The organism is Lysinibacillus sp. COL-1, assembly GCF_059814265.1.
The window spans coordinates 113,216-228,558 of sequence record NZ_JCAWSJ010000004.1; the positions used below are offsets into that span (position 1 = coordinate 113,216).

Annotated in this window: 96 protein-coding genes, 3 pseudogenes and 1 riboswitch (2 of these 100 running past the window's edge); of the genes and pseudogenes, 63 read left to right on the forward strand and 36 right to left on the reverse strand. The window is 36.1% G+C overall.

Going from position 1 to position 115,343, the window contains the following annotated elements:
- A protein-coding gene (locus tag AC6BKE_RS08995; protein WP_499856595.1) for an amidohydrolase crosses the window boundary here: on the forward strand, positions 1 to 617 show its 3' portion. It extends 493 nt beyond the left edge of the window; the window shows 617 of its 1,110 coding nt (coding positions 494–1,110); the start codon falls outside the window, past its left edge; its stop codon occupies positions 615 to 617.
- A 282-nt stretch (positions 618 to 899) separates the two neighbouring features.
- Positions 900 to 2,348, forward strand: coding sequence for a Na+/H+ antiporter NhaC (nhaC, locus tag AC6BKE_RS09000; protein ID WP_271912200.1), 1,449 nt, complete (start codon positions 900 to 902; stop codon positions 2,346 to 2,348).
- Between the two features lie 62 nt (positions 2,349 to 2,410).
- Here nhaC and AC6BKE_RS09005 read toward each other — a convergent pair whose 3' ends face one another.
- Positions 2,411 to 3,652 carry a hypothetical protein gene (locus AC6BKE_RS09005; RefSeq protein ID WP_271912201.1) on the reverse strand — a complete coding sequence of 414 codons (1,242 nt, stop codon included), beginning with the start codon at positions 3,650 to 3,652 and terminating at the stop codon, positions 2,411 to 2,413.
- An 80-nt stretch (positions 3,653 to 3,732) separates the two neighbouring features.
- Between AC6BKE_RS09005 and AC6BKE_RS09010 the strand changes: the two genes are divergently transcribed.
- Both AC6BKE_RS09010 and AC6BKE_RS09015 read left to right on the forward strand, forming a co-directional pair.
- Entirely contained in the window at positions 3,733 to 4,845 is a 1,113-nt protein-coding gene (locus AC6BKE_RS09010) for a mandelate racemase/muconate lactonizing enzyme family protein (RefSeq protein ID WP_499858300.1), read from the forward strand.
- An 11-nt stretch (positions 4,846 to 4,856) separates the two neighbouring features.
- On the forward strand, positions 4,857 to 5,540 hold the full coding sequence (locus AC6BKE_RS09015) for a hypothetical protein (protein ID WP_036117848.1): 684 nt from the start codon (positions 4,857 to 4,859) through the stop codon (positions 5,538 to 5,540).
- Between the two features lie 59 nt (positions 5,541 to 5,599).
- On the opposite strand, the gene AC6BKE_RS09020 is transcribed toward AC6BKE_RS09015, so the two are convergent.
- Positions 5,600 to 6,310, reverse strand: coding sequence for a Fe-S oxidoreductase (locus AC6BKE_RS09020; protein ID WP_036117844.1), 711 nt, complete (start codon positions 6,308 to 6,310; stop codon positions 5,600 to 5,602).
- A gap of 118 nt (positions 6,311 to 6,428) precedes the next feature.
- On the opposite strand from AC6BKE_RS09020, the gene AC6BKE_RS09025 reads away from it, so the two are divergent.
- A complete protein-coding gene (locus AC6BKE_RS09025) occupies positions 6,429 to 6,860 on the forward strand; it encodes a DUF4395 domain-containing protein (RefSeq protein ID WP_499856598.1) in 432 nt (143 codons plus the stop codon).
- A 281-nt stretch (positions 6,861 to 7,141) separates the two neighbouring features.
- Here AC6BKE_RS09025 and AC6BKE_RS09030 read toward each other — a convergent pair whose 3' ends face one another.
- From AC6BKE_RS09030 to AC6BKE_RS09040, 3 genes are all read right to left on the reverse strand, one after another.
- Positions 7,142 to 8,104, reverse strand: coding sequence for a DMT family transporter (locus tag AC6BKE_RS09030; protein WP_036117785.1), 963 nt, complete (start codon positions 8,102 to 8,104; stop codon positions 7,142 to 7,144).
- 180 nt (positions 8,105 to 8,284) lie between these two features.
- Positions 8,285 to 9,514, reverse strand: a complete 1,230-nt coding sequence (gene pepT, locus AC6BKE_RS09035) for a peptidase T (RefSeq protein WP_036117782.1) — start codon at positions 9,512 to 9,514, stop codon at positions 8,285 to 8,287.
- An 89-nt stretch (positions 9,515 to 9,603) separates the two neighbouring features.
- The gene (locus tag AC6BKE_RS09040) at positions 9,604 to 10,254 is read right to left on the reverse strand and encodes a lysoplasmalogenase (RefSeq protein ID WP_499856601.1); all 651 of its coding nucleotides are present in this window, start codon (positions 10,252 to 10,254) and stop codon (positions 9,604 to 9,606) included.
- A 131-nt stretch (positions 10,255 to 10,385) separates the two neighbouring features.
- Here AC6BKE_RS09040 and AC6BKE_RS09045 point away from each other — a divergent pair, with 131 nt between their 5' ends.
- Entirely contained in the window at positions 10,386 to 12,065 is a 1,680-nt protein-coding gene (locus tag AC6BKE_RS09045; protein WP_342504177.1) for a hypothetical protein, read from the forward strand.
- Between the two features lie 42 nt (positions 12,066 to 12,107).
- Here AC6BKE_RS09045 and AC6BKE_RS09050 read toward each other — a convergent pair whose 3' ends face one another.
- Positions 12,108 to 12,536: a hypothetical protein gene (locus AC6BKE_RS09050; RefSeq protein WP_499856602.1), complete on the reverse strand. Its 429-nt coding sequence runs from the start codon at positions 12,534 to 12,536 to the stop codon at positions 12,108 to 12,110.
- 205 nt (positions 12,537 to 12,741) lie between these two features.
- Positions 12,742 to 13,473 (reverse strand): class II chromate reductase ChrR, encoded by a 732-nt coding sequence (gene chrR, locus AC6BKE_RS09055; RefSeq protein WP_499856603.1) that lies wholly within the window; start codon positions 13,471 to 13,473, stop codon positions 12,742 to 12,744.
- Between the two features lie 359 nt (positions 13,474 to 13,832).
- On the opposite strand from chrR, the gene scpC reads away from it, so the two are divergent.
- The gene (gene scpC, locus AC6BKE_RS09060) at positions 13,833 to 15,356 is read left to right on the forward strand and encodes a succinyl-CoA:acetate CoA-transferase ScpC (protein WP_036117767.1); all 1,524 of its coding nucleotides are present in this window, start codon (positions 13,833 to 13,835) and stop codon (positions 15,354 to 15,356) included.
- A gap of 68 nt (positions 15,357 to 15,424) precedes the next feature.
- Here the strand turns inward: scpC and AC6BKE_RS09065 are convergent, their stop codons facing one another.
- Both AC6BKE_RS09065 and AC6BKE_RS09070 read right to left on the reverse strand, forming a co-directional pair.
- Positions 15,425 to 16,906 carry a DASS family sodium-coupled anion symporter gene (locus AC6BKE_RS09065; protein ID WP_499856604.1) on the reverse strand — a complete coding sequence of 494 codons (1,482 nt, stop codon included), beginning with the start codon at positions 16,904 to 16,906 and terminating at the stop codon, positions 15,425 to 15,427.
- Between the two features lie 196 nt (positions 16,907 to 17,102).
- A complete protein-coding gene (locus AC6BKE_RS09070) occupies positions 17,103 to 17,735 on the reverse strand; it encodes a glycerol-3-phosphate acyltransferase (RefSeq protein ID WP_036117761.1) in 633 nt (210 codons plus the stop codon).
- Positions 17,736 to 17,890: 155 nt separating this feature from the next.
- Positions 17,891 to 18,004: riboswitch (SAM riboswitch) on the forward strand.
- A gap of 111 nt (positions 18,005 to 18,115) precedes the next feature.
- Between AC6BKE_RS09070 and AC6BKE_RS09075 the strand changes: the two genes are divergently transcribed.
- From AC6BKE_RS09075 to AC6BKE_RS09085, 3 genes are all read left to right on the forward strand, one after another.
- Positions 18,116 to 19,417, forward strand: coding sequence for an O-acetylhomoserine aminocarboxypropyltransferase/cysteine synthase family protein (locus AC6BKE_RS09075; protein WP_058844782.1), 1,302 nt, complete (start codon positions 18,116 to 18,118; stop codon positions 19,415 to 19,417).
- Positions 19,418 to 19,753: 336 nt separating this feature from the next.
- Complete coding sequence (locus tag AC6BKE_RS09080) at positions 19,754 to 20,140, forward strand: hypothetical protein (protein ID WP_058844781.1); 387 nt, start codon at positions 19,754 to 19,756, stop codon at positions 20,138 to 20,140.
- 477 nt (positions 20,141 to 20,617) lie between these two features.
- A complete protein-coding gene (locus AC6BKE_RS09085) occupies positions 20,618 to 21,604 on the forward strand; it encodes a homoserine dehydrogenase (protein ID WP_036117793.1) in 987 nt (328 codons plus the stop codon).
- Between the two features lie 64 nt (positions 21,605 to 21,668).
- On the opposite strand, the gene AC6BKE_RS09090 is transcribed toward AC6BKE_RS09085, so the two are convergent.
- The gene (locus AC6BKE_RS09090) at positions 21,669 to 21,899 is read right to left on the reverse strand and encodes a MerR family transcriptional regulator (RefSeq protein ID WP_036117751.1); all 231 of its coding nucleotides are present in this window, start codon (positions 21,897 to 21,899) and stop codon (positions 21,669 to 21,671) included.
- 156 nt (positions 21,900 to 22,055) lie between these two features.
- Here AC6BKE_RS09090 and AC6BKE_RS09095 point away from each other — a divergent pair, with 156 nt between their 5' ends.
- The 4 genes from AC6BKE_RS09095 to AC6BKE_RS09110 all read left to right on the forward strand — a co-directional run bounded on the left by AC6BKE_RS09095 (position 22,056) and on the right by AC6BKE_RS09110 (position 26,041).
- Positions 22,056 to 22,919 (forward strand): DMT family transporter, encoded by an 864-nt coding sequence (locus tag AC6BKE_RS09095; RefSeq protein WP_499856605.1) that lies wholly within the window; start codon positions 22,056 to 22,058, stop codon positions 22,917 to 22,919.
- 76 nt (positions 22,920 to 22,995) lie between these two features.
- Complete coding sequence (locus tag AC6BKE_RS09100; protein ID WP_036117745.1) at positions 22,996 to 23,688, forward strand: response regulator transcription factor; 693 nt, start codon at positions 22,996 to 22,998, stop codon at positions 23,686 to 23,688.
- Positions 23,666 to 23,821, forward strand: a complete 156-nt coding sequence (locus tag AC6BKE_RS09105) for a hypothetical protein (RefSeq protein WP_155273172.1) — start codon at positions 23,666 to 23,668, stop codon at positions 23,819 to 23,821. The genes AC6BKE_RS09100 and AC6BKE_RS09105 overlap by 23 nt, the downstream gene beginning before the upstream one ends.
- Before the next feature lie 15 nt (positions 23,822 to 23,836).
- Entirely contained in the window at positions 23,837 to 26,041 is a 2,205-nt protein-coding gene (locus AC6BKE_RS09110; protein WP_499856606.1) for a sensor histidine kinase, read from the forward strand.
- A 35-nt stretch (positions 26,042 to 26,076) separates the two neighbouring features.
- Here AC6BKE_RS09110 and AC6BKE_RS09115 read toward each other — a convergent pair whose 3' ends face one another.
- On the reverse strand, positions 26,077 to 27,225 hold the full coding sequence (locus AC6BKE_RS09115) for an acyl-CoA dehydrogenase family protein (RefSeq protein ID WP_340810246.1): 1,149 nt from the start codon (positions 27,223 to 27,225) through the stop codon (positions 26,077 to 26,079).
- Between the two features lie 303 nt (positions 27,226 to 27,528).
- Between AC6BKE_RS09115 and AC6BKE_RS09120 the strand changes: the two genes are divergently transcribed.
- Positions 27,529 to 28,608, forward strand: a complete 1,080-nt coding sequence (locus AC6BKE_RS09120) for a metallophosphoesterase (protein WP_499856609.1) — start codon at positions 27,529 to 27,531, stop codon at positions 28,606 to 28,608.
- A gap of 104 nt (positions 28,609 to 28,712) precedes the next feature.
- Complete coding sequence (locus AC6BKE_RS09125) at positions 28,713 to 29,549, forward strand: undecaprenyl-diphosphate phosphatase (RefSeq protein WP_170829842.1); 837 nt, start codon at positions 28,713 to 28,715, stop codon at positions 29,547 to 29,549.
- A 71-nt stretch (positions 29,550 to 29,620) separates the two neighbouring features.
- On the opposite strand, the pseudogene AC6BKE_RS09130 reads toward AC6BKE_RS09125, so the two are convergent.
- The 5 genes and pseudogenes from AC6BKE_RS09130 to AC6BKE_RS09150 all read right to left on the reverse strand — a co-directional run.
- Positions 29,621 to 30,011 (reverse strand): annotated as a pseudogene (locus AC6BKE_RS09130) (transposase); the annotation flags it as partial.
- A gap of 427 nt (positions 30,012 to 30,438) precedes the next feature.
- Entirely contained in the window at positions 30,439 to 31,689 is a 1,251-nt protein-coding gene (locus AC6BKE_RS09135) for an MFS transporter (RefSeq protein WP_499856610.1), read from the reverse strand.
- Positions 31,690 to 31,696: 7 nt separating this feature from the next.
- Positions 31,697 to 32,881 (reverse strand): nucleotidyltransferase family protein, encoded by a 1,185-nt coding sequence (locus AC6BKE_RS09140; protein WP_499856613.1) that lies wholly within the window; start codon positions 32,879 to 32,881, stop codon positions 31,697 to 31,699.
- Positions 32,878 to 33,825: a GNAT family N-acetyltransferase gene (locus AC6BKE_RS09145; protein ID WP_499856614.1), complete on the reverse strand. Its 948-nt coding sequence runs from the start codon at positions 33,823 to 33,825 to the stop codon at positions 32,878 to 32,880. The genes AC6BKE_RS09140 and AC6BKE_RS09145 overlap by 4 nt, the downstream gene beginning before the upstream one ends.
- A 525-nt stretch (positions 33,826 to 34,350) precedes the next feature.
- A complete protein-coding gene (locus tag AC6BKE_RS09150) occupies positions 34,351 to 34,941 on the reverse strand; it encodes a diguanylate cyclase domain-containing protein (protein ID WP_499856615.1) in 591 nt (196 codons plus the stop codon).
- Positions 34,942 to 35,410: 469 nt separating this feature from the next.
- Between AC6BKE_RS09150 and AC6BKE_RS09155 the strand changes: the two genes are divergently transcribed.
- From AC6BKE_RS09155 to AC6BKE_RS09175, 5 genes and pseudogenes are all read left to right on the forward strand, one after another.
- Positions 35,411 to 35,659, forward strand: a complete 249-nt coding sequence (locus AC6BKE_RS09155) for an NAD-dependent epimerase/dehydratase family protein (RefSeq protein WP_499856616.1) — start codon at positions 35,411 to 35,413, stop codon at positions 35,657 to 35,659.
- Positions 35,646 to 35,810 carry an NAD-dependent epimerase/dehydratase family protein gene (locus AC6BKE_RS09160; protein ID WP_499858301.1) on the forward strand — a complete coding sequence of 55 codons (165 nt, stop codon included), beginning with the start codon at positions 35,646 to 35,648 and terminating at the stop codon, positions 35,808 to 35,810. The genes AC6BKE_RS09155 and AC6BKE_RS09160 overlap by 14 nt, the downstream gene beginning before the upstream one ends.
- Positions 35,811 to 36,574: 764 nt before the next feature.
- A pseudogene (locus tag AC6BKE_RS09165) lies at positions 36,575 to 37,702 on the forward strand (IS3 family transposase); the annotation flags it as partial.
- A 28-nt stretch (positions 37,703 to 37,730) separates the two neighbouring features.
- Positions 37,731 to 38,294: a transposase gene (locus AC6BKE_RS09170; RefSeq protein ID WP_499856617.1), complete on the forward strand. Its 564-nt coding sequence runs from the start codon at positions 37,731 to 37,733 to the stop codon at positions 38,292 to 38,294.
- A 127-nt stretch (positions 38,295 to 38,421) separates the two neighbouring features.
- Positions 38,422 to 39,105: an IS3 family transposase gene (locus AC6BKE_RS09175; protein ID WP_499856618.1), complete on the forward strand. Its 684-nt coding sequence runs from the start codon at positions 38,422 to 38,424 to the stop codon at positions 39,103 to 39,105.
- A 242-nt stretch (positions 39,106 to 39,347) separates the two neighbouring features.
- On the opposite strand, the gene AC6BKE_RS09180 is transcribed toward AC6BKE_RS09175, so the two are convergent.
- Both AC6BKE_RS09180 and AC6BKE_RS09185 read right to left on the reverse strand, forming a co-directional pair.
- Positions 39,348 to 40,352, reverse strand: a complete 1,005-nt coding sequence (locus AC6BKE_RS09180) for a S66 family peptidase (protein WP_499856620.1) — start codon at positions 40,350 to 40,352, stop codon at positions 39,348 to 39,350.
- A 549-nt stretch (positions 40,353 to 40,901) separates the two neighbouring features.
- Complete coding sequence (locus AC6BKE_RS09185) at positions 40,902 to 41,930, reverse strand: asparagine synthetase A (protein WP_499856621.1); 1,029 nt, start codon at positions 41,928 to 41,930, stop codon at positions 40,902 to 40,904.
- A 187-nt stretch (positions 41,931 to 42,117) separates the two neighbouring features.
- On the opposite strand from AC6BKE_RS09185, the gene AC6BKE_RS09190 reads away from it, so the two are divergent.
- The 10 genes from AC6BKE_RS09190 (at position 42,118) to AC6BKE_RS09235 (ending at position 51,569) form a co-directional block, all read left to right on the forward strand.
- Positions 42,118 to 42,861, forward strand: a complete 744-nt coding sequence (locus AC6BKE_RS09190) for a P-loop NTPase (RefSeq protein WP_499858302.1) — start codon at positions 42,118 to 42,120, stop codon at positions 42,859 to 42,861.
- Positions 42,862 to 42,865: 4 nt separating this feature from the next.
- Positions 42,866 to 43,936, forward strand: a complete 1,071-nt coding sequence (locus tag AC6BKE_RS09195) for a phosphotransferase (RefSeq protein ID WP_499856622.1) — start codon at positions 42,866 to 42,868, stop codon at positions 43,934 to 43,936.
- Positions 43,933 to 45,147: a phenylacetate--CoA ligase family protein gene (locus AC6BKE_RS09200; protein ID WP_499856623.1), complete on the forward strand. Its 1,215-nt coding sequence runs from the start codon at positions 43,933 to 43,935 to the stop codon at positions 45,145 to 45,147. Before AC6BKE_RS09195 ends, AC6BKE_RS09200 begins: the two co-directional genes overlap by 4 nt.
- Positions 45,148 to 45,149: 2 nt before the next feature.
- Entirely contained in the window at positions 45,150 to 45,404 is a 255-nt protein-coding gene (locus AC6BKE_RS09205; RefSeq protein WP_499856625.1) for a phosphopantetheine-binding protein, read from the forward strand.
- A 7-nt stretch (positions 45,405 to 45,411) separates the two neighbouring features.
- Complete coding sequence (locus AC6BKE_RS09210; protein ID WP_499856626.1) at positions 45,412 to 46,146, forward strand: SDR family NAD(P)-dependent oxidoreductase; 735 nt, start codon at positions 45,412 to 45,414, stop codon at positions 46,144 to 46,146.
- Between the two features lie 13 nt (positions 46,147 to 46,159).
- Complete coding sequence (locus AC6BKE_RS09215; RefSeq protein ID WP_499856628.1) at positions 46,160 to 47,632, forward strand: class I adenylate-forming enzyme family protein; 1,473 nt, start codon at positions 46,160 to 46,162, stop codon at positions 47,630 to 47,632.
- A gap of 11 nt (positions 47,633 to 47,643) precedes the next feature.
- On the forward strand, positions 47,644 to 48,507 hold the full coding sequence (locus AC6BKE_RS09220; RefSeq protein ID WP_499856629.1) for a phosphoenolpyruvate carboxykinase (ATP): 864 nt from the start codon (positions 47,644 to 47,646) through the stop codon (positions 48,505 to 48,507).
- A 20-nt stretch (positions 48,508 to 48,527) separates the two neighbouring features.
- Entirely contained in the window at positions 48,528 to 49,358 is an 831-nt protein-coding gene (locus AC6BKE_RS09225; protein ID WP_499856631.1) for a class I SAM-dependent methyltransferase, read from the forward strand.
- A gap of 86 nt (positions 49,359 to 49,444) precedes the next feature.
- Positions 49,445 to 49,924 (forward strand): NUDIX hydrolase, encoded by a 480-nt coding sequence (locus tag AC6BKE_RS09230; RefSeq protein WP_499856633.1) that lies wholly within the window; start codon positions 49,445 to 49,447, stop codon positions 49,922 to 49,924.
- Between the two features lie 163 nt (positions 49,925 to 50,087).
- Positions 50,088 to 51,569: a carbamoyltransferase family protein gene (locus tag AC6BKE_RS09235; RefSeq protein WP_499856635.1), complete on the forward strand. Its 1,482-nt coding sequence runs from the start codon at positions 50,088 to 50,090 to the stop codon at positions 51,567 to 51,569.
- A gap of 321 nt (positions 51,570 to 51,890) precedes the next feature.
- Here the strand turns inward: AC6BKE_RS09235 and AC6BKE_RS09240 are convergent.
- Both AC6BKE_RS09240 and AC6BKE_RS09245 read right to left on the reverse strand, forming a co-directional pair.
- Positions 51,891 to 52,142, reverse strand: a pseudogene (locus AC6BKE_RS09240) (histidine phosphatase family protein); the annotation flags it as partial.
- A 67-nt stretch (positions 52,143 to 52,209) separates the two neighbouring features.
- Entirely contained in the window at positions 52,210 to 52,512 is a 303-nt protein-coding gene (locus AC6BKE_RS09245) for a tyrosine-type recombinase/integrase (RefSeq protein ID WP_499858303.1), read from the reverse strand.
- Positions 52,513 to 54,297: 1,785 nt separating this feature from the next.
- Between AC6BKE_RS09245 and AC6BKE_RS09250 the strand changes: the two genes are divergently transcribed.
- Positions 54,298 to 55,590, forward strand: a complete 1,293-nt coding sequence (locus AC6BKE_RS09250) for a protoglobin domain-containing protein (RefSeq protein WP_499856637.1) — start codon at positions 54,298 to 54,300, stop codon at positions 55,588 to 55,590.
- Between the two features lie 530 nt (positions 55,591 to 56,120).
- Positions 56,121 to 57,083, forward strand: coding sequence for a 2-hydroxyacid dehydrogenase (locus tag AC6BKE_RS09255; protein ID WP_499856639.1), 963 nt, complete (start codon positions 56,121 to 56,123; stop codon positions 57,081 to 57,083).
- Positions 57,084 to 57,399: 316 nt separating this feature from the next.
- On the opposite strand, the gene AC6BKE_RS09260 is transcribed toward AC6BKE_RS09255, so the two are convergent.
- Positions 57,400 to 58,200: a TIGR00266 family protein gene (locus tag AC6BKE_RS09260; protein WP_089933090.1), complete on the reverse strand. Its 801-nt coding sequence runs from the start codon at positions 58,198 to 58,200 to the stop codon at positions 57,400 to 57,402.
- A 417-nt stretch (positions 58,201 to 58,617) separates the two neighbouring features.
- On the opposite strand from AC6BKE_RS09260, the gene AC6BKE_RS09265 reads away from it, so the two are divergent.
- From AC6BKE_RS09265 to AC6BKE_RS09280, 4 genes are all read left to right on the forward strand, one after another.
- Entirely contained in the window at positions 58,618 to 60,096 is a 1,479-nt protein-coding gene (locus AC6BKE_RS09265) for an aldehyde dehydrogenase family protein (RefSeq protein WP_036117723.1), read from the forward strand.
- Between the two features lie 26 nt (positions 60,097 to 60,122).
- On the forward strand, positions 60,123 to 61,295 hold the full coding sequence (locus AC6BKE_RS09270) for a saccharopine dehydrogenase family protein (RefSeq protein ID WP_036117720.1): 1,173 nt from the start codon (positions 60,123 to 60,125) through the stop codon (positions 61,293 to 61,295).
- 9 nt (positions 61,296 to 61,304) lie between these two features.
- Positions 61,305 to 62,498, forward strand: a complete 1,194-nt coding sequence (locus AC6BKE_RS09275; RefSeq protein ID WP_340810251.1) for an acyl-CoA dehydrogenase family protein — start codon at positions 61,305 to 61,307, stop codon at positions 62,496 to 62,498.
- A gap of 135 nt (positions 62,499 to 62,633) precedes the next feature.
- Positions 62,634 to 64,730, forward strand: a complete 2,097-nt coding sequence (locus tag AC6BKE_RS09280; protein ID WP_499856642.1) for a beta-propeller domain-containing protein — start codon at positions 62,634 to 62,636, stop codon at positions 64,728 to 64,730.
- A gap of 70 nt (positions 64,731 to 64,800) precedes the next feature.
- Here AC6BKE_RS09280 and AC6BKE_RS09285 read toward each other — a convergent pair whose 3' ends face one another.
- Positions 64,801 to 66,213: a polysaccharide deacetylase family protein gene (locus AC6BKE_RS09285; RefSeq protein ID WP_036117713.1), complete on the reverse strand. Its 1,413-nt coding sequence runs from the start codon at positions 66,211 to 66,213 to the stop codon at positions 64,801 to 64,803.
- A gap of 336 nt (positions 66,214 to 66,549) precedes the next feature.
- Here AC6BKE_RS09285 and AC6BKE_RS09290 point away from each other — a divergent pair, with 336 nt between their 5' ends.
- A complete protein-coding gene (locus AC6BKE_RS09290) occupies positions 66,550 to 67,302 on the forward strand; it encodes a threonine/serine exporter family protein (protein ID WP_036117711.1) in 753 nt (250 codons plus the stop codon).
- A 21-nt stretch (positions 67,303 to 67,323) separates the two neighbouring features.
- Positions 67,324 to 67,791 (forward strand): threonine/serine exporter family protein, encoded by a 468-nt coding sequence (locus AC6BKE_RS09295; RefSeq protein ID WP_170829849.1) that lies wholly within the window; start codon positions 67,324 to 67,326, stop codon positions 67,789 to 67,791.
- A 43-nt stretch (positions 67,792 to 67,834) separates the two neighbouring features.
- On the opposite strand, the gene AC6BKE_RS09300 is transcribed toward AC6BKE_RS09295, so the two are convergent.
- On the reverse strand, positions 67,835 to 69,859 hold the full coding sequence (locus tag AC6BKE_RS09300) for an EAL domain-containing protein (RefSeq protein ID WP_330493625.1): 2,025 nt from the start codon (positions 69,857 to 69,859) through the stop codon (positions 67,835 to 67,837).
- Positions 69,860 to 70,045: 186 nt separating this feature from the next.
- On the opposite strand from AC6BKE_RS09300, the gene AC6BKE_RS09305 reads away from it, so the two are divergent.
- The 4 genes from AC6BKE_RS09305 (at position 70,046) to AC6BKE_RS09320 (ending at position 76,181) form a co-directional block, all read left to right on the forward strand.
- Positions 70,046 to 70,939, forward strand: a complete 894-nt coding sequence (locus AC6BKE_RS09305) for a DMT family transporter (RefSeq protein WP_036117705.1) — start codon at positions 70,046 to 70,048, stop codon at positions 70,937 to 70,939.
- A gap of 65 nt (positions 70,940 to 71,004) precedes the next feature.
- On the forward strand, positions 71,005 to 72,726 hold the full coding sequence (locus tag AC6BKE_RS09310) for an ABC transporter ATP-binding protein (protein WP_036117703.1): 1,722 nt from the start codon (positions 71,005 to 71,007) through the stop codon (positions 72,724 to 72,726).
- Positions 72,726 to 74,558: an ABC transporter ATP-binding protein gene (locus tag AC6BKE_RS09315; RefSeq protein WP_271912233.1), complete on the forward strand. Its 1,833-nt coding sequence runs from the start codon at positions 72,726 to 72,728 to the stop codon at positions 74,556 to 74,558. Before AC6BKE_RS09310 ends, AC6BKE_RS09315 begins: the two co-directional genes overlap by 1 nt.
- A 756-nt stretch (positions 74,559 to 75,314) precedes the next feature.
- Positions 75,315 to 76,181 (forward strand): GNAT family N-acetyltransferase, encoded by an 867-nt coding sequence (locus AC6BKE_RS09320; protein ID WP_499856647.1) that lies wholly within the window; start codon positions 75,315 to 75,317, stop codon positions 76,179 to 76,181.
- Between the two features lie 266 nt (positions 76,182 to 76,447).
- Here the strand turns inward: AC6BKE_RS09320 and helD are convergent, their stop codons facing one another.
- Positions 76,448 to 78,676 (reverse strand): RNA polymerase recycling motor HelD, encoded by a 2,229-nt coding sequence (gene helD / locus AC6BKE_RS09325; RefSeq protein WP_499856649.1) that lies wholly within the window; start codon positions 78,674 to 78,676, stop codon positions 76,448 to 76,450.
- 157 nt (positions 78,677 to 78,833) lie between these two features.
- Here helD and AC6BKE_RS09330 point away from each other — a divergent pair, with 157 nt between their 5' ends.
- Positions 78,834 to 79,550: a glycerophosphodiester phosphodiesterase gene (locus AC6BKE_RS09330; RefSeq protein ID WP_499856651.1), complete on the forward strand. Its 717-nt coding sequence runs from the start codon at positions 78,834 to 78,836 to the stop codon at positions 79,548 to 79,550.
- Between the two features lie 93 nt (positions 79,551 to 79,643).
- Here AC6BKE_RS09330 and AC6BKE_RS09335 read toward each other — a convergent pair whose 3' ends face one another.
- Positions 79,644 to 80,666 (reverse strand): DUF2804 domain-containing protein, encoded by a 1,023-nt coding sequence (locus AC6BKE_RS09335; RefSeq protein ID WP_036117552.1) that lies wholly within the window; start codon positions 80,664 to 80,666, stop codon positions 79,644 to 79,646.
- A gap of 181 nt (positions 80,667 to 80,847) precedes the next feature.
- Between AC6BKE_RS09335 and AC6BKE_RS09340 the strand changes: the two genes are divergently transcribed.
- Both AC6BKE_RS09340 and AC6BKE_RS09345 read left to right on the forward strand, forming a co-directional pair.
- On the forward strand, positions 80,848 to 81,342 hold the full coding sequence (locus AC6BKE_RS09340) for an amidase domain-containing protein (RefSeq protein WP_036117549.1): 495 nt from the start codon (positions 80,848 to 80,850) through the stop codon (positions 81,340 to 81,342).
- Between the two features lie 97 nt (positions 81,343 to 81,439).
- Positions 81,440 to 82,012 carry a nitroreductase family protein gene (locus AC6BKE_RS09345; protein ID WP_036117546.1) on the forward strand — a complete coding sequence of 191 codons (573 nt, stop codon included), beginning with the start codon at positions 81,440 to 81,442 and terminating at the stop codon, positions 82,010 to 82,012.
- A 54-nt stretch (positions 82,013 to 82,066) separates the two neighbouring features.
- On the opposite strand, the gene AC6BKE_RS09350 is transcribed toward AC6BKE_RS09345, so the two are convergent.
- From AC6BKE_RS09350 to AC6BKE_RS09370, 5 genes are all read right to left on the reverse strand, one after another.
- Complete coding sequence (locus tag AC6BKE_RS09350; RefSeq protein ID WP_036117543.1) at positions 82,067 to 83,449, reverse strand: dipeptidase; 1,383 nt, start codon at positions 83,447 to 83,449, stop codon at positions 82,067 to 82,069.
- Positions 83,450 to 83,708: 259 nt separating this feature from the next.
- The gene (locus tag AC6BKE_RS09355) at positions 83,709 to 85,520 is read right to left on the reverse strand and encodes an AraC family transcriptional regulator (RefSeq protein WP_499856654.1); all 1,812 of its coding nucleotides are present in this window, start codon (positions 85,518 to 85,520) and stop codon (positions 83,709 to 83,711) included.
- 316 nt (positions 85,521 to 85,836) lie between these two features.
- Positions 85,837 to 86,019: a hypothetical protein gene (locus AC6BKE_RS09360; RefSeq protein ID WP_499856655.1), complete on the reverse strand. Its 183-nt coding sequence runs from the start codon at positions 86,017 to 86,019 to the stop codon at positions 85,837 to 85,839.
- Between the two features lie 141 nt (positions 86,020 to 86,160).
- Positions 86,161 to 86,904, reverse strand: coding sequence for an SDR family NAD(P)-dependent oxidoreductase (locus tag AC6BKE_RS09365; RefSeq protein WP_036117533.1), 744 nt, complete (start codon positions 86,902 to 86,904; stop codon positions 86,161 to 86,163).
- Positions 86,905 to 86,924: 20 nt separating this feature from the next.
- A complete protein-coding gene (locus AC6BKE_RS09370) occupies positions 86,925 to 87,680 on the reverse strand; it encodes an SDR family NAD(P)-dependent oxidoreductase (RefSeq protein WP_036117531.1) in 756 nt (251 codons plus the stop codon).
- Between the two features lie 191 nt (positions 87,681 to 87,871).
- Here AC6BKE_RS09370 and AC6BKE_RS09375 point away from each other — a divergent pair, with 191 nt between their 5' ends.
- Positions 87,872 to 89,002 carry a LuxR C-terminal-related transcriptional regulator gene (locus AC6BKE_RS09375; RefSeq protein WP_340810259.1) on the forward strand — a complete coding sequence of 377 codons (1,131 nt, stop codon included), beginning with the start codon at positions 87,872 to 87,874 and terminating at the stop codon, positions 89,000 to 89,002.
- 301 nt (positions 89,003 to 89,303) lie between these two features.
- On the forward strand, positions 89,304 to 89,852 hold the full coding sequence (locus AC6BKE_RS09380; protein ID WP_036117528.1) for an RNA polymerase sigma factor: 549 nt from the start codon (positions 89,304 to 89,306) through the stop codon (positions 89,850 to 89,852).
- A gap of 114 nt (positions 89,853 to 89,966) precedes the next feature.
- Here the strand turns inward: AC6BKE_RS09380 and AC6BKE_RS09385 are convergent, their stop codons facing one another.
- From AC6BKE_RS09385 to AC6BKE_RS09405, 5 genes are all read right to left on the reverse strand, one after another.
- Positions 89,967 to 90,413, reverse strand: a complete 447-nt coding sequence (locus AC6BKE_RS09385) for a MarR family winged helix-turn-helix transcriptional regulator (protein WP_036117526.1) — start codon at positions 90,411 to 90,413, stop codon at positions 89,967 to 89,969.
- A 22-nt stretch (positions 90,414 to 90,435) separates the two neighbouring features.
- A complete protein-coding gene (gene spx, locus AC6BKE_RS09390; RefSeq protein WP_036117523.1) occupies positions 90,436 to 90,840 on the reverse strand; it encodes a transcriptional regulator Spx in 405 nt (134 codons plus the stop codon).
- Positions 90,841 to 91,351: 511 nt separating this feature from the next.
- The gene (locus tag AC6BKE_RS09395; protein ID WP_036117522.1) at positions 91,352 to 92,917 is read right to left on the reverse strand and encodes an ABC-F family ATP-binding cassette domain-containing protein; all 1,566 of its coding nucleotides are present in this window, start codon (positions 92,915 to 92,917) and stop codon (positions 91,352 to 91,354) included.
- A gap of 34 nt (positions 92,918 to 92,951) precedes the next feature.
- Positions 92,952 to 93,137: an SE1832 family protein gene (locus AC6BKE_RS09400; RefSeq protein ID WP_036117520.1), complete on the reverse strand. Its 186-nt coding sequence runs from the start codon at positions 93,135 to 93,137 to the stop codon at positions 92,952 to 92,954.
- 192 nt (positions 93,138 to 93,329) lie between these two features.
- Positions 93,330 to 94,376, reverse strand: coding sequence for a PseG/SpsG family protein (locus tag AC6BKE_RS09405; protein WP_036117518.1), 1,047 nt, complete (start codon positions 94,374 to 94,376; stop codon positions 93,330 to 93,332).
- 230 nt (positions 94,377 to 94,606) lie between these two features.
- Here AC6BKE_RS09405 and AC6BKE_RS09410 point away from each other — a divergent pair, with 230 nt between their 5' ends.
- The 5 genes from AC6BKE_RS09410 to AC6BKE_RS09430 all read left to right on the forward strand — a co-directional run bounded on the left by AC6BKE_RS09410 (position 94,607) and on the right by AC6BKE_RS09430 (position 102,001).
- On the forward strand, positions 94,607 to 95,440 hold the full coding sequence (locus tag AC6BKE_RS09410) for an oxidoreductase (protein WP_036117516.1): 834 nt from the start codon (positions 94,607 to 94,609) through the stop codon (positions 95,438 to 95,440).
- A gap of 129 nt (positions 95,441 to 95,569) precedes the next feature.
- Positions 95,570 to 96,124, forward strand: a complete 555-nt coding sequence (locus AC6BKE_RS09415; RefSeq protein WP_036117514.1) for an NADPH-dependent FMN reductase — start codon at positions 95,570 to 95,572, stop codon at positions 96,122 to 96,124.
- A 112-nt stretch (positions 96,125 to 96,236) separates the two neighbouring features.
- The gene (locus tag AC6BKE_RS09420) at positions 96,237 to 100,019 is read left to right on the forward strand and encodes a DEAD/DEAH box helicase (protein ID WP_499856660.1); all 3,783 of its coding nucleotides are present in this window, start codon (positions 96,237 to 96,239) and stop codon (positions 100,017 to 100,019) included.
- 1 nt (position 100,020) lies between these two features.
- A complete protein-coding gene (locus AC6BKE_RS09425) occupies positions 100,021 to 100,773 on the forward strand; it encodes a hypothetical protein (protein WP_036117511.1) in 753 nt (250 codons plus the stop codon).
- A 157-nt stretch (positions 100,774 to 100,930) separates the two neighbouring features.
- Complete coding sequence (locus AC6BKE_RS09430; RefSeq protein ID WP_141903947.1) at positions 100,931 to 102,001, forward strand: glycosyltransferase; 1,071 nt, start codon at positions 100,931 to 100,933, stop codon at positions 101,999 to 102,001.
- 235 nt (positions 102,002 to 102,236) lie between these two features.
- Here AC6BKE_RS09430 and AC6BKE_RS09435 read toward each other — a convergent pair whose 3' ends face one another.
- Positions 102,237 to 104,426: a DNA topoisomerase III gene (locus AC6BKE_RS09435; RefSeq protein WP_499856662.1), complete on the reverse strand. Its 2,190-nt coding sequence runs from the start codon at positions 104,424 to 104,426 to the stop codon at positions 102,237 to 102,239.
- Between the two features lie 248 nt (positions 104,427 to 104,674).
- Here AC6BKE_RS09435 and AC6BKE_RS09440 point away from each other — a divergent pair, with 248 nt between their 5' ends.
- The 10 genes from AC6BKE_RS09440 to AC6BKE_RS09485 all read left to right on the forward strand — a co-directional run.
- Positions 104,675 to 105,544 (forward strand): MurR/RpiR family transcriptional regulator, encoded by an 870-nt coding sequence (locus AC6BKE_RS09440; RefSeq protein ID WP_499856664.1) that lies wholly within the window; start codon positions 104,675 to 104,677, stop codon positions 105,542 to 105,544.
- A gap of 5 nt (positions 105,545 to 105,549) precedes the next feature.
- On the forward strand, positions 105,550 to 106,665 hold the full coding sequence (locus tag AC6BKE_RS09445) for a M20 peptidase aminoacylase family protein (RefSeq protein WP_499856665.1): 1,116 nt from the start codon (positions 105,550 to 105,552) through the stop codon (positions 106,663 to 106,665).
- A gap of 22 nt (positions 106,666 to 106,687) precedes the next feature.
- On the forward strand, positions 106,688 to 107,500 hold the full coding sequence (locus AC6BKE_RS09450) for a GNAT family N-acetyltransferase (RefSeq protein WP_499856667.1): 813 nt from the start codon (positions 106,688 to 106,690) through the stop codon (positions 107,498 to 107,500).
- A gap of 1 nt (position 107,501) precedes the next feature.
- The gene (gene menC, locus AC6BKE_RS09455) at positions 107,502 to 108,608 is read left to right on the forward strand and encodes an o-succinylbenzoate synthase (protein WP_499856669.1); all 1,107 of its coding nucleotides are present in this window, start codon (positions 107,502 to 107,504) and stop codon (positions 108,606 to 108,608) included.
- A 39-nt stretch (positions 108,609 to 108,647) separates the two neighbouring features.
- Entirely contained in the window at positions 108,648 to 109,700 is a 1,053-nt protein-coding gene (locus AC6BKE_RS09460) for a YkvI family membrane protein (protein ID WP_330493613.1), read from the forward strand.
- Between the two features lie 307 nt (positions 109,701 to 110,007).
- Positions 110,008 to 110,625 carry a TetR/AcrR family transcriptional regulator gene (locus AC6BKE_RS09465; RefSeq protein WP_036117492.1) on the forward strand — a complete coding sequence of 206 codons (618 nt, stop codon included), beginning with the start codon at positions 110,008 to 110,010 and terminating at the stop codon, positions 110,623 to 110,625.
- Positions 110,626 to 110,745: 120 nt separating this feature from the next.
- Positions 110,746 to 111,888, forward strand: a complete 1,143-nt coding sequence (locus AC6BKE_RS09470; RefSeq protein ID WP_036117490.1) for an acyl-CoA dehydrogenase — start codon at positions 110,746 to 110,748, stop codon at positions 111,886 to 111,888.
- Between the two features lie 183 nt (positions 111,889 to 112,071).
- Positions 112,072 to 113,706 carry an AMP-binding protein gene (locus AC6BKE_RS09475; RefSeq protein ID WP_036117488.1) on the forward strand — a complete coding sequence of 545 codons (1,635 nt, stop codon included), beginning with the start codon at positions 112,072 to 112,074 and terminating at the stop codon, positions 113,704 to 113,706.
- 15 nt (positions 113,707 to 113,721) lie between these two features.
- Positions 113,722 to 115,080 carry an acetyl-CoA carboxylase biotin carboxylase subunit gene (locus AC6BKE_RS09480; RefSeq protein ID WP_499856672.1) on the forward strand — a complete coding sequence of 453 codons (1,359 nt, stop codon included), beginning with the start codon at positions 113,722 to 113,724 and terminating at the stop codon, positions 115,078 to 115,080.
- A gap of 65 nt (positions 115,081 to 115,145) precedes the next feature.
- Positions 115,146 to 115,343: the 5' portion of an acetyl-CoA carboxylase biotin carboxyl carrier protein subunit gene (locus AC6BKE_RS09485; protein ID WP_004225532.1), read on the forward strand. It continues 15 nt past the right edge of the window; only the first 198 of its 213 coding nucleotides appear in the window; it begins with the start codon at positions 115,146 to 115,148; its stop codon lies off the right edge, out of view.

A 115,343-nucleotide genomic window follows, 5' to 3' on the forward strand; every position in this document is an offset into this window, starting at 1 on the left:
ATGGTGCAGCTTATTTTTTAGAGGGGACTATTCAAGGCATTGATGCGCATGGTGCTAGACCTCACCAAGGTAAAAATGCGATTGACGTCATTATGGCTGTGCAACAAATGCTACATAGCATTCATTTATCACCATTTGAACCACATTCTGCTAAATTAACGAAAATTATCGCAGATGGAGGTAGTACAAACATTATTCCGGGCAATGCTAGCTTTTCAATGGATATTCGAGCACAGCACAATCAACAGCTCGAATTGCTACGCAGCAAAATTGAGTTTGGTTTAACATCAATACAGCAACAATTTGAAATTGATATGACTTGGAATTGGGTTGATTTTACGCCAGGTGCTGAAGTTTCACCAATTGCGGCAAACATGGCGAAGGCTGCCATCATTGAAACTTTAGGTGAAGAACATTTAGCGGATGAAATAACGACACCAGGTAGTGATGATTTCCATTTCTATACAGTGAAAAAGCCAGAATTAAAAGCAGCGATGATTGGAATCGGGGCAAACCTAACGCCAGGATTACATCATCCTAAGATGACATTTGATCGTAGTGCTTTAATGGATGCTGCAAAAGTACTTGCTTGTGTATTAGAAAAAAAACCTGAATAAAAAAATAATTTTTAAGCTATATGAAAAAATGTAATTTATTTTTTCATATAGCTTTTTTTGCATGAACATTTTCTTAAATGTATGGATATTCAAGGGTTTGCATTGCTTTTTATTGCTACTTGAAAACGTTTTATTACGCTAAAACAAAGGGATTTGCTAGAGAGGCATAAATTTTTTGCGTTGACTTTTAATTTTTTGAATATTAAGCTAAAAAACGTAAAAAATTATTTGCGTCTTTGAAAAACCGAAATGGGATTTGGTGCAAAAAAAGGGGATGGAAGAATGAAAAAGGATATTAATGCAGGTTGGGCACTACTAACTTTTGCAATTATGATTATTACAATGTTGATTACAGTAGTTGTTTTAGAGCAAAGTCCTCACGTACCTCTTCTTGTTGGCACAACTGTAGCAGCAATTGTTGCCAAAATGCATGGATACAAATGGTCAGAAATTGAAGAAATGATGTATAAGGGGATACGACTGGCATTACCCGCCATTGTCATTATTATTTTAGTAGGTTTGACAATTGGGGCATGGATTGGCGGCGGGGTCGTAGCAACGATGATTTTCTATGGCTTAAAATTAATTTCTCCAGCCTGGTTCTTAGTGACAATCATGCTGTTATGTTCAATCGTGTCATTAGCTATTGGTAGTTCATGGTCAACGATGGCGACAATTGGTGTCGCAGGTATGGGTATTGGTTTAAGTATGGGTATTCCAGCGGCTATGATTGCTGGTGCGGTTATTTCAGGTTCATACTTTGGAGATAAGATGTCACCACTATCAGATACAACGAATCTAGCAGCAGGTTTAACAGGTACTAATTTATTTGAGCATATTAAGCATATGCTTTATACAACAATTCCAGCGTTAATTATTTCGCTTGTTGTTTTTGGAATTCTCGGTAGAAAATTTGCAGATGTTTCCATGAAATCAGAAGAAATTTTAACAACGTTAAAAGTGATGGAAGAAAGCTTTGTCATTTCTCCTTTACTATTACTTGTACCAGTGGGTGTTATTGTTTTAGTAGCTAAAAAGGTGCCAGCAATTCCAGCTTTAATTATTGGTATTGTTTCAGGTTTCTTACTGCAAATTTTTGTACAAGGTGGTTCAGCCGCAAGTGCTGTACAAGCATTGCAAGCTGGATTCGAAATCTCGACAGGTAATCACATGGTGGATGATTTATTTAACCGTGGTGGTTTAGATTCAATGATGAATACGGTTTCAATGACCATTGTAGCGATGACTTTTGGTGGTATTTTAGAGTATTCAGGAATGTTAAAAGCGCTTATGAACGTAATTGTGAAGTTTGCTAAGTCTACTGGAAGCCTTATTGCTTCAACTATTGCAGCATGTGTAACAACAAACGCAACTTGTTCTGAGCAATATATTTCAATTGTTGTCCCTTCACGTATGTTTGCGGGGGTATATCAACAACGTGGTTTGCATTCTAAAAATCTATCTCGTGCATTAGAAGATGGGGGAACATTAACATCTGTTTTCTTCCCTTGGAATACTTGTGGTGTATTTATTCTAGCTACTTTAGGTGTAAGTGCTATGGAGTACGCACCATATGCCATTCTTAATTTTGCTGTACCTATTATCTCCATCATTTATGGATATATTGGATTTGCCATTGTTAAATTAACACCAGAGGAAATAGCAGAAGCTGAGAAGCGTAAAAAAGAATTAGAGCTAGAAAGTTCTGAGAATGTAGCGATTGCAGATTAAAATAAAATTCTCGTAGATACATGTTTATCTACGAGAATTCCTTTTTCTTTTGATGCCATCATTTAGTAGGTCGCAAAATTCAATTCATAAATGGTACGAGGGCGACCTTGTTGATGGGTCATTTCCTCACCGACAACGTTTGCATAACCATTATCAACTAATTTTTTGATAATACGTTCGGTTGTTCGTCGTGTAACTTGAAGATATTCAGCAAGATTTTGTGATGTAAATTGTGCGGATTGTCGATCATGGCTGAAATTGATTAGTTTAGAGATATTTAATGGACTGAGGCTTGTTAGCTTAGCCATTTGTAAAACGTAGGGATCATCTGTTTTTAAAGACACTTTACCTTCTGAATTCGGAAAAGGTCCTAATAGATTTTTATGTTCATCAAGAATGAAAATCTCGAAAGGCTTCGTAAATGTTAAAGCTTGCTGTGCATTTTGTGTTGCTTCCAAAATGGAGTAACCATAACCGAATGCTAGCTTAAATGGTTGTTCGATTTGTTGTATTAGTTCTTCTAAGCTTTCCCTTTCTAGTGCATTTTGTAAATGACCTGCGGTTGTGTAGAGCTCAAAGGTGTGGGCAGCAATTTGCTTGTACGTTGAAAAGGTAGCCTTAGCAATTTGATTTAAAATAGTTGATTCGATTGAAGAATCCCCCTGAATTTCTAATAGACCGACAACGGCTTTAAAGGCTTCGGATTTGGTTAGTAATGACTTGGATTTAGTTTCTTCTAGACATTGCAGAATAGAATTTGTAGTATCTAGCATACGCATTGCGGGTATGTGAAGTGCTTGTAATTCATCGAAAACACTATGAATACTTGTAATGACAAATTCTATACTTTTGGCATTCCACAAGGTGATATGACGCTGTAAAATATGTTCAGTTGGTTCTGTAATCGATATATGCTGAACATGTGGCTTAGGTCCAGTATATTCTATTTCTGTTAAAACATTGTCAACGAATGCTGGATTCATGACATCAATGGAAATTCTATCGATTGCTACACTATGTTTGGCTACTAGTGATAAGAGTGTTGTAGAAATGGCTGTTTCATCTTGTTTAATATAATTCCATGGTATTGGGATTTCCGAAAGTAATGACTGGGCATGTAAATAGGGTAATGTTCCTCCTAATAGCAGTGCGTCACATGGTTTAATTTGCTTCATTAAAGTTGGTGCTTCAGATGGGTGGTTGTAAAGATAAAATTCTAATTGAACATCGGCTATGTTTTGTGCGATACTAATAATACGATTCATAAATGCTTTAGAACAAATAATCGCTATTTTGGTAGACATGGGCATCGTTCCTTTTCTATTTTTTTAAATATTTAACGACGTATTAACGACATATATAACGACAAGGGAGATTGATTATGATGAAAATCCAACAAGTAGAAATCTTTGCAATACATTTACCTCTAATTGATCCATTTATCATTAGTTATGCTACATATGATACAATGCCTTCTATTATTTTAAAAGTGACTACCGATACAGGTATTGTGGGGTACGGGGAAGCAGTTCCTGATGAGCATGTAACAGGGGAATCATGGGAAAGCACATATGCTGTGCTAAAACATCAACTTGCTCCTGCGGTTATTGGAGAAAATCCAATGGCTTTTGAAAAGCTGCACGAAAAAATGAATAAAATTGTAAAAGACGTACCAGCTGCAAAAGCAGCACTTGATATTGCTTGCTTTGATATCACTGGGAAAGCATTAGGAGTCCCTGTATACCAACTTTTAGGTGGACGTTATCATGACAAATTCCCAATTACCCATGTATTAAGTATTGGGACGCCTGAAGAGATGGCAGAAGAGGCTGCTAATCGAGTAGAAATGGGCTATCGTTCTTTTAAAATGAAAGTAGGCACAGAGGTAACTCGTGATGTTGCACGCATTAAAGCAGTACGTGAACGTGTAGGTGAAGATATTGCTATCCGAGTGGATGTAAATCAAGGGTGGGGCAATGCGTCTACTACCTTACAGGGTTTACGTGCTATGAAGGATTTAAACATTGATTGGTTAGAGCAACCGGTAGATAGTGAAGATATTGATGGAATGGTTGAGATTAAATCAAAATCCGATGTGTCATTAATGATTGATGAAGGACTTCGTGGTGTACGTGAAATGCGTGAAATTATTGCCAAGCGTGCCGCTGATAAAGTAAATATTAAGTTAATGAAGTGTGGTGGCATCTACCCTGCGATGAAGCTAGCTATCATGGCAGAGATGGCGGGAATTGAATGTCAAATTGGCTCCATGGTAGAATCATCTGTTGGCTCTGCTGCAGGTTTTCATGTAGCATTCTCTAAGAAAATTATGACAAGTGTAGAGTTAACAGGCCCGCTAAAATTCTCTAAAGATGTAGGGAATCTACATTATGATGTTCCATTTATTTGCTTAAATGAACAGGCTGGGCTAGGTGTAGAAGTGGATGAGGATGTAATCCAGGAACTATGTAAGTTCTCAACTGTTGTAACAGCCTAAGGAGGCGTAATATGGAAAAGATTTATGAAGGTATGCTTGATAAGACGCCGTTTTTTGTCATAAAATTAACGCCTCAGCATTTACAACAAATTGAGGAGTTACAGGTTGAAGTTTATGAAGCATTAGCAGATCAAAGTATCTTGCAGCCTTTAAGTACAGAGGAATTTGAATATATTCTAAATGGCAACGGTATGATGATTGGTGCTTATGTAGAGGACGAATTAATTGCCTTTCGAGCACTGTTAAATCCGCCTATTGATGAGGAACATCTAGGCTATGATTGTGGAATTACGGAAAATGAATTTCAGCGTGTTTTATATCAAGAAATATCGAATGTTTCACCGAAATATCGAGGTTATGGCTTACAAAAAACATTGGCTACAGTAGTAATGAATGCGATTGATTTAGAAAAATATGATTATGTTTGCTCCACTGTAAAGCCATATAATATACCAAGTTTAAAAGATAAATTTTCGCAAGATCTCGTTATTAAAGGCTTGAAAATTAAATATGTTGATAAGCTCCGTTATATTTTCTATAAAGACTTACAACAGGAATTGTCCCCAGTATTTACTGACAAACAAATAATATCAATGGGGGATACAGCCGCACAACAGCAACTGCTAAAACAAGGCTTTCTTGGTACGAGGATGTTTGAAGAAAACAATGATTGGTTTGTTGTATACGAAAAATAAAGTAAAGCCTTACCCTTCGCATAAATTGGTGGAGGGTAAGGCTTTTTTACGAGAGTCTATTATTTCTTCATTGGACAAAAGCCACAGGCCATTAAACCAGGGATATCTTTAGAAAAACAACAAGATTTTCTAACAGGAATATTGATTAAATTCGTAGGGCTCTGACAGCCTGTATATTGCGCCCACCAAGATTTATTGGAGAAGCGTGCCCATGTTTCTGGATTTTCTAAAGCTTCAATATCGTCCATGGCTTGATCGGCCAAGCCTGGATTAGATAACAAAACATGATAGTGCCATAGCAAATAACCAAAGAAGTTTTCCCAAATGGTAAGAGGGGAAATCGATGTTACTTTACGAAGCTGTTGAACAATCACATGGCCATCATAAAGGATTTTCTCAATGACCGCTTGACGTTCATCTTCCTCAACATAACGCCAATCATTTGGATTGGCGAACATGGCAACGGTAAAGCTATTGAATTCCTTTGCAGCATCGAAACGTAATTCGAGTGGCTTGCCATCCCATACCTCATCATAAGCGGCAAGCATATAAAATTGCATAGCAAAGAACATACCATAGCGGCGAGCAAAATGAGAAATAGCGGCCGTTTCTGTTGCGGCATCTGTTATACCCATCATGAGGTTCAAAAAATCAGGATGGTAAAAATCTTTATGTATATCAGCTAATGTAAATAAAGTCCGCTTAGGTTCAGCTGTGTAGATGCTATAGGAATTTAATTGTTGAACTTGATCCATCGTTAAAGCTGGCATGGTAATCCTCTTTTCCTTTGAACTCTGTTAATTTCATTATAAAGTAATCAATTTTGCTTCACAAATGGAATGTCATGCAGTAAAATAAATTAAACATATCTGAAAGGTGGGTTTTAGAATGTCAGTGCCTCATGCAATTCCAAGACCACTCGTTCGACTGAATCAATGGATCATTCTTTTAAGTGTTATCTTTACATGGCTAACAGGGGTTACATGGCTTCTAGTCATTCCACTGACTGCAAATTTATTGGGTATTATATGCCATTATAACCCTATTATTCGTGTCGGTAAGCTATTTCTAAAAAAGGCCCCATCTGCTTATATACCAGAGGATGCACAACAGCAAAAATTTAATTCCAGCATTGCTAGCTTTTGTTTAGGGGTAGGCTTGTTAGGTTATATGTTGAATTGGGCTGTTATCGGTCATATCTTTACTAGCATGGTTGCAATCGCATCATCTATCGCAATCGCAGGTTTTTGTATTGGTTGTTTTCTACATTTTCAATTGAAGCAATGGCAGTACCGTCGTTCATTAAAAAAATCTTTTTAAAAAAGGGAAAAATTTTATTAGATTATTGTTGACAATTTAATTGATAATGATTATCATTATCGTATAAAGATTATTCCTCCGCTACAATACAGTGTAGAGAGGATGAACTTTAGCTACTTTTCTCCAGAAGTTTGCTAGTTCATGATTACGCTCCTAAAACCCCCCTCATTTTTTGGGAACGTGAAAATCTCAGACGACTCATTCTATTTAATAGGATGGAGTCGTCTTTTTTGTTGGTAAATTTATTACGCCTACTAAAAAAACAGCCCATAAAAGGACTGTTAGGAAGATATATTCTGTTGAACAGCATTTTTTTTCCCAATGATCATAGTATAGTAACTATGTAATAGCATACCTACGATGATGACGCCCAGACCTGCAAGTGCAATAGGGCTAGGGAAGGCTATACCTAATAATAAAACCTCACCGATAATAACAAATAAAATTTCTGTTGATTGGGTTGCTTCCACAGCGGCTAGTTTCCCTTGATGGTCTCTTACACGATCGGTTGCTATGAAAAACAATACTGTTGCAATGACACCTGAACTAATTCCTACGAGTAATGATTGGAACATCTGACTTGCTGAGGGCAGTCCAACTGTAAGACTGGCATAAATAGCTATGATGATCCATGCTGGCATTGAAGCAATGGTCATACCAAGTACTCGTTGAAAAGTATCGATCCGTCCCCCGCAAATCTCCATCATCTTGCGATTACCAAGAGGATAGGCAAATGCTGCGACGATGACAGGTAAAATACCGAGCATTAAACTTCTAAACGAAACCGATTGTGCATGAGGTATTTGTATAAGTAGAATACCTACTAAGATGACACATGAAATTAGAAGAGATATGAAAGGTATTTTTTGACGTATTGTTTTACCCGCAATAACTGAAACAAAGAGGGGAGCTAATAATACACCAGCAACAATTGTAAATTGCCATGTGCCAGAAACCAACCAACCTGGACCAAACGCTGCGGCAAAGGTTAATGGTGCATAGAATAAAACAAATCCAACAAAGCTCCAAAGTAACCAAGCTATAGGCTGTGCTTTCATTTCACCTGAAAGCTGTGAAAAGCCTTTGCGATAAAAGACAATGATAAGTAAAAAGGGTAGCATGAAAAAGAATCTTAGTGATGCACTCCATAGCCAACTGCCACCTTGCATTTCCATTGCGTGATTTAAAATAAAAGTCACGGCAAAGAAAAGAGAAGCTAAAATGCCTAAGGCAATTTCTTTCATATCGTTCACCTCAATTTGAGTTTAGAGCTTAAACCCTTTATGTAAATTGAAAATTCAGTAATTATTGCTAAAAAAATGACGAAGAAAGGAAAAGCCTTTCTTCGTAACGATGAGTATTGTTCTTTAGCGTGAGTCTAGAATCATTGAACTTACTCGAAAATTCATCAGAAATAAGATAGACTATTTAGCTTGTTGTTCAAAGAGCTGAACGATTTCAATAATAACTTGTGTTGCCTTTTCCATTGTTTCAGCAGATACATATTCAAATTTACCATGCATGTTTTCGCCACCAGCGAAAATATTAGGTGTTGGTAAGCCCATATAGGATAATTGTGAACCATCTGTACCACCACGAATTGGTAAGGTATTTGGTGTAATATCTAATTTTTCCATTGCGGCACGTGCGATATCAACAATTTCTTTTACAGGCTCAATTTTTTCGCCCATATTGTAGTATTGATCTTCAATAGTAATACTTAGGGCATGTTCGCCATATTGTGCTTGAATTTTTGCAGCCGTATCGAGCATTAATTGTTTTTTCTCTTCGAATTTTTGACGATCATGGTCACGCACGATATAAGATAGCTCAGTATGCTCAAGAGCCCCTTTAAAGCCCATTAAATGAATGAAACCTTCATAACCTTCTGTCTTTTCAGGAACTGCGTCAGCAGGCATTTCATTTTGGAAGGCAATGGCCATTGTGATAGCATTCACCATTTTATTTTTCGCAGAACCAGGGTGTACACTTGTTCCATTTGTAACAACCTTTACGCCAGCGGCATTGAAGCTTTCGTATTGTAGCTCACCAAGTGGTCCGCCATCCATTGTATAGGCATAGTCTGCTCCAAACGCGGCAACATCAAATTTATGTGGGCCACGTCCAATTTCCTCATCTGGTGTAAAGGCTACACGAATTTTTCCATGTTTAATAGTAGGGTTTTTAATGAGGTATTCCATCGCTGTTATAATTTCAGCAATACCAGCCTTATCATCAGCCCCTAATAACGTAGTGCCATCTGTTGTAATAAGTGTCTGACCCACGTAATTTTTAAGCTCAGGGAAGTCAGTTGGGGACATCACTAAATGTTCATTTAACTGAATATCTCCACCATCATAATTATCTATGCGCTGTGGATTCACATTTGTGCCCGTGTAGTCGGTAGCTGTATCCACATGGGCTAAAAAGCCGATAGTTGGTACTTCTTTATCTGTATTAGCCTCTAATGAAGCAAATAAATAGCCATTTTCATCTAATGTAATTTCTGTTAAGCCAATTTCAGCAAGTTCGTCTTTCAGGACATGTAACAGGTCAAATTGTTTTTGGGTAGAAGGAGTTGTTTCGCTTGTGAAGTCTGATTGTGTATCAATTTTTGCATAGCGTATTAATCGCTCGATTACTTGTTCTTTCATAAGTATGGCCTCCTAATGTGTATATGTTAAAATTCTTTGTGCATTCACAAAGTTGATTCTGGGCGCATTATGCCAAGGCATAATTGATATTATTGTAACACTTTACTTCGGATTTCGGAATATTGAAGGATACTTAATGCAATAAGTAATTGAGCGCTATAATAAGTTAGCATGATTACTTCGTGTGAAAAAGCTAGTGGCGTGACAAATTTATTAATAGCTAAATAAGAATCAGAAGCAATAAATAACAGAGCACCAATTGTCGCCAATGTAGAATCGGTTTTTATGGCCGTCCATCCCATAGTGAGAATCACTGAAATATAGGCAATCACTGCGATACCAAGTATCGTTTCACCTGTTTTAAAGACAGACCCTGCAATCCAGATGGCCATGCTCGATCCGTAAAGCAGTAAGAGTATTTTTGCCCACGTGGGTACTTGCCGCTCGTTTGCGGTAGAGAAAGCAAAAATATAAAAGACATGACCTATAAGAAAGCTAGTCAGACCAATTAAAAACCACTGCAATGTATAGTCCCCAATCATACAAAATATAAGCCCAGCAATAATTAAAAGTTGGTATTTTTTAATATGTAATGGCTTCTGAATCGCAGCTAAAATAATGATGAGCAACATGGGAATCACTTTAAAAATGAGTTTTAAACTTTCGGCAATATGGGAAAAGAGAAATATATAATAAAGACCAAATAAAATAATGAAACCTATTAGAAATTTTTTTAACAAATTTTTCAGCTCCTTTCCTTTTGAAATTCAATATTTATGGTAGAATTCCTTTCTGTACAACGTATGTATGAAACTTTTTTAGTATGTAACCGTAAATAAGTAGACAGAAAGCTGAAGAGAGGATGAACCAAATGACTAAGCTACTGATAGCTTCTGCAGTCATTGCATTGATCGCGAGTGTGTTAGTGACACCGCTTATTACAAAGAAGCGAGAAGATGGTAAATCAAGAAAGGTGATTGGATACTTTTTTATTGGTGTCTTTGTACTAGGATTTTTAGCTACTGCAATCACTCTATATGTAACAAAAATTGATGTAAACTGGCTTGTTTTTTGGCCTGCTATTATTTTATTAACGTTAGCTGGCGCCCTGCTTGCAAGTGGTATTGAACGGAAAATAAAAGGTATTTTATTTTTAGCAAGTTTAGGCGTAGCTGTGTATGTATTATCGGCTCCTCTATGGAATGCTAATGAAAAATTTGAATCCTCAGAAATGAAGGAAGAAGTTGAAATAAAACCATTCGATGAGACACAAACACCTGCAAGTGTACCACCGAAATTTGCTCGCAATAAAATGAAAAAAGCTTTCGGGCAAGTGCCAAACACTAGTTACTATGAGTTAGGACGCTTACAAATCCAAAAAGTGAAGGGTGATTATGTTTATATCGCACCAGTTGAATTTTCAGGATTCTTTAAATGGATGAATGGGGATACAACACCTGGTTACTTTATTATGAGTGCCACAGATTCTGCAGATAATCCTAAATTCGTTAAAGAGGAAATGAAATATGTTCCTTCTGCATATTTAAATGCTAATTTAGAACGTCATATTCGTTTACAACATCCATTCCTTATTTTTTATGGAGATGTTCAGCTTGAAGTAGATGATGAAGGTAAGCCTTATTACATTCGTTCATATGGTGAATTTATTACCGCGCGTAATGGCTTTGATGTGAAAGGGATTGTTTTAGTTGATGCACTAACAGGGAAATCGGAAACGGTTGAACTGGACAAAATACCTGAATTTATTGATGGTGCAGTTTCACCAGAGACAGTAAGTTTACAAAACAGTTATTTTGGTAATTATGTTCACGGTTTTTGGAACAGTATGTTTGGTAAAAAGGATGTAAAGATCCCTTCCGATGAAGGAACAGAATCGAATGTAAGTCCAATTTTCGATGAGAAGGGTGATATGTATTACTTTACTGATTTTACAAGCCCTAAAGAAGGCGTAGATTCAATGTTAGGCTATTCCTTAACGAATGCTCGTACAGGGGATGCCACATACTATACAGGAAATTTAGATTCAAGTTATATGGATTCACAGGGTAATTTACAAATTATCGAGAAGAAATTTATTGAGAAAAAATGGACTGGTGAAATGCCAGTGTTATATAACTTTTATGGTGAAGCAAGCTGGCTGACAGCGGTACTAGATTCCAACGGCTTTTTACAAAACTACTTCATCGTATCTGCTGCCAATCCTGAAATATCTGTTTATGCTACTACTCCTAAAGAGGCACTAAAGTTATATAAAACGGCCTTAAGTCGTGGAGGAAATACAGTAGATGGTAGCTCAAATGCGGAAGAGAAACAAGTGAGCGGGAAGGTAATGCGTGTTTACAAAGAACGTCTAGGTGATTTTACAATGGTATCTTTCTTATTAAATAATGGTGAAAATTATTTAATTAGTGCCGAAACAGAGCCTTTAGCAATATATTTACAAGAAGGTGATGAGGTCATTCTCACATATGGCGATACAGGTGAACAATTCTTGCCAGTTCGATCCCTCATGATTAAGGGATTACAATAAAAGAACAAAAGACGATCTTCGATATATCAAGATCGTCTTTTATTATGTGGATTTGTCCTCTTGAATAAAGGTTAGCATTTTTTCTTTATGGTTCATAAAGAGTGTTTTTGCATGGTCATTTAATGTAAAGATTTCATGTAAATAGCCTTGTAGTAATCTATTTTCGTACGCAAAAGAATGCGTGGGTTCACGTTCTAAAATATAGGATAAAAGAAGAGTATGTAAAACAGCTACTTCTAAATTTTGTGTATTGGTAATAAATTTCAAGTTGAGAATAGAGGTATGGGAAACAAACTGATTAACATAATCAATAGCCTGTTTATACAGTGTCAAATCAACATTCGGCTCTAATCGTTTTCTTAGTTGTGTACATGCATTATTTAATTCCTCTATTTTTAAAAATAAACCTCTTACACTTCTTTTATGTTGTTGTTCTAAAGTACGAGCAAGATGTTTATTGATATTGGACATTATTCATTTAACTCCTTTCATCCATTAGGGATCATTTATTAATATGAATGGAATAGCTGGAAAAGGGAAGAGGCTTTTCGTTTAATTTATTGGTGAACTTACTATCTATATCGAGACAAAATCACTAGCCTTAATATCGATGAGTAATAAAATTATGAAAAAAATGGGGTTCTAATCATACGATAGTAACCCCATTTGTATTTGGTTATTTCCAGTTAAATCCTTTTGTAGCTAAAAACTCTTTGATATGAGGACGTCGTTGTTCGACTAAAAAATCAGCCATTTGTTTAGTCCAATTATCAATTTTTCTGTTTGATGAACGATTATTGTAATACATTTCCATTGTCTCATTATACGCTGGTAAAAGCTCTTCATATTTTTCAACATTGTATTCATTTTCATGTAATATGGAAGATACAGGTAAACGTGGTTTTACTTCATTGCGACGAGCTGGGACACCGATTGTCAGACCGAATAATGGGAAAACGTGATCAGGTAAATTAAACAATTCACTTATTTCAGAAGGTTTATTTCGTACTCCTCCAATATAGCAAATTCCATACCCCATTGACTCTGCTGCAATAACAAAATTCTGTGCAAACAATGAAACATCTGCGACACCAACAAGGACATTTTCAGCTGAATCAGCCACAATGTCTACTCCCTCTAATTTTCCTGCCATTTGAAGACGCTTGAAATCAACGCAGAAGACAAATGCACCACCTGAAGTTTCATATTGACGTGGGTTACCAGAGAGTAAGCCTAATTTTTCTTTTTTGTCTGCATCTGTTACCCATATAACACTATAGGCCTGCACAAAATGGGATGTTGCAGCCATTTGCGCTGTTGCGATCAAATCTTCGATGATTTCCTTTGAAATTGGTTGTCCATCATAAATACGTACCGATGAATGATTGCGTAATAATTCTTTAACCATTTAAAAACTCTCTCCTTTATGCGTGCTTTATATCAAGAGCATAGCACGCTTTGTCGCCAAAATCGAATGAAAAAAAGATAGATAGTTATATTTAAATAGTTTACAAATGTAGAAATTATCTCGTAAAGTAAAATATTTCATTTAATATAGATTAAATATTCTAAATAGTTTAAAATTATTGAAGCGACTGTTTATTTGGTTGTGCTACCAAAAAATACAATTTCTTTATTCAACGGATGTTAGTGTTTATCTGATGCAACATTATTTGGATAAAGATAGAGCTTCTGACGAATGTCACACATTTAATGGAACCAAATATGCAAGTTGAACAAAAATATAGTGGGATGGGGGAATAAGGAATGGAAGAAAAGTTAGCGAAAAAGCTTCGCCATGAACAATTGCGGAGCAAGATTGTAACAGCAGAAGAAGCAGCATCTTGGATTAAAGATGGTATGGTATTAGGGATGAGTGGATTCACACGTGCTGGCGATGTAAAAGTCGTACCTCTTGCACTTGTAGAGAAAGCTAAAAAAGAGAAATTTCAAGTAGATGTCTTTACAGGTGCATCACTTGGTCCTGAAGTAGACCAATATTTAGCAGAAGCAGGTGTCATTCGTAAACGAGGCCCTTTCCAAGCAGATGCTGGTATTCGTAATAAAATCAATAGCGGTGATATCACATTTGTAGATGCCCATCTTTCTCATAATGCTGAACTTGTTCGCCAAGGTATTATAGGTCCTATTGATTTCGCGATTATTGAAGCTGCTGCCATTACAGAAGACGGCTTATTAATTCCTACAACTTCAGTTGGTAACTCTCCGATTTTTGTACAAGAAGCAGACCAAATCATCATTGAATTAAATGTAGCACAGCTTGATGCATTAGAGGGAGTGCATGATATTTTCGTACCTGCGCCACAAGGTAAGCGTGATCCAATTCCTTTGCAAAATGTGTCTGATCGTCTTGGTATAATTGGGATTCCGCTAGATTTAGATAAAGTAAAGGGCATCGTTATTTCAGATATATTAGATGCGCCATCAACAATTGTTCCTGCTGATGAGGAGACAGATGTAATGGCGAATCATTTATTAAATTTCCTACGTGAAGAGATTAAAGTAGGTCGCTTAACAACGAGCTTGCGACCAATTCAATCAGGAGTAGGCTCGGTAGCAAACGCCGTATTGTTAGGCTTTAAAGATTCTGAGTTCGAGAACTTAGAAGTTTATTCAGAAGTTCTACAGGATGCAGTATTTGAATTAATCGATGCAGGGAAAGTAAATTTCGCTTCCGCTACTTCTATTACCCTTTCAGAGCAAGTAGGAAACCGTGTTTATGGGAACTTTGAAAAGTATGCTGATAAATTAGTATTACGTCCACAAGAAATTTCCAATCAACCAGAAATTATTCGTCGACTCGGACTTATTTCAGTGAATACAGCATTGGAAGTTGATATATACGGCAATGTTAATTCAACACATGTTTCTGGTACAAAGATGATGAATGGCATTGGAGGGTCTGGTGACTTTGCACGTAATGCACGTCTAGGGATTTTTGTGACGAAATCGTATGCTAAAGGTGGCAACATTTCAAGTATTGTCCCTATGGTTTCACATGTGGACCATACTGAGCATGATGTGGATGTCATCGTAACTGAGCAGGGTGTAGCTGATTTACGTGGGCTTGCCCCGAAAGAGCGAGCGGCGCTTATCATTGATAATTGTGCACACCCCGATTATCGTGAGCAACTATGGCAGTATTATAATGATGCCAATGAGGCGACTGGTGGACATCATACGCCACACGATCTAGAAAAAGCACTGTCATGGCATGTTCATTATGCAAAAAGTGGGACAATGAAGGACCCTGCGTTTACGAAACAATAAAATACCATCATTAAAGCCTTGAAGGACAATTGTGCTTCAAGGCTTTTTGTTGTGAGCATATTAGAGTTTTATAATAATCCAATCCATTTCCAATAAGTAGCTGAGAACAGAAGAATTAGAAGGAAGCCGATAATCGTTAATGGAATACCAGATTTCAAGAAATCCTTTGTTGTAAATGCTCCTGTCCCATAGGCAAGCATATTTTGTGGTGCGCTAATTGGTAATAGGAAGCCAAAACTTATGACGAATTGTTGCACGATGACAAAGCCAACTTGATCAACATTCGTTGTTAATGTAGAGGCTAGTACGATGAATACAGGTATCAGTGCAGAGGCTAAGCTTGTTGCACTTGCAAAGCCTAAATGAATTAAAATATTAAATAATGTTACGAGTGCGATGGTTGCTAGTATTGGCATCGTATCTAGCCCAAGTGAACCAAATACTTTATCGGATAACCATGATGCACCTTCCGTCTTAAGTAAAATGGTTCCTAGCATAATACCTACGGCAAAGACGATAATTGTCCCCCACGGGATATGAGGTTCAACTTCCTTCCATGAATAAACACCGATTTTAGGCATTAATAAAATAGCGATGGCAATAATTGTGACTGTAGTTGTGTCAAAGGGATGCAATTTCCCTTCAGTTGCCCAGAAAAGTAGCAAAACGATTGATGTTATGATTAAGCGAATTTCAGGAGCCTTCAATGGGCCAAGCTCGGAAAGCTGTTTTTTGATGACCTCTTTACCACCTTCGATATTGCTAGTCTCAGGCTTAATTAAAGCGATCATAATGAAAAATAGAGCTACAGACATAATGATTGAGAAGGGGGCAGCATAGAGCAACCAAGCACCCCAGGAGATATCCACATTAAATTGTTCCTGAATAAAGTTTAAAGCGACCATATTTTGAGCTGCTGCTGTCTTGATACCGATATTCCAAATGGAAACGGCTTGTACCGAAGTAATAACAAGTAAAGCGGCGAGTCGACTATCGCGTGGTAAACCAAATGCTGCGACCATCCCTAGCAATATTGGTACGACTGCGCCTGCACGTGCTGTGGCAGAAGGAACAAAAAAAGCGAGGGCTATAGAAACTAAAATGGCGCCGAATACGATAGCTTTTGTTTTTGTTCCTACAAGTGAAAGGATCCAGAGAGCAAGCCGTTTATGTAAGTTGGTAATTTGCATGGCTGCTGCTAAAAAAAGAGCTGCTGCTACTAATGCGACAGCGGAATTACTAAATCCACTTAAGGATAATTTTAAAGCGCCAGCAGTTCCTAATTCTGTAGCAGGATCGTCCATTGATGGAGCGAGCCCTAGTAGAACAGTTACAAGTGCAATGATCATGGCTGAGCTAACGGGATAGGACACGGCCTCTGTTACCCATAGGATGACTGCGAATGCTAAGATGGCTAAAGCTCGTTGTCCAGCAATCGGTAAGTCACCGTTATTAGGTAAAAAAGTAATGATGATTAGTAAAGCAAAGGCCAAGCCAATCCATAGTGGCTTTAAATTCCGTTTCGTAGCTGTTTGATTGGGTGAAGACATATTTTCTCATCCTTTCTACGATAAATATGACGATTATTATCCATAACATCGGTTAGTAAAATGTTTTATTAAGATAAGAACTTGTCTATTTTATTGTAAAAAAATAAGTATGCAGAATAGCTGCTTTTTACAGCGATATAAGTAGATAAAGAGAAAATATACGGTCATAAAAAATACAAAAATATCCATTGTAATATTATTTCTTTTTCTTAAATGCAGACGTTACTTTAGGCTCTGTACCCTTCACTAATCGTTGGATATTTTCGATGTGCAGGATAATAGCTATGCCAAAAAGAAGGACAGCAATTATAGTTGGGCCAATTCCAGGAATCCATAAATATGTTGCCGTACAAAAAACGAGATAAAACTCTAGAACACCGACAATTAAATAGTTAGTTGCAAAGGATAAAATGACAAATAAAATAAGTGCAAATAAACCAATCTTCCAATCTACAGCAAGTAGAATTCCAATAATAGAGGCAGTTCCTTTCCCACCATTGAAGCCCATATAAAATGGGAAATTATGACCCAAAATAACCCCTGCAGCAATAATGTAGGTCAGGAGCCATATTTCTCCTTCGGTTAAATGCGGAGCATCTGCTAAATAAAAGTGTGCACCGATAATAGCTACAACGCCTTTGCCAATATCGATTAGGGCTACTAAAACGCCATATTTCCAGCCGAGGGAAAGTGTAGCATTAGAGGCACCTGCATTGCCATGGCCAGCTTTTTTTAAATCAACCCCCGATAAAAATTGTGCCACTTTAGAGCCGTGAATACAGCCAATTAAATATCCAACTAAGAGAAAAATGATCACGGCTTTTACCATAAAAATACTCCTTTCAAATTTTTTTCTAAATTAGTGTATGCGTTCATATTACGTATAAGAGCTGACAGAAGTTTCGGAAAAAATAAAATTTACATATTGACAGAAAAAAACTCTATGTTTATACTGTGTTACAACGATGGAAATTGAATCTCATACTCTTATCAAGAGCGGCGGAGGGATAGGCCCTATGATGCCCAGCAACCAGTAAGTGATGAACTTACTAAGGTGCTAATTCCTACAGATTCTTACTTGGATCTGGCAGATAAGGGGAGGAAAACTTGCAACCGCAACCCTCTTCTTAACAGGAGAGGGTTTTGTTTTCTACACATAAATCCTCCTCATCTCCGGTACCATCGTAAAAAAATAATTGGAGGTACACAATGACAAATTTTAAACCAGAAACATTGCTGTTACATGGTGGTCAAGAGCCAGACCCAGTGACGGGCTCTAGAACAGTTCCTGTCTATCGCTCAACTGCTTTCGTATTTAAGGACACTGCTCATGCGCAACGTCTTTTTGCCTTAGAGGAAGCGGGGAACATTTACACACGGATTACAAATCCGACAGTGGATGTTTTTGAAAAGCGTGTGGCCTTATTGGAAGGTGGGACAGCAGCAGTAGCACTTTCATCTGGTGCAGCAGCTATCGCATTTTCCATTTTAAATCTAGCTGGAGCAGGCGATGAAATAGTAGCAGGTAGTTCTTTATATGGTGGTACGTATAATTTATTGGCTAACACATTACCGAAGTATGGCATTAAAACAATTTTTGTAGATGAAACAAACCCAGAGAATTTTAAGGCTGCGATTACCGATAAAACGAAAGCTGTCTTCGCTGAAATTTATGGTAATCCAAGTTTAAAAGTTTTAGATATTGAAGCAGTAGCTAAGATTGCACATGCTAACAGTTTACCATTAATTATCGATAGTACATTTGCTTCTCCTTATGGTTCCACACCAATTGAATACGGTGCAGATATTGTTGTTCACTCCGCGACTAAATGGATAGGTGGTCATGGTACAACTTTAGGTGGGGTTGTTGTAGACGCTGGTAAGTTTGATTGGACTAGTGGACGATTCCCTGGATTTACGGAACCAGATGCTTCTTACCATGGATTACGTTACGGAATTGATACAGCTTCTGCTGCTTTTGCTACGAAGCTACGCGTACAGTTGTTACGTGACTTCGGTCCAACATTAAGTGCTGACGCAGCGTTTAATTTACTACAAGGTTTAGAAACGCTTCATTTGCGTATCCCTAAACACAATGAAAATGCGTTGGCGGTTGCTGAATATTTACGAAACCACCCATCTGTGGAGTATGTAAACTATAATGGCCTAGAAGATTTTGCGACACATGATTTGGCGAGAAAATACTTGAAAAATGGCTTCGGTTCTGTGCTTACATTTGGCATTAAAGGTGGACGTGAGGCTGGTCGAAAGCTAATTGATAGCGTGAAGCTGTTTTCACATGTAGCAAATGTAGGGGATGCCAAATCGCTCATTATTCACCCAGCATCGACTACACATCAGCAATTATCAACAGATGAATTAATTCAAGCTGGCGTAACCGAGTCGCTCATTCGCTTATCCATCGGTTTAGAGGCAGTAGAGGATATTATTGCTGATTTAGAACAAGCCATTACGCTTGCCACAACAACTGAACAAACTGTAGAAGCTTAAGTTTTAGAACGCAAGGGAAGATGTTGTAGAGTTTACGTATTTTCTCATTCGAATTGCCTCATTTGGCATTGCGTCAAACGTTGCTACATCAACCAAGTATAAAATTCATCAATTATCAGAACTTTTTTAAAAATAATACCAAGTATTTTTATGTGTATTATTGACTTAGTTAATTCCGTGTTATATACTAGGGAATAAGTTAAGAATACGAAAATTCTTGTTATAAGGTAAATGTTTTCATAAGTGCTCCCCCCACTTTTGAATATATAGAAGAAGAGTGGTCGCATAGCCAGTGACTGCTCTTCCAAAAAAACTGATGATAAAGGAGTGTTTAAAATGGGTAATATCTATAGTGCACAAAACATTGCATCCTATCTAATTTATGAGCTGAATGAAGGTCATGTCTTTGTTAACAATCAATCCATTCAACACTTACTTACATCAGTCGATAAAAAATGGAAGCGAGTCTTTGGTCATACAGCATTTCAAGAGTATGTTGTGGCTGAAGAGGAGGGCTATACTGTAAAGGAAGTTTTTGAGGCATATGAACATTACGGTGTGAGCCATATTGCACTTCCTGCAACAGAGCTTTACTTAAAATACGGTACATTTCAATTAGTGGAACGTACGTATGCAATACCAAATTTTACAGAAGAAGAAATTAGTCTTGTTCAACAAGCTTTAACACATTATCGTTATCAATTGCTTTCAAAAGCAAGTTGAAATCCCCCATATATTAAAGCTCATTCTCTGCTGCTACAGGGAATGAGTTTTTTCTTTAGAGGTCATTAAAATAGTAACAAGATGATGGGTGTCCAAGCATACATATATAATAGAAGAAAGACATTCATATATTTAAATGGAAATAGTCAATTTTTGTTCAAATCTTATAGATCAACTAAAAAAACGTATAATAAAGGGAATGAAACCGATTTCTTTTGCACATCTAGAGAAAACAAATGTCCTTCCTAGAAAGATTTTTCTTGTGCTAAGTATGTATTTGCGTTACAATTTTCTTTAAGATAAATTTAGAATTATTTGAATTTGTATGTGTTCCAACACATACTAAAATAGCGAAACTCGTACAAAGAAGAGTAATTGGCTAAAGCTTGCGGTGGGTGTCCAATTATCATGACACAACCCCATGGAGAAATTAGCTTTGATGAAACTGCGGAATGTAAGTTGGAGGGAATAACAGAAATGGCAACTATAAAGGCAGCGATTTTAGGATTTGGAACGGTGGGTCAAGGGATCTATCATATTTTAAATGAAAAGCGAGAAGAGCTAAAAAATAAATTAGGTATTGAATTAGAGGTAGCAAAGATTTTAGTGACAGATGCTAGTCGTGAACGTGTACCAGGTACAGCGCATTTAATGACGACGAGTATGGATGATGTCTTAGCAGAGCCAGGTATGCAGGTTGTGTTTGAAGCGATTGTAAATGAAGAGCCTGCATACAGTTATTTAAAAAGAGCAGTTGAGCATAAATGTCACGTTGTTACAGCCAACAAAGTGATGTTTGCTAAACGAGGCTTAGAGTTGCAGGATCTGGCAAAAGCAAATGGTGTTTTTGTAGGCTATGAGGCAACTACTGCAGGTGGCGTACCTGTTATTAAAACAATGAAAAATATTTTACTTGTTAATGATGTGAGCCGTATTCAAGGAGTCCTGAATGGCACATGTAATTATATTTTAACAAAAATGCGTGCACAAGGCTGGTCATTCGAAACAGCTTTAAAAGAGGCGCAAAGTTTAGGCTATGCCGAGGCGGATCCATATAATGATATTTCTGGTCAGGATGCCTTTAAAAAATTAATGATTTTAAGTGCTTTAGCTTTCGGAGAGCAACCAGATTGGGCTGATGTAGAAGTAATTGGTATCGATAGCATTTCGGCTGAACAAGTCCGTGAAGCGTGTGAAAACGGTCTGCGTTACCGCCATGTCGCTGAAGTGGAAAAAAGGGCTGACGGTAAAATTATCGCTAAAGTTGGTCCTCAACTGGTTGATAAAGAACATCCACTTTATCCCGTTGATGATGTGTTCAACGCGGTAGCGTTAGAGACTAACTATATTGGGACATTAACATTAGTTGGCCCTGGAGCAGGAATGTACCCAACTGCGAGTGTCATGGTAGAGGACTATGCTGAAATCATTGGGAAAAGAGCAGGATTTGTTGTGACAATCTAATAAACTTATTTTTTAAAATTACCCGCCACTCAACAATGTTCGATTGTATGAATGGTGGGTTTTTTTAATCTTCATCTTTCACATCTATATCTTCTGGAATAGGGGTAGAACGCCAAATTTCGATTTCCTCTTTAATACGTTCCAATTGTTTAAAATACGTGCTAAATTGGCCGCTATTGATTAGGGTTTGTTCTCCATCGTAAACAGAACGGATACGCCCCTCATAAACTAGACGCATAATTTGATCCTCAGGCATACCAAGATCAACAGCTGTCTCTGCAATTGTTTTGTACATACGATTCGCTCCTTTTACTGTATATATTATAACTTCCATTGTTGAGAAAGCATACTAGGCTAATTGAAAGAAAAAGTAAAAATGATAATTGTTTGATTTTGGATAAATATGTATTATTAGTATTAATGAAGTAATAAAGCGAGGATGAATTGATAAATGTTAAATCCGTTGTTGGTATTACTAGCAGCCATTCTATGGGGAATGACAGGAACAGCTCAAACATTTTTAAATCAAGGGGTATCTCCAATAGCAGTGGCCACTATTCGTTCTGCAATTGGTGGCGGTCTATTATTAGCCATTACCATTTCATTACGGAAAATTAACTTTCGAAAATGGTCATGGAAATGGACAATTTTAGCTGCAGCCAGTATTGCTCTTTTCCAGGGTCCTTTCTTTTCATCTATCCGTCTAACAGGAGTAGCCATTGGAACAGTTGCAACAATTGGTAGTGCACCAGTATTTTCTGGTGTTTTAGAATGGCTTATTTGGAAAACTCGTCCGACAGCGGTATGGGGACTTGCTACACTGATGGCGATTATCGGATGTCTTTTATTATTTATGAATAATGGAGACGAGTCTGTTCATATAGGTGGATTTGCGCTAGCACTTTGTGCAGGTGTGTCCTTTGCATTTTATACAAACATTAGTAAAAAATTAATGGCACAGGAAGAGGCATTGCCAGCAGTCGCCATGACATTCTCTATTTGTACGTTATTTTTACTGCCGTTTTCTTTTGAAAATGGATTTGCTTGGTTAGGGAATACACATAACTTATGGACAATGCTATTCATGGGAATTATGTGTACAAGCGTGGCGTATTTATTGTTTTTAAATGGTCTGCAAAAAATTAGTTCATCCTCAGCTGTAACACTGTCATTAGCGGAGCCATTAACTGCTGCCATTCTTGGGGTGTTTTTCATTGGAGAACAATTAAGTATCGTGTCCTGGCTTGGTCTAGCAATGCTACTAGGTGGCATTGTTGTTTTAACCATAGGTGGAAGGAAAAAACGAAAACCTTAAGAAATTCTTCATTTTTATAATAGCTGGTTTTTAAGATTTGAAAGGTACACTGATATTTGAGAGCGAGGTGTATATCATGACGAAATTAACAGTTCTTGTTACAGATGACGATCAAGATATTCGTGATGGTATTGAAATTTATTTAAAAAATGAAGGCTATCATGTCATTAAAGCAGCAGACGGCCAAGACGCATTAGAAAAGCTAGAGAACAATGAAGTACATTTAATTATTTTAGATATCATGATGCCAAACATGGATGGCATTACAGCAACCTTTAAAATTAGGGAGGAGCGCAATATTCCAATTATTATGCTGAGTGCAAAGGCAGAGGATGGCGATAAAATACATGGGCTATCCGTTGGAGCTGATGATTATGTGACGAAGCCATTTCATCCATTAGAACTATTGGCACGAGTGAAATCGCAGTTGCGACGTTATGTGCAACTAGGAACGTATAGTGAAGGAGCGACAAAAGTGGAAATTGACGGACTTGTTCTTGATGAAGATGCAAAAGAGGTCATACTAGAAGGAGAACCTGTTCGACTAACTCCAATAGAATATAAAATCACGGAATTATTAATGAAAAATGTAGGGCGTGTTTTTTCGATACGTGAAATTTATGAACGTGTTTGGAATGAGGAGGCGTACAATGCTGAAAATATTGTAGCTGTTCACATTCGGAAGATACGTGAAAAAATTGAAGCAGATCCGAAAAATCCGCGCTATCTAAAGGTGGTATGGGGCGTTGGCTATAAAATGGAAAAATAAACTAGAGAAGTATATGACGATTGCAGGATTTATAGCAGGTGTTGTTGGGCTCATTTATTTTGGTGTTTATGCCTATCAAATCGTCGATTCTCGCTCCTCAGAGGTTTTGCAATTTTTGGAAAGAATTTTTTAGAGGAGTGTAAGAGGTATGATAAAAAAATGGAAATCCTCTCTAGTGTTAATGTGTTTCATTTGGACAATTTTTGGTATTTTTACTTTTTGGCATGTAGGTTATCAGTATATTGGTAAATCCTATTTCCAATCGGAAAATTTCCAGCATGAAATCGATAATTTCACAGCAGAACTAGGACCGTTAGTGTTAAATGTACCGAATGCCGCAGATTTTAAAGATGAAATAGAAATTACGCAATCAGAAATAGAAGATCATCGTAATTACTATGGTACATTGGGACAGCAAATCGATAATATTAAACAGCAATACGGACAGCGAATTCAAGAAGCAGCGGATGCCAATGCTGCAGAATTACAAATAAAGCTAGAGACTGAACGCGATAATAAGATTAAAGATATTACGGCAAACTTTGAAAATGATGAGCATGTGCGAAAGAAGATTCGTGCTGAAAAAGAAGCATTAATTGATAAATATATTAAGTCAGTACAAGCCGAAGCGAAAAGCTTTGGAAAAAACTATGACTACTGGTCCTATGAGTTGACAAATATTGAAACAGGTAAAATATACCGTGCAGGTGATGTTTCAGAAAGCAGTGCCTATAAAATAAAATATTCTGAGCGAAACCCATTATATGCAGGAAATATTAGTAATAATTTAAGGGATATTTTTTACAGTACAGAAGCATATGTGGATGTAGATAATTTTTATGAAACAGCTGAATATATGGGTGTCTTAACCATCTCGAAAAAAGCAGTTCAATCATTAGGCGTTATGCAGGATTATAATCGTTTTCACCGTAATCAATATACCTTTTTCTTTGTGTGGCTGACTAGTATAGTAACGGCAATCTTTGCATGGAGAGGTCGTAAGATTGTACTACAAACTGTCACGAATATGAAGGAAAAAGAGATTTTAACTAAGGTAAAGTTTGACTTTCAGGTTATTCTAGTATTGATCACAGGATTTATGTATCTTTTTACTTCCCAAATTGTTTTTGAATCTATTGAATACACTTACGATTACAATTATCAATATAATTATGTACGGTCTATATTAGATTCTGCCTTTAAAATAGCTGTGTTATTCGTTATAGGCAGTGCTTTCTTTGTACAATTAATTTGGCTGTATACAAGAGTGGATACTTTGAAAAAGCTAGAAGAAAATATGAAATCAAGTTATTTATGGTCACTTGGCGATTCGATTACTGATTTATTTATCAATCGTTCTATTGCATTGCATTCATTGGTCATGTTAGCTGCAGCCTTCTTTGGGGGAGGTAGCCTTGTCGCTTCTATGTTAAGAGGAGGCGGTTTTCCAGTTCTTGTTCTTGCTATGTGTATGTTCGTAGGAATTCCTGCTCTGGTTGTTTTCCTATCAAGAATGGGTTATTTAAATCGCATTATGAAGGATACGAAGAATATGGCTGAAGGACGTTTAAACCGAGATGTGAAGGTAAAAGGCAAATCACCGCTTGCAGGTCATGCTGAAAATCTTAACCATTTACGAGAAGGTGTTCGTACGTCCATGCATGAGCAGGCGAAAAGTGAACGTTTGAAAACAGAGCTTATTACAAATGTGAGTCATGATTTACGTACGCCATTAACCTCTATTATTACGTATACGGATTTACTGAAAAAGCCCACTATTACAGACGAAGAACGTCAACAATACATTCAAATTCTCGATAAAAAATCTGAGCGTTTAAAAGTATTGATTGAAGACCTTTTTGAAGTGTCAAAAATGGCAAGTGGCAATATTGAACTCCATCGCAGTCGAGTAGATTTGACGCAGCTTATTCAGCAAGCGGTAGGGGAGCATAAAGAGGATTTGACACAGTCAAGCTTAGATTTACGTATGACGATGCCACACGATCCCATCTATGCATATGTGGACGGTCAAAAATGGTGGAGACTCATCGATAATTTAATTGTGAATGTCTTGAAATATGCGTTAGAAGGAACACGTGTATACGTGACGTTGAAACGTACGGCAGATGGTGATGCTGAATTTACAGTGAAAAATGTTGCGAAATATGAAATCAGTGAGGATGCCGAGGAATTATTTGAACGCTTTAAACGTGCAGATGCTTCAAGACATACAGAGGGCTCAGGACTTGGATTAGCGATTGCACAATCTATTGTCGACTTACACGGGGCAAGAATGAGTATTGATGTAGATGGCGATCTATTTAAAGTAATTGTTCGAATTCCAGCAGTATAATGGAAAGATGGCGGCAGAAATTTGCCGCCATCTTTTTATAAACCTAAATTTTTGGCGATAATGACTTTCATCACTTCGTTGGTACCAGCATAGATGGACATAACGGGTATATCTCTATACCTTCTAGCAATTTTATATTCCTCCATATAGCCATAGCCACCATGCAATTGCATACATTGCGTGGCAAGCTCACGTGCATTTTCTGTGATCCAGTATTTTGCCATAGATACTTTTGTCACAACCTCTTTCCCAGCAATATGCTCTTCAATCAAGGATTCTAAAAATGATTTTCCAAGCTCAATTTTAGTTGCCATTTCAGCAATTTTAAATTGTGTATTTTGGAAGTCGCCAATTGTTTTACCAAAGGCTTGACGTGATTTTACATAGTCTAATGTCAAGGTAAGCATATCCTCTGCGGCTGTTTGTGCAGCAATCGCTACTGCTAATCGCTCTTGCTGTAGCTTTTCCATCATATAGTGAAAACCTTTGCCTTCTTCTCCAAGTAGGTTTTGCACAGGCACTCGGCAATCTTCAAAATAGAGTTCTGCCGTATCTTGGGCATGCATCCCAACCTTTTCGAGCTGTCTTCCTTTTGTAAAGCCAGGTGTACCTTCTTCAATGACAAGTAGACTGATGCCGCGATGCTTTTTCTCCACCTGTGGATTTGTTTTCACTGCAACAATGACTAAGTTTGTATGAATGCCATTAGTGATAAAGGTTTTTTGTCCATTGACAATGTAAAAGTCACCATCGCGGATCGCGGTTGTTTGTATATTTGCCAAGTCTGAACCTGTACCAGGCTCAGTCATCGCAATCGCAGTGATATAGTCGCCTGAAATACATTTAGGCAGCCAGCGAGATTTTTGTTCATGTGTACCATAAGCCTCGATATAAGGTACGGCAATATCATTATGCAGTCCAATCCCAATAAGACTTGAACCTATACGTTCTAGCTCCTCTTGAATAATAACACCGAAGCTGAAATCCAGACCAAGCCCGCCATACTGCTCCTCGACCTGTGGGCAAAGGTAGCCCATCTCACCGAGCTTGCGCCAAAAGGAAAGTGGAATTAGATGGTCTTTTTCCCATTGAATATAATGTGGCTCAGCTTCTTCAGCTAAAAACTTACGGAAGGTTTTACGAAATAACTCATGCTCTATTGTTTCAAATTTATAACGTGTCATTCGAAATAGCACCCCTTTTTGCTCGTAAATGCGTAAATTTTCTCGTTCATCTATTATGTTACTGGAAGATTTGTAGAAATTAAAGTGGCTTTTAGTGTGAAAATGACGAAAATGTCATCTAAATATGGTGGAATGTCATGTAGAACGAGAGAATCGAAGGAAATAAAAAGGTAAACTTATAGTTGTCATCTGTAATCAGTTCCTATTTTCAGATAGAAGATTATTCAAGGGCTTCAAGCAATATGATTGTTAAGTATAATGATATAATCAACTAAATTATAGAAGAAAGTAGAGGACTAGGTTATGCCAAAAGTAATCGGTGGTATACTTTTAATTAGTATTTATAGTGCGTTGACTTTCTATTTAGGGTGGGGAGTAAAGCAGTGGCTTGTAGCGATGGGATGGTTCCGTTATCCAGTCCTATTTTGGCTGATTCTGTATATTGTTGCTTTTAGTATTATAATCGGAAGATTACATGAGTCTTTACGGTTCTTTTCGGTCATTGGTAATTACTGGATGTTTCTCTTTGAGTACGGCTTATTACTGTGTTTAGCTTCACAATTGATTGTTTGGTTAACTCCCTTTAAAAATGTACAAATAATTGGTAGTATAGCAGTTGCTGTCCTAGTTTTGTTAAGTATCATCGGCTCTTATTTAGCTTATTCACCAGTAGTTCGTCATTTAGAAATAACGGTAGCCAAAAAGGAAAGTGAACTAGAATCACTGAGAGCTGTTGTGGCATCTGATTTTCATTTAGGGGTATTATCGCATAAAAGGCATTTGCAACGATTTGTAAACTTGGCAAATGAAGCGCAGCCAGATATTGTATTGTTAGCTGGCGATATTGTGGATGATGATCCAAAATGGTTTGTTCAAGAGGGCATGGCGAATGTCATGAAAGGATTAACATCTACATATGGAACGTATGGGATATTGGGTAACCATGAATATTACGGTAAAAAAATTCCTGAGTTTGTAAAGGAAATGGAAAATGCCAATGTGAAAATACTGCTAGATGAAACAATTCGTATAGAAGATGCGTTTGTATTAACAGGGCAAGAGGATAGGACCAATAAAGAAAGAAAAACACTTGAAGAATTAAAGATATCTGATAACTTGCCATGGCTTGTGATGAACCATACACCCGATGACTTGGTAACACCAACGGCAATGGGGGTTGATTTACATATGTCAGGTCATACACATAAGGGTCAGCTATGGCCAAACCAGTATATAACGGCTCGGGTATTTGAACTGGACTATGGTTATAAGTTGAAGGAGCATATGCATACACTTGTTTCATCAGGCTATGGCTTCTGGGGACCACCGATGCGAATTGGTAGTAGATCAGAGCTTTGGGTAGTGGATATAAACTTTCAATAGTGTGTGGTAATCTTGAAATGAGCTACCTAGGTGAAATGACAGTAGTATATGAAAACGTAGTATCTTATAATAGGTGGGTATTTGATTAAAAAAGGTAAGGTGACATGGTGGAAATTATAGAATTATTAAAAGCGTTAATATTAGGCTTTGTCGAAGGTATGACGGAATTCGCACCAGTATCTTCTACGGGTCATATGATTATTGTGGACGATATGTGGTTAAAGACAGAGGAGTTTTTGGGAAAATATCCTGCTAACACATTTAAAATTGTTGTGCAGCTCGGCTCCATTTTAGCGGTTATCGTAGTGATGTGGAAACGTATGCTAAGCTTAGTTGGCTTATATAATATTGACGGTCAATCAAAATCCATAAACGGCCGTTTTAACTTATTGCATGTTATTGTTGGGATGCTGCCAGCAGTTGTTTTAGGTTTTGCGTTTAAAGATTTTATAGACGACCATTTATTTAAAGTAGAGCATGTAGTTTATGCTTTAGTGGCAGGAGCAATTCTAATGATTGCTGCGGATAAATTGGCACCAAGAAAACCAAAAGTAGATTCTTTAGACAAGATATCCTATGGTTTAGCATTTAAAGTTGGGTTAGTTCAATGTCTATCTTTATGGCCAGGTTTTTCTCGTTCAGGTGCGACTATTTCAGGTGGGGTACTCTTTGGTATGAGTCACCGAGTTGCAGCCGATTTTACATTCATTATGGCAGTGCCAATCATGGCAGGGGCTAGTCTAGTATCCGTTCTGAAAAACTGGGATACTTTATCAATGGACTACTTTGGATTTTATGCAGTTGGGTTTATTAGTTCATTTATCTTTGCATTACTATCCATCAAGTTCTTCCTAGCGCTTATTTCAAAGGTGAAATTAATGCCTTTTGCGATTTATCGTTTAGTTTTAGCTGCAGTTCTTTGTGTAATCATTTTTATGTAAACAAAAAGTCACTCTTCTTTGATGAACTGCTCCCTGTCAAGTAGACAGTGGAAAGAAATAATAAAAATGCTTTAAGCGGCTTGTGCCCTATATTCTAAGGGGCTCAAGCCGTTTAACGTTTCTTGATAACGTTTGTTGTTATAGAATTTGGTGTACGTATCAAAGGCGTGTTTTAATGTCTCATACGTTTCAACTTTCAGTGTTCCCCAAAACGCCTCAATCGGTCCATTATCGATGCAGCGACCTACTCTCGACATACTATGTTTCAGTTTGCCTTTTCCATGATTCGCTTGAATTCTTTCGAAGTATATTGATATCCCTGATCGCACTTAAATAAGCCTTCTTTCCATTGCCATACTTGAATTCCGTCACATCTGTACACCATTTCTGATTTGGCTTTTCGGCTGTAAACTCATGTGCCAACACATTCTCAGTTATAGTTTTTGAGTTGTGATATCGATGAATTTGTTGTTAGGGTTGAATAAAAGCGTAAAAATAATTAACGTAAATTATAAGAAAACATACTAATGTTAGTATGTTTTCTTATGGCTGTTTTCACAAACATTGTTGCTTCTGGTTTGGCGAACTAAAGAACCCTTTAGCTTAATAAGAAATTAATAATAACCTTGAAAATTATCAAACTGCCGAGGGTATTCGAACTACTATAATATTTACATCAATAGGTTCATTGGAATTTTTAGTTTGTTTTTAAGAATTGGTAAATAAGCTCACTAATCTCTTTAGCATGTGTTTCGAGAGCAAAATGCCCTGTATCTAATAAATGGACTTCCGCAGAGGGAATATCACGCTTATATGCTTCAGCTCCAGCAGGAAGGAAGGATTATTTTTCCACTAGGTTAGGAAAAAAATTAAAAGTTGAAATTTAAAATTATTCTATATTATAAATTTTGTTCTTCAATCCGTATATTAATATTAATAATAATATTACAATTCCTATTATGAATATATTCTTTACAATCATAATTTCTCCTAATATACCGCCTATAAAAAAAGCAAAAGGAACTGCTAGTTTCATTATCATCGATGATGTTCCAGCAACTCGTCCTAGTAAATGGTTTGGTGTAACTTGTTGTCTTAAAGTAAGGTAATGTATATTAGTAAATGTGCCACTAAATCCAATCAGTAGAAATGCTAATGCAAGTATATAGAGGGATGCAACGTTATATAACATAACATGTGCTATCAATAATAAAACCATAGAGTATATCAATAACTGACCTCTCTTAAAATACTTTAGGCTTTTTTTAGCAATAATTGAAGCAAATAAAGCTCCTACTCCAGTAAAAGACATTACAAGAGCAATTTCTGATTCCGATAGTTTAAATGTGTCTAAAAGGTAAAATATTAAAATCGCTCCGGTTAAACCATTCACAACATTAAGAAATAAAATCATGAGCGTCATTATCCAAAGTGACTTTATGGATATAAGATGACTCCAACCTTCTTTTATTTCTTCTTTCATTGAAGTTTTATCATTGCTATTTTTCTTTTTATTTATTGGAATTTGAGTAAATCCAATCAAAAATAGTAATATAACTAACCCCGCTAGAGTAATCAGTAAACTAACTTGATAATTGAGAACTAGAAATATTAAAGCAGCTATGCTAGGGCCTATAATATCAATTGTAGTTCTTACGAAACTAAACGAAGCGTTAGCATCAATCAACTGGTCTTCCCTAACAATTCCAGGTAGAATTGTATGAAAAGCATTATTAAAAGTATAGCCTGCTATAAATAAGAAGAACCCTATAATATACAAATAAACTAAATTCAAAGTTTGTTGAGAAAATAAGAATATAATTATTGAAATGCAGATGACTTGAATAACTATTGATATCTGTATGACCATCTTCCTATTTAATCTATCTACTATAACGCCAATAAATATAGCTAAAAATAAATTAGGCAAAAATTCTACAATTCGCATTGTAGACATTGCTAAAGATGAAGATGTCATTTTATATATAAGAATTGGTATAGAAATAGAAAAAAAAATGAAAGTCAAATTAGAAATTGAATTTCCTATAAAAAGAAATAAAAAATCTTTGTTTCGCCAAATACTTTTTTTAATTATTATTTCATTATGTGAATTTTCTACTATCGCTGAGTTATTATTCAATAAAAATTCATCCTTTCAAACTACTTAAATAATCTTGGATTTCTTTTTCCTCAGAATCTTCAAGAATAGTAAAATTTGAAGCAAGAAATGCGCCTATAGGACATAATAGGATATGAAATTTTCTAAACTCAATCCACCTAGCATCGTGTGATTTTATTTTATTACTAACCTGATAAAAATGAGTAGGTATTCCATTGCAAAATCTTTCATAAGGATCCATTAAATATTCTAAATTACTTGCTAGGGAAATTTTATTTTTATCAATTAATTTATCTCCTAAAACCTTTAAATACCTAAAGAAGAATTTTTTAAAGTTAAGTTCTTGAATGAGGTTAGGGAGTATATAAGTTAATTCTCTTCTTAATTCCCAAACCCCTTTTTCTACAAAATTAAATCCAGATTCAGAAATAGTCTTATTGTTAGTTTGAAGCTTTTTTAAAACATTTAATAGAAATTTATTGTGTAACTTTCTTTCAATATAAGACCAGTCTATATCTTTATCCGTTACCAAATAATGAAAATCTATGGCATCTCTAATAAAGAATTTTTTACGTCCACTTACTTCTATTACAAGCAATATTATATTCATTTCATGACTAGGTATCGGTATAAATATATCTGTATCATAATATTTCATTAATTTTCTCTTAAACCATAAATCTGGATCATTGAACCATATAGTTTCACTAATGACAAAACTGTTAATATTAACTTCTAAATAAACAAACTTATCTCCATTAATTTTTTTCATATACTTAATTATTCCATTAATTTCACTATTAACTTCTGTTAGAATAGGATTATAGGATAATGAAAATCCATTCTCGGTTAAAATTTCGTGACATTTCCAAAAATCATCTATATTACTGACCAAAAAATCGAAATCCCCGCTTTGTCTAGGCAAATCTTTAGGATAATATTCTAATAAGGCTACACCTTTTATAACAATATAATTAATATTGGCTTTGTTTAATCCCAAGACAATATCAAGTAGTACTTTATATCTGATTTTCCTATATTGTTCTAACTCAGTCCAAACTATTTCATCGATTACGTATTTAGAATTGTTGGACAAAATAGGGTCAATTATTCGACTGAACTTTATCTGTTCTGAACACTGATCTATCTTTAAATCTGAATAACTTCTTTTGCCACTAGCAATATTGAAAAGAATTTCATCATATTTCTTCATTGCAAACTCTCCTTGATTCGAAGATTTTTAATAAATATAAGAGACTCTCTCTTCCAATAACTTTCCTCTAAGGATTTTATAATTTCCTTTGATTTATGAATTCCTTTTTCTCCGGCAATTATATCCACAGTACCAACTAACAAATTAAAATTATTATTTAGAGCAAATGTTTCACCTTCTTCGATAAGGGCAGTACCAATTCCTAACCCCTTATAGGAGTCTACTACGAAGATATCAACAAGCTTTAATGGGGTTAATTCCTTGTTACCTCTATTTATAATTTCAAATGATATATGACCAGCAAATACTCCGTTAACTTCCGCTACTAAGATAAGGCAATCTTTTAACAATGGTTTATGATAATCTTTAACGTTAATTTCAAGGCTTCTTAATGGTTCTTCTCCATATAAATCTACTTCGTAAGCATTTAAATAAGCTTGAGTAAGACATGCTAGAACATTATCCATATCGTTTTCATTAGCTGTTCTAATTTTAAATAGTTCAAAAATCTTATTATTAGCAGGATTATCAGCTATATTTTTAGTCATTGTATAAGTAATAGGTATAAAATCACTCAGAATTGTACCTTTTAATTGATTAAATAATTCAAAAGGTGTTTCTTCTTTTAGGAAAACTTGGTAATAAACATTTTTTAAATCATAGTCTTCTTCTACTAATTTTATTAATTCATTCATTTCTTCCCCAATGATATTAAATTCAAGGGGGTTCATTTTTCTATTATAAAAGTGGACTATATATAGTTCATTAGCATTCAGTATTTCATTATGACCTATGTAATAGCAACCGAAGTATCTTAAAAAGGGATTTTCTATCCACTGTCCATCGAATTTTTCGACAAGATCATTTTGTTCATCAATTTTCAACAAATCTGCACTGGAGAATTTCACCTTACTTTTTATAACCTCATTTACTGTAAAAATCACTCTAGCATTCCACCTTTCACCTTTAATTTCGATAGTAGATATTAAATAAGCTATAGGAAAGAAGAATCTTTCCTATAGCTTATTATCTTACTTCTTCTTCTTTGGTAGTGCTTTAACAACTCCAAAAGTTGGTTTAACTGATGGCATAATTAGTCCTCCTCTCAAAAACAAACTCATATATATAACCTTATATATATGTCTACATATATATATATACTAATTAATGGAATTTGTCTATAATTTTCTGATTAATTTTAAAAATTTGAATATATTTGTTATGAATTTGGACATTGATTCCTCTTGGAATGGTTATACGCTATTTTAATAAACTTAATTTAATTAGGTTTGATCAAACTCTGTTGAATGTTCAACTTACTTAACATATTTCAGAGTTAGGCATCCTTTTAACCCCATAGAAAAAGCACCTCTACATTGTTTATTTAAGTATTCAATACCCATTTTACAATGTAAGGTGCTATTCCTTTAAAGTTTTAGAAAGGGGGTAAAAGTGAGTAATCATTTATATCAAAGGTTATTTTTTTCAAAAAAATCATCTAAAGCTCTTCTAATTATATAAGACTCACTTTTATTTGTTTGTTTAGAAAATTTAGCGAGTTTTATTAATTGTTTTTTTCTAAAGTATAAGGACTTCAATTTCATAGACTCTTCAAAAGCTGATTCCATAGAATTAGAACCTCTTGTTTTGGCAACTAATAAAGCTTCAAATGCTGTAGAAAAAACATTTTCCACATCTTTGCAAAAATCAGGAAAAGTAGAAATACCCATGCAAAATGTGATCTTTATGTTTGTTTTCTTTTCTAAATAGTGTTGAAGTTCTTCTTTAATAGAAGCAATTTCTAATAAAGATATTCTTTTATCATCAACAATGAGACCTGAAAAAGCATCCCTACCTACTTGAGATACGGTTATATTTGGTATTTTACTAGTTAAAAACTTAAAAATTTCATCAATAACAAAATGATCGATTTCATCTCCAAATAATTGTTTGGAATTATCTATATCTATAATAAAAATAGATACTTTTTCTTTATTAGATAATAAGTGTTTGGCTTTATTAAAGAATTCTTCTTTAGATATAACATTGGGAGAGTTCATAGGAAGCAACACCTTTCGAAATGAATTATTAATGATTATACATAAGAGATTGAATTACTATCAAGTTTTAAAGAGTTATATATTTTTTTCAAATACTTCACTGTGAGAAATTTATAACTTTCCTTAAAAAGCTAACTTCTATAGACCTTTGTACGAACCAACTATTAAATTAAAGGTTTAAAAAGGTTAATAGAACCAGCTAATGAAATATGGTGAAACCAAAAGATTAATGAATTAATAAGCATTTGAGAAGACAATGTTTATAAAAAACTCTTAAATGGTAATTTAATGAAAAATGGTATTTACATATATTTAAGGTAATTGATGTCATTCTTGTTATTAACAATGTTAAGATTATTATAAATATTAATCTTAAATTTTGGAAAATAGTCTAATTTGATTAACTTTTCTTTTATACCAAAATTATAGAAATTACAAGTTGAATTTTATAGATAGGAGTGTGGAGAAATTGCGTGTTTTAATTACCGGAGGAGCTGGGGCTTTAGCAGAAACATTAATTCCTTATTTGGAGGAAAGAGGTCATAAAGTAACGTTACTAGATTATTTCGAGATTAATTTCAAATATCCATCTATAATAGCTGATATTAGAAGTATTGACATTTTGGAAAAATCGATGATAGATCAAGATATAGTAATTCATACGGCAGCATTACATGGAGTTCATCTTGGAAAATATAAAACAAATGATATTTTTTGATACGAATATCTTAGGAACTTATAATGTATTAAAACAAGCGGTAAAATCGGTTATTAAAAGAGTAATACATATTAGTAGTACATCAGTTTATGGAATTTCAAAAAAGCAATTTAGAGAAAACCATTTGTGTAAACGAATCCACAAAACTTAATCCTTTAGATATTAATGATTTATGTAAATCGCAAAGCGAACAAATCTGTTATTATTTTAGAAGGTTATATAATTTAGACTGTATAACATTGAGAATAGGAAGATTTTCCACAGAGGAAATGATTGAATTTAATTTAAAAAAACTATAGGAGCTGTTGATGTTATTGATGTATCCCAGGCCATATTTAAAGCAATAGGTGCTAAAAATCTAATAGATAATGCATTCTGTATATCATCAAAAGTTTTATTTAAACAAGAAGATTATCCATTATTAATTCATGATGCAGATAAAATTATAGAAAAGTATTGTCCCGGAGCAATTGAATTAGTTGGTAAAAGGGGAGAAGGTTAATTCAAATTATTAAAGGTTCTGGCAACGTTGGACAATTATTTATAGGACAAGTAGAGATATAAGCTAAAGATATAGCTTTACTTCATAAACTTCCAGAAGAGACATTAGATTTGATTAAATCCACTATTAAAAAATCATTAAAAAAATTAAAAGAAGACCTGTACAATGCAGCTGCAGCAAGAGAAATTGCATCATACAATACTCATGAAAGTCTCAACACATTATACACACAATACATATACATTGTAAAATAGTTTTCCACACACCTCGATAGTCCACATGCAGCAATCATTGCACCTATGTTCATCCCTGGTGCTCTGATTACAAGCGCGCCGCCCACCCATACAACAAAAAGAAGCGACAGATTTACGTCGCCTGTTTTGCTACTGTGTACGGGAGGATACGACTCGACACATGGTACATCCTTACTCAAAACAGCAGCTATATTTAATATAGCTACTCCATCAACACTTCGAAGTTGGAAAAAACAAGTTGAAACAAAAGAATTCGATGCCTTTCAGTCAAAGAAAAAGGGGCGTCCATCTATGAAAAAAGAAAAGAATAAATAACCAAAAGCACCAGTAGAAGGATCACCTGAAGCACTTCAAGCAGAAATCAGTTGTCTACGTATGGAGAACGAGTTAAAAAAAAGTTGAACGCTTTAGTTCAAGCCAAGGAAACATCACCAAAGAAGACAAAGTAAAGGTCATCTATGAATTAAGGCATAAATACTCAGTGAAGGCGATTGTGGCATTCGCAAATATTCCACGTAGCATGTACTATGATTTAGTGAAGAAGATCAATCGACCAGATCCAGATGCCGGGCTAAAGGTTGAAATTCAAGTGATTTACAACGAACACGAGGGCCGTTATGGTTACCGTCGTATTCGTGATGAACTGGCGGCGAATCGTGGGCAAAAAGTGAATCATAAAAGAATTCAACGTATTATGAAAGAACTAGGTTTAAAGTGCTTAGTATGGATGAAAAAATATAAATCATATAAAGGCACAGTCGGTAAAATTGTGCCAAATATTTTAAATCGCAACTTTACAATGGAAGCCCCGAATGTGAAGTGGGTAACGGATATTTCGGAATTTAAATTATTTGGAAAAAAGCTGTATTTATCGACTATATTAGATTTATTTAACGGAGAAATTATTACGTATATGATTGGTTCTAGACCGACCTATTCACTAGTATCAAAGATGTTAGAAAAGGCTTTAGAGCGGTTACCCGAGAAACACTAGCTGCTTATGCATCAGATTAAGGCTGGCATTATCAAATGAAACAATATCGGGAAGCCTTTAAAGATAGGGATATTGTGCAAAGTATGTCGCGTAAAGGAAACTGTTACAACAACTCTGTGATGGGGAATTTCTTTGGCATACTGAAATCGGAATTCCTCTACTTAAAGGAATTTAAAAGTGTAGAACAGTTTAAATCGGTACTTGAAAAATATATAACATATTACAACACGATACGGATGAAGGCAAAATACAAAAAGAGCCTTCTCATATTAATGCTGCACCCCAAAAGTTAGAGTAATAAATCTAATTTTTGGGGTGTTTTTGTATGGTGAATATAGCCAAGGTTTTAAATTAAAGATTGTTCAAGAGTATTTAAAAGGGAATCTGGGATACCTCTTATTAGCACAAAAATATGGTATACCCTCTTCAACTCCAATCAAACATTGGGTTAGGGCTTTTAAAGCTTTTGGAGAAGGAGGTTTACAACGGAAAACCAAGCATGAGGAATATCCTGTTCAATTCAAATTAGATGTATTAAACTTTATGAAACAAACAGGTGCTTCTTATCAAGATACAGCCATTCGATTTAACATGAATCATCCTAGTTTAATCGCAACTTGGCACAGTAAGCTTTTAAAAGAAGGAGTAGAAGGCCTGAAACATGCGAAGGGAAGGCCGTCTATGTCTAAAAAATCAAAAGCTACAGTGACCAAAGCAGAAAAAACAATGTCTCGTGAGGAGCAGTTAGAACGTGAAAATGAACGACTTCGTCTAGAGGTTGCATATTTAAAAAAGTTGAAGGCTTTTCGAGAGAACCCGGATGCCTTCCTCGAAAAGCACAAGCAGCAATTGCCTTTGAACTCAAAGAAGAAGGATTCCGATTAAAAGACATCCTTGAACAAGTCGATATTCCAGAAGCAACGTATCACTATCACATCAAGCAAATGAAGAATGAAGATCCAGATCAAGCATGGAAAACGTTGATTTTAGAGACTTTTGAGCAACATGAGGGGTGATATGGATATCGTCGTATTTATGCGGACATCAAATCAATCATAAAAAAGTACAACGAATCATGAGTGAATTAAATTTAAAATGCGTGAAATTCGTGCGTAGATCTCACTATAAATCGTATAAAGGTACTGTAGGGAAAGTCGCTAAGAATCGATTAAACCGCCGTTTCCATACAACGTACTTCTTACAAAAACTCGTGACAGACGTAACAGAATTCAAATGTACAAACAACGAAAAACTCTATTTAAGTCCGATTATGGATTTATATAACGGTGAAATACTGGGCTTTAGTATGTCTAAACGCCCTACACTCGATTTCGTAATAGACTCATTGAAACAAGTACTCCCAATTATTCAAGAACATGACCAATACCGTACAACGATTCACTCGGATCAAGGCAGGCACTATCAACATCATTTATGGGTGATAACATTAAAGCAAAACAAGATTTTTCAAAGCATGTCTCGTAAAGCAACCTGTGCAGACAATGCGGTCATGGAGAACTTCTTTGGCTTACTCAAACAAGAAATGTATTATGGAGAAGAATTAATCTCCTATGAAGCGTTAAAGAAGAAAATAGAGAAGTATATCGATTACTATAATCACGATCGAATTAAGCAAAAATTGGCCGGCATGAGCCCGGTAAAATACCGAACTCATGCCAGCCGATTGACTGCATAAATAAAAATCTAACTTTAAGGGGTCACTACCGTACCGAACTCATTTTACCCAAGCTGCCTAAACGAAATAACTGTGTCTAACTTTTAGGGCTCACTTCAAATATATAGGAGGTACATGTTCCACTATTTTTTAAAGTTGTTTATTTATAAATCTCGTCAAATTAAAATTTAAGGTATAAATTAATGTAATGTGATTTCAGGGTATTAAAATTAAGCGATTTAACTTTTATAAAGGAGATGAACTTAGGGTATAAAACTTTGAATAACAGTTCCTTCTCCTTTATTTACAAATATTTCAGCATAAGCACCGTTAATAAACGTTATCTGTGGAGGCAAATGACCGCAATCTATATCATATACAACCGGTATCTGAAGCTCTGTAAATAATTCTTTATAAACATCGAAATTAGTATAATTATCTATTTTTTTTTCTTTGCATCTTCCAAACAAGATCCCTGAACAATTATCAAACCATCCGGCATATTTCATTTGCATTAAAGATCTACGTATATCTGTGGAGGAAAGATTACTGCTTTCTAGATACCATATTATTGGTTCATTATTAATATATTTTTTTTGAAACCTTTTTACATTTCCAAAAGGTGTACCTACGATATGTCTGATAACATCTATACAGCCACCTAATAATCTACCTTTTATGTGGCATTTTTCATTTGCAACAGTTTTCCACATAGTTTTTTCAGTGAGATTGAAGGCTGAGGAACTTTGATTGAAATCCCATTCGTTTTGATACTTTATTGATGACTTTTGTAGAATTGATTCTCCAGTTTCTAGTGATATAATATCTTTCCACTTTTGGGTTGTACAATCGATTTGACCTCGTAAATCAATTAAATTTGTACAATGTGCTGAAGCTGTACCTGTCACTAAAGTAATTGTTAAGGATAATAAGCTGATATCAGAATAGCCTAATATCCATTTTTTTATTTCTGAATAATTTATATGATCTAAAATTTCTATTAATAACTCCCCTCCCCATGGAGGAAAAATACAATCAATTATATTTGATTTAAACATTTTCATTAATTCTTGTGCTCTTATAGGAGCAGTTGTGGATTTAGCTTTATTTTGTGTCCAAATAGTATTCCCTACTACTACTTTAAATCCTTCTTCTTCTAGATTTTTAATAGCGTTTTCTAATAATTTATGTAGTTCTATAGGCACTCCTGATGAAGGAGCTGTAACTCCTATGGTTGCTCCATTTTTAAATTTTGGATAGTAAATCAATATGAAGTCTCTCCTTTAAGCCATGTATATTTATTACTTCAAATTTCTAAATCTCCCCTTTCAATAATTAAGGGAGAGTTTAAGTATTAAGAATGCTGAAAATAGAAACAAGTATTTTATGGGAAATTCTCGGCCCAAACTTCAGATGAAAATAATCATAATGCTAAAACTACTTTCATGGAACGGCATTCCTCAAACACCCCCATTATAGATAAATCCTCAAATAAAAGATATTGGGCGAAGCACAATCTAAAAAGCCTCGTTCAAATAATTGAAAAACCATAAAACTTTCGAACCGTTGTATACGGAACCGTATGTATGGTGGGGGAGAGGGAGGCTAGCCAATTAATGGCTAGCCTCCTACTCGATTCTATTTATGTTTTGTAGTGCCGATTTTTCTATGATACCAAAAGTTGGAGCCACATGATTTTGAATGGGTTGCTTAAAGAACATCGCCCTTCTAATTTGGAAAGTTATACAAATGTATATTTTTTATTATATTGACACCTTATTATTAATTTTTAATTTTAAAATATTCTTATAATAATACTAAGGATTTATCGTTTTTCCATTAAATCGTGGAATTAATTGACAATCCCTAATATCCTTATTTCTCGTTAACCATAAAATAAATCGCTCAATTCCCATTCCAAATCCAGCAGTTTGTAAAGGTGATATTTCTTTCATTTTTATATACCATTCATAATCGTTTTCGCTAACTTTATGATACTCTAAAGCATTTCTTAAATTATCTACGGTTTGGTGACGTTCACCACAGCCTACTACTTCCCCAATTCCAAATAATAAATCTGCATTTAAAGCGTTCCTTTTATCTGGAGTGCATGCTTGATAAAATGGTACAGACATATAATCGTGATGAGTTAACCATCCAATTCCACCTAAGATTTCAATAAGTTTTTGTTCCCCTAAATTTGTAATTGTTCTATATCCTTCGTTGTTAAATTGTACATAATCTTGATTATTTTTTAATTCCCTTACAGCGTCATCCATTGTTATTTTAGGGATATTTTTATTTAGATTTATTAAAGATTCAATGTGTTTTAACGTTCCAGCAGTGTTTTCCAACGTGTCAGGGATAGTATTTAATAAATCTCGACATAATGTATCTATATATCTATTAACTAGTAAAATAATATCGTTTAATCCTCCTTTAATTTCTACCTCACTATGATAAAACTGACATAGATGTCTTTCATCAGCTAGTTCTCCACGAAAAGAGGGCATGATATAATGAACGCCTTCATTTAGTATCCTCAAAGCATACTCCAAATGGAACTGCATTGAATCTGAAAGATATGTATCTATGCCTTCTAGTTGTATTTTAACAGGCAATGAGTCGCTGCCAAGACCCATAGGACTTGTAACAGAACCGGTAGTAAGAGGGAGATTAACTGTTCGGATTTTTTCCTCTCTAAAAAAATTCCAGGATGAATGATTTATCTCATCCTGAATAAATAAAAGAGATTTATACCATGGATCGTCCATCGCAAAAATAAAATGATTATCAGTATTTCTCCAGGTTTGAGAAGGGCTAAATCTAGCATTTGTAATTGTCATAATTTTTCCTCTTTTCTGTATAATAAGAATTTACATTTACATACTACCAAAGATTATACAAATATCCAATTATTTTTAAAAAAAATAAAAATTGACTTTTAAAAACAAATGATTCAGAATAATTGATAGATTCAATTTTTTTGAGCTTAATCTAGGAGGGATTAGTATAGATCCTATAGTTATTTATATATATAGCGGAAAGGGTGGAGTGGGTAAATCTACTGTAGCTGTTAATTTAGCATACTCTTTTAAAAATAAGAAAATAGGTTTATTTGATGCAGATTTAGAAGGTCCAAGCATACCAGATTTACTGAAAAATATGGATATGACTAGGAAGCCTTATATGGATGGTATGGTAATTTATCCAGCAATATTTAATAATATTAAGGTTGCATCTACAGGATTTATAACTAATAAAAATGATAATTGTTATGTAACAGGGAGAGTATTAGAGGGAACTTTAAGTCAACTATTATATGATGTCGATTGGGACATTGATATATTAATAATTGATTTACCACCAGGAACTAACGATATTCATAGAAGTTTATTTTACCATTTAAAAGGTTCTGCAATTCTAGTTACTACTCCACAAGAAATAAGTTTTTCGGATACTCAAAGAGGTCTCGATTTTCTAAATCGTCTTGAAATTAAGACGATAGGAGTGATTGAAAATATGGGGAGTTACCAATGCACTAGTTGTGGTAATAAAGAAAAAATATTTTCGGCAGATACTCATAATGAATTTTTAATACCAAATGACTTAGAAATGCTGGCATGTTTTCCTTTAACAATAGACCTAAATAGTTCTAAAAAAATTCCATATGTTATAGAAAACCCCAATAATGAAATTTCAAAAAATTTTAGTCGGATTGCAAATTACATTATTGAAATAAATAAAATGAATTCAATTAATAAAGTAATGGAGTGAAATAATGTTAAAACCATTAGACCATGAACTGGGTCTTATTTCGGATAGCGTATTAGAACGCATAGAAGATATGTATTCTTTTAATATTGAGAAGGTCTATCCATTTGCAAATATCAATAACTATCCTGTAGCACTAAATAAACGTTCAGAAACATCTAGGAAATTAATTGTAAAAGTTAAGAATCAATTATTCATTTTAAAAGAGATTCCATGGTATGTAGATAATTATAGTCAAATTGAAATGATATTAAAAAGCCAACAATATATATTTCAAAACTTGTGTATGGCTCCTAATATACTAAAAAATAAAAATGGAGAATTATATTCAGTAATATATAATAGAACATATTTTATACAAACTTACATCGTTGGCAATTCTTGGACATATAGTGAAAAACAATCTTTTGAAATGGGAAGGTCTTTAAAGAGGATACATAAGCTGAGAGTAGATAATACATTCGGTATAATTTCTAGTAATAAAGATTTGATTGCTAATTGTGAAGGAATATTAAATTTATTAACAAAAAAATATAAAGGTACAAGAAATTTGATGTTTGAAGATGAGAAAAAATTATTTTTAGAGATGATTTCAACTTCAAATTTAATTTTAAGAGAAAAAATAAGTAAACTAAAAAATATGAATTACGGGGCTGTTAAATCTCTGGTTCACGGAGATTACAATCCTAATAATATAACATTTAATGAAGATGACACGGTTAAAGGAGTTTACGACTTTGATAATATAACATTTGATGATCCACTTCATGACATAGCTGAGGGATTAATAGATGTTTCATTAATAAACTATAAAAATTTATCCTCAAGATTTTATTCAATTAGTTCTACTCCTTCCATTGAGAGATTTAGAGCATTCATAAATGGATATATGGGAAATGAACGTGACAAAAGAATCTATCAATTAATACCTAGTTGTATAACTTTAATAATAATTGAATTTATATGTTTGGGTGTATTACGTAATGATTGGTCTATACAACAAGGGTTATATTACTTAAAAAACTTGGTTGATTTAGAAAAAAATGTCGAACATTTATTAAAAGAGGATAATTTATGAATTGGTCAACAAAGAACATAGATAAGATAAGGGAGTTAGTTACTTTTGCCAAAGATAATTCCCCCTTTTATTCACAATGGTTGAAAAGTTTTGAAGTCGATACATTTAATAAAGAGTCGTTCCTAAATTTACCTATAATCAATAAAAAGGATATTTCTTCTAATGAGAGATATTTATTAACTAGTCCCTTTTCTAAAAATATTTATCTAGAAAATACAAGTGGCTCAACTGGAATTCCTCTTAAATGTTATAAGGGAACAGCAGAAAAAATAAAGAAAAGTAGAGATTTATGGCGATTTAGAAACAAAAACGGAATGATTAAGCCAAATGATTTATACGTGATGTTTTATGCATTTACAGAAGATGATTTTAAAACAGATAAAATATTATTGAAAGATAATGTAATATATCTTTCAATGTTTGATATGTCAACCGAAGTATTGAATGAATATTACGAAGTTTTAGTTAAGAATAAGCCAAAATGGATCTTAGGTGTTCCTTCGGCCCTCCAAATGTTATCAGAGCATATAATAAAAAATAATTTAAGTACTGAAAATTTATCAGTTCAATATATTGAATGTAATGGAGAGATGTTATTCGACTATCAAAAACAAGTTATTGAAAATGCTTTTGGACCTATAGTTTATAATCATTACGGATGTAGAGAATTTTGGTGTCTAGGTATGACATGTAGTGAAGGTAAATTACACATACTGGAGGAAGAATTTTTATACGAAGTCATTAATGTTAATGAAAATGGAATTGGTGAATTAGTAATAACAGATTTGTTTAATAAGACATGGCCTTTGATAAGATATAATCTTGGCGATCTAGTAAAAAAAGATTTAGGAGTATGTTGTTGTGATAATCCCAATAAGGTACTGAAACTCATGGGTGGAAGAACTCAAGAATATCTAAAAATTGGTGATTGGATAGGAAATCCAATACTTTTTCACTATGCAATAATTAAAGTTAATAAAGAATTTGGAAATATAATTTCTAGTTTTAGAGTTACTCAAAAAACAGCAATAGATTTGATTATGGAGCTTGTTATTGGTATTACTTCTGACTTCAGTTTTTTAGAAAATTTAGAAAGTGAAATATCCTCCAGATTACCAAGCGAAGCAAAACTCATGGTTAAAGTTGTTCAAAAAATCGAATTTACATCCAATAAATTTAAATATTTTATCCCATATAAGGAGGAAACATAACTATGACAATTATTGAAAAAAAGTTAATTGAAATTATTCAAAGTGAGGCTGCTAATAATAATATAATTTTACCTAAAATAATTTCACAAGAAAATAATATTATTGATGATCTTGGATTCGACTCTATTGCAGTACTTCAACTTTTATTACGTATAGAGGATGAATTTAATATTGAGATAGATGATGAGTACATTACCCCTGAATTATTTATAAGCTTAAAAAAACTTAGTAACTTTATTGAAGGCGTCTGCAATTAGAGAAGATATGAATATTTCCTTTTCAGAAAAAAATGTGATTCTCATAGGTGGTTCGGGTGATATAGGAAAACATTTATTGTGTAGATTTTTAGAAGAAGGTTTCAATGTAGGAACAACTTATAATAATACACCAATAGACTTGAAAGAAGCTTTACTTAATAGGTATAAGAATAATTTATATATAGAAAAAATGGACGTAACTGACCCGAAAAGTATCAAGAAAGGTTTAGGAAGGTTAATAAAGGCTTTAGGCGAGGTAAATTATTTTATATATAATGCTGGTATAACCGAAGATGCTTTATTAGGAATAATGAAACTTGATAATTGGAATAAGGTAATGGATGTAAATATAAATGGAGCATTTTTAACAACAAAAATTATTTCAAATTCCATGATAAAAAGAAAAAAAGGAAAGATAGTATTTATTGCTTCTTATAAAGGAATATCTGGTTCTTATGGTCAATCAAATTATGCTACTTCTAAAGCAGCATTAATTGGATTTTCAAAAAGCATATCTAGAGATCTGGGGAAGTTTGGAATAAGTGTGAATTCTGTATGTCCTGGTTTTATTGAAACTAATTTAAATAAAAAATATCCAATGAAAAAAGAGGAAGCTATCCAACAAAGTGTTATTTCAAGAATATCCTCATTAACTGAGTTAACGGATTTTATATTATTTTTAATATCTGATCATTTAATGAATGTTTCGGGTCAGAATTTCCGAATTGATAGTAGAATTTAATGAGGTGGAAAAATTGACAAAAATACAATGTTTTGGTGATTTACTTATTAAAAGTGCAAATTCTTTTCCCGATAAAATAGCATTAATAGAGAATGAAAAAAAGATTACATATAAAGATTTATTAACAAAAGTGGATCAATTACAAAAGTGGATTTGTTCATTAAATCTCAATGAAAATACAATTATAGCTATATTCTTACCTAATTCTATTGAGTATGTAACTGCATATTTTTCAATCTCAATGTCTGGTTTTACTATTTTACCAATATATTCAAAACTTACTAAGTCTGAAATTTCAAATATATTAGAATTTTCAGGGGTTGAAATAGTTATTACTAGTAAGCAAGGTGCTAAAAAAATTCCTGACGATTATAAAGTATTCTTAACGGAGGAATATAACGAGTTAGCTCTTAGTTCTGAAGTAATTTTAAATAATAAAAAATCGTTAAATGAAGTAGCTTTGCTACTCCAAACATCAGGTACTACCTCCAAACCCAAACTTGTATCACACTCTTTTACGTCAATAGTATCTAATATGAAAAAACACATCGAATCTTTAAATCTTACAGAAGAAGATAAGGTTTTAATAACACTACCTATGCCCTTTGGATATTGTAATACTTCACAATTTTTAACACATATTTATCTTGGAGGAACACTGGTTTTAACTGATCAGTTTATTCATCCGAAGAAATTATTAAATACTATTTCTAAAAATAGAATAACAGTATTCACAGCTGTACCAACAATACTAAATACATTTGAATTAATAGATAATGAATTGATAAATAGATATGATTTATCTCCTCTAAGAATGATATGTTTTGGCGGAGGTCAAGTTTCAAAGAATAGTATTTTAAAAGTAAAAAGTTTATTCACAAACATAGTCTTAGTACAAACTTATGGTCAAACTGAAGCTGGTCCTAGGATAACTAGTAAAATATTATCTGATGATTATCAAGTAACTAATGTTGGAAAACCACTTAGAGATATTGAAGTTTTGATTAAAAATGAAAATAACGACGAATTGCCAACAAATTCAACTGGAGATGTTTGGATCAAAAGTGATTGTGTTATGCTTGGTTATTTTAAAAATCAAAGTGAAACAAGAAAAGTAATTTTTAATAATCAATTGTATACGGGCGACTATGGATATTTGGATGAAAATCAAGATTTACATATTTTGGGAAGGAAAGGAAATATGTTCAAAGTTGGCGGTCTTCAAGTAATTCCTGAAGAGATTGAAGATTTTATTAGGGAAAATTTTGAAATTTATAATGTTATTGTGAAAGGTGAACCACATAAAATTTTAGGAAATATTCCGGTTGCGTATGTAGTTAACACGACAAACCTAAATTCTAGTGATTTAAAAAATGAAATTTTAAATAAATGTATGAATAGATTTTCAAGGCACAAAGTGCCGAAAGAAATAATTATCACTAATAGTATTCCTGCCACAATTAATGGAAAACTTAAAAGAGGTTAGGAGGGATGAATTTGTTTACATATCAGTTTGGACCTTTAATTGTTAAGGTCACATTTAATGAAAAATTGAAATTTTTAGAGGATAAAGTTAAGGAGTATTACTCCCATGCTCTGATAAGAAATGGAGACAATTTTGATCACCACAGCCATATCGAATTATGGGAGTTTGATAGTTATGCTCCTTCTCAGGACGACAATATAGTATGGGTCGAAAATATGGTAGACGTTGAATCAAAAAGAAATATAAAGATCAATGTAAAATGGAATCAAGAATTAAATACTATAGTGAATGTTTATGAAGGTAAAGATGATAGTTTCGAAAAGGATCAAAAGAAATATTGGGAATTTGCACAACGTATTTCTATATATCCTTCTTTAATTAACAAAAATATCTTCATGCTTCATTGTGCAGCGATAATTATTGATGAAAAAGTTCATATTTTTTTAGGTCCTAGTGGTTCAGGGAAATCTACTTTAGCAAATAAGGCCATAAAATCAGGATATAAGGTTTTGACAGATGATACAGCAATTTTAAGTTTTGAAGAAAATAGTTTGATGGCTTTTTCAGCTCCCTATAAGTCTAAATCTGGTTTAGTGGGAGATAAGGGCGTATATGAAGTTAGTAAATTTTATTTACTAGAGAAAGATTTAGAAGAAAAGATCGAAATTATAGAAAAAAATGAATTTCTAAGATCTTTACAAGAGAGAATCTACGAAGCAGGATATCTATCACATGTGTTTTCATACAAGTCAAAAAACCCTGGTCTAACAGTTAGCACGGAATTATTAAAAAATGCTTTTCTAATATCTAAAAAGTATCAGGCGTATAAATTTAAATCACGGTTAGAATCAGATATTAAATTAATACTAAATTAAAACACTGAGGAGAATTTTATATGAATAAAACTATTGATGAAACAATTAACTATTTTAAACATAAGGCTGATAAATATGATCTTGTAGAAAATCAAGAGTATTGGAGCCTATCTGACAGAATACTGTGGGACTTAATGACAGAAACTTTAGACACGCTTCCTGAAGACTTTATATTTCTTGATGCAGGAGGTGGTACTGGTAGATGGACAATAAAAGTTTTACAAAACTATCCAAAATCAAAAGGCTTTATTTATGATATTTCAAAAGACATGCTTGATGAAGCGCGTGCTAAACAAACTCGTTTTAATCTTAGTAATCGTTTAGAAATTATTCAAGGAGATTTACATGATCTAAGTGAAATATCAGATGGAACAATAGATATCGCATTTAATTTTCATAATGTACTAGGGTTTGTTGAATTTCCTAATACGGTATTAGAGAAAATTACTTCAAAGCTAAAAAATAACGGACATCTAATTTCTTTCATTCCAAATAAATACCATGCGATATATTTTAATGTGTCGTTAGGGCAAATCGGGAGAGCTTATGAATCTGCTGAAGGAAAAGGTAGATTTACTGAAGATATGCCTAGTATGCATTTATTTACACCAGAATCTATTACTAAAATATATTCTGAGAACAATTTGGAAAAGGAACGGATTCTAGGTTTTCCTATTTTTATATATCCTAGTTATTTAGAAACTCAATTAGAGGGAAATACAGAACGACTTTTAGATATTCTAAAAACAGAGAATAACTTTGATAGTATATATCAATTGGAAAAAAGGTTTCTAAAAGAGGAACTTGCTGCTAGAGGTAATAATATTTATATTGTCGGAACTAAAAAATAGATTAACAGATAATGCTTTTCTATAACGTGAGATTCTTATTTGGTAGTTTCTTATTAATAAGTTAATAAAGTAGGGAGAGTTATAAAATGTACGTTAATGTTAGAGCGATTATAGAACGACAAACAGATAACGGGGTTGAGATACTTATACAACAAAGAATAAAACCAAATGAGATTGGTATACCTTATGAATTACCAGGAGGCCGATTAGAAGAGTTCGAATCTTTCCTTTCAGGGCTTAAAAGAGAGGTTAAAGAAGAAACAGGATTAGACATAATATCAATATCAGGGGCTGAAACAAAAATTGAAACTAAAGAAATTAATACAAATGTTGAAGTTTTGCAGCCCTTTGCAGTATATCAAACATTAAAGGGACCGGTAGATTCCATGGGAATTTATTTTCGTTGTAGGGCCGAAGGGAATTTACTACAAGAAGGTGATGAAACAAAGAATATAAAGTGGATTTCTATTCAAGAATTAGAGAATGCAATTCGAAAAAATCTTATTGATGTTAGCTGGGTTGATAAATCTGGAATATTGTATTATTTAGATTGGATTAAAGAATAGGCTTAAATTAGATTAGCGAATTTAGGAGGGGATTAAGATAAATATCTTAGCATTAGGAGGATCGAATCATGATTATTCTGCATGCCTATTATCTGACGGTAAAATTTTATATGCTATTGAAGACGAAAGATTATCAAGGATTAAACATTCCTATAAAATGGGAATGAAGGCCTATAAATGTAAAGCTGGCGAATATTGTTTAAAAGCCGCTAATCTAAAATTAGAGGATATCGATTTAATAATTGGGAATGATTTTTTACACCCTTTTTATTTTACTAAATATAAAAATGATATTGTTCTTATTAATCACCACCTTGCACACGCTAGTAGTGCTTTTTTTCCTTCTAATTTTAAAGAGTCAGCTATTTTAGTTGCGGATGGTTGTGGTTCAAAAGATGAATTAGGGCAACATGAAACTATTACATATTATTACGGGATAGATAATAGTATTAAAGAGTTGAAAAAAAATTATGGTTTTAGTTCAAAGCCTACCACATTATTAGTAGAGAATTCTCTGGGGGCATTTTATAGTGAAGTCACTAGAGAGTTAGGATTTGGTATTAGAAATGAAGGGAAAACTATGGGGCTAGCACCTTATGGGAATGATGTTTTGGTTAAAGATTTTTATCAATTCTATAGAGTTGATAATGATGGTAACTTTTTTCAGACAACAGATCAATTAATGGACATGAAATTGTTTATAAAAAATATACTTTCTAATAAATATAAGGAAGAGAAATTTAATATTATGGCAAATATTGCTTTTGCAATTCAGTTTCATTTAGAAGAAATTATGATTAAATTAGCTAATTATTTGTACAGTAGATATCCTAGTAAAAACCTTTGTCTAGCTGGAGGTATATTTTTAAATAGCGTAATGAATAATAAAATTTTAGAAAGTACGCCCTTTGAAAAAATCTTTATACAACCAGCTGCAGGAGATGCAGGTACAGCTATCGGAAGTGCATTATATGCATATCATGTTCTTCAAAAGAGTCCTAGAAGCGATTATTCTCCTTTTTCTCCTTATTTAGGTAAAAAGTATGAGGAAAGTGAAATTTTAGAGTGCTTAATTAATTTTAAAGATAAAATTGAATATGAAAAAATAGATAACTTATACGAGACTGTTGCCCAGTTATTAGTTAAAAAAAATATTATAGGTTGGTTTCAAGGTAGTTCTGAAATAGGACCACGATCTCTGGGTAATAGAAGTATATTAGCAGATCCTCGGGATAAAGACATGAAAGATATTATAAATGAAAGAATTAAGCATAGAGAGCATTTTAGACCATTTGCGCCTATTGTGTTAATGGATTATCAAAAGGAGTATTTTTCAACAAGTCACCCATCATACTATATGCTTTTAGTATCTTATATATATGAAGAAAGTCAAAAAAAAATACCAGCAGTTAGTCATGTAGATGGTACAGGTAGAATTCAAACAGTTAATAAAGAATTTAATGAAAAATTATACCATTTATTAAAGGAATTTCATAAAATTACAAACGTACCTGTTTTACTAAATACCTCTTTTAATGATAATGGAGAACCTATTGTTGAATCTCCTAGTGATGCACTTAATTGTTTTTTAAATATAGATTTAGATTATTTAATAATTGAAGATTATTTAATAAAGAAATTATAGTCTTTCAAGTAACAAATAGAATTACTATTATTGCTATAATTATTAATGTCCGTCTAAAATATTTAGATGGGCATTAAATTTCTAGTAACCTTAAATTGAATTCCATACTCATAAATAATTAATATATAATTCATCATATCGAATTAAAAATACATCCGGACTAGTGATATTTCTCCCATCTTCAAATGAGAATTGTGGCTTAAGACTTTTTAAAAATAAAGAGATAATATTTCCATGACTAATTATAATGGTAGCTTCTATATCAGAAGTGAGTATTTCCATAATAACCTGGTGAATTCGTTTATAGGCTTCTCTACTTGATTAACCACCTTTAAACTTCAAATCCATATGTTTGAAAGTCATTTTTAATTTTTCCATCCAATCTGGAATTTCAAGTGTAGTTAAGATCCGTTCGGATAGCCGCCTGTCTACTTGGACATCTAGTTTTTTTATTTTTGCTAATGGCTCAATTGTTGGAATGGCTCGTGTAAAGGGACTTGAGATAATTTGATGTATACTTTTATCTTGAAAATATGTTATTAAGTTTTTAGTTTGAATAATCCCTTTACTTGTTGGTTCGGTGTCAGAAAAATGAGCTTAACGTTGTAAATCCGCAGTATCCCATTAGCTAAAAGTAACATTAGATATAAAACTCAAATTGCTCTACTTCCCATGCATGAATGGCATGCTGATCCGTCTCCAAAACTTTCTCCATATAAATGATTGTCGTTTCAATCTTCTCATGTCCAAGTGATTTCATAATTTTATAAATATCGGCACCATACACATGTGAGAGGATAGCAAATGCATGCAGGAATATATGAGGCGTGATAACTCTTTCACTTTCAATTTTTGAAAATTCCCGCTTAAATACTTGATCTAAATAACTAGGAGAATACGCAGTACCGGTTTTAGTTGTGAAGAGGAGGACTCTTGCTAGCAGTCTCTATAGGAGACTACCCTCTAATTTCTCGAAATTTCTTTATGCTTGCTCTTGCTACAACTTTGTCTTTTAAGGGGATTCTTCGCCATTTTCCGCCTTTTCCTAAGACATCAAGGTAATAACCGCCTTTAATCGTTTCTTTTCATATATGCTCCACGTTTAACTTACATAACTCTTCATTACGCATACCAGTAGTAACTAACAAATGGATCAAAGCAAACATTATAGGATTATTGTCTTCTTCGAAATATCGTAGGATATCTAACACTTCAGATGGCCCCATATCACGGTTAAGGCGATCATTACTAGTCACGCTAATCGATTTAAAACCTTCGTGCAAGCGTTCATGGATGTATTTACTCTCATACAACTGTTTGAAAAAACTTTTTAAAATGGTTGTTTTCCTCTCAAGTGTTGCTATGGAATAACCCATCGCTTCTTGTGCCTGTAGCTCTTTTCTTTTTCTTCACGTAAGGACTATTAGTAGCAAGCCTCTCCTGTTATCTATGAATGTGCCGAGGTTGCAATAATTTAAACAAAGAATTCTCTTTCATCCATGATATGTCTACGCCAATTTCCTCACTGTATCGTAAGAGATAATTAAGAAACTGCTCAATTTCTGCTTTGTATTTTAACGTAGACCGAGTGCTGCGGCCGCGATTACTGAATAACTGTTTCGAATGGTAAAGGTACCACAATACCATGTCTCGATCAGTAAACTGCTCAAAACGTGGCATATTCTTTGCTTCAGACTGTTCTGTTAAATTGAGTAAATACTGTATATGTTGCTGATCAAAATTTAAGTTAAAGGTATTAGTGCCTGGAAGGTTGCTTTCTGTGTTTTTAATTTCCACGTTAGAGCTCCTAATAAGATAAAGTTTAGCTTTGATGTCTCCTATGTAAGACATTAGAGTCTAAACTTTTTATTTTTGTAAAAAGTTCTAATTTTAGTCTCCCAATCTGAGGTTTCACATATTCAAATCAAAATTGTTGAACATTTTAAAAGATAAATATCACGAAGAACATCCGAATATTAATTTTATTGTTCAAAAAGCGCCTTGTGGTTGTGCTGTATCTGAGAGGTTTTATAATGAAACGATAAACTATTTAAAGAGAATTTTTAACTCTGAATCAAAGATATTGTGCAGCAAAGGTACAACTTCGGAATAAAGGAGTAGAGTCAAAATGAATATTGAAACGCGGGGATAGTGTGAAATTTGGAGAAAGATGGTGTAAGGAACATGGAAGGGAAGACCTTATAAATCAGCAGCCGAAAAGTAGTGGACTGAATAGAGTGGATGTAAAAATAAATGGAAGATTATCTAACCGTCCTTCATATAGAGAACTTGAGTCTCTACTATTTGCTATTAATGACTATGTTGGTATAAAAGAGCAGATGACTAGCTGAATTAATTTAGTGTGCCAAACTCTTAAAATACTTAGATTAACGGAAAACATTCGACAAACTCCTTCTTTTGTATAAAGACTTTCCTCTACCTAATGGGGAACATATCATGATAAGAAGCAGTGCTTTTTTTACGTTAAATTTATTACTCCAACCATAATTTTTTTGAAAAATGAGTAAAATAGTTATAAAGACTTATTGAATAGTACAAATGTATAGAGGATTATAATGATAATAGCTATCATTTACCTCTTTATTATTCATTTGTTTATTTTGAGATTATAATTGATACATAGAATGTCCAAATATTTGTTGTTATTTAATAGCATTTAGGATAATAGACTTAGTTCGGTATATGATTATAATATGAGGTGGAGAAAATGTTTCAAATTGTAAATAGATCTAAGAAAAATACAATTGAAATTAGTGATGAAGCAGCTGTCGGTATTTTTATAGAAGAGCCAGAACGTTTATTTCAGTTAAATCTTGTAGGATTAAGTGTAAACGACCTTCAATTGATTAAAAGCTTAAAGCCTTATGTGGAAAGAAACGTTGTTGAGGTGGTTGGTGCATTTTATCATGCTATTGAAAGCGTGCCCTCTTTACAGGCTGTGATACAAAAGCATAGTTCTAGCGAGCGCTTACGGCAAACATTACGCCATCATATTATTGAAATGTTTGAGGGGCGTATAGATGAAGCTTTTTTAGAGAAGCGAAGCCGTGTGGCAAAGATGCATGTGAAGATTAATCTCTATCCTAAATGGTATTTAGCAGCCTTTTACATTCTTGAAAAATCACTACGTAAAATTATTTATGAGCTTCGACTATCTAAAGACGAGGAAGAGAAATTTTGTGATGCTGTTAGTAAAATATGTAATTTCGAGCAGCAAATTGTTTTGGAAGAATACGATAACTATGCCAGCATATTAATAGAGAAACAACGCAATAGCGTTAGGGAGCATGTAAAGGATGTCATAGGCGGCATTTCAACACAGTTGGAGGTTCAATCTCAAAATACGACTGAAACAGTAACACAACTTGTTTATAGTGCACAGCATGTCAATGATTCTTTGACAGATAGTATGCAAGAGGCACAATCTATGCAAAAGGTGTCTAGTGAAGGTTATACTAAAATTGTATCTATCAATGAGCAAACTGGAAAAATTCATCATAAAACAGTTGAGATGGCTAATATGGTGGAGCAGTTAGATGCCTCTTCTTCCAAAATTAATGCAGTTGTAGAAATTGTGAAAAGCATCTCAGGGCAAACCAATTTACTTGCGCTGAACTCTGCAATTGAAGCAGCACGTGCTGGCGAACATGGTAAGGGCTTCGCAGTCGTTGCAAATGAAGTAGGTAAGCTTGCTGATCAAACGAAAAGCTCAGTCGAACAAATAGCTGAACTAATTATGATGTCGAATGGTATTACAACACAGGTGGTACAAGCCATTCAGGATATACAGCAACTCGTGAATAGTAGTATTGAACGTAATGCCGAGTCGCTAAAAGCATTTGATGCGATTTCTGGTTCTGTGGAAGATTCTATCTCTAATTTTCAAAATGTTGGTAGTCAAATAGCTGAATTAGTAAAGATTATTGAAACTATTGGTGAATCTTCTGGAGAATTAGAGAAAGTGGCCAATCGCTTAAATACAACAATTAAAGAATTTTAATAGAAAAAAGGTGATGTCAACGGCAGAAACAGCCATTTTGAAAGGCGAGGGGTTGATATCCGTTCCGCCAGCGTCCTTTCTGGGGGGCGTCCGATGATCCGTTTTACTCCAATCAACCATGTGCAAAAGTGTCTTTTCCTTCTCTTTCATACGAGCCGTAGTGAACAAAATAGTCCATTATTTGTACGATTTGAGAATGGATAGCCCGCGGAGAAGTGATGAGTGACAACACCTCTCCAAAGAGTAGTGAATACCTTCACTTTAAATCTAAAAAGAATTGTGCTTATAGCCGTCCAAATTTAAAAAAATCGACTTTGTCTACAGTCTGAAACTATGCATACAATCTATGCATAGTTTTTTTCGTGCTGTGGATTAGGATAGAATGATGTATTACACGGATAAACTAAAAATGAGGCTGATGAATTAGCTAATAACTATCAGTTATGGAAGGATACAGACTAGAAAATGCTTGTTTTAAGTGTTACGCTATAGGCGAATTAGGGAAATGAGTAGAGGGGTGTTTTTGGAGCATGAAAAAGAAATTATTTATAACACGTAAATTTCCTACACATATTGTTGAACCATTACAGGAGTTTTATGAAATCTCGCAGTGGGAAGAAGAAGACCTGGTTATTCCACGAGACAAATTGCTAGCAGCTGTCGCTGACTGTGAGGTGCTATGGGTAACGATAGCCGATCAAGTAGATGAAGAGTTACTTTCACATGCACCCAATTTGAAATTAGTTACCAATTTAGCAGTTGGCTATAATAATATTGATGTGAAAGCTTTACGGAAACAAGGCATTATGGCGACAAATACACCAGGTGTCTTAACCAATACGACTGCGGATTTAGTATTTGGCTTACTGCTTGCAACTGCACGTAGAATTCCAGAAAGTGAAAGATATTTACGTGAAGGCAAATGGAACAGCTGGTATCCAATGCAACTGGTTGGTAAGGATGTATCAGGAGCAACAATAGGAATTATTGGCATGGGGCGAATTGGCCAAGCTGTTGCTAGAAGAGCAAAAGGTTTTGATATGAAAATCTTATATAATAATCGCAGACGTCGGCATGAAGCGGAAGAAATGTATGGCTTCCAGTATGTTTCATTGGAAGACCTTTTAAAGCAATCTGATTTTGTTGTGATTATGACACCTTATAATACTGATACGGAAGGACTCATTGGGGCACAGGAACTAGCTTTGATGAAGGAAGATGCCGTATTAATTAATGCTTCCCGTGGTGGAATCATTGATGAGGCTGCCCTGTATGATGTTTTGAAAAATGGTAAGCTGTGGGCTGCCGGGCTAGATGTGTTTGAACAAGAACCGATTGCGATGGACCATCCTTTATTAACTCTTCCAAATGTTGTAGCTCTGCCACATATCGGTAGCGCGTCATTAGAAACGAGAACAGCCATGCTGATGTTAAATGTGAAAGCATTGACTGCTTATGGACAAGGCAAGGCAATCTCCAATCGAATTGATTAAAAAAGAGGAGCATATCATCTGCTGATATGCTACACATGTTGTTGAAAAAAGACGATGGCAATAGCAGAAAAAACTTTTTGGCAAGGTGAGGGATTGATTTCCGTTCCGCCAGCGTCCTTTCCAGGGGGCGTCCGATGAGCCACTTCACTCACTAAGTTTGCTCTAAATTGTTCTTTCAAAAAGTCGAATAATTTCTTAATAACAAAACATGACAAATAGAAAAACCGAACTATTCCGAAACACTTTATAAGTGTTTCATTGGATAGTTCGGTATTTTTGTTGGTTGAAACATTTTTTGTTCCAGCCTTATGTTTTCTTATTTATTGAATAAATCGAATATGCCACCGATGCCGCCTTCACCTTTAGATTGACCGCCCCCGCCTTGCGAAATAGGTGCTGCTGCAAAGACACGACTTGCTAAACGGCTAAATGGTAATGATTGTACCCACACAGTCCCTGGGCCGCGTAGTGTAGCAAAGAAGATCCCTTCTCCACCAAATAGTGCAGTTTTTACGCCTCCAACCATCTCGATATTGTAATCTACATTTGATGTCATCGCCACCAAACATCCTGTATCTACACGTAGCACTTCTCCCGGCTGTAACGTTTTTTCGTGAATCGCTCCACCTGCATGTACAAATGCCATACCGTCTCCCTCAAGCTTTTGCATAATAAAGCCTTCACCGCCAAAGAAGCCTACACCGATTTTTTTCTGAAACTCAACGCCAACAGAAACACCTTTAGCTGCTGCTAAGAATGCATCCTTTTGACAAATGATTTTACCGTTCAATTGGCTTAAATCCATTGGAATAATCTTACCTGGGTATGGTGAAGCGAAATAAACATGCTTTTTACCTGCACCAACATTTGTGAATGTCGTCATGAATAAACTTTCACCAGTAATTAGTCGTTTTCCAGCACCAAATAATTTCCCCATTAGACCACTTTGTGAGCTACCTCGTGAGCCATCACCAAAAATAGTTTCCATATGGATCGAGTCATCCATCATCATTAAAGCTCCTGCTTCTGCAACAACTGTTTCTTGAGGATCAAGCTCAACTTGCACATATTGCATGTCGTCACCAAATAACTTGTAGTCAATTTCATGATTATTCATAAAGGGATTCCTCCAAAAGTAAATTTAATGATATTGTATACGATTATAAATCACATTAGTTTCAATAGGAAATTAAATATTTTAGAAAAAAAGGGAATTAGCTAGAAAATGTCGAATATAAAAAACTAGAATGTGTATTATTTATTTTCATATAACGAAGGGTATTGTGAATATACATAACCTTAAGTGGCTTCTAAATTTAGAAGTCATCCTCTATATGGAGGTAATGACGTTAGATGAAAATAAAGCCTCTGGTAGTTGTCACCGATTATTAGGTAAATGCTAGTATGACCAGGTATATTGCATCTAGAAAATTCGGAATATTGACATATTTCATTCTGTTACAGACGCTGTACCAATGGAATACAACTGGTACAACAGCCGAGGCATCATAGAGTATTTCAGGGGGTGTATGTAGTGGAGATTAAAAACTATATTGGCGGTAAATGGGTCACACATTCACATTTACAAAGTATAGCAGTGACGAACCCTGCAAATGGTGAGCAGCTTGCTACCATACCACGTTCTACTTCAAATGAGGTAGATGAGGCTGTAGCTGCTGCCAAACAAGCACAAAAGAGCTGGGCACTTGTACCAGCGCCAAAGCGTGCAGACTATTTATATGCCATCGGTCTCAAAATGAAAGAGAAGAAAGAATATTTGGCGACCGTTTTAACAAAAGAGATGGGCAAGGTAATTGAAGAGGCTAGGGGAGAAGTGCAAGAAGGAATTGATATGGCTTATTATATGGCTGGTGAGGGTCGAAGATTGTTTGGCGAAACAACACCATCGGAGCTTGCCAATAAATTTGCCATGAGTGTAAGGGCACCGATTGGTGTTGTGGCACTCATTACGCCTTGGAATTTCCCCGTTGCCATTGCAACGTGGAAGTCATTTCCTGCCATTGTTGCGGGGAATACATTTATTTGGAAACCATCGAATGAGACACCGATGATGGCCTATGAAATGGGTAAAATTTTTGAAGAAGTGGGCTTACCAGATGGAGTCGCTAATATTGTGTTTGGTACAGGGCCTACAGTAGGGACAGCGTTAATTGAACACCCTGATGTCAAGGTTATTTCCTTTACTGGTTCTACGACAACGGGTAGTAAAGTAGCCGAGCTTGGCGGTAAGCACTTGAAAAAGATTTCTTTAGAAATGGGTGGAAAAAATGCTGTCATTGTCATGAATGACGCCGATTTACAGCTAGCTACAGAAGGGATTTTATGGAGTGCATTTGGTACTGCTGGACAAAGGTGTACAGCATGTAGCCGAGTCATTGTGCATAAAGATGTAAAAGAACAATTAGAAAAGCGTCTCTTAGATGAAATGCAAAAGCTAACAATTGGCGATGGTCTAGAAAAGGACGTTAAAATCGGGCCAGTGATTAATAAAGCCGCATTGGAAAAGATTAATCACTATGTGCAAATAGGCAAACAAGAGGGAGCCACATTATTAGCAGGGGGCAGAATATTAAATGAACCACCTTACGATAAAGGGTTCTATTATGAGCCAACTCTGTTTACAAATGTGAAGCCTGACATGATTATTGCCCAAGAAGAAATCTTTGGCCCAGTCGTTTCTATCATTGAAGTAGCAAGCTTGGAAGAAGCAATTGAAGTAAATAATGGTGTGAAGTTTGGCTTATCTAGCTCCATTTTCTCACAAGATGTAAATACAATTTTCCGCGCACAACGTGATTTGGACACAGGTATTGTTTATGTAAATGCAGGCACAACAGGTGCTGAAATCCATTTGCCATTTGGTGGCACAAAAGGGACTGGTAATGGACACCGTGATTCAGGTGTAGCGGCCCTAGATGTTTACACAGAATGGAAGAGTATTTATGTAGACTACAGCGGTAAATTACAAAGAGCACAAATCGATACAGAGTAACAGATCAACGAAAGGGGATGTTCTTGATGAAAGTTGTTGTATTAGGTGCAGGTTTAATGGGTAAAGAGGTAGCTCGTGATTTAATAAAAAATGATAAAGTGGAGAGTGTGTTTTTAGGGGATATCGATGTAAAAGTAGCACAGGATTTTGTAGATACGCTAGACTCTAATAAAGTGGAGGTTGTGGAGCTTCATGCAGAGCGTGATGATTCATTAATGGACGTTATGTCTAAGGGTGACGTTGTCGTCAATGCGCTATTTTATTCGTTCAATGAGCGAGTAGCGAGAGCAGCGATTGAGGCAGGCGTACATTCCGTAGATTTAGGCGGTCATATTGGTGGTGTGACAGAGAAGATATTAGATCTTCATGAGGAAGCAAAAGCAAAAGGTGTCACAATCATTCCGGACTTAGGTGTTGCGCCAGGTATGATTAATATTCTTGCTGGCTATGGTGCATCGAAATTAGATGATGTCGATTCTATTAAACTATTTGTAGGTGGTATTCCAACTGATCCAAAGCCTCCACTTCATTATACACGTGTGTTTTCTTTAGATGGCGTATTCGATCATTATACAGAGCCTTCCAAAACGATTCAGAAGGGCAAGCTTGAAGAAGTTCCATCCCTGTCTGGCGTTGAACCTATTTATTTTGATGACTTCGGTGTGCTAGAGGCATTTTATACATCTGGTGGCATTTCCACATTGTATAAGACATTCCCCAATGTCCGCACATTAGAATATAAAACGATCCGCTATAAAGGTCACGCAGAGAAATTTAAGCTTTTAGCTGACTTAGGATTCCTTGATTCCACTAATAAGGTAGAAGTTGATAATCAAGAAGTACCTGTTCGTGCCGTTGTACGAGAGGCGCTTAAAAAGAAGCTTGAACTGGGCACAAAACCAGATGCTGTACTGTTACGTGTCATTGTAGCTGGTGAAAAAGCACAACAGCAGGTAACGTATGAATATGAAATGGTTGTACGTAAGGATATGACAATTAATGAAACAGCCATGGCTCGTGCTACTGCTAATACCATTTCTGTTGTAGCGCAGATGATAGGAGCGGGTGCTATTACAGAGCATGGTGTATTTCCACCTGAAGCAATAGTTCCTGGTGATACGTATATCGAAGAGATGGCTAAACGTGGCGTGGTGATTAAAGAGACATCACATAAGTCTGCTATGATCGTGAAATGGTAGGTGCTAACCATGAATTTTGAAATGTCCACTGAACAGGAAATGCTACGAAAAACGGTAAGACAGTTTGTTGATGAAGAAATCATTCCCTACATTGCAAAGTGGGATGCTGATGGAGGCTTTGATGCTAAAATTTGGTCAAGGCTTGCTGAGTTAGGCTTAATGGGTGTTTGTGTTCCTGAACAATACGGTGGTAGTGGTATGGATTATAATGCTCTTGCCATCGTATGTGAGGAACTTGAACGGGGAGATACAGCATTTCGCACAGCTGTATCTGTCCACACGGGCTTAAATAGCATGACCTTAATGCAGTGGGGTACTGAAGAGCAAAAGCAGCGCTACCTTGTTCCGCAGGCTAAAGGTGTTCGTATTGGAGCATTTGGTCTTACAGAACCAGGCGCTGGGTCTGATGTAGCTGCCATGTCAACAACAGCTGTCCGTGATGGCGATCATTATACCCTCAATGGGCAGAAAACATGGATTTCCTTATGTGATATCGCAGATCATTTTCTCGTTTTTGCCTATACAGACAAATCGAAGAAACATCATGGGATTAGTGCGTTCATTGTAGAACGTTCGATGGCTGGCTTTACGTCAAAAGCGATTAAAGGAAAGTATGGTATTCGTGCTGGTAATACAGGTGAGCTCTTTTTTGAAGATTTACGTGTGCCAGTTGAAAACCGACTTGGTGAAGAGGGTGAAGGCTTCAAAATTGCCATGTCTGCGCTTGATAATGGTCGATTTACAGTAGCGGCAGGTGCCGTTGGTTTAATCCAAGCTTGTATAGAGGCTAGTGTGAAATATTGTCATGAACGAGAGACATTTGGTAAGCCTATTGGAGAGCACCAGCTTGTTGGACAAATGATTGCTAATATGGAAGCCGGCTATCAAATGAGTCGTCTTCTTGTCTATCGCGTAGGTGAACTGAAAAATAAAGGTGTTCGAAATACTCGCGAGACATCCTTAGCAAAGTGGCAAGCGTGTGACTTTGCCAATAAGGCTGCTGATGATGCAGTACAGATTCATGGTGCATATGGCTATTCAGATGAATATCCAGTTGCCCGTTATTTACGAAACTCAAAAGCACCTGTTATTTATGAAGGAACCCGTGAAATTCATACCATTATGCAGGCTGATTATGTATTAGGAAGACGTCGAGATAAGTCTTTATCAAACATGTTGCCGAAATGGCCGTTTGAAGAATAAACGAGGGGGGAGGGAGTATTCCCCCCTTGTTTTTTTGTGAAGTCATAACCTACATTAAAAAATTCAGAAAAATGTAACTTTCCGATTTTTTATTAGTCTAATGGATAAACAAGTAAATGAAAGAGAGGAAAAATGATGAAAAACAAATGGTTGGTAATTATGTTGATACTTGTTGTAGCTATCGTGCCTGGCGTTTTCACATGGATGGTGAATACGGATGTGACTGCAAAGGCCGCTAGCACCAGCATGGCTACACAAAGCTGGCAAGCATCTTTTTCAGTAGCTTTAAAGAAAAACAAGATTACAGAGGACTATGTCTTTATTACAACGGCAAAAGGCCAAAAAGTGCCTGCAACAATTGAATTATTAGAAGATCAAAAAACAATAGTGGTCAAGAAGTTAGCACCAGGGAATTATCAATTACATGTGAAAAAGGAAGCCTTCGCACAAGGGGGGCTGAATGTCTCTTCACAGACGATTTCATTTACTATTATTGAAACGTTAACAGCCGTCAAATCTGAAAAAGAGCTCCAGCAATATTTTAAAAAGCTGTTAACGACTCAAAGAGTTGGATGGGGAGAGGAAGAGAAAGCTGAAAGTGCAGCAAGTGAAGATAAAGCCACTGCTAATAACGAGTCTACAACCAATAACCAAGTAGACGGTGTAGAAGAGGGTGATATTGTTGTCGTAAAAGACGGCTTTATTTACAGTGTAAAGGATCAGAGTATTACGGTTGTCAATGCTAAAGATCCTAAGCATTTGAAGTTAGCGACAAGCATTACACTAAAAGAGTCACAATATATTTCTAAGCTTGCATTATATGACAATCTATTAATTGCCATTGGGGATGAATATATTGAAAAGGCTGGTACAGCCATGGTAACAGCCTCATTTTATGATATTTCGAATCCAGGCAATCCAAAGCATGTACGTCATGTTGGGCAAGAAGGCTTTTTACAGGATATTCGTATTACGAAGGACACATTATATATAATTGGTAATATGTATCCGAATTATTGGATGCTGCAAGAAGACAAAAAAGCCGAATTAAAGCCTAAAACATTTGATAGTGTAGCAGGATCAGCGTACACAAGCCTACCTTTAGAAAAAATCTCTATATTACCTAATACAATGGATGGTACCTATAGTTTAATTACAGCTGTCGATTTAAAAAATGGAGCTAAGACAACAGCCAATACAAAAGGGTATTTAGGTGGAAGTAGTGGTCTTTATATGTCAGAAAATGCCCTATATTTAACGACACCAATTTATGAAAATAATCAGGCTGCTCCATCCAATAAACGAGTTATGGATATGATTTGGCTACCTAGGTCAGCAGACACTCAGATTTTTAAGTGGAATGTAGATGGAACGACTTTAAATTTTGCTGGAAGTACAGAAGTAAAGGGAACTGTCTTAAATCAGTATTCAATGGACGAATACAAAGGTAATTTCCGAATCTTTACAACCGAGGGCAATACGTGGGATGAGAAAAGTACTTCCTATAATCACCTCTTTATTTTAGATGAACATTTAAAACCACTTGGTTCGGTAAAGGATATGGCGCCTGGAGAAAAAATATATTCTGCTCGTTTTATGGGAGAAAAAGCATATGTAGTGACATTTAAACAAGTAGATCCACTATTTGTCATTGATGTAGCAAATCCAAAAAAGCCAGCAGTATTAGGGGAATTGAAGATTCCAGGCTTCAGTAATTACTTACATCCAATAGATGAAACACATTTAATGGGCATTGGTTATGATACAGAGCAACGCTATGATGCTTATACGAAACGTAATTTTACGGTGACAACCAATATGAAGATGTCACTATTTGATGTGTCAGACTTCAGTAACCCAAAAGAACAATCGACAGTAAAAATCGGTGGGAAAGGCTCTTACTCTGATGTGCAATATAATCCGAAAGCGCTATTCCGCAATAAGGAATTCAATTATTTTGGCTTCCCAGTAGTACTGTATGATGCAGGTAAGGGTGATGAGATTGTGTACCAAGGTCATGGTGCTCAAATTTATGAAATTACTGCTGATAAAGGGATTGTTTTAAAAGGAAATATAATCAATCGTAATACTAATGAGCCATATGAGAATTGGGAGCAGGTTGTACAACGAGTAGTCTATATAGATGATGCTCTTTATACAATAGCGCGTAACGAGGTAAAGAGCTATCAGCTAAATGACTTCAAGCCTTTAGATACATTAACAATAAAATAATAAGAAAAGTCCAATGAATTCGTTTAAAAATTCATTGGACTTTTTCATTGAATATATGAAAAGGTTCATACTATTGACGATATGGTAGTATTTCTGATACCGTTACGAATTCATAACCTTGCTCCTGTAAATAGGCAAGGACAGCATCAAGTCCATCCGCAGTAGATTGATGTATATCGTGCATTAGGACAATGGCATTATTGTGCAAATTATTTTTTACATGTGGCAATAATTGCTGTGCATTGCGATGCTTCCAATCCAATGTATCAATCGACCATAGCACTACAGGTATAGGGATCTCGGCATTAATCGTGTCATTAGTTGCACCATAAGGTGGTCTGAAAACTGTAGCACCATGATTAATTGCCTTTTCTATTTCATTGGCTGTAGTATTGTACTCTTTCATCACTTGCTCTTGTGTAAGCTTTGTTAAGACAGGGTGGTTCCACGAATGATTGCCAATTTCATGGCCCCGCGCCAATACATCTCTTGCAATATCAGGATAATATTGTACTCGACTACCGAGCATAAAGAAGGTTGCTTTTGCGTGATACTTATCGAGAATGTTTAAAATTTGTTCTGTCACTTTTGGATGTGGACCATCATCAAATGTTAATGCAATACGTTTCTTATTCGGATCACCTGTAGGCGGTGGATTTGTTGGTTTTACATTTTCCATAGCAATTTGAAACTCAGAGGCTAACAATGGGTTAATAAGTGAAAGGGGTAGTTTCACTATTGGGGCACCTGCTGCTCCGCTAGCAATCTCATATTCATTGAAATAGAATTGTAATGAATCGTCGACAATAGCAAAGCGATTGAAGTTAGACCATTTTGGCTCTGTAGCTTTCAGTAATTCATCAGTGAAAAGCTCATCCTTTATTTGAAGGTTTTTCTGCAAATCCTTTCGTACATTGGCAGCTAACGTTGATAAGTTGTTCTCGTCATTTTGTAGAAGGGTTTGAATTGTAATTTGCTCGCCTGTTTCGTTATTAATGAAGAATGTTTTCGTTGAGACTTCATGATTAGCTCCACCAAGGTACTCCATTTTTGTTAGAACAAAGGAATAATAATGCTCTCGGTATGGAAATGTTTCAAGACTAATATTTAATTCACCCATAGCTTCTTTATCTTTATTTTTTTTCATAGATGCTAGATAGTTTTCTTTTGAATCCGATATGTATTGTAATACGGCGTCATTAAAAACTTTGTTATCTGTTTGTGGGTAATGTATAGCAAATGGTGTTCGTTTATCATTAGAAACGTCTGTAACAATACGTATGCCTGGAAACGCAGAACTTTCAGTCGATAAATTACTATTGACCGATTCTGTCTTAGATTCTTCTTTTGAAGCACTAATCTTTTGAAACTTAAATTCATCCTTTGATAGGATAATAACTAGTATAACTGTTGTTAAGGTTACAATAAGGCCCAGTAATAAAAAATCAATTATTGGACCGCGTTTTTTTCTGCGTTCCTGCATGGTGTTGGATACGCTCCCCTCTTTTTTATTCTCTATACAATCAGACGTGTTAATCATTAAAAAAGTTATACAAATTACGGATCTTTTAATGTTAATTTATAGTAATTATTTTAAATCGGCTATCCTTCTATAGGGTATCAATCGAATGTTGTTGTACTTCTTTTAAAGTGGTTGTAAAATACCTACTAAAATAGAAAAAACATGCTCAATAATTGTTAATTCATGAAAATTAAATTGAAAGAAAGCTAACTGTTTATGCTGAAATTTTCAGTTGAGTTTTTATTGGCAGTTCGATAATATTGGCAAGGAACCTTTTGAAGGAGGCAGATAGCTGTAATGGTCTTACAAGAAGCGGATAATGAACTTACGATTGACTGTTTGTTGCTTGCAGGGCGTATTATGATTGAAAGTGGAGCAGAAACATATCGTGTGGAGGATACGATGCTGCGGATGGCACATACTCAAAATATGCCAGATGCTCAATGTTATGCCACACCAACTGGAATCATTTTTTCGTTAGGCAAGACACAGCCGACGCGAATTACATCAATTTCCAGTAGGGTTACAGATTTACAAAAAATAGCCTTGGTAAATTCAGTATCTCGGAGACTCACATCTCACATCATAACATTAGAAGAAGCTTATGACGAGTTAAAGTCGATACAAAAAACAAATTATTTTTTACCAACTTATTTACAAGTTTTGTCAGCCGCACTTGCAAGTGGGTGTTTCCTGATTATGTTTAAGGGAGGATGGTCGGATTTTCCGGTAGCTTGTATAGCGGGTGGGATGGGTTTTCTAGTACTTGTGATGATCAACCATTTAACAAGGGTGAAGTTTTTCTCTGAATTTACGGCATCACTTGTTCTCGGCTTTGTGGCCTTCTTAGCAGTAAAGTATGGTTATGGAACTGAACTTGATAAAATTATTATTAGTTCTGTCATGCCACTTGTACCAGGTATTTTGATTACCAATGCTGTTCGTGATTTAATGGCGGGTCATTTTATGTCAGGGATGGCAAAGGGAGCAGAGGCCTTTTTAACAGCCTTTGCAATCGGTGCAGCAATTGCCGTCACGCTAGGATTTTAGGAGGCGGACAATATGCAGATGATGGACATTCTTATACAATTAATTGTTAGTTTTTTTGCGACAGCTGGGATCGCCATTCTTTTTAATGTTCCTAGAAAAACATTACTTCATTGTGGTCTTGTTGGAGTAATTGGCTGGATTATCTATTACGTTTTAACAGAGCAAGGAATGGATGTCGTCAAAGCTTCTTTCTTTGGCTCGTTTGTCATTGCCATAGTTGCCCATTTGTATGCGCGACGTTTTAAAATACCAATGATTATTTTTATCGTTGGTGGAATTATTCCGTTGGTGCCAGGAGGGATGGCATATAATGCCATGCGAAATGTTGTAGAGGACGATTACTTACAAGGCTTACAGTATGGCCTAAAGGCATTTTTAATTACAGGTGCAATTGTGATCGGTCTAGTCTTTGCGGAAGTAATTATTCAACTTATTTTCCGTTCAGTCCGTTCAAGTAAAGTAAAATTACAAAAGGTCTATAAAAAATAGAAGGAGGCTGCGTTTAGCTTAACGCAGCCTCCTTAATTACTTATTATTTTTTACTAAGCAATACTTCAATTTCATCTGGTGTAACTGGCTTACTAATATAATAGCCTTGAATGGCGTCACAACCATATGTGATTAATAGGTCTGCTTGCTCAGCCGTTTCGACACCCTCGGCTACAACTTTCAGTTCCATAGATTTACCAAGTTGTACCATACCATGCATAAGTTTTTGGCTCTTTTCAGATTTTAATAGAGAATTCGTAAACGTTTGATCAATTTTTAGTGTATCAATCGGTAAAATCTGCATATATCTAAATGATCCATAGCCAGTTCCAAAATCATCTAATACGAAAGAGATGCCTTCGTTTTCAAGCTTGCGCATTTGCTGTGCGATAGATGTGGCAGCTTCCGCCTCTAAAGCAAATTTTTCAGTAATTTCAATTTGTAGAAGATTTGCTGGACAACCTGTTTTTGCGAGCACTTCAAGTATGGATTTTGCCATATTTTTATCGCGGAATTCGCGAACAGAAGAGTTAATAGATACTTTTAAATCATGACCCGCCTTTTTCCAAAGTAATGCCTGCTCACAAGCTTTTTCTAGCATAAAGGAACCGATATTATTAATAAGGCCTGTTTCTTCCGCAATCGGAATTAATTCATCAGGCGCAACAACGCCAATTACCTCGTCTTCCCATCTTACAAGTGCTTCAACAGCTGTAATTTTACCAGAATAAACATCAATTTGTGGCTGATAAAGTACCTTTAAATTCTTCTGATCAAGTGCTTGAAGTAACCGTTTTTCAATTAAAGCTTTACGATTTAAAGCTTTATGTGTTGCTGTTGACAGGGAAACAACTTTGTCCCCACCAGCCTCACGCACTGTTGAAATGGTAGCAATTGAGGCTTTCATAAGTTGAGAGAATGTTGTTTGGTCTTCTGGATATCTTGTAATGCCACCACTAATAGAAATTGGTACAGCAATATTGCCGCTATAAATAGGGTGCTGTTGTAAGTAAGATAAGAACCCTTGAATAAACCACTCACTTAAAGGGGTAATGACAACAAAATCATTTTCATTTATACGAGCCATTGTGCTATCTTGGAAATACATTTTTATTCGATTTGTAAATTCAATAATAAGGCTTTGATCGATTTGTTGGTCATGTAATTCTTTTAAAGTATAAAATTTATCAATACTTAGATAAACAAAAGAAAAATGTCTTTGCTCTTCAATCATATTGGTAATGACTTTTTCAAGTCGATGTGCATTCATCAGCCCAGTTTCTGTATCGATATAAGCTATTTTTTCTAGCTGATGTTGAATGGTTTTCGATTTAGTAATATCTTTTTCAATTAAGATAAATTGTTGTTCATTTGTTTCGAGATTAAAAGTAGGAATGGCTGTTAGCAATACCCAATAGGATTGGCCTATTTTTGTGATTTTTTCAACTTCGCCTTGCCACGTATGACCATTGTTTAAATTACGCCAAATCGTATTTGTGACTTTTTCGCTCGCTTCATTATCCGGGAATAACTGCCAAAATGTTTTGCCGATTACACGCTTTGGCGTCCATTGACTTGTCTTTAAAAATTCATTATTACATTCTAAGATAAATCCATCGTGATCGAGTGTGACAGTCATGAATGTAGCATCTAAACCTGACTTGATATTAACAAATGTACTGCAATGTGAAACAGCATTCGTCATTAATTCTGGTAGCATAAAGATTAGTAGAATAAAACGTTCTCCTTCTTCTGTATAAGGCTTCGCTAACAGGGCTGTCGTTATTTCTGTGTTTGACGTTGTGTATACTTGAATTTTATCTAAATACGTACTGTCCTCATTTTGTAAAATAGACTGAAATGTTTCTACAGGAAGCTGACGTAGTAGATTTTCGAGTATAGATGGAGTAGTATTTCCTTTAATATCATCGGCTGACAATCCAATCAGATGTTCTGCGCTCTTTCCCCAGATAGTCGCTTGTCCATCTTGATTTATGATAATTGCAGGAAAAGGAAGTGAATTTAAATAATGTTCATCAATCGTAAATGATTTATGCATATGACTCATGATTTTTCGATCTCCTTGGGTAATCAATATATACTAATATTATAGTTAATTATCGGGAATTAGTCATTATGAATATAATTGTAAATATTTGATAGTGGAGAAAAATAGGACTTTTCTCGTGATGTGTAAGAAAAGATTTGAAGAAAAGTAACAATTTTTAGTACGTATATAGGAAGCAGGATTGGTATGGAACGTTTAAAAGGAATATTATTTATTGTCTCGGGTGCTATGTTATGGGGAGCAACTGGCCCTTTGATGGAGTGGCTACTTAACCATACACCATTGACCGTCTCCTTTATGTTAACAGTCCGTTTATCGGTTGCAGGTATATTACTACTTACATATTTATTGTTAACAGGAAAAAATATTTTTAGTATTTGGCAGCATAAACTCTGGGGTAGACAGCTCATTACTTTTGGTATTGCAGGGATGCTAGGTGTACAATTTGCTTTTGTTGCTGCTATAAATGAAAGCAACGCAGTACTTGCGACCTTACTACAATTTTTAGCGCCCATTTTTGTTGTGGCATATGTCTCTCTTAGTTTAAAGAAATGGCCACCAAAATATCAAGTGTTAGGGATTATTGGTACCCTTATAGGGTTATTTCTATTACTAACGAACGCTTCGTTTGAAAGTTTGCTTATTAGTCCAAAAGCCTTGCTTTGGGGTATAGCAGTAGGCTTAACATTTGCATTTTACACACTGTATCCTGCACGCTTAATGAAGGAGTGGAGTGTGCTATTAGTAGTTGGCTGGGGCATGCTGGTAGGTGGTTTAACATTAGGCTTAGTGAGCCGTGTGTGGCAGTCCAACCAATGGGTTGTTTTAACAGATTTTAAGATACTTATGTTAGTCGTGGCATTAATATTTTTTGGAACAGTAGCCTTTATTCTGTTTTTAAGTAGTATGAAATATATTACAGCAGTGGAGACGAGTATCCTTTCCAGTATCGAACCATTAACAGCAATGGTTATTTCAGTCATTGTATTCGGTACATCTTTAGGTTTTTGGCAATTAATAGGTGTTTTCGTTATGCTTGTTTGTGTAACCTGGCTTTCGGTAGCAGGCGAAAAAGCATAAATATACTATTGGGTTAGGATTTTTTAACTAGCTTTATATTTTATCTCTGACAAGGGGGAAAGAATGTGAAAGAAGTTTTTTCCTATGTAAGGCCATATAAATGGACTGCCATTTTTGCTTTATGTTTAATGCTTTTAGAATTATTTGTGGAGCTTGTACAGCCACTCATTATGGCGAAAATAATTGACGAAGGTGTACGAGCCCAAAATCAAGGGATGATTTTGCAATGGGGAGCTGTTTTACTTGCACTATCAATCGTTGCCTTTATAGCGGGAGTCATTAATTCTTACTTCTCCTCTCATACAGCACAAAGCTTTTCTTATGATTTACGAAATGCCATGTTTGATAAAATTCAATCCTTTACGCTAGCAACCTATCAAAAATTTTCCACAGCATCGCTCATTACTAGATTAACGAATGATGTCACACAGGTACAAACGGTACTGTTTATGAGCTTACGTATTATGCTTCGAGCACCGCTTGCTGTTATAGGAAGTATTGTAATGGCCTTTGTTGTAAATGCCAAATTGGCGCTGTTTTTAGTGATAGGCGCACCCATCATCTTTATTTTTCTTATTTTTATGGTGGCGAAGGGTGTGTCTTATTTTGGGCGTGTACAGAAGAGGGTAGATCGTTTAAATAGGGTATTACAGGAGAATTTACAGGCAATTCGTTTAGTGAAGGCCTATTTACGTGGAGCATATGAGGCTACACGCTTCGATGAAGTTGCTTCACGCTTAAAAATGGATACAGTAAAGGCTTTACGCATTATGGAATATATTATGCCTGTTCTATTATTCATCATGAACATGAGCTTGCTTGCCGTTTTATGGTTTGGTACAAAGCAAATTGCCACAGGGACAACGCCACTTGGCGATATTGTAGCTATTGTCAATTATGCCATGCGTATGACCGGCTCGTTTTCAATGTTTGCGTTTATTATTATTTTTTATGCGCGTGCAAAGGCCTCCGCAGAACGTATGGCAGAAGTACTATCTATGGAAAATGAGGTGGAGGATATTTCCCACTCAGAAGAAGTAGATAGCACAATGCAATATGGAGAGCTAACCTTTGAACATGTTTGTTTTACCTATCCAGAAGGAGATGCTCCCGTCCTGTCAGATGTGAGTTTTCAAGTGAGGTCAGGAGAAAAATTAGCGATTATGGGGGCAACCGGTGCTGGAAAGTCAACATTGTTACAGCTAATTCCTCGTTTTTATGAAGTAACGCAAGGAAGAATTCTTGTGGAAGGGCAGGATGTTCAGGACTGGGAATTGCAAGAGCTACGTGAAATCATTGGTTATGTCCCTCAGCAATCATTATTGTTTACTGGAAGTATTGCAGATAATGTACGTTGGGGAGATACTCAGGCTGAAATGGATGCTGTACTACAGGCTACAATGCAGGCACAAATACATGCATCTGTGGAAGATTTCCCAAATGGTTACGACACTAAGGTTGGACAAAAAGGTGTTAATTTATCAGGGGGCCAAAAACAAAGACTATCTATTGCTAGAGCTCTTTTGAGAAAGGGGCATATTTTAATGCTTGATGATAGTACAAGTGCCTTAGATGTTAAAACTGAACAGTCTTTGTGGGAGGCATTAAGTGAAGAGAAGGCAACAATGCTTGTTGTCACACAAAAAATTCGCACAGCTAAAGGTGCAGACCGTATTTTACTGATCGATGCTGGAAAAGTGGTTGCATATGGTACACATGAAGAGCTTTTACAAACTTCAACGCTCTATAAAAAAATTGCAATCTCCCAACAGGAGGTGGAGGATTAATGGGATTTTTCCAAAAACCTTTTGGCTATGAGCCCATTTTGACTAAAGATGATCTGAAGCAAGCTGTGAAGAAAAAGAAAGGGCCTCGTGCAGCAGATTGGAAAAGTACATTGCTTCGACTATGGAAAATTGTCGACGAACAACGCACACTCCTCATTGTGGTTCTTTTACTAGTGATGCTCAGTTCAATTTTAGCTTTAGTTGGTCCTTATTTAATCGGTCAAATGATTGATAATTATGTTATGCATGGCAAGCTTTCAGGTTTAGGTAAGTGGATTGGTGTATTAATTGGTATTTATATTCTGTTAGCTGTTTCACTTTTTCTACAAAACTATTGGATGATTGGTATTGCTCAGCAGACTATTTATAGATTACGAACAAGTATATTTGCTCATTTTCAACGATTACCAGTTGCATTCTTTGATCGTCGCCAACATGGTGAACTGATGAGTCGTATGACGAATGATATTGAAGCTGTCAGCTCTACCTTAAATAGCTCTTTTATCCAAGTGTTTTCAAGTGTACTTACGCTTGGAGGAACCGTCATTATTATGCTTAGTTTAAGCCCTTTGCTGACAGTGCTGACGATGACAATTATTCCGCTGATGTTTTGGGCTATGCGCTGGATTACACGGCGTACAGCACCCTTATTTAAAGAGCAGCAAGTAGCTATTGGCGCTTTGAATGGGATGATAGAGGAAACAATTTCAGGGCAGCGGATTGTCAAAGCTTTCTCACAAGAAGAGCGTATGAAAGCAGAATTTCGAGAAAAAAGCTCGCGATTAAGAAGAACCGGTTTTTGGGCACAGACTTACTCGGGCTATATTCCTAAAGTCATGAACTTTTTAAATAATATGAGCTTTACAATTGTTGCAGGTATAGGAGGCGTACTCGCGCTATATGGGCATGTGTCGATAGGGGTTATTGTTATATTCACTGAATATGCACGACAATTTACACGTCCTTTAAATGATTTAGCAAACCAGTTCAATACGGTACTATCAGCCATTGCTGGTGCAGAGCGCGTATTTGCCTTGCTTGATGAACAACCAGAGGCAGAAACCGTTCCAGCACAAAAGCATCAGTTATTGGGGCATGTGGCGTTTAAGCATGTGTATTTTAAATATGAGCTGGAAGAAGAAGCTTACACACTAAAGAATGTTAATTTTAAAGTAGAACCTGGACAAACGGTAGCCCTTGTTGGTGCGACTGGAGCTGGGAAAACAACAATCCTCCAACTGATTGCAAGGTTTTATGAGGTAACAAAGGGTGAGGTATTATTTGATGGCATAAATGTACAGCAAATAGATCGTCAATCCCTTCGCTCACAGATGGCTTTTGTATTGCAGGACCCCTTTTTATTTGAGACTTCTGTTCGTGAAAATATCCGATATGGTCGACTGGATGCAAGTGATGCAGAGATTGAGAAAGCTGCCAAGCAAGCGAATGCCCATGACTTTATCATGAAGCTCAAAGATGGCTATGATACGATTCTTGCTGCGGATGGACGCGAGATATCACAAGGTCAGAAGCAGTTACTCTCTATAGCAAGGGCGCTTATTGCTGATCCGAAAATTTTACTTTTGGATGAGGCGACAAGCAGTATCGATACTGTGACGGAAATGGCGATACAAGAGGCGCTTGATACGTTAATGCAGGGTCGCACTAGTTTTGTTATTGCCCATCGATTAAACACTGTGCATAATGCCGATATGATTTTAGTTATGCAAAAAGGTGAGTTAGTTGAAGCTGGGCCTCAGCAAAAACTAATTGAATCAGGTGGCCTTTATGCGCAAATGCTTCAGTCCTCCTCACATCATCTTGAGGAATAGATGAAAAAGGTGATGTCAACGGTAGAAACAGCCATTTTGAAAGCCAAGGGATTGATTGCCGTTGCGCCAGCGTCCTTTCCGGGGTGGCGTCTTATGAGCCGCTTTACTCCAAGCAATCATGTGCAAAAGTACCTTACCCTTATCTTTCAAACGAGCCGTAGTGAACAAAATAGCCTATTATTTTTGTATGATTAGAGAAAGGATAGCCTCTTATTTTCAATGTGGAGAAGTGATGAGTGACAACAACCCTCTATAAAGAGTAGTGGACACCTTCACTTTATTTAAAAATCTTTGCTAAAAAGAGCAGTAGCGGAGGAAGCGGCTCACAGGGAAGCAAGTAGCCTGCAACGTTAATCCATTTTCACCTTTCACAAAAATTCTATGGATGGTTTACGATGAAAAGAGTAATTTCATGTGAAATTACTCTTTTTTCGTTAAATTGAAATGTTATTAATTTGAATAAATAGTATAATATTATAAAAAATACATCTAATAGGAGTTGTTGTATAGTTTAAAAGTAACTGTGTAAAAAAGATTAATTATCTCTCATTTTGAGAAATTAGCATAATATTTTATATCTATAATTTCTAGTAAATTTCAGTCATTTTCATGAATTTTTATAGTATAAATCCTTTTATTATTCTGTTTTTTGAAGTAAAATTCTGATTAATAGTGGGTATTTATATATTTTGTTGCCAGTTTATTTTTATTCTTGCTACAATAGGGCAATAGTCTGACACAGGAACGGAGTAAAAGATGAATATTTCAGTGATGACAGTGTCTTTTCCATTAGATGGAGAAACATTGAAAGAAGTAAAACTATTATGTGAAGAAGCAACCATTCATGATTATCGAGTATATGAAACCATTATGAGTGTACCAATGGCTAGCTCTTTTGAGTCAAAGGGCTTTATGGTACTAGCGTATGAGGATGAACAGGATCTGTTAGTAGGTGCTGCTAGTGCCATTGATTTGATGGGACTCCATACATATGAATGGTCATTAGTAGTGACACCTGCATATCGACAGAAGGGTATTGGAGCTGCATTAGTTGAGGGTGTACAAGCTGGTTTAGCAGATAGAGGAGCGGAGGGTCAATTAGCTGTAGTAATTGATGGCTCTCCTTATGGACATGCATTTATTGAAAATAAAGGTTATGCTTATAGCTTTTCAGAAGCAACATTAGAAACAAAAGCAGAACCAGTAGCATTACAAACGGATATTAGTATTCAACCTTATGCTGGTGAGCAGGGCGAACTGATTGCCATCTATAGTGAAGCTTTTGGTGATTTACCCGAAGAATCAGAGGAACTCATTGCCTTTAATACATCTACAAATGGACGAAAGCTTTGGGTTGCTTATCGAGATGGCCTTGTTGTTGGAACTGTGACGACTGCTCAGGAAAATGAAATCCAATGGGTAACAGCACTTGCTGTTCATCCAAATTGTGAGGGACAAGGTGTTGGAACGGCATTGCTTTCTTTTTCAAAGGATTATGCGAGCAAAGTTGGTGCGAAATTTGTTATGCTCGATGTAGAAATTGACAATAAAAAAGCATTATCTGTCTATGAAAAGGCAGGTTTTATGAAGGCACAGCAAATCGATTATTATGTAAAACAGTAGGAAAAAGAGGCGAGGAGTGGTATTTAATATCAACTCCTCGCCCGTTTTTTATCATAATTACCTACTATCTTCATATAGTATTAATAAGCTTTAAGAAAGGAGTCGTGATCATGCGCATGCCAGCATTGCCAAAAAAGAAGTCTCCTCCAAAGGAAGCCCCTAGATCATGGTGGAAAGTAGTTAAAGCTTATTTATCGAAAGGGAAGTTTTATCGATTGCCGCCAAGAAACTGATGATGAATGAAAAAGTCGCCTTCTAGCGACTTTTTAATTTTCTAATAAAAATGTATTTTTGGATGGGCCAATTAAATAAAGTTCATGCATTGCTCGTGTGAGAGCTACATACAGTAGTTTCCGATCAATTATTGTATCGTAAAAGGGTGTTTCAAAAGCAGCTACAATGACGGCATCAAACTCAAGCCCTTTAGCAAGATGACTTGGTACAACAAGCAACATTTCCTGATTAATCGATTCATTTTCTGTTAGCAGCTGTGAGGCAATTTTGTTGACTTTCAATGTATGTTGCATCGAAATGGCTTCAGCAGTAGTTTTGCAAATTAAAGCGATAGACCGATGACCATTTTGACGAATAGCTTCAAAAATCTCTTTAATTTTTAAGGCATCAAATTGATCTGCTTGAATAAAACTTGGCACATTACCGTGACGAACAACTGGCTCAACCAGCGGTAGCTGCTCATTCATTTGCGCTAAAATTTGATTAGCGACTTCCATAATTTCAATGGTTGTTCGATAGCTTTTTTGCAATGTTCGGAAGCTTGCACGAGGAAACAAACTTTGGACAGGCTCCCAGGCAGTTAATGAGCGATAGCTATGAATTCCTTGAGCTAAATCGCCAACCATTGTAAACATGTCTGTATCAAGACCTGTTTTTAAAGCAGCAAGCTGAAACAGACTATAATCTTGTACTTCATCGATAAAGACAACACGCATTTTCCATTCATCTGGGATGCCTTTTAGACGTGCTTGTAAATAGTATAGTGCGGCTAAATCTTCGAGTGCCCATTGTTCTTTACGATGTGCCTGCAAAAATTGCTGTTGTTCAAGATAATGCCATTCAGGAGCTAGCTCTGTTAAAAGTTTGGCGTCGGTAAGAAGGGTGCGATAAAGTGTTTTAATGTTATGTTTAGAAAAGCGACGCATATAGGCAGTTGCAGTTGTTTTCGTTTCTTTTTCTATTGCTGGAATTCGTTCGTCGCGTTCATCGATAAATTTTGTGACAACACGTCGACGCTTTTCATCATCCCGTATACCATTTAAGGCTTTACCCAATGCTTCATCATATTTTTTATGGAGTGTAGCTAAGACAGCCTGTTTTTTTTGGCGGACATGGCTAGCTAACACCTTTTTTATATGTGCAAGGCGTTTTTCAATGGGCATATAAGAAAACTCATATAAAAACAGTTTCTTTAGATGAGCAGCTCGCATAATACAGTATTTTTCAATATAAACATCTTCGAATTGTTGCGCGATTTCTTGCTCCAGCTTCTGGATATAGCGCTCAATGACATCACGATAATAAAGTGAACCTTTCACTTCAGCGATCCACGCAGTAGGCTGATGATTTCCACCAGCAACGAGCAATTCTAATTGCTCATTTGGATTTTGAAGCTTTAATTTTAATTTAGTGGCAGCAAGAACGTAGTCTGTAAAAGTAGTTTGGCATATTTTATCGACACCAAGCTCTGGTAAAACATCACCTATATAATCAATAAATAACTTATTCGGTGCTAAAATCATGAGCTGTTCAGGATTAAAATGCTCGCCCATTGTGTAGAGGAAATAAGATATTCGGTGGAGAGCGATAGTTGTTTTTCCACTACCTGCTGCACCTTGTACAATAATTGGTTGACGAAGATGTGCTCGAATAATTTCATTTTGTTCCTTTTGGATTGTCGAGACAATTTCAGTTAAACGAACATCTGCTTTCCCAGCCAATGCTTCTTGTAGGAGTTCATCGTTTGTTGTTAGATCAATATCCCGTATATCGAGTAATTCGCTGTTCTCGATCTTATATTGTCTTTTAGCAAAGAGATGTCCTTTATGAACTTCTCCACGGACATCGTACTCCATATCACCAAGACGTCCATCATAATAAACATTGGCTACGGGTGAGCGCCAGTCAACAATAATGGGTTCATGGGTTTCACGATGAAATAGTGAGGTTTTCCCAATATAAAGGAATTCTTCAGGATCACCTGTCTTTTGGAAATGGATTCGGGCAAAATAGGGCTTTTTCCGAACGGCTTCTAGACCTTCTTTTTGATTACGAGCCATTTCAAAGAATCTGGCGTTTGTTAAGATATTTAAATAACTTAAACTCGAATCTAAGTAATCAAGGTCAGCCATGGACTTGCGGATATTTTCTTGAGCGGATTGTAGATCTCGTTGTGATTCGTCTAATATTTGTTGCATATAACTTTGGGTATAGGTTAACCGCTCTACCTCAGCCTGAAAATCCGGATGTTGTACAGTCATTTTTAGCACCTCCTAGGTACTTACAATTTCAAAGTAGATTATCATACTACTATATATAATATTTACCATCAAGTGAAAGCTAAATAGTTAATTATGCTACTATTACATTGGGGTTGGAAAGTTTTTCTTTAAATGATAATAGAGGAGGTTAATGATTTTGGACATTTTTGCACATAGAGGTGTTTCGATAAACTATCCAGAAAACACGATGGCAGCCTTTCAAGCAGCATCAAAGCTTCCTATAGCAGGGATAGAGCTGGATGTTCATTTAACCGCAGATAAAGAGGTAGTGGTCATTCATGATGAAACCATTAATCGTACCTCCAATGGTTCAGGCTATGTAAAAGATTTTACATTACAGCAATTGCGTACATTTGACTTTGGTTCGTGGTTTTCTCCAGAGTTCGGAGATGAAATAATCCCTACGTTAGGGGAAGTGTTAGAGCTTTTTGCAGGTACCAACCATCGTATCAATATTGAACTGAAAACAGATATTATCTCATATGAAGGGATTGAAGCGCTCGTACTCAAAGAAGTGGCTGCACAGCAAATGACTGAAAGAGTAATCATTTCATCTTTTAATCATGAATCATTGCAAACAGTATCAAAAATAGCACCTTATATAGAAAGTGCGGCGCTGTTTGCAGAAGTGTTAGTAGATTTTACTTCTTACATTGCTCTTATTCCAGCTAAAGCGTTACATGTAAGTTTACCAACGTCATTTCGTAAATCAGTTAAACTAGCTCTCGCTGAAGGAGCAACTGTCCGTGTATATACTGTTAATGATCAACGTGATGCTCGCTATTTACAGCAACTAGGTATACAGGCGATATTTACTGATGACCCAGAGAAAATATTACAGGCCCTTAGTTAAAGCAAGGAAGGGGCTAGGAGACAAAAAGCTTCCGTGGAATAAGTAGCATTTTTGTAATACCCACGGAAAGCGACGTCTTCTAGAAGATCCGTTCTACCATTTCGCACGATGTTCTTCTATACATCCGAGCATTTGTTGAATAACAAGTGTTTCACCATTGTCGAGTAAAATGGAGCCATCGTAATAGCCAAATAGTTGATGTACCTCCGATTTAACTAATTTGGCATTAGTTTGAGCAACACGTTCAAAAAAAGGAGAGAAGGTTAATGAAACCTGATTAGAAAATTTCGTTTTCACTTTCCAACGTTGCATATAGTCTCCAGAATCATATTGAAACAAAAGATCCTCATGTATTTTGGTCATTTTACCATCAACAAAAACAGCATTTTCAGTCATGCCAGTACCATCTGTCCATTTACCTCCTAAGTTCAGTCCAATCCGTCTTCCTCGAACTCGCTGAGAGGCCATTCCCCAATTCCATAATGCTTGGCGTGGCCATACACCTCGTCCATAATCTAACACTGCAAAATTCTCTTCGGCCGAAAAATTATAACGGCGTGTACCAATTGTGACAACACCTGAAGTTGGGAGTATATGATGCTTGCCTGTAAATTGAAATGTTTTGCGATTCCAAGGGATGACAACATTTAAGGTTTCATCAGTTGGGGGATGTTGGACGATAAGCTTTGCACGTAAAACATCACCATCAAAGTCTGGTATGGACACCGATAGATGCGTTTCATTTTGTATATATAATAGATCAATCATCATTTCGCTATTTTTAAATGAGACGGATTCTAAAACCTGTGTCGGCATTTTTAATTTACCACCGAAGGGAATGGTAATCGTTTTTTCGAAATAGCGCTGTGTTTCATATTCAAGGAAATAAACGAAGCAGACAGCAGCATAATCTAAATGACTAATCGTAGCAGAAAACAAGATTTCGTCACCATAGATACACCAATAGTTCCATTTCTTTTTGCGCATGAGATGGCCGCTTAAATTGCTGTTAATAAGGGGCTTACGTGCAAATCCGATGGCTGCTGGATTTAAATTACCTTTTTTATCGCATAAAAGAGTAGGCTGTAAAATTTCTTTCTCAGCATGCTGCTTCACAATTAACATCCCTTCCAGTCATAAAATAAAATCTGCATTGTATTACTCTTTATTGTAGCAAAAATGTTCTTGAAAATGGAAAGGAACGTGCTGAATATAATTGATTTCAATAAGAATATGAGTAAGGACCTAACTAATAGAAAGTCATGAATAGACATATGATGGCATGAGGAGGGGATGTATGGCAAAAATGTATAACAGGCAGGCTGCAGTTCAATATGCTAATTTATGGTGGAACAGACGCAACCCAGCTTTTCCAAACTTTGATGTAGATTGCACAAACTATATATCTCAATGCTTACTTGCGGGTGGCGCACCAATGCGTGGCGCACCGAGTAGAGATAAAGGTTGGTGGATTCAACAAGGGAATTGGAGCTTTAGCTGGTCTGTGGCTCATTCATTAAGGTGGTATTTAGAGGGATCTACAACTGGATTGAAGGGTAGGCGTGTTCAATCGGCAGAGGAGCTAGAGCTTGGGGATGTCATTTTTTATGATTTTCAAGGAAATGGGAGAATTGATCACTCCGTTATTGTCACAAGTATTCAAAATGGTATTCCCTATGTCAATGCCCATACTTCGGATAGTATTAATCGACCTTATTTTTACGAGGATTCCACTGCCTATACACCGAGTATGACTTACTTTTTCTATCATATAGATGACAGCTTTGCTTAAGAAGAGATAGTTTTAAAGCATATCATTTTGTGATAATGTGAAAGATAGAAGAGACCAACTCTAATATGTTGTCTTATGGTAGAAGGAGAATAGAAATATGAGCGAACAAATTTTATCGGTTAGAGATGCAATTATTCAACGTCGTTCCATTAAAAAGTTTAATGGTCAGCCTGTAGATCGTGAGGATTTGATGGCTATTATCGATGATGCTGTCTGGGCACCAAATCACGGTAACCGTGAGCCTTGGCGTTTAGTAGTAGCCTGTGGAAAGGAATTAGCAGACCTACACCAGCTATTACGCGACCTGACAATTCCAAAATGGCAGGAGCTTTCAAGTGAAGATTTAGCGAAGCAAATGATGAAATTTACATTACCAGGTGGCTATGCTTTTGTAATCGTACCAGAGGATGCTCGTCAAAAAGAACGTTTAGAAGATTATGCAGCTGCAAGTACGTTTATTCAAAATATACAACTGCTTGCGTGGGATAGAGGCATTGGTTCTTGCTGGAAAACGCCAGGCTTCTTAGATAATCCGAAATTCCGTGAAGCTTTAAAGGTTCAGCCAGGTGAGCGTGTCATTGCCATGCTACAAATGGGTTATTTTGATGAAGTACCGAAAGGCAAGGAACGTAAACAATCAGCTGAAATAGTGACGATTTTTGGTGAATAACCGAAAAAAATCCCTTCACTTTAAAAGTGAGGGGATTTTTTAATGGGACGATATTTATTTTTGTAAATCAGAAACCTCGTATAAGTAATCACTTAACACACGTAAGCCTTTATCGAAGTTTTCTAAATGGAAGTGTTCGTTCGGTGCGTGGAAGTTTTCACTTGATAAGCCGAAGCCCATTAACACCACAGGTAAATCTAAAATTTCATCAAAGGCAGCTACAATAGGGATAGATCCTCCGCCACGTGTGTATGCAGTTGGTACATTATACACTTTTTCATAGGAACGTCCAGCTGCTTGGATAAATGGATGATCGAAAGGTGTTAAGAATGGACGCCCTTTATCAAATTCAGAAATATTGATTTCCACACCAGTAGGTTTATGTTTTTCAACATGGGCTTTTAATAGTGCTACAATTTCGTCAGGCTCTTGATTTGGAACAAGACGGCATGTGATTTTAGCACCAGCTTCCGCAGGTAGAACCGTTTTGATGCCTTCACCAGAGAAGCCACCAAATACACCGTTAACCTCTAGTGTTGGACGAGCCCAAGTGCGTTCTAAATAAGAAAAACCTTGTTCACCGAATAATTCTTTTACGCCAACTTCCTGTTTAACTGATTCCTCATCAAAGCCAAGTGCTAAATAAGCTTCACGTTCTTCTTCTGATAGTGGCAATACTTTATCGTAGAAGCCTTCAACTTGAATCGTTCCATGCTCATCACGGAAGGATGCTAAAATTTCAGCCAATGCATGGATAGCATTTTGGACGCCGCCACCGTAAAGACCAGAGTGTAGATCTCCTTTAGCTCCACGAACATCAATTTGAATGCCTGTTAAGCCACGTAATCCATAGCATACCGCAGGCTTACCAGGACCATAAAGGCCCGTATCAGAAATTAAAATTAAATCTGCTGCGAGTTTTTCCTTATGTTCTTCAACATAAGCAGGTAGATGCGGACTGCCGATTTCTTCTTCGCCTTCATAAATGAATTTGACATTGACTGGTAAAGTCCCTGTTGTTGCAAAGAGTGCCTCAATCATTTTTAAATGCATAAACACTTGTCCTTTATCATCACTCGCTCCACGGGCAAATAATTTATTGTCACGAATCGTAGGATTGAACGGCTCGCTATCCCATAAATTTAATGGATCAACAGGTTGTACATCATAATGACCATAAAATAAAATAGTTGGTTTCCCTTCAGCATGTAACCAATCCGCATAGACAACAGGGTGCCCAGCTGTTTGTGTAATAGAGATATTTTCAAGATTTAGTTTTTCAAACGCATTAGCTAGCCATTGTGCTGCCTGTTGAATATCTTCTTTATGCTCAGATAGAGAACTGATACTTGGAATTCGTAAAAATTCATTCAGTTCATTTAAATGTGCCTCACGATGTTCTGCAAAATAAGCATCTAATTGCTGTAAATTTGTCATCTAGCATCCCTCTTTCCAATATTTCGATAATAGAAATAGTATAGCATAATGTGGTAGGGAAGTGCCGTCATATCAGAGCCACTGCTATTTTTATTTGGGAGGAGTTTACTAGTCATTTTCTAAAACTTTTCAATCAAGTTCGAATGATGATATAGAGTAAAGTAGATTGTTAAGAAAAATGTGACAAAGTCTATAAGAGAGAGCTTTGCCACACTCGGGAAATGGTAATATAAACCATGGAAACTATAAAAAGTTCGTGTTATTTTGTTTTCTTATCATTGGCACGCTCGATAAATAAGTCAGTTAGATCGTTCATTTGACCAATAACAGAAATGGGATCTGTAAACCAAAATTTGAAATTATCTATTTCGTACACTTCATTATTTTTAACAACATCTAAACTTTTCCATACAGGAGCCGTTGTAAAGTCGACTTTAGGCGTGTCGGCCGCTCTTGCAACGATAACACGGTCCCCTACAAAGTCTGAAATTTTTTCTGAAGAAATTTGTACCCATGGGGTTTTTATAGTAGTTTCTGCTTTTACAGCTGGCGCCATTTGTAAGCCTAATCCCGTATAAACAGGATACCCTGTATAACCATCGCCATAAATAGTGATGGTTCCTTTACCATCCAGTATATCCATAACAGTTATTGTTTCTTCAGGCTTAATAATACGAGCAATTTTTTGGCGAGCGGTTTGAACTTGTTGTTGATAGTTTTTTTGCCACTCCTGGGCAAGATTTTCTCGATTTAAAATAATACCAAATTCTTTAATGAGTTTAGGTATATTTTCTTCGTATTCAATATAGATGGTAGGTGCAATTTTAGAAAGCTGCTCATACATTTCTTTATTACCTGTAATAATTAAATCAGGTTCTAATGAAAGTACTTTTTCTATAGAGTCTCCGATCACCTCAATTTCTTTTTTATCTTTTTCAGGAATATAAGGGTTTTTTAGCTGTGCTTCATTCGAACCAACTGGTTTGACATCTAAAGCAAGTAAGTAACCTAAATAAAAATCAGTAACAATACGTTGCGGATTTTTTTTATACGTAATATCACCATTGATGGAGTGATAAACCATTGTTTCCTCTGATTCTTTGGTAGTGTCGTTGTTTGTACAAGCTGTTAATAATAAAGCAGCACATAAAACAAATGAAGCTACTATAGTATGGTTCCAATTGAATTTCATTGGTAAAAAGCCTCCTTCATATTGATAACAATTATCATTATATAAAGGTCCTTGATTGAATACATCGGAGGATTTTAGCTCAAAATTAGGATTATTCAACACTAGAGAAGTGGGTAAATATAATCTTTTATATTGGCCAGGCGTTAACCCAGTATGTTTTTTAAATAGGCGAGTAAAGTAAGAAGAATCTTCGTAACCAATTTGCTTCGAAACTTCTTGGATTGAATGATGTGTTTCAACTAAAAGCCGCTTTGCATGTTTGATACGAGTATGTAATAAATAATCAATTAGACCATAACCAGTTTGATATTTAAATTGTTTAGAAAGATAAGATACACTGTAATTCATTTTTTCTGCAATTGTATGACGCGATAAATTTTCATGAAAATGCTTATTTATATAATCTAATGTTTGAGAGGTTAACTGTTCCTCATGCAATCTATTTGAATCTAGTGTATACATTTCATAGATTAATTCTGCTAAGTATAATTTTGTCTTATATTTACTAGCATCAGTGTGCATTTCCCATTGTGTGTTTATGTTATCTATTAATGTTAACCAATGCTTCGGTGCATCATAAAAAATGAGAGGCTCTAAGGGCTCAGATATTGTGTTATCAAAAGAAACATTACAATAGATCCATAGACATTCTGAAGATGGTTCCTGCGTGACATGTATGTTTATAGGGTCATGAACAATCAAAAAGATGTTTTTATGGTGTAAAAGGGGAGTATGCTGTAAGTCCCATTCGCCGGACCCTTGAGCAATAAAACCGAAAATACAGTTACAAGTAATGACAGGCATTAACTGTGGATTTTTAGATATATGTATAATGGTTAATTTTGCCGAGTCCCAATCTGCTAAAGTAAGGTTTTTCAATTGATGGTTCACTTCTTTCAATAGGTTATATTACGATAATACAATTAATGATAATGATTCTCAAATAGATACTTGTATCGTAGAAGTGAAAATTTTCTTAAAAACATACGAAAAAAAGTAAACTGCATTCAAATGATTAGATTGACTCTAATCATTTGAAGTGCAGTTATGCAAGATGTTTCTATTTAATTAGACATATAGCGTTGTATAATTTTTTCATTTTTTTCAGCGAAGCGGGATAAAAATAAATGATCCATTCGGCTAATGCATAATTGCTATTGTCCAGTATCTCGACAACAGAATTTTTCTCAACGGCTTATAAATTGCCTAGGTGTACATGTTGTACCCGACCATTTATACTCCATGAAGCTTGCCCATCTGTAATTAAAATGAGTGCATTATTTGTCATAACATGGACAGTCCTACCTTTTATCCATCCATTCGTAATACGGTGTGTAGCTTGCCATTGCGCAAACCAAGATTGATGTGATTGATACATAGGAACACCTCTTCAATGTAAAGTATAGCTATGTATTAGAATAACAAATATTGTGCGAGTAGGAATATAAGAGTGCGATATCTTATAGTAAATAAAAAAAATCTGATTTCTAGAAAACATTGAAATCAGATCTTACTAAAATTAATGAGCAGTATACCCGCCATCAACAAGAAGCGTTGTACCATTGACAAAGCTTGCGTCGTCGCTTGCTAAGAAGAGAACAGCTTTTGCAATTTCTTCTGGTTTACCAAGGCGACCTTGTGGATGAAGGGACGCTAAATATTCTTTCTTTTGCGCATCGACTTCAGCTAGTAGAGGAGTGTCGATATAGCCAGGACATACTGCATTTACGCGAATGCCTTGTTTAGCGTAAGCTGTACATAGATTTTGCGTTAATAATTTTACGCCACCCTTTGCAGAGGAGTAGGCTGTAGGGTTTGGCAAGGCAACAAAGCTATGAATAGAGCCAGCGTTGACAATGACACCACCAGTTCCCTGTGTAAGAAACTGTTCGATGGCATATTTATCAGAAAGAAATACACCTGATAAATTAATATCAATCGTTCTTTTCCATTTTTCGAAAGAAAGCTCATGTGCTGGTGCATCGTCAGCTACGCCTGCATTGGCATACATAATATCAAGTTTACCGTAGTTAGTAACGGTTTCCTTAATCATGTTTTGAATATCTTCTTCGCTAGTTACATCTGTTTTTACGAAGAGTGTATCAAAACCATTGTTATTTAATTCGTCAGAAACAATTTGTCCACGATCTGAAAAATCGGCGATAACTACTTTAGCGCCTTCTTGTACAAAGAGACGAACTGTGGCTTCACCGATACCACTGGCCCCACCTGTAACGATTGCTACTTTATCTTTTAGTTTCATTTCAATGACCACCTTTATTGTTATTTTGCTGTTGCTCCGCCATCAATGACGAATTCTGCACCTGTTGAGAACGAAGATTCATCAGAAGCTAAAAATAATACGGTTTGCGCTACTTCTTTAACAGAGCCTAAACGTCCTAATGGGAATAAATTTTTCCCTAACTCATCTTTAGTGCTTCCAGTTGTTGCTGATGCATAGTCTGCCATACCTGTATCAATATAGCCAGGATGGATCGAATTGACGCGTACGCCATATGGAGCATATTCCATTGCAGCATCTTTTGTCATAATGCGAACGGCACCTTTACTTGCTCCGTATAATACGTGTCCAGCAGCGCCTGTTAAGCCAGCGATGGAAGAGGCATTAATAACTGAGCCCTTATTATGTTTAGCCATAAGTGGCATAATATATTTCATACCTAGGAAGACACCAGTCACATTGATGGACATTAAGCGATTCCAATCAGAAAGCTCGATTTCTGCAAGTGGTTTAATGATATAGATACCTGCATTATTGAAAAGAATATCTACTTTGTTAAATGTTTTGATTGTTTCATCTGCGACCTTTTTCCAGTCTTCCTCATTGCTAACATCATGATGTACAAATAATGCTTCACCGCCAATTGCTTGGATATCGCGGATAGTGTCGTTACCAGATTGTTCATTTATATCAGTAATAACTACTTTTGCTCCTTCTTTAGCAAATAATAGTGCCGTTTCTTTCCCGATTCCTGTACCTCCACCTGTAATAATGGCTACTTTATTTTCCAGTCTCATTTCAAGCACGCACCTTTCATTATTTCTGGTTATATGGTTACCTTGGGATTCAAAAGTATTCGCATTGTTTAGCGATACTTTCATCTTACTCTTTTCAATTTGAAATACTATCCTATAAGATGCTGTATAATATAGTAAGTGAATATCCTCCATTTATAGGGTATTGTTAGTGTGAAGGAGAAGAATTTCCTATGACGCATCCATTTCAGTCAATTGAAGAAGTTACATTACAAGAGTTTGTGTTATTTATTAAAATTCATCATCAACAAATTGAAGAAAATGTCAATATTTACCTCAATTTAGCACCTTCTATAGCCGAAGAAGATCGAAAAAGGGCAGCGATGCTACTGGATTCATTTTTGCGTTTGATGACATATACGAACATTGATGAACTAAATGATGATGATAAGTCTTTTTTTAATACGTGGCTTCAGGCACAGTTATCTATAATCGATCGGAAGAGCTTTAATTTATTCCAATTAATTTTTGAGAAATCATTGATTACCTTTATGATTCAACAAAAGAGTAGCCGAACGAATGCCATCTTAATGTATGTATTATCGTTATTTACGTTTCTCGTACAGCTTTACGATGACTGTGAGGGAGATGACAAAAGGAATAACGGATCTACTGAAAATCAAGAGTTACGGCATTTACAGTTATTAGATAAGCTAAATAAATTGCTGATCAGTTCCTCAGGCTATCAGGATTTAGCCTATATTTTAAAAAAATGTGAAGAGTATTTTAGTTATAAAAGATGCGTATTTTATGCATATGTTCCATGGTCCAACCAATTTTACGGGGTTATTGGGGCGGAACTTCCTAAAGTGCAAAGTATGAAAGGGCAGTTGAATGGGGAAAACGCTATACTTAGTTCAAGAAAACCTATTTATTTGAAAAATCCTAAAAATTACGTAAAAGAGGAGCATATTCAATTATTTAATTTATCCTCCATCATCTTTATTCCTATTATGAGGCGAGACCAATTATTTGGATGGCTAACATTTGATCAGCTAGGCGAGGAATTTGATTGTACAAAGGAAGAATTATCACTTCTTGAAGAAGTAGGGAAGCGTCTAGGTTTATTTTTATCACGTAAGGGCGAGAAGGTAGAAAAAAACACAGAGCTTCATTTAACAGAACGGGAGTCGATGATTCTTGGCTTGCTTGCTGAAGGATATGATAATAAAAAAATTGGTGGTTTATTATTTTTAAGTGAGCATACGGTCAGGGATTATGTTAGCAGTCTCATGACAAAGCTTAAAGCAAAGAACCGTACACAGGTCGTTGCCTCCGCCTTTCGTCTAGGGCTGTTAAGCTAGCATAAATGCACTTCTGCTAGGAGTGCATTTTTTGTGTCTTTATAAACCGAAAAATGCGTCTTTAATTTTCTGATAATAAACGCTATTTAATATATAATGTTAAAAATAGGGAAGTATTGTTATGAAGTGATTTTTAGTAGGAGAAGTAATATAGTAGTAAAACAATTTTTACGAATATTACAAGCAAAAGTGATTAAGCTTACACGATTGTAATGAAATTGAAAGCCAATGCGATAGAGTGTAATACATTATTTTGCGAGAATGTGTATAGAAGCAAGAACAAGAAGCGGAGGCATACACAATGAATGAAAAATTAGAAGGCGTATACGAGGAATACAATCGTTATATATATCACTTATGTTTGAAACTAACTCGCAATAATGTAGAGGCTGAAGATTTAATGCAAGAAGTATGGGTAAAGGTTGTACGCTATGAAGACAGCGTTGCCGAGGTAGAGCATATTAAAGCTTGGCTGACAACTATTACAATGAATACATTTAGAGATCGCTATCGTAAAAAAGTACGTCGAAGCAAATATATGATGAACCAACCTGAAACATTAGACGTACCGATTTTAGATTTGGTTCCCAATAATGAAATTTCGACGGAAGAAAAAATTGAAAAGGATATTGTAACAAAACTCGTACAGGATAAAATGGAGCAATTAGATGCTATTTATAGAAAGACTTTATGGTATTTCTACATAGACCAATATTCGCTTGCAGAAATCTCTACAATTATGAAGGTTTCTATTGGTACTGTGAAATCTCGTTTATTCCGTGCAAAGGCTCGATTAAAAGAAATGCTCATGTCTGATACAGCAATTGTGGAATCTGTGCTACCAGCATAATAAAAACAGATTGGTCGCACACCACAAGTACTTAGGCGGAAGTATTCGGTCGATTAATCTAAAAAAAAGATGCACTCGCAAATAGTTGCGATGCATCTTTTTAGTTTGTGCTCTTTATTCTGACCGATTAGATTCAACATCTAATAGACATTTTGAAAAAATCGTTCGTAATGTTTGCAGTTCTTCAGCTGTGAGCATACCAAACATATTGTTAATAATTTCACTCACTTGTTGACGCGATTCTTTTAAGATGTTCTCACCCTCTGTAGTAATAACTAGTTGTGAGGCTCGTCGATCTGTGGCATGCTGTGTTTTTTCAATAAAGCCAGCATTAATCAGCTTTGTTGTTAAAACGGTAACACCACCAGTTGTTACTTTTAACCGCTCAGCAATAGCAGAAGGGCGTTTTGGGCCCTCCTGCGATAAGTAGTCTAAAATTAAAATATGGGATTTTGAAAAGCCGAGCACATTATGATTATTCCACTCGTTTGCCCACTTACGCTCAATAGATGAAACGACTTCAAACAACGAGGTAATGGCTTTTTGTTTTTCTTGATCCATAGAGGTCATCTCCAAAACTGTTTTAACTTTCTTGTGCCAATCTTGTCATCGCATTTAATTCGTAAGCACGTACTTTACGTGGGATAAAACGACGGATGTCCATCTCATTGTAACCAACTTGAATACGTTTTTCATCTATTAAAATAGGGCTACGCAACATTCTTGGGTGTGCTTGAATAATAGCGTATAGCTCTTGGATAGAAAGTTGGTCGATGTCGATATTTAAGTTTTTAAAGTCATTTGAGTTTGTTGCAATGATTTCATCTGTACCATCTTCAGTCATGCTTAGAATTTCTTTGAATTCTGCAAGTGTAAGAGGGTGAGATGTGATACGTTTTTCTTTATATTCAATATTGTGATCTTTTAACCATTTAAGTGCTTTTCTGGATGAAGAACAGCTCGCTTGTGAGTAAATTGTAACTGTCATTCTTCATTCCTCGCTTTCTGTATTAGATTATATTTTATGAATAGCTTATCAGTAAGTTATATAGTTTATATATATATCTTACTAGTAAGCTATATATAAATCAATAGTTAATTGAAAGAATTTCTCAATCAAATTAATATTTTTTCAATTCTATTTAATTATACGAAGAGAAGAGTAAAAAGTTTCGTTCTTTCTGCTTACAATGATGTAAGTTTCAGCTGATATTACAGATTTTGAAGAGAGGTCAGCGTGGCAACTCAGTGAACCGTTATTACAAGAAGTGACTATTATGTAACTTCTAAAAAATCTGTAGGTAATTGAAGACGAATTAATAGGGACTACTAGATGAATGAGCTGATCTCGTAGGAGAGCATTAGTTGGAAGTAGGAGTAAAATAGTTAGTCCACTGATTATAGTATGTTTAAATGTGGTCAATTATACATAGGAGTTTGAAAAAAATAAAAAAAGCAGTCCCATAACATGTGGGAACTGCTCTTAAAATGAGCTGGTCTTAGCTTTGTTGTCCAGAAGTGAACCAATCTTGAACGTTCCAGACTTTTGTTGCGAGGCCATCATAGAAATCTGGTTCGTGGCTTACCAGTACAATAGTGCCTTTAAATTCTTTCATGGCACGTTTTAATTCATTTTTCGCATCGACATCTAAGTGGTTTGTCGGTTCGTCAAAAAGAAGCCAGTTCGCTTCTTCCATCATTAATTTACATAAACGAACTTTTGCTTGCTCTCCACCAGATAAAGAATTCAATGGACGTGTAATATGGTCGGTTTTTAGACCCGCTCTTGCTAATGCTGCACGTACTTGAGCCTGCTCCATCGAAGGGAAGGCATTCCAAACATCATCAATTGGTGTTATTTTTTCTGCTTTTACTTCTTGTTCAAAGTAAGACGGATACAGGTAATCACCTCGAATGACTTTCCCATCAAGAGGGTTAATTTTACCTAGCATTGTTTTTAATAATGTGGACTTACCCACACCATTCATGCCAACTAGAGCGATCTTTTCTCCTCGTTCAATAGCAAAAGATAGTGGGGGTAGTAATGGCTTGTCTTTATCGTACCCAATGACCAAGTTCTCTGCCTCTACTACATAGCGGCTGGAAGAACGTGCTTCTTTAAATCCGAATTCAGGTTTTACCGCTGTTTCTGGGCGGTCAATTCGCTCTAAACGATCAAGCTGCTTGGCGCGAGATTTTGCACGACCAGTAGTGGAGTAACGTGCTTTATTTTTAGCGATAAAGTCCTCTTGTTTCTTAATGAATTCCTGTTGCTTCTCATAAGCATCAATATGTTGACGTTTATTGATTTCAGCAAGCTCTAGGAATTTTTCGTATGTTGCTGTATAACGAGTTAATTTTGAAAACTCAAGTTGGAAGATGACATCCACCGTTTCATTCATAAATTCTGTATCATGTGAAATTAAGAGGAAGGCGTATGGATAGTTCTTTAAATAGCTTTTCAGCCAAGTAATATGTTCCTCATCGAGATAGTTCGTCGGCTCATCTAGTAAAAGTACTTTTGGTTTTTCTAGTAACAGCTTAGCTAGTAGGACCTTTGTGCGTTGTCCACCAGAAAGTGCAGCTACATCACGTTCTAAGCCAATAGCATCAAGGCCTAGTCCACGTGCAACCTCTTCAATTTTCATATCTAATGAATAGAAATCTCCTGCATCAAGTGCGTCTTGAACCTCTGCCATTTGTTCTAACAGTACTTCTAATTCCTCAGGTGTAGCTTCTGCCATCTTACCTGTAATTTCATTAAGTTCTTCTTCTTTTTTATATAATGGTAAAAAGGCATCACGCAAAACATCACGCATTGTTCTACCAGCAGTCAGTACTGTATGTTGGTCGAGATAACCATAGTGTGTACCAGGAAGCCACTCTACTTTTCCTGTATCGTGAATCGTTTGTCCTGTAATAATGCCCATTAATGTCGATTTACCTACACCATTAGCTCCTACAAGACCAATGTGGTCACCTTCTACTAATCGAAATGATACATCTTTAAAGAGTGTACGATCACCGAAAGAATGACCTAAATTTTCAACTGTTAATATTGCCATATATGTTCCTCCAACTGTCCATCTTGTTTACATTTTAAAGTGCTGCGAGCTGCTTGTTTAGTTCTGCTAACTTAGCTTCCATATTCGCAAGGCGTTCCTCTGCTTTTGTTACCTGATCGTTGTGCCCAGTAGACTCCAATTTTTCTATATCACCTTGTAAATTCATATAGTCCATTTTTAACTCTTTAATTTGGTATTCAATATCGCTTTTTGTTGGCATGATGATTACTCCTTTTTGAGAATATTTTATCGTGAATGCGTGTAAAAGCGATGGAGGTTTTTCTAATCCCCCACCGCTTAGTCATTAAAATCAATCGGGTACTGGTTGAATTTACTTATATTCCAACGTCCATAAGAGGAGTTGAAGTGAAAAATTCTTATATATTGTATCATAATCATCTTCGAAGTAGCACTAAGTAGAAGCGATATTGTGTCGATCATAAGCAAAATCTAAGAGTAATGCTTGGAGTGTTTCATTGTTACTAGCAAGATTGAGTTGTCGTTGTTTTCTTACAGCTCGTTCACTGCGAGCCTCGTGTAATAGAAATTCCATGACAGCATTTTGGATTTGAGACTGCTTCATTTTACGACCAAGTCCAAGATGAATAAAACCATTATGCTCTCGAGGAAAAGCATGAAGAAGCTCAGCTTCAGTTTGTGCAAGTGTAATGCATGGCACACCATAAGAGGCAATTTTATAAGGCGTATAATTAGCATTACAAATAATGACATCAGCTTTTGGTAATAGTTTGAGAAGTGCGTTTTTATCACGAAGAATGGCCGTATTGCGACGACTAAGTACCATCATTTGCAAATCATCCGTTGCATGGCGATAGCTATCATCAATCATTACTGTAATTTGTAGTGGAATTTGTAGCTGTGTTAAGTGTCGAAGTGTTCGGTAGGTTAAGTTATGCTCGTCCCCATCCTCAAAAGCAACGACGATATGAGGAGGATTTTCAGGTGTTTTACTATCAGGAATATCATCAAATTGTTGGTAGGCCTCTGGTAGTGCAAAAACAAAGCTTCCACCAATATAATGCGATGGTAAATAATCTTTCACTTCTTGATAGAGTGCTAGTAATACACAGTCACAGGCTTGACCACCTTCACCAAAATCATCAAAATGAATCATTGTTTTGCAGAAAGGTCGTAAATCCTGTACTTGCCAGCCTTCAGAATTACGGCCATCTCTAACGATTAAATCAGGTTGAAGTCCTTTGATTTGCTTAGGTAATTCGTTAAAGTGGTCAAATAAAATTGGAGAAAGACCTTCATTCATTAAAATTTGGATGCCATCATTTGAAGGAGTCTTGACAAATATAAAAACTTTCTCATTCGTAAGTAACTTAGCCAATGTTGAAACCCGTTCAAAAGGATACAGCCCTTTATCAATACAGCTTTCAATAATGAAAACAATCGTTTTTTTTGGTTCAATTGCTTGTGTTTCTTTTTGCAAATGTATCCCACCCTTTCCTCTGTCTCTTTAAATTATGGCGAAGAAAGAGCAAGTATGTGTAAAATTTAGGATTTGATAATCGATGACTTTGAGGGAATCTTGCAATTAGCTATCTTGAGGGGGATTATAAATAACTTTTTAATGATCAAAAAAATGGTCGATATATATAGTGAAATCAAGAATAGAAAAGATACATACAACATGACATTATGTAGAAGGGGGGAAGAAGGATGAGCATGCGTGCAGCGATTGTTGTAGGGGCGACAGGTTTAACGGGCTCCTCTTTAGTCGAGCAACTATGTGAAAATGATGAATATGTTTCAGTAACCATAATTGCACGGAGAAAACCAATCTTTACGCATCCAAAGTTAGAAGTGAAGATTCGCGATTTTGATAGAATAGAGGAAAAGGATATTGAATTTGCCCATGAATTGTATTGTTGCTTAGGTACAACCATAAAAAAAGCAGGCTCCCGTGAGGTGTTCGAAAAAGTTGATTTTGAATATCCATTAGCGATTGCTTCTTTAGCCAAAAAGCGTGGGATCCCTCATTTTCTTGTCATCACTGCAATGGGTGCTAATGAAAATTCTCCGTTTTACTATAATCGAGTGAAGGGAAAACTCGAGCATGATTTAGTAGAGTTAGGGTTACAACGGCTCTCTATTATTCGACCTTCACTATTAGTAGGAGATCGAGATGAATTCCGTCTAGGAGAGAAGGCAGGAGAAAAGCTATTAAAATTTGCACAACCTTTATTAATTGGACCTTTCAAACGTTCTAGAGCAATTGAAGCCTCACAAGTGGCCAAAGCGATGATTATCATTGCTCTATACGGTAAAAAGCAGCCTGTTACTATTTATCCATCCAATGAACTGGCAACATTACAATACCCTGAAATACCAGAAGAGGATGCTTCAAGAGAGACGCTATTTCATTGGGATAAGCTTGAAGAAGGTGAGAAAGTAAATCGTGATGTTATCATTAATCGAGATAAATTTAAGATGGAGGAAACGGTTATTGATAAGGAGGTACACTTCCAACATCGTGAACAGGGCAAAAAATAATGTGGGTTTGGTTTGTAAATGTTCCGTCTAAAGACTGAATTTATCCCGATCGCTACGACAAACCTTTGCGAGCTACTTTTCATTTGTTACAATATTATTGTAGAAGATGAATGTGGAGGCAAAATAAAGATGAAAATTTTACTCGTTGATGGCACAATGTTTGGTCGTAAAACAGGTGCTATTTTAGAACAAGTGGAACAATATATTAAAGAATTAGATGCTAGTTTCGAATTAGAAATGATGCATTTTAATCAATATAAGCATCAAATTGTGGATGGTTCACCATTAAATGATGATATGAAGAAAATGATTCAACAATTTGAGGAGGCAGACGCTTACATCATTGCAACGCCTATTTTTCAAGCGTCCATCCCAGGTGTTTTGAAAAATGCTTTTGACTACTTACATCCTAAAACGATGCGCTATAAGCCCGTATCTATCGTCGCAAACGGTGGCACATACCAACATCACCTTGTAGTCGAAAATCAATTAAAACCTATTTTAGATTACTTCCGTGCCCTTGTTACGCCTAACTATGTATACACACATACATCACATTTTGATGCAGATAATAACATTGTTGATGAAGATGTTCATAGTCGTTTACGTGAATTAGCACGTGTATTTGTTCAATATTGCGAAATGAGCAAGAACTTGCCGAAGGAAACAATTGATCAACATTAAGATAGCCCTTGTACGGTGGTAAGAAATCACTGTGCAGGGGATTTTTCTTTGTAAGTATTCTTTTAGGATGTGCTAAAATAAAACTTTAGTGACTCGGGAGGGAGGGCTGCTCATGCAGGACATAGCTTTACTAGAAAAACAACGCTGTAGTCTTATTTTGACCAATAAGGCGAAGGAAGCGGTAGAGGAATGCTCAGCAAACGAGCATGCCTTTTTTACGTTACAAAGATCTTTTACTGTTTACATTGAAAAACGCAAAGCAAAAAAAGTTGGTGAAACCTTTTTATCCATCTATTTTAATGCGGAGGACAATGAAAAATTAAGCGATTTACTTGCGGAAAAAACAGTCATTATGGATTGTGTGCTGAAGCTAGAAGGTTTGTTGGCGACTAATATTCGTTTTGTGCATATGCGTGGTCCTATCAATACAAATCGCCGCCTAGCAGCCGCATTACAATTTGTCACAAAGCCTAACAATGGAGCAGGCATTCCACTGGAGCTTCATACAAAAATAAGGCAGTTACCGATAGCGGAAGAACGCACAGAATATGTAAAAAAACGTATAGCTAGCTGGGAAGGCTATTTAAAAATTCAAGAACGTGATGCAACGATTGACGATATTCATACAGAATTTAAGCAAAGCTACTTCAACGAAGACTTTACACGCTTAACGATTGTTTGTCCCTACATAAAGAGTAAAGAGTGGAAAAAGTTAGAGGGTTTAAGCGTAAGTATTCAAGGGGTTCGTGGTGAAATTGGGCAAGTTTTAAAGGCGAATGCAGGAAAACAAACGATTGAAATTGATTTAAAGCCTTTTATACAGGAAATGGCTCGTAAGGATCAGCTGAATCTTCGTTCGAAGCAAGCAAGCTTTAGTAATTTTGCGACCTTAAGTCAAATTCGAAGATTACGAAATGGCTTCACAAAGCTAGAGAAGGGTGAGGCAGTTAACCCTAATTTAGAAACTATCCTGTTTGAACGGCGCCCAACAGTCCGAGCGTCCAAGCTACGAGAAGATATTACGTTTCAAAATAATTTAAATGAATATCAAAGACGAGCAGTATTAGGTGCATTATCTGTTGAGGATTTGTATGTCATACAAGGTCCTCCAGGAACGGGAAAAACGACTGTCATCTCAGAGATTTGTCAGCAAAATGTCAAGGCGGGCTTAAAAACACTAGTAGCATCACAATCAAATTTAGCCGTCGACAATGCATTAGGACGTTTGCTAGCCAATCAAGAAATTCGAATTTTACGCTATGGAAGAACGGAAAGTATCGAGGAAGAAGGCAAAAAATTCATAGAGGAAAATGTCGCTCTCCAATGGCGTGAACAAACACTGGCTGCAATCGAAGAGACAATAGCAATATTTCCAGAACGCGAGCTAGAGCTAAAAGCCAATCTTGCAAAAGCAGAAGATGAACTAGAAAAATTGGAGCAATGGCTAGAACAATTAACTCAGGAAATTGCCGCAAAAGAGCAAGCAGCAATTGAAGAACCCATTCTACAGCAGGAGATTCAAGCATTAAAAAAAGAATTGAAGGCTGCTAAAACAGAGCAACAAACATGTGAAGCACAAAAAGAGCATAATGAGAAACAGCTCGCACAAATCGAACCAATTGTACAGCAGCTTGAACAGACACTTACTGATTATCCCTCGGTCGAGCAACTACAGTGTACGATTCAGGAAACTACAGAAAAAGTGGAACAATTAGAAGCGGCTGCTCAGTATAAAGAACTACAAGAACAAAAGCAGCAGTTAACTCAGCAATTTCAAGAAATACAACAGAAATATGAAATCGAAAGTAAGCGTCTAGTCATTATGAAGGAAGCTCAAAAGTATATCTACACCTTAACTTCGTTTGAGCTTATCGAGCGATTTTTACAGCACTATCAAATTCGCCCTTCCCATGTACTTTCTCAGCAAATGAGTCGCTTGCAGCATTTGGAAGATGCGAAAGATTTAGAGGCATGGTCAACGATCAATGCTCGCCTCCAAAAGGCGATTGCCAAGTTAGAGGCTTTAGTTATTCATGAAGTGAAGGAACGAGCCCTTGCTAAAAGTAGATTACAACCCGTACAATCATTTTCTCTGCAAAACCTCACAGGAGTATTCGCAGAGCTGAACACGGCTTTTCAGGATGGTCAATTACCAGCAACTGATGTTCTAGAGAGTTATCTGCTTGGGCTATATATGCGTCGTGATTTCGTTTGGCAAAAGGGAGTAGCACTAAAGCAACAACAAGAGCATAAAGATCAGGAATTTGAATCTTTCCGTAAAAATCTAGTGACTTTGATTCATCAGGAATGTGCAATCACTAGCTTTGATGTGCAAAGTTTACAGCGTCAACTCCAACCATTTTTACAGCATACAGAGCGTTTACAACAGTTAGCAAACGCCTTCCAGATTACTGAGGAGCCAGAAGAATCTGTAGAATATTTAAAGATTCTTACCTCACAAGCTAGGGAGTCTCTTCAACAAGCAAAGCAACAGCTTGAGGCAGTGGAACAGGCGAAAGTACAACTAGTTCCGAAGCAAGCCTCTCTACAGACTGTCACAACAAGCTTACAGGAAGTGGAGCAGCAGCTAACACAAATGGAAGAGCGTATAAAGGACATTAATATTGCTGGATTAAAGAAAGAAAAGCAACTAGCAGTTTATACACAGCTTTTACAATCTACGCCAGAACGTACTGCTGAAGAGGTGCTGGAAGCTATTCAAACTTCTAAACAGGCCATTGAAGCATTACAGCGGCAGCAAAAGCAGCTACCTCTTCGCCAAAAACTACAAGAACAATGGCGTGAAAAACTACAAAACGCAACAGAGTATGATTTAGATGAAATTCGAAAATTATATGTACGTCATGCGAACGTTATCGGAACAACATGTGTAGCTTCCGCTAGTAAAGAGTTTATGGAGAATTACCCAACTTTTGATGTGGTCATTATTGATGAAGTTTCAAAGGCAACGCCACCAGAATTACTGTTACCAATGCTTAAGGGGAAAAAAGTTATTTTAGTAGGTGACCATCATCAGCTTCCACCATTACTTGGGGATGATACGCTGGAGGAAACATTGAAGGCAATGCTAGAAGAAAATCCAAACTTTGAAGGTGCACAGGAATTAAAAAATCTGTTGCGTGAATCATTATTTGAGCGTTTATTTAATAATTTGCCTCCAACACATAAACAAATGCTAGCATTACAATACCGTATGCATGAGAAAATCATGCAAAGTATCACACCATTTTATGCGAAAGAAGAAAATGGATTACAATGTGGGTTGCCAGATTCAGATGCAGCAAGAGATCATGGCTTAGAGGGTCAATTTGTAAAACGTAATGATCATTTACTATGGATTGATATGCCAACGGAGAAGCCTTTTTTAGAGGAGCAGGTAAAAGGTGGAACGAGTCGTTATAACGAAGGGGAATTACAAACGATTCGCCGTATCTTAGTAGATCTTAATGAGGCAGTGAAGGCGGCAAAAGAAGCAGGTCGTATGCCGCACGATGCTCTGAAAAGCGTAGGTGTCATTAGTTTCTACGGTGAGCAGGTAAAGAAAATCAATCGTCTGCTGCAACAGGAATTACAGCTACCACACTTGCAGTTTAGAACAGGTACTGTCGATAAGTTTCAGGGGATGGAAATGGATGTCATTTTAGTGAGTATGGTTCGTAATACACCTAAAGGCGGGGATATTGGTTTTGCCAGAGATTATCGTCGTTTAAATGTTGCGCTATCTCGTGCCCGAGAGTTACTGCTACTTGTAGGAAGTGCCGAGATGTTTGCGAAGCGTGCAAAGCATCAAGATACAAGAGAAATGTATACCAATTTATTAAACACAGTAAAATCCTACGATGGCTTGCGTAATCATGAAGGATTGGTGATATAGAGTGTCAAAATTACAACAACGACTAATGCGTGAACTTCAACAAAATCGCAATATAAAGATTGTCAAAACCGCTGAATGGTGTATTCCTATTCGAACGGTCAGTGTGACCTATGAGCCAGTTCGGCGTTCAACAATGGATGTTTTAATGACTATGTTACTGTTAAGTATTCAGGAGGCTGATTTTGGAAGTGCCCAGGAATTGAGTGAGCTATTACTGGTCGACCCGTTATTTATTGATGACTTAGTTTCTTTAATGATTCGCGTAAATCTTGTAAAGAGCGAGGAACAGTTTTATAGGCTAACTGAAAAAGGGCAACAGCAGCTAGAACGGGGGATTTTTGAAGAGGAGTTAGAAGTAGAAACATCTACACTTTACTTTAGCCCCTGCCATCAATCATTTCTCACAATTGATACAAATAATGATGAATATGATGAATTACCAGAGCTATACCGTTATATCGATAAAGAGGCCGAACAACAGGAGCAGTTTGAGGAGTCGCTAGTGATAGCTGCATTACAAGAAGTGAACGCAGAGGGGGAAGAGAACTCCCAAAAAATCATCTCAAAAATTGTTCAAACAGAAGCCCAACAAATTAATGATAGTCCATGTTTAGAGTTTGTTCTTTATGATAGGGAGCAGGATCTACTCTTTGTACGAGTGTGGAATACATTACTTAATCAATGGGATCATCATTTAGAGCAACAGCTTACAGACAAAGAACAGTTAACATGGCGTGAGCAATATTTAACTTAATTCAACTGGTATTCAAAAGCCAGAACAAAAACGAACGTGGACACACGTTCGTTTTTGTTTTTATATGATAAATCATAAAGATGGGTAAGAAATTTATAAAATCGTTTCGATAAAATGTGGCATTAGCATATATTACTTTATGAAAAGGAGGGGACAGATGTTAACGATTAGTTTATGTATGATTGTTAGAAACGCACAATGTACGATTGAAAGATGCTTAGATTCGGTTCAGCATATAGTGGATGAGATTAATATCATTGATACAGGATCGACTGATCGTACGAAGGATATTGTCCAAAGTTATACCTCTCGAATTTACGATTTTCCCTGGTGTGATCATTTTGCCAAGGCACGAAATTTCTCCTTTCAACAGGCAACAAAGGATTATATTTTATGGCTCGATGCAGATGACGTCATGACACAGGAAGACCAGCACAAGTTGAGTCAACTAAAGCACTCTTTATATCCATCTGTTGATGCTGTAACGATGGATTATTACCTAACGCTTGATCAGGATGGCGTAGTGGAGTGTAGTGAACGAAAGTATCGTCTTGTAAAAAGAGCGAATCATTTTCAATGGGAGGGAGCTGTCCATGAAAATTTAAAGGTATCTGGTCAGCTCTATCATAGTGATATCGCTGTCACGCACTTACCAGTAAAAAAAGATATTCATCGTCCTATTCGTATTTATGAGGGGTTAATAAGGGAGGGGCATTCGCTTTCAGCAAGAGACATATTTTATTACGCGAATGAATTGAAACAGCATCAACGTTATGTGGAGGCGATTAATCAATATCATTTATTTTTGGATAGCGATATAGGTACTACAGATGATCGTATTGAGGCTTGTTTACATGTAGGGGAGTGCTATCGTCGACTACACGATGATCAACAAGCACAGCAAGCTATTTTGCAATCCTTCTTATATGATCGACCAAAGCCAGAAGCATGTTGCCGTATGGGCCAATTTTTTATGGAGCAATCAAAACATAAAGAGGCTATTTACTGGTATTCTCAAGCTTTGCAACAAGCTCCTGTCTATTCAATGACGATCCAAAAACGTTGTTACTCCACATGGCTTCCTCATTTACAATTAAGTCTGTTATATAGGGAGCTACGGTTATTTGAAAATGCCTATCAGCATAATCTAGAGGCACAAAAATGGAAACCAAACCATCCCGAAATAAAGGATAACGAAAAATACTTACGCAATCAATTAGGGATATAAAGCCTTTTATTGGAAAGGTACATCAATAAACAGGACATAAATAGCTTGGCCAATTAATACAGATACACCAACAACAATCGTCATAAAAATCACATTACGTGGTCTAAAATTTTTTGCCTCCATTAAAAACCTCCTTTAAGATAGAATATTCAGTCAATTCAAGATATGTTTAGATGGAATGAGTATGCATAAGAAAAGAGCAAATTCACACTAAATGTGAATTTGCTCTTGTTCATTAATCAAGCTTTAACCCTTTCAATGCTTCAGCAAGGGCGTTGTTTACAGGCTCTTCATCTTTTTGTTGTTTTAAATACTTTTGGACGGAGCGTTTATCAACCTTGCCTCCGCCTTCTTTTTTCCGTCTTGCCTCAAAGGCCGATAATTTTTCACGATAACCACATTTACACACAAAAATTTGACCATCGCCTTCTCCACGAAGCTCTAATTTTTTATGGCATTGAGGACAGCGTGCATTTGTAGTACGTGAGACATTTTTACGATGACCACATTCACGATCTTGGCAAACAAGCATTTTTCCTTTTTTGCCATTCACCTCGAGCATCGGTTTACCACAATCTGGGCAGGATTTAGTAGAGATATTATCATGCTTATACTTTTTGTCACTACCTTTAATGTCCGTAACAATTTCCTTCGTATAATTTTTCATCTCGCTAATAAATACATCCTTTTTTAGCTTGCCCTTTGCAATAAGCTCAAGTTTTTGCTCCCAATCTGCTGTGAGCGCAGGTGATTTTAATTCCTCTGGCACTAAGTCGAGTAGTTGACGACCTTTAGAGGTAATATAAATATCCTTGCCACCACGCTTTTCAATTAAGAAAGAATTAAAAAGCTTATCAATAATGTCAGCACGTGTTGCCACTGTACCAAGACCACCCGTAGATTTTAATGTGTCGGCTAATTTTTTATCACTCGTTGCCATATATTTTGCTGGGTTTTCCATGGCTGATAACAAAGTGGCTTCATTAAAATGAGCAGGTGGCTTTGTTTGACCAGATGTTTGAGCAAGAAGTTTTATTTTTAAAATATCTCCTTTATCAATACGGGGAAGTATTTGTTCCTTTACATCATCTGATGTGTCCTCATCCTCGAAGCGATGTTCATACACTTCCTTCCAGCCAGCTAATAAAATCGTTTTTCCACGAGCAATAAAACTTTCTTCGCCAATTTTTGCACGAAGTGTTAGCTGTTCATATTCAAAAGCTGGCAGTAGCACAGCTAGGAAACGCTTTACAACTAGATCATAAATTTTCCGTTCTTTATCCGAGAAAGCAGAATAATTCACATAACCCTCTGTTGGAATAATCGCGTGGTGATCAGATACCTTGCTATCATCGACAAAGGCTTTTGTTGGCTTGATTGGTTTAGTAAGCAGTTTGTTGGCGATGGAGCGATATTCACCTATACCACAAGCCTTTAAGCGTTCAGGTATTGTGGCTACAATGTCTTGAGAAATAAAGCGAGAATCCGTACGTGGATAAGTTAACACTTTATGTTGCTCATATAGCTTTTGCATAATATTCAATGTTTCTTTCGCTGAGTAGCCAAAGATTTTATTGGCATCACGCTGTAATTCCGTTAAATCATAGAGACCTGGGGCAAATGTTTTTTTAGGTTTTTTTTCAATGTCAGCGACGATGGCATGGCTATTTCCTAGTTTTCTTACCAACGTATCTATTTTTTCTTTATCAAAGCTACGACTATTACCATTTTGGTCTTGCCAAGTGAGCTTCAAGTTGTCCGTTGTTTGTGCTTCAACCCCATAATAAGTTTGTGCTTTAAAGTTTTTAATTTCATCTTCGCGCGTCGCAATTATTGCTACAGTTGGCGTTTGTACACGTCCACAGTTCAGCTGTGCGTTAAAGCGGGTAGTTAAAGCACGAGTAGCATTGAGCCCGATATACCAATCTGCCTCAGAACGAGCTACAGCAGAGGCATAAAGATTATCATAGGCTTTGCCTGGCTTTAGATTAGCAAAGCCATCTTTTATTGCCTTATCTGTTACAGAGGAAATCCATAAGCGTTTTAGTGGCTTCTTGATCTTCACCTTATCGAGTATCCAGCGAGCTACTAATTCACCCTCACGTCCAGCATCTGTTGCAATGATAATTTCGTTTACATCATTGCGTGTAAGCTGACTTTTGACCGCATTAAATTGTTTCCCAGTTTGTTTAATAACTGTTAATTTTAAGCGTTCAGGTAGCATTGGTAAATCTTCAAGATTCCACGTTTTATATTTCACATCATAACTTTCAGGGTCAGCTAGTGTGACAAGATGTCCAAGCGCCCAAGTAACGATATACTTATCTCCTTCAAGGAAACCATTTCCCTTTTTATTACACTTCAGTACACGTGCAATGTCACGTGCTACAGAAGGTTTTTCAGCGATTACTACGCTCTTTGCCATTGTTAACACCCTTTCATAGTTCCATGGTTTTAAATATAGCATAGGTTGAGTGGGTTGGCAGTTGAACTGTAGCGAAATTTGCTAAATATCGATGGAAAGAGTAAACATGTCAGACTTGGAGTTGTTATGGTACTGAAAATAGAAATTTCAGAAAAAACATTGAATTCAGAAAATAAATGTGCTAGGCTAGTGTACATAAAATGAAGCAAAGACTTCAAATATTAATAAAAAAAGGATGCACTTCTTTTATGAGGAATCAAACAATTCAGCAAATGATTCAGGAGAAATATCAAGAGTTGTCCAAAAGTCAGCAAAAGGTAGCTACATTCATATTAAAAAATTTACAGATAGTAGGAGTTCATTCCGCTTCATATGTAGGGGAAAAGGCTGGCGTAAGTGAAACGACAGTTATTCGCTTTTGTTACGCATTAGGCTTATCTGGTTATGCACAATTGCAACGTCAGGTGACAATGCATTTATTTAATAAAGGAAATGAAAGTAGTTTACAAAATTATTTGCAATCTAAGCAGGCTTTTTTTGAAAATCCACGTTTTTATGTAAAGACTATGGAAAAGGATGCATCTCGCATTTTATATATGGCTAAAAACATTGATGAGGAAGATTTTAATCGAGCTTCAGTATTGCTCCATGAGAAGAAAAAAATATACATTGCAGGGATTGGCTCCTCTCATTTAGCTGCACAATGGTTCCACTTTACACTAAATCTTTTGCGACCAAATGTTGTACTGTTAAATTTTGAGACAAGTGAGGTCATACGTGCAATCCAAGAGATTGATGAGGATAGCGTAGTTATTATTTTATCGTTTCACCGTTACTTTAAAGAACCGATCCAATTTGCAGCTGAAATACAAGAAAAAAAATGCGAAATTATTGGCATTACGGATTCACAAATTGCACCTATTACCCAATATGCAACCATTACCTTTGTGAACGAACAACAACAAGAAGTGTCCACAATAGATGCTATGCCAGCACTTATAGCATTTTTAAATACTCTAATAGCAGGAATGACTGCACAAAATCATGACTACTATGAAAATCAGCGCGTAAAATATGATGATTTCGAAAATAGCTTTTTAGCAAACCGATGGAGTTGACTACTATGAACCAAGTTTTACAAGAGTTACAGCCACGTCTTGCAGATATTTTTAGACATTTACATGAACATCCAGAAGTTAGCTGGCAAGAACATAATACAACACAATATATAGCAAATTTATTGAGAGAAGCCCAAATGGAGCCGCATCTTTTTGAAGATATGACAGGGCTTTATGTTGATATTGGTAATGGAATACCTAAAGTAGGGTTTCGCACGGATATAGATGCGCTTTGGCAGGAGGTTAATGGTGTCTTTCAAGCTAACCATTCTTGTGGACATGATGGTCATATGACGATAGCTATTGGGACTGCATTGCTGTTAAAGGATATGGAGCATCTACTTTCAGGTGCTGTACGCATTCTATTTCAACCTGCTGAGGAAAAGGCCCAAGGAGCGCGGGCATTTGTCAAAAAAGGTATTATGGATGATTTAGAATATTTATTCGGTGTTCATGTTCGACCATTAAAGGAATTACAGGATGGGGCGTATGCGCCTGCATTGTATCATGGAGCAGCAAAGCTTTTTACAGGGACCATTATTGGGGAGGAGGCACATGGCGCACGACCAGAACTTGCTATTAATGCAATTGAAGTCGGAGCAGCTATTGTCGAAGGTCTTCAAAAAATTTGGACGGATCCAAATATCTCTGCCTCTGTCAAAATGACACAATTTAATGCAGGAGGCACCTCTACAAATATCATCCCTGGTAAAGCAACTTTTAGTATTGATGCACGAGCTCAAACAAATGAAGTGATGCAAGTAATCACAGAGGGCGTGGAGCGTGTAAAAGCATCTGTTGAAGCGATGTATGGAGCCAAGATATTTTTACAGGTAGATGCCCATATAGTAGCAGCGGTAGTGAATGATGAAGCCTTACAGCATATGAAGGCAGCTATTATTGATGTAGTTGGAGAAAAGGCTTGTGCTTCACCAATTGTGACACCAGGAGGGGAGGATTTTCATTTTTATACCTATGAACGTCCAAAGCTTAAAGCAACAATGCTTGGATTAGGTTGCGGGGTTACTCCAGGCTTACATCATCCTCAAATGACCTTTAATCAAGATCGGCTTTTAATAGGTGTAAATATTATGACAAAAGCTATTTTGAGAGCATTATAAAGAATAGAAAGAAGAGATAGGTATGATAGATATTAGGGAAATCAAAACAATAGAACAACTTGAGCAAGTTCAGCAATTAGAGTTTGATGTGTGGGGAATGCCTGCTATTCCTCTCCACCAAACGCTTACAGCAGTGAAAAATGGGGGCATCGTTGTAGGAGCCTATCAAGAAGATAAATTAGTTGGTTTTAGTTATGGTTTTTCGGGTTTTCGACAAGGCAAAAGCTATCTATGCTCTCATATGTTAGGGATTGATGAAAAATATCGATCCCTTGGCATAGGTGAAAAGTTAAAGTACAAACAGCGAGCAATTGCTATTGATCGAGGCTATGATTTAATGGTGTGGACATTTGACCCCCTTGAAACCCGGAATGCTTATCTTAATCTATCTAAATTAAAAGGTATTTGTTATACCTATATTGAAAATTGCTACGGTGAAATGCAGGATGGCTTAAATAAAGGGCTTCCTTCTGATCGATTTGAGGTAAGCTGGCATTTAACTTCAGATTATGTGGTGAACGATACTGTAATAGAAGTAGCAAATGCAATACCTGTGGCAAGCTGTGAACTTACAAAGCAAGGTTTATTATGCTTAAAAATAACTGAAAATTTAAAATTTACTGAAGATTTTTATACGCTACCTGTACCTAAGGACTTTCAAGCTTTAAAAGTACAAAATCCTAGCTTAGCATTGGATTGGCGTTTCAAAACAAGAACTATACTAAAGCAGCTATTTTCAGCAGGCTATACCGCTATTCTATTGCAACAACAAGAATACTTTAACGAATATGTTTTAGTGAAAAAAGCAGCTTTAAATTTGGAAGGGGTAAATTAATATGAAAATGTCAGAAATCACAATACGACAATTGAAGATGAAGTTAAAAGCACCGTTTACAACAAGCTTTGGCACGTTTGAAGAGAGAGACTTTTTAGTCCTTGAGGCTAAAGATGAATCCGGGTTAATTGGTTGGGGAGAATCGGTTGCTTTTCATTCACCTTGGTACAATGAAGAAACACTTCAAACAAACTGGCATATGCTCGAAGATTTCCTAATTCCTCTTATTTTAAATAAAGAGATTCATCACCCAGATGAAGTGAGCCAATTATTTGAGCCAATTCGCAAAAACAATATGGCAAAATCAACGATTGAAGGAGCTATTTGGGATATATATGCGCAGCAAACTGGCCAATCCCTAGCAGCAGCACTTGGTGGTAAAAAGGATGAAATTGAAGTAGGTATTAGTATTGGAATACAAAATTCAATCGAGGAGTTAGTTGCATTAGTTGACGGCTATGTAAAGGAAGGCTATAAACGCATGAAAATTAAAATAAAACCAGGCTGGGATGTAGAGGTTATGCGTACATTAAGGGGAATATTTCCTGATGTAGCCTTTATGGCTGATGCAAATTCAGCCTACCGTCTAGAAGATGCAGAAACATTGAAACAACTTGATGCATTTCAGTTAACAATGATTGAGCAACCACTTGCTTCAGATGACATTATCGATCATGCTTCATTGCAAAAATTAATTGAAACGCCAATTTGTTTGGACGAAAGTATCCATTCGTTAGAAGATGCACGGAAGGCTGTCGAGTTAGGGAGCACAAAAATTATTAATATAAAAATTGGTCGTGTAGGTGGCTTAACAGAAGCAAAAAAAATACATGATTATTGTGAGGCCCATGACATTCCTGTATGGTGCGGGGGCATGTTGGAATCTGGTATTGGTCGTGCGCACAATGTGGCCTTAACAACGTTGTCGAATTTTATATTGCCGGGAGATACTGCTGGATCAAATCGTTATTGGGAAAAGGATATTATTGAACCAGAAATAGTTGTAAAAGGTGGTTATATTGAAGTACCACAGCAAGTAGGAATAGGTTATGAAATAAATAGGGAAACGGTTAATTCCTTAACAGTCGCGCAGAAAACATATCAATAAATAGACTTCAGTTTCAAATATTAGAATAGTAGGTGTTCTATGAAAAAAAGTTGGCAGATAGGTGGAGCATTTGTAGGCTTAATTGTTGGAGCAGGGTTTGCATCGGGTCAGGAAATTATGCAGTATTTTACAAGCTTTGGTTTGTACAGTATTATAGGTGCCATTGTCGCCACAATTGCTTTTGCATTTTTAGGGATGAGTTTAGCGCAATTAGGGACCGATCTACAAACAACATCACATAAAGAGGTTATCTATCATATTGGTGGACGATATGTTGGTATTATTTTAGATATCGTCATCACGTTTTTCTTATTTGGTGTCGCTGTTGTCATGTTTGCTGGATCAGGCTCGACATTTCATCAAATGTTTGGCATCAATCCAATGGTCGGCAGTATTTTTATGGTCGTTATAACCATACTAACATTACTATTAAATGTTAATAATATTATTAATTTGATAGCATTGGTGACCCCTTATTTAATGGGTATAATTTTTATTATTTTGATTTATTCTATTTTTACAATGGACTTATCCATTGCAGAGCAAAATGCTTTAGCAAAAGCACAACCTTCTGCAGCGCCCAATTGGCTAATGGGAGCACTACTTTATGTCTCCTATAATATCGCTGCGGGTGCAGCCATGTTAATTGTGATGGGTGGAACAGTAACAGATCGCAAAGTTGCTGGTAGAGGTGGACTACTTGGCGGTATAATGCTAGGTATTTTAATCGTACTCATCAATATAGCAATGTTTTCTAAAATAAATGTTGTCGATGGAGTAGCAATGCCAACATTAGAATTAGCAAAACAAATTCACCCTATAGTAGGAGTCTTAATGTCCATCGCTTTATTAGGCATGATGTACAATACTGCGGTGGGGATGTTCTATTCATTTACAGTTCGTTTTATTGCACCAGACCATAAATATTTTAAAGTGGGTATTGTAGTTATTGGATTAATAGGTTTTGCTGCAAGTTTAGTAGGATTTACTACATTGGTTGGTAAAGTCTATTCAACAATGGGCTACTTAGGTTTTGCGTTAATTATTGCTGTTATCATTTCATGGCTACGTAAACTACCGAAAGTTTTATAAAGAGGAATTTTTCCCTTGTGTTAAAACGAGGGAAATTTTTTTGTATTTTGTAATGAAAACAAAATGTACATCATACAGTTAATTTGTGTTCGTGAAATCGTTGAATGCTGTTTTAAGTAAACGTTATGCTCGAAATTATAGAAAAAAGCTATTTGTTGCTAGACACCAAATTTTGAGAATGCTATATTTATGTTGTCATAGTATTTTTATAATTAGGAAAAAATAGAATAATCTATGGATTTTAGTAGTTTTTCCTGATTATAAGGAGTGATGGAGTATAGAGCTAGATGAAGGATGATAGGTGCTTATGGTAAAGAAAACGTTAAAACAAAGAATTGTAGAAGCTTCAGTTGAATTGTTTCAGCAAGATGGTTATCACAATGTAACGGTGGATCGCATTGTGGATTATATTGGGGCATCAAAGGGTGGATTTTATCATAATTTTAAATCAAAAGATGAACTGTTATATGAAATTCATGATGTCTTTATTTCATATGTTATTCAACAATCACAGGATGCATATGACAAATACGATACACCTATTAAACGTCTATGTGCTATGCTGCAAACGCTGACACAAGTGTTCGATATGTATCAAGCACATATTACGATTTTTTATGAAGAGAGTCGTTCACTCTCAGATGAATATAGTGATATTATTCATAAAAAACGAGATCACTATCGAGACATCTTGCAAAAAGTAATAGCAGAGGGCCAGGAAGCAAAGGTTTTTCGTACAGAATTACCTTGTACGATTGTCACGATGGCAATTGTCGGGATGATTAACTGGACATACAAATGGTTTAAGCAATCGGGGCCATTAACAATGGAGCAAATCACAGATGTTTTTACTGATATGGTATTGCGTGCTATTGTGACGGAACAAGCAATGGATGAAGCTAAACAATTTATGATAAAGGGGTAGCCAGTAGGAAACACTGGTTTTATTATTTGTTTTTACAAACCGACTAGTCGGTATTTATCTGTAAGTGACGATCATTGAATTCCATCTATTATGGTAAATTTGACATTAGGGGGATTAGGGATGAATTTTGAATTAACAAAAGAGCAAGAGATGATTCGTGACATGGTGCGTGATTTTGCTGAAAAAGAGATTAAACCGTATGCTCGTGAGGTTGATGAGACATCAACAATGAGAATAGAGAGCTTTAAGAAGATGGCAGAACTAGGCTTATTGGGTATCCCATTTCCTGAAGAATATGGCGGCTCAGGTGGAGATACGGTGTCCTATGCTTTAGCTGTTGAGGAAATTGGTCGTGCATGTGGGGGTACAGGACTAAGCTATGCAGCTGCTGTTAGCTTAGGAGCTTCACCAATTTACAACTTCGGCACAGAGGAACAAAAGCAGGAATGGCTAGTTCCATTAGCAAAAGGTGAGACATTAGGATCATTCGGTTTAACTGAGCCTAATGCAGGTTCAGATGCTGGTGGCACACGTACTACAGCCGTTATTGATGGCGATGACTATGTTATTAACGGAGAAAAATGCTGGATTACCAATGCAGGGTACGCTCGACAAATTATTGTAACTGCAGTAACGGGTAAACGTGAAGATGGTAAAAAAATTATTTCCTCTATTATTGTGCCAACAAACACACCAGGTGTAACGATTAACTGTAATTATGACAAAATGGGTGTACGTGGCTCCAATACATGTGAAATTGTTTTGCAAAATGTTCGTGTCCCTAGAGCAAATCTATTAGGGGATGAAAAACGAGGCTTTAGCCAGTTTTTAAACACACTAGATGGTGGGCGTATTTCTATTGCCGCGCTATCTGTGGGGATTGCACAGGCTGCCTATGAAAAAGCATTGAAGTTTGCGCAGGAGCGTGAACAATTTGGTGCACCTATTTCGAAGCTACAGGCGATCCAATTTAAATTAGCCGATATGGCGATGGAAATAGAGCTTGCTCGTACATTAGTACATAAAGCGGCATGGCTAAAAGATCACAAGAAACCATTTGGCAAAGAAGCGGCGATGGCTAAACTATTTGCTTCTGAAATGGGTTTCCGTACATGTAATCAAGCTATCCAAATTCATGGTGGCTCTGGGTATATGAAGGAATACGATGTAGAACGCCATTTACGTGACATTAAGTTAATGGAAATCGGTGAAGGAACATCTGAAATTCAACGTCTCGTCATTTCTCGTCTAATTGGCTGTTAATCATAATCAATTATGCCTTGGCATAATTGTGTCCGGAATTGGCTTTGTGCTTGCACAAAGCAGTCCTTTCCGATTCCGTGACACCCGCTGAACAGTAGCTTAAATCAGCACTCATCTTACCATCTATAAAGGTGGGAGACTTCTGCTGAAAGAAGTTAAATAGCATGAATAAGGGGGATCTTCATGGCAGAGCTTGTGTATCAAACCATTGGTCAGTTGCTAGATGAACAATCTAAAAAGTATCCGCAAAACGAAGCGTTGGTCTATGCTGATAGGGGTTTACGCATGACTTATGAGCAGCTAAATCGTCAAGCACGACTCGTGGCGAGAGGTTTAATGGCTTTAGGAATTGAAAAAGGTGACCATATCGCAGTATGGACAACAAATGTGCCTGAGTGGGTGCAGCTTCAATTTGGTACGGGGAAGATGGGTGCTCCTATCGTTACGGTAAATACCAATTATCGTGCAAGCGAGTTGGAGTATCTATTAAAACAATCTGATGCCAAAACGATTTTTTTAGTTGAAAATTATCGAGACCATTCTTTTATTCATACACTGCAAGAGTTATGTCCAGAGCTTGAACATTGTGAACCAGGTAATTTGCAATCAAAGCGACTACCTTTATTAAAAAATGTTATTTTAATCGGCGAAACCAAATATCCAGGTGTACTCAATTGGTCAGATGTTTTGACTGCTGCTGAGCAAGTAACCGAGGAACAGCTAGATCAAAGAGAGCAATCTCTTCATTATGATGATGTCATTAATATTCAATATACATCTGGTACAACAGGCTTTCCTAAAGGTGTGATGTTAACGCATTTTAATTTAGTCAATAATGCAGTCAACATTGCAGAATGTATGCAGTTAACTGCAGAAGATCGTTTATGTATCCCAGTGCCATTTTTCCACTGCTTTGGTTGTGTCATAGGGACATTAGCCATTACAACGAGTGGCGGCACGATGGTACCAGTACAAGAATTTTCACCTGAAGAAGTACTAAGGACCGTTCAGCAAGAACGATGTACAGCATTACATGGCGTGCCAACGATGTTCATTAGCGAGCTTAATTTACCGAATTTTGCGTCTTTCGATCTGTCAACTTTACGGACAGGAGTAATGGCGGGTTCAAACTGCCCGATTGAGGTCATGAAAGCAGTCATAGAGAAAATGGGCATGAAAGATATTACAATCTGCTATGGCCAAACGGAATCATCACCAGTTATTACACAAACTAGAACGGATGACCCGTTAACATTAAAAGTGGAAACGGTTGGTCGTGCGTTACCAAATTTAGAAGTGAAAATTGTTGTTCCTGGTACGACTGAGGAGGCCCCAACAAATGAACAAGGGGAGCTATGTACAAGAGGCTACCATGTCATGAAGGGCTACTATAAAAACCAAGAGGAAACAGAGCTTGCTATTGATGAGGCTGGCTGGCTGCATACTGGAGATTTAGCAACGATGGATGAAGCGGGCTATATCCGTGTAACTGGACGGTTGAAAGATATGATTATTCGTGGAGGCGAAAATTTATATCCGAGGGAGATTGAGGAGTTTCTTTACACGCATCCGAAAATTTCAGACGTACAGGTTGCTGGTGTCCCTGACCCTGTATATGGAGAAGAGGCGGCAGCTTGGATCATTTTAAAAGATGGCGAACAGGCAACAGAGGAAGAAATTCGAGATTATTGTAGGGACAAAATTTCTAGACATAAAATTCCGCGACATATTTTCTTTATCGATAACTATCCTATGACTGCATCTGGAAAAGTTCAAAAATATAAATTACGAGAAGATTTTGTTATGACCGTAAAGTAAGGAGGGGCAGTGACTATGTTCAACAAGGTATTAATTGCAAATCGTGGGGAGATTGCTAGACGGGTAATCAGAACATGCAAGCGTCTAAATATTCATACGGTTGCTATTTACTCAGAGGCAGATGTTGATAGCTTACATGTAAAAGATGCGGATGAAGCTTATTGTGTAGGGAAGCCACCCGTTGCACAAAGCTATTTAAACATTGACCGCATTCTTGAAATTGCAAAAGAGAGTGGCGCAGAGGCTGTTCATCCAGGCTATGGTTTACTATCGGAGAATGTGAATTTTGCGAAACGTTGTACAGAGGCGGGTTTAGTCTTTATCGGACCAAGTGCGGAAGTCATTGCGTCAATGGGCAGTAAATTAGAGGCACGTAAAACAATGAAAGCTGCTGGCGTGCCTATTGTAGAAGGAGTAGAGGCTCCTGTGAAGGATGTTGCAGAAGCTACTGAAATCGCTGAACGTTTAGGTTATCCAATTATGTTAAAAGCATCTGCTGGCGGTGGTGGTATTGGGATGCAGCTAGTTGACAATACTGAGGAGCTGGCTAAAGCATTTGAGGGAAATCAAAAGCGTGCGCAATCATTTTTCGGTGATGGCACGATGTATATGGAGCGTTTTATCGCTAATCCTCACCATGTGGAAGTGCAAATAATTGCCGATCACCAAGGCAATATAGTTCCGTTATTTGAACGGGAATGCTCTATTCAACGAAGAAATCAAAAAGTGGTGGAAGAAGCCCCATCACCGTTCATTTCACAAGAGACAAGAGATAAGATGCTAGAGGCTTCAGTGAAGGCTGTGAGACACATTGGATACGTCAATGCTGGAACGATCGAGTATTTGGTGGATAAAGATCAAAACTTTTACTTCTTAGAAATGAATACAAGATTACAGGTAGAGCATCCAGTCACAGAGGAAATTACAAAGCTTGATTTAGTAGAAGAGCAATTAAAAATTGCGGCAAAACTACCTCTTTCATTTACTAGGGAAAGTATTGCTAAAGATGGGCATGCGATTGAAGTACGTATATACGCAGAGAATCCCTCCACATTTTTCCCTTCTCCAGGTACCATTACGGTTCTTGAATTACCAACAGGCGAGGGGGTTCGACATGAATGTGGTGTAGAGACAGGTTCAGCAGTTACACCATTCTATGATCCAATGATTAGTAAATTGGTGGTGTGGGGAGAAACAAGGGAAATTGCCTGTGAGAGATTAATTCAAGCACTGAAAGCGTATAAAGTGGAGGGTATTCAAACGAATATTCCGATGCTGTTAAAAACCGTTACACATGAACAATTTTTAAAAGGGAATACAACGACTAAATTTGTAGAGCAATATTATTTACCGCAATTAGCAGAAACAAAATAACAACTTTCATACATTCGTGCTTCTTTGAAGGGCGAATGTATGACTAAAATTAGGAGTGAAGGATAATGGCAACAGTAAAAGCAAGTATGGCAGGTACAGTGTGGAAAATCGTCGTAACAGAAGGAGAGAAAGTGACGGCAGGCCAAGATGTGGCTATTTTAGAATCGATGAAAATGGAAATTCCGATTGCAGCAGAAGAGGATGGCGTGGTAACGAAGATCATTGCCAATGAGGGAGACTTCATTAACGTTGATGATGATATT

Bases quoted from the DNA above. Each gene is read 5' to 3' on its own strand.
- AC6BKE_RS09460 (WP_330493613.1), top strand. From the start codon at position 108,648: ATGAAAAAAAGTTGGCAGATAGGTGGAGCATTTGTAGGCTTAATTGTT.
- AC6BKE_RS09315 (WP_271912233.1), top strand. From the start codon at position 72,726: ATGGGATTTTTCCAAAAACCTTTTGGCTATGAGCCCATTTTGACTAAA.
- AC6BKE_RS09185 (WP_499856621.1), bottom strand. From the start codon at position 41,930: ATGACAATTACAAATGCTAGATTTAGCCCTTCTCAAACCTGGAGAAAT.
- AC6BKE_RS09305 (WP_036117705.1), top strand. From the start codon at position 70,046: ATGGAACGTTTAAAAGGAATATTATTTATTGTCTCGGGTGCTATGTTA.
- AC6BKE_RS09160 (WP_499858301.1), top strand. From the start codon at position 35,646: ATGATATTTTTTGATACGAATATCTTAGGAACTTATAATGTATTAAAA.
- AC6BKE_RS09385 (WP_036117526.1), bottom strand. From the start codon at position 90,413: ATGGATCAAGAAAAACAAAAAGCCATTACCTCGTTGTTTGAAGTCGTT.
- AC6BKE_RS09150 (WP_499856615.1), bottom strand. From the start codon at position 34,941: ATGAACTCTCCCAATGTTATATCTAAAGAAGAATTCTTTAATAAAGCC.
- AC6BKE_RS09395 (WP_036117522.1), bottom strand. From the start codon at position 92,917: ATGGCAATATTAACAGTTGAAAATTTAGGTCATTCTTTCGGTGATCGT.
- AC6BKE_RS09280 (WP_499856642.1), top strand. From the start codon at position 62,634: ATGAAAAACAAATGGTTGGTAATTATGTTGATACTTGTTGTAGCTATC.
- AC6BKE_RS09080 (WP_058844781.1), top strand. From the start codon at position 19,754: ATGGGTAATATCTATAGTGCACAAAACATTGCATCCTATCTAATTTAT.
- AC6BKE_RS09320 (WP_499856647.1), top strand. From the start codon at position 75,315: ATGAATATTTCAGTGATGACAGTGTCTTTTCCATTAGATGGAGAAACA.
- AC6BKE_RS09365 (WP_036117533.1), bottom strand. From the start codon at position 86,904: ATGAAACTAAAAGATAAAGTAGCAATCGTTACAGGTGGGGCCAGTGGT.
- AC6BKE_RS09300 (WP_330493625.1), bottom strand. From the start codon at position 69,859: ATGAGTCATATGCATAAATCATTTACGATTGATGAACATTATTTAAAT.
- AC6BKE_RS09050 (WP_499856602.1), bottom strand. From the start codon at position 12,536: ATGTCCAATATCAATAAACATCTTGCTCGTACTTTAGAACAACAACAT.
- AC6BKE_RS09090 (WP_036117751.1), bottom strand. From the start codon at position 21,899: ATGTACAAAACAATTGCAGAGACAGCTGTTGATCTTGGTATGCCTGAG.
- AC6BKE_RS09230 (WP_499856633.1), top strand. From the start codon at position 49,445: ATGTACGTTAATGTTAGAGCGATTATAGAACGACAAACAGATAACGGG.
- AC6BKE_RS09200 (WP_499856623.1), top strand. From the start codon at position 43,933: ATGAATTGGTCAACAAAGAACATAGATAAGATAAGGGAGTTAGTTACT.
- AC6BKE_RS09020 (WP_036117844.1), bottom strand. From the start codon at position 6,310: ATGCCAGCTTTAACGATGGATCAAGTTCAACAATTAAATTCCTATAGC.
- AC6BKE_RS09470 (WP_036117490.1), top strand. From the start codon at position 110,746: ATGAATTTTGAATTAACAAAAGAGCAAGAGATGATTCGTGACATGGTG.
- AC6BKE_RS09075 (WP_058844782.1), top strand. From the start codon at position 18,116: ATGACAAATTTTAAACCAGAAACATTGCTGTTACATGGTGGTCAAGAG.
- AC6BKE_RS09095 (WP_499856605.1), top strand. From the start codon at position 22,056: ATGTTAAATCCGTTGTTGGTATTACTAGCAGCCATTCTATGGGGAATG.
- menC (WP_499856669.1), top strand. From the start codon at position 107,502: ATGAAAATGTCAGAAATCACAATACGACAATTGAAGATGAAGTTAAAA.
- AC6BKE_RS09445 (WP_499856665.1), top strand. From the start codon at position 105,550: ATGAACCAAGTTTTACAAGAGTTACAGCCACGTCTTGCAGATATTTTT.
- AC6BKE_RS09410 (WP_036117516.1), top strand. From the start codon at position 94,607: ATGAGCATGCGTGCAGCGATTGTTGTAGGGGCGACAGGTTTAACGGGC.
- AC6BKE_RS09465 (WP_036117492.1), top strand. From the start codon at position 110,008: ATGGTAAAGAAAACGTTAAAACAAAGAATTGTAGAAGCTTCAGTTGAA.
- spx (WP_036117523.1), bottom strand. From the start codon at position 90,840: ATGACAGTTACAATTTACTCACAAGCGAGCTGTTCTTCATCCAGAAAA.
- AC6BKE_RS09295 (WP_170829849.1), top strand. From the start codon at position 67,324: ATGGACATTCTTATACAATTAATTGTTAGTTTTTTTGCGACAGCTGGG.
- AC6BKE_RS09030 (WP_036117785.1), bottom strand. From the start codon at position 8,104: ATGAAAGAAATTGCCTTAGGCATTTTAGCTTCTCTTTTCTTTGCCGTG.
- AC6BKE_RS09255 (WP_499856639.1), top strand. From the start codon at position 56,121: ATGAAAAAGAAATTATTTATAACACGTAAATTTCCTACACATATTGTT.
- AC6BKE_RS09440 (WP_499856664.1), top strand. From the start codon at position 104,675: ATGAGGAATCAAACAATTCAGCAAATGATTCAGGAGAAATATCAAGAG.
- AC6BKE_RS09070 (WP_036117761.1), bottom strand. From the start codon at position 17,735: ATGGTAAAAGCCGTGATCATTTTTCTCTTAGTTGGATATTTAATTGGC.
- AC6BKE_RS09235 (WP_499856635.1), top strand. From the start codon at position 50,088: ATGAAGGCCTATAAATGTAAAGCTGGCGAATATTGTTTAAAAGCCGCT.
- AC6BKE_RS09065 (WP_499856604.1), bottom strand. From the start codon at position 16,906: ATGTCTTCACCCAATCAAACAGCTACGAAACGGAATTTAAAGCCACTA.
- AC6BKE_RS09025 (WP_499856598.1), top strand. From the start codon at position 6,429: ATGTCAGTGCCTCATGCAATTCCAAGACCACTCGTTCGACTGAATCAA.
- AC6BKE_RS09345 (WP_036117546.1), top strand. From the start codon at position 81,440: ATGAGCGAACAAATTTTATCGGTTAGAGATGCAATTATTCAACGTCGT.
- AC6BKE_RS09435 (WP_499856662.1), bottom strand. From the start codon at position 104,426: ATGGCAAAGAGCGTAGTAATCGCTGAAAAACCTTCTGTAGCACGTGAC.
- AC6BKE_RS09085 (WP_036117793.1), top strand. From the start codon at position 20,618: ATGGCAACTATAAAGGCAGCGATTTTAGGATTTGGAACGGTGGGTCAA.
- scpC (WP_036117767.1), top strand. From the start codon at position 13,833: ATGGAAGAAAAGTTAGCGAAAAAGCTTCGCCATGAACAATTGCGGAGC.
- AC6BKE_RS09140 (WP_499856613.1), bottom strand. From the start codon at position 32,881: ATGAAGAAATATGATGAAATTCTTTTCAATATTGCTAGTGGCAAAAGA.
- AC6BKE_RS09210 (WP_499856626.1), top strand. From the start codon at position 45,412: ATGAATATTTCCTTTTCAGAAAAAAATGTGATTCTCATAGGTGGTTCG.
- AC6BKE_RS09360 (WP_499856655.1), bottom strand. From the start codon at position 86,019: ATGTATCAATCACATCAATCTTGGTTTGCGCAATGGCAAGCTACACAC.
- AC6BKE_RS09100 (WP_036117745.1), top strand. From the start codon at position 22,996: ATGACGAAATTAACAGTTCTTGTTACAGATGACGATCAAGATATTCGT.
- AC6BKE_RS09380 (WP_036117528.1), top strand. From the start codon at position 89,304: ATGAATGAAAAATTAGAAGGCGTATACGAGGAATACAATCGTTATATA.
- AC6BKE_RS09430 (WP_141903947.1), top strand. From the start codon at position 100,931: ATGTTAACGATTAGTTTATGTATGATTGTTAGAAACGCACAATGTACG.
- AC6BKE_RS09275 (WP_340810251.1), top strand. From the start codon at position 61,305: ATGAATTTTGAAATGTCCACTGAACAGGAAATGCTACGAAAAACGGTA.
- helD (WP_499856649.1), bottom strand. From the start codon at position 78,676: ATGACTGTACAACATCCGGATTTTCAGGCTGAGGTAGAGCGGTTAACC.
- AC6BKE_RS09415 (WP_036117514.1), top strand. From the start codon at position 95,570: ATGAAAATTTTACTCGTTGATGGCACAATGTTTGGTCGTAAAACAGGT.
- AC6BKE_RS09475 (WP_036117488.1), top strand. From the start codon at position 112,072: ATGGCAGAGCTTGTGTATCAAACCATTGGTCAGTTGCTAGATGAACAA.
- AC6BKE_RS09350 (WP_036117543.1), bottom strand. From the start codon at position 83,449: ATGACAAATTTACAGCAATTAGATGCTTATTTTGCAGAACATCGTGAG.
- AC6BKE_RS09005 (WP_271912201.1), bottom strand. From the start codon at position 3,652: ATGTCTACCAAAATAGCGATTATTTGTTCTAAAGCATTTATGAATCGT.
- AC6BKE_RS09340 (WP_036117549.1), top strand. From the start codon at position 80,848: ATGGCAAAAATGTATAACAGGCAGGCTGCAGTTCAATATGCTAATTTA.
- AC6BKE_RS09290 (WP_036117711.1), top strand. From the start codon at position 66,550: ATGGTCTTACAAGAAGCGGATAATGAACTTACGATTGACTGTTTGTTG.
- AC6BKE_RS09450 (WP_499856667.1), top strand. From the start codon at position 106,688: ATGATAGATATTAGGGAAATCAAAACAATAGAACAACTTGAGCAAGTT.
- AC6BKE_RS09115 (WP_340810246.1), bottom strand. From the start codon at position 27,225: ATGACACGTTATAAATTTGAAACAATAGAGCATGAGTTATTTCGTAAA.
- AC6BKE_RS09110 (WP_499856606.1), top strand. From the start codon at position 23,837: ATGATAAAAAAATGGAAATCCTCTCTAGTGTTAATGTGTTTCATTTGG.
- AC6BKE_RS09480 (WP_499856672.1), top strand. From the start codon at position 113,722: ATGTTCAACAAGGTATTAATTGCAAATCGTGGGGAGATTGCTAGACGG.
- AC6BKE_RS09370 (WP_036117531.1), bottom strand. From the start codon at position 87,680: ATGAGACTGGAAAATAAAGTAGCCATTATTACAGGTGGAGGTACAGGA.
- AC6BKE_RS09270 (WP_036117720.1), top strand. From the start codon at position 60,123: ATGAAAGTTGTTGTATTAGGTGCAGGTTTAATGGGTAAAGAGGTAGCT.
- AC6BKE_RS09125 (WP_170829842.1), top strand. From the start codon at position 28,713: ATGGTGGAAATTATAGAATTATTAAAAGCGTTAATATTAGGCTTTGTC.
- AC6BKE_RS09120 (WP_499856609.1), top strand. From the start codon at position 27,529: ATGCCAAAAGTAATCGGTGGTATACTTTTAATTAGTATTTATAGTGCG.
- AC6BKE_RS09010 (WP_499858300.1), top strand. From the start codon at position 3,733: ATGAAAATCCAACAAGTAGAAATCTTTGCAATACATTTACCTCTAATT.
- chrR (WP_499856603.1), bottom strand. From the start codon at position 13,473: ATGGTTAAAGAATTATTACGCAATCATTCATCGGTACGTATTTATGAT.
- AC6BKE_RS09205 (WP_499856625.1), top strand. From the start codon at position 45,150: ATGACAATTATTGAAAAAAAGTTAATTGAAATTATTCAAAGTGAGGCT.
- AC6BKE_RS09285 (WP_036117713.1), bottom strand. From the start codon at position 66,213: ATGCAGGAACGCAGAAAAAAACGCGGTCCAATAATTGATTTTTTATTA.
- AC6BKE_RS09045 (WP_342504177.1), top strand. From the start codon at position 10,386: ATGACTAAGCTACTGATAGCTTCTGCAGTCATTGCATTGATCGCGAGT.
- nhaC (WP_271912200.1), top strand. From the start codon at position 900: ATGAAAAAGGATATTAATGCAGGTTGGGCACTACTAACTTTTGCAATT.
- AC6BKE_RS09250 (WP_499856637.1), top strand. From the start codon at position 54,298: ATGTTTCAAATTGTAAATAGATCTAAGAAAAATACAATTGAAATTAGT.
- AC6BKE_RS09225 (WP_499856631.1), top strand. From the start codon at position 48,528: ATGAATAAAACTATTGATGAAACAATTAACTATTTTAAACATAAGGCT.
- AC6BKE_RS09375 (WP_340810259.1), top strand. From the start codon at position 87,872: ATGACGCATCCATTTCAGTCAATTGAAGAAGTTACATTACAAGAGTTT.
- AC6BKE_RS09015 (WP_036117848.1), top strand. From the start codon at position 4,857: ATGGAAAAGATTTATGAAGGTATGCTTGATAAGACGCCGTTTTTTGTC.
- AC6BKE_RS09420 (WP_499856660.1), top strand. From the start codon at position 96,237: ATGCAGGACATAGCTTTACTAGAAAAACAACGCTGTAGTCTTATTTTG.
- AC6BKE_RS09400 (WP_036117520.1), bottom strand. From the start codon at position 93,137: ATGCCAACAAAAAGCGATATTGAATACCAAATTAAAGAGTTAAAAATG.
- pepT (WP_036117782.1), bottom strand. From the start codon at position 9,514: ATGAAAGAACAAGTAATCGAGCGATTAATACGCTATGCAAAAATTGAT.
- AC6BKE_RS09260 (WP_089933090.1), bottom strand. From the start codon at position 58,200: ATGAATAATCATGAAATTGACTACAAGTTATTTGGTGACGACATGCAA.
- AC6BKE_RS09195 (WP_499856622.1), top strand. From the start codon at position 42,866: ATGTTAAAACCATTAGACCATGAACTGGGTCTTATTTCGGATAGCGTA.